The organism is Labilithrix sp. (assembly GCA_019637155.1).
Taxonomy (GTDB): Bacteria; Myxococcota_A; Polyangia; order Polyangiales; family Polyangiaceae; genus Labilithrix.
The window spans coordinates 115,344-230,686 of record JAHBWE010000005.1 but is presented as its reverse complement, the minus strand read 5'-3'; the positions used below and the strand labels follow the sequence as shown (position 1 = coordinate 230,686).

The following is a 115,343-nucleotide window of genomic DNA, read 5'->3' as shown; positions in this document are numbered from 1 at the left end:
CTCGTCATGCACAAGGCCGAGCTCCGGAAGCCGACCAACACCGGTCACATCGCGACGCTCGCGCTCACGAACAGCGCGACGGTCGTGCGCGGGCGCGAAGGTGAGCCGGAGGACGAGGTCACGTGGCCGGAGGGCACCGAGCCGGTGCTGCTCTTCCCGCACGAAGGGGCGGAGCCGCTCACCGCGCGCGATCGACCCGTCACGCTCATCGTCCCCGACGGGAACTGGCGCCAGGCCTCGAAGGTGCGCGCGCGTGTCCCAGGTCTGAGGGACGTCCGCTGCGCTACGCTGCCGCTGGGGCCGCCGACGGAGTACCGGCTGCGCCTCGAGACGCACCCGGCGGGGCTCGCGACGATCGAGGCGATCGCGCGCGCGTTCGGGATCCTGGAAGGACCGGAGGTGCAGGCCGCGCTCGAGGGGATCTTCCGGACGATGGTCGAGCGCACGCTCTGGATCCGCGGCTCCATCCCGACCGACGCGGTGAAAGGGGGAATTCCAGAGGGGGTCGACAAGCACGATCCCCGGAGCGGACGGGAGAAGGTCAGGCCGTAATTTCCCAGCAAAGACCCGTGCATGGTACCTTCGTGGCCGGTGCAGAACCCCAGGAACGCCCGCGGCCGGCCCGTCACCAAGCTATGCCTCGCGCTCGAAGCCTTTCGCCGGACGGACGAAGGCCGGATCCGCGACGCCAAGGCGTTCCTTTCGCACTTCTTCCCGCAGGACAAGAGCGGCGCGAAGGACCGCGTCTTTCTCTACATGCCGAACGAGGTCCGCGCCGACCTCCTCTCGAACTGGGGCATCCGCGGGAAGAAGTCCGCGCTCCGCGACGACGACGACCGCGTCCGCATGACGGTGAACGACGCGCTGAACGCGGGCGACATCGACGCGCCGGTCATCGAGGAGGGCATCACGCCGGAGATCCTGATCGACTGGATCCCGCTCGAGGACTGGTGGGCGTTCTGGCGCGGCGCGAACCTCCCGCTCGGCTCGGTGCGCAAGGCGCTCGCCCTCGCGCGCGACCTCTCGCTCTTCGACGAGCGCTGGTTCTTCGAGCACCTCGCGCTGAAGACGCAGAAGCTCGAGGGCACCGACGTGGTGTGCGCCGCGCTCTCGAAGGAGCAGATCGTCGCGTGGCTCGCGTCGGTGCATCAGAGCGGGGACGCGTCGCCGACCGGGCTCGTCGCCGCGATCGGCTGGGAGACGATCCTCGCGAAGACCGCGCACGAGGGCCTCCTCTTCGCGCTCGACGCGCTCGCGCGCCAGATCGGCCTCGCGGAGACGGGCCCCGACGATCGCAAGTCGGACATGCCGCGCGCGCCCTCCGAGGCGCCGCCGCGCGCGGGCGCCGAGGTCCCGGAGGCCCCGCCCACGCCGCGCATGGACGTGCCGGCGCGCATCTCCGCGCGCCCGCCCGAGGCGGCGACGCCGCAGCCCGAGCCCGTGATCGCGAAGCCGGCGCCGCTGCCGACGCCGCCGGGCGCGCAGACGAAGGCCGAGTCGATGCCGCCGCCGCCGCCGCAGAAGTCGGCGTCGCTCCCGCCACCGCCGGCGAAGATCGAGGTGCCCGCGGCGAAGGCCGAGCCGCCGCCGGTGTCGAAGCCCGCCGCGTCCGCGCCCGCGAAGCCGCCGGTCCCGATCGCGAAGGCGCCCGAGTCCGCGCCCGCCGTCTCCAAGCCGCCGCCCGTCCCGACGTCGTCGAAGCAACCGCCGGCGGTCTCGAAGCCGCCGCCGGTCCCGTCGTCGAAGCAGCCGCCGGCGGTCACGAAGCCGTCGGCCGAGCCGCCGAAGCCGCCGCCCGCGAGCGGCAACGCGATCTCGAAGCCGCCCGCGAAGCCCGCGGCGTCGGTCGCGCCCGCGGTGCAGGACCTGCCGAGCGTGATCATCGAGGACGATCCGTTCTTCCCTCCCCCGCCCGCGGCGGCGCCGACGCCGAGCTCCGTCCCCGCCTCCCCGCCGTCGAACCCGCCGAACGCGCGCGCGCTCTTCCTCGGCGCGGCGGCGGAGCCTCCGCCGATGCGCCCTCCCGCGGCGACGATCGTGGGCGTCGCGCCGCCGCCGATCTTCGGAGGCGGCACGGGCACGGACGACGTCGCGATGCCGAACTTCAGCATGCCGCCGGTCGATCCCGACTGGGCGCCGGCGAAAGCTGAGCCGGGCGACATGGGTTGGGACCTCGTGCACGGAGTGACTCGCCCGATGGGTACCCACGTCCAACCGAAGTACAACTTCGACGACGACGACGAACCGACGAGCGAGATCGACCTCCCGACCGACGTCGTAAGACGCGGTTGAGCTATCGGTGGTAGCCTCGTCTCGGTAAGGAGAAACCGACCATGCGACGCTCGACGCTGACGCTTACTTCGACGGCCTTTTTCTTCAGCACGACGGTCCTCGCGATCGCCATCTCTGCGTGCGGCGGCAGCGACCCGCCTCCTCCGACGCAGCCGAGCGCCCAGCCGTATCCGCAGGACCCGTATCAGCAGCAATACCCGCCGCAGGGTCAGCAGTACCCGCAGCAGTATCCGCCGCAGGGCCAGCAGTACCCGCAGCCCGCTCCGCAGCCGACCGCTCCGCAGCCGGGCGTCGATCCGAACGCGGGCCAGATGGCGACGCCGGGCCCGCTCGCGCTCCCGTGCTCGAACGACGGCGCGTGCGGCCTGCACCGCTGCAACGTCCCCGCCGGCAAGTGCGCCTTCCCCTGCCAGACCGCGGTCGACTGCGCCGCCGGCAACGCCTGCCAGGTCGGCGTCTGCCTCCCGAAGCCCCCGGGCTCGCCGTAATCCACGCACAGCCGGAGGACGCGCGCGAGGAAGACGCGCGCATCCTCGCGTGCGCACGGCATGGCGATCCGTCGTCGAGCCGCCCGCCTTTCGCAACGCCTCGCGGCACCACCGCGCCCAACCATCCCCGCCCCGCGCGCCCTGCCCGTGGCGACGAGCGCGAGCGGAGCGCGTGGCGAAGCGTGTTCGTTAAGCGAGAGATGCTCCGGGAACGGCTTCTGTTTCGCGAAATCGTCGGTGTGGGCAAAATCGTGCCAACCGATTGACGGGGCTCGCGACGTCGTTAGGTTCTCTCTCTGCCCGGTAGCGGAGTCGATCGCGATGCCATGAGGGCACCGTTCGACAGCGGCTTCGCTCGTCAGGAGAGAACAATGTCTCAGCTCCGTGACGGCGTTCCTACGCCGCCTTCGCCCATTGCCGTGCTGCCGCTTCGCTCCGGAGTGCTCGTGCCCGGAGCCACCCTCACCTTCGCGGTCGGGCGCGCGCGATCCGTCGCGCTCCTCCGCACCCTCTACCCCGGCGACATCGTCCTCACGCTCACGCAGAAGGATCCGCGGCCGGTCGAGCTCGACAAAGACGACGTCTACGCGTTCGGCGCCTACGCGCGCGTCAAGACGATCAGCCGGAAGAGCGAGCGCGAATACGAGCTCACGCTCGAAGGTCTCGGCCGCGCGCGCGTCGACGAATTCACCGCGCGCGATCCCTTCTTCAAGGCGAACGCGACCCACCTCGTCGATCAGAACGGCGACACGGTCGAGGCGAAGGAGCTCGCTCGTGCGCTCGCGCTCGAGGTCGAGGCCATCGTCGAAGGCGCCGGCGGCGCGCTCGGCGAAGCGGCCGAGTACGACGGCGTCGAGGACGCCGGCATGTTCGCGGACCGCATCATCGCGCTCCTCGATCTGCCCACCGAGCAGGAGGTCGAGCTCCTCGGCGAAGTGGACGTGCCCGCGCGCATCCGCCTCCTCGTGAAGCGCATCGGCGAGAGCAAGGCCAAGGCGGAGGTCCGCGCCAAGATCGAAGGCGAGGTCAAGAAGGAGCTCGGCAAGAACCAGCGCGAGCACGTCCTCCGCGAGCACATGCGCGCGATCAAGAAGGAGCTCGGCGACGATCCGGAGAACGACCTCGATCTCCTCAAGAGGCGCCTCGACGAGGCGAACCTCCCCGAGGACGCGCGCAAGGTCGCCGACCGCGAGCTCCGCCGCCTCGAGAGCATGGGCGGCAGCGGCGCCGAGGTGCACGTCATCCGCAACTACCTCGAGCTCATCGCCGACCTCCCGTGGGACAAGCGCGCCGACGCGGAGATCGACCTCGACAAGATCCAGGCGCAGCTCGAGGGCGATCACTACGGCCTCGCCGACATCAAGAAGCGCATCCTCGAGCACGTCGCGGTGCTCAAGCTCTCGGGGAACACGAAGGGCACCCTCCTCTGCTTCGTCGGACCGCCCGGCGTCGGCAAGACGTCGCTCGGCCAGTCGATCGCCGACGCGACCGGCCGCCCGTTCGTGCGCGTCGCGCTCGGCGGCGTGCGGGACGAGGCCGAGATCCGCGGCCACCGCCGCACCTACGTCGGCGCGCTCGCGGGCCGTATCGTCCACGCGCTCCGCAAGGCGAAGGTGAAGAACCCCGTCATCCTCCTCGACGAGGTCGACAAGATGGGCAACAGCTGGGCCGGCTCGCCCGAGGCAGCCCTCCTCGAGGTCCTCGATCCCGAGCAGAACAAGACGTTCACCGATCACTACCTCGAGCTGCCGTTCGATCTCTCGGAGGTCATGTTCGTGTGCACCGCAAACACGCTCGAGACGCTGTCGGCCCCGCTCCGCGATCGCCTCGAGATCGTCGAGCTCTCGGGCTACACCACCGACGAGAAGGTCCACATCGCGAAGAAGCACCTCGTCGACAAGCGGACGAAGGAGCACGGCATCGCGGAGGGCAAGCTCACGATCACCGACGACGCGCTCGCCGTCATCGTGCGCGACTACACGCGAGAGGCCGGCGTCCGCCAGCTCGATCGCGAGATCAAGAAGCTCTGCCGCGCCGCCGCGCTCGAGGTGGCGCGCGCGACGACGAAGGAGGACGCCGCCGTCACGATCGGCGAGACGGACCTCGCGAAGCACCTCGGCAAGCCGAAGTTCGACTCCGAGGCGGCCGAACGGACGTCGATCGCGGGCGTCGCGACCGGCATGGCGTGGACGCCGTTCGGCGGCTCGATCCTCTTCATCGAGACCTCGAAGATGCCCGGCAAGGGCCAGGTCGAGATCACCGGCCAGCTCGGTGACGTGATGAAGGAGTCGGCGCGCGCGGCGCTCACCTACGTCCGCAGCAACGCCGAGCGCCTCGGCATCGCGCCCGAGAGCGTGCAGAACCAGGACGTGCACATCCACGTCCCCGCCGGCGCGGTGCCGAAGGACGGGCCCTCCGCGGGCGTGACCATCTTCACCGCGCTCGTCTCGCTCTTCACCGGCCGCCGCGTCCGCCCCGACACCGCGATGACCGGCGAAGCGACGCTGCGCGGACGGGTCCTCCCCGTCGGCGGCATCAAGGCGAAGGTCCTCGCCGCCCACCGCGCGGGCCTGAAGCGGATCGTCCTCCCGACCAAGTGCGGTCGCGACCTCGACGAGGTACCGGAGGAGGTGAAGGCGGAGCTCGAGATCACGCTCGTCGACGACATGAGCCAGGTCATCGACGCCGCCCTCGAAAAGGAGGTGGCCCCCGCAGAGAGCACGGTCCTCCTCACGCCGAACGCAGCAAAGCCAGGCTCCTCCGCGGCCGGCGTGGCCTGAGCCCAGCTCCAACTGGCACCTGGCCTGGCCCGATCTGGCCCGGGCCAGGTGCGAGCGGAGGCAAAGGCGCGGAATCGCTGGGCGCGGGTGCGGGCATGTGGCGTGCTTGGTCGCTTGCGATGGCTACGACGCAAGCGATGGGAGGTACACTCGATGGCGATGGCACAAAGCAGCTCTCCGAGCTCCATGGATCCGGGCACGGACGGTCCGTGGCCCGCGCCGGACACTAGCCACCTCATCACCGAGGACGGCAAGCCGGTGGACAGCGTGTTCGCAGAGAAGCAGATGCGTCTGCTCACGGAGTCGCTCTACAGCGGCTGGAAGCCGGGGCGGCGGTTCTTCGCCGCCGCCAACGTCGGCGTCTTCGCGATCGCGCAGAACCCGGCGATCGTGCCCGACGCGTTCCTGAGCCTCGACGTCGAGCCGAAGCCGGTGACCGGCCCCGAACGGCGGCAGTCGTACTTCGTGTGGGAGTACGGCAAGCCGCCGGACGTCGTGATCGAGATCGTGTCCAACACCGACGGCGGCGAGCTCAGCGACAAGCTGCGCGACTACGAACGAATGCGGGTGACGCACTACGTGGTGTTCGACCCGCTCGGCAAGACCGGAGCCGGCGAGGTGATGTCGTTCACGCTCATGGGCGGCGTCTACGTCCACCAGCCGCAGCCGCGCTTCGCCTCGATCGGGCTGAGCCTCGTCGTTTGGGACGGCGTGTTCGAGGATCTCCGCGAGCGCTGGCTGCGCTGGGCCGACCTCGACGGAGTCTTGATTCCCACCGGCAACGAGCGCGCGGCGACGGCGGAGGAGCGCGCGGCGACCGCGGAGGCGCGGGCCGCGATGCTCGAGGCTCGGCTGCGAGAGCTCGGCGTCGAGCCCGGCGCCTGAGGGGCGCTCACGGCACGAAGGCCTGATCGAAGGCGAAGAAGATCCCCCACGGGCTCACCGGCGTCATGATGCCGGCGTCGGGGAACGGGCCCCGCTGGATCGGGAACGCGACGTCGAGGCGGAAGACGTTGCGGTTCACCTGCGGGAACAGCGCGCGGACGCCGAAGCCGACCGACTGCTTCGGGCGCAGGTTGTCGAGGCCGTAGGCGGCGTCGGCGGAGTCCATGAAGAGCACGCCGCCGAGCTGCGCCTTCAAGATCTCGATCGCGCGCGAGCGAAACTCCATGTTGAGGAAGACCGTGTCCTTGCCGGCGAAGATGCCGGTCGGATAGCCGCGGAGGCGGTCCTCGCCGCCGATGATCGCGCGCGAGTTCAGGTAGTTCCGGTAGCGGTTCGAGATCGACGTGTTCATCACGAAGCGGCCGATCACGAAGCGCGGGGTCGCGGCGCCGAAGGACGCGCTGACCGAGCCGTCGCTGATGATGCCCTCGTTCACCTCCGCGAACGTGGAGACGCTCGCGCCGAAGATGCCGTCCGCGAGCGCGATCGAATACCCCGCCCGGCCGGAGACGCCGTAGACGTCGCGCGAGGAGCCGAGCGCCTTGAAGACGGGGTAGAAGCCGAAGGAGACGTCGTGGCCGATGCGGTAGTCCTCCTGCAGGCCGAGCGTGTTGATGTCGAGCGTGCGGAGGAAGTCGGTGCGGAAGGTGCGCCAGCCGACGGAGGGATAGACGCGCGACTCGCTCGTCGGGAGGGCGCGCCGGCGGAAGTCGGCCGCCACGCGCGGGTCGTAGGCGGAGAGGTCGAACGTGTCGTAGCTCGCGGTCGAGGCGTTCAGCGCGATCGCGAAGTTGTTCTTGAGCGCCCAGCCGAACGAGCGCGTGAGCGACACCGAGCCCGCGAACGAGCGGCTCTTGTACTCCCACGGGACGTTGTCCCGCACCGCCGGCGTCAGCCGCGAGTCGTAGCGGAACACCTGCGCGTTCGAGTAGCGACGGGCGACGCCGATGGAGTAGCCCGCGTCCGCGTCCCAGGCCCACGGCGTCCGCGTCGAGTACAGGCCCTGCCCCGCGCTGAGCCCGAAGCTCGAGCCCTCGGGCTGCCCGCTGCGCCGGTTGAAGATGATGCCCGCGCTCGCGCCGGCGCCGATCCACGAATAGCCGAAGCGCGGGACCCGGTAGCCCACGCCGAAGGCGAGCGACTCCGGCTGCATGCGGAAGCTCGTCGACGCCGTGTGCTGGAGGCCGAGGAAGTTCGTCTCCTGCGGCACGAGCGTGAAGTCCTCGATCCCGTTCGCGGTGCCGACGATGTTGAACGAGAGGCGGAGGCTCCAGATGTCCTTCGCGATGACGAGGAGGTCGACCTTGTCCGGCTCCTCCGCCTTCACCGGCACGATGACGACGAGCGAGACCTGGAACGTCATGCGCCCGCGCATGTTGCGCGCCGTCTCGTCGATGAGGACCTGGACGTACTCGTCGCCCGGCTTGAGGAGCAGCTCGCGCCGAATGATGTAGTCGCGCGACTGGAAGTGGAGCCAGTTCAGGTGGTCCTTCTTCAGGTACTTCCCGACCGGCGCCAGGAGCGGGATCGGCTGGAGCAGCTCCGGCCCCGGATCGCGCGGCTCGAGCACCGCGAGCCGCACGGTCGTGATGTCGCCGATCGTCTTCCCCTCCGGCGCGGGATCGATCGTCTTACCGTGCTCCTTCAGCGCGATCGTGATCGCCTCCCGCTCGTACGGCGAATACTCCGTCGTGCGGGAGGTCGGCTTCTGGGACTGCGCGCGCGCCGAGGCCGGCGCGAGGGACCACCAGAGTGCAGCAGCGACGACGACGGCGTAGCGCATTCGCAGGGTCAGCGGCCCGCCGTGATCGTGGCGACGACGCCGTAGTGGTCGCTCGGGAACGTTCCCTCGTACGGGCGATCGAAGCACACCCGCGCCTCGGTCGGCTCGCCGCGCTGCGCGTCGTCGGGGCCGCGGACGAAGACGTAGTCGATGCGGCGCTCCGGCTCGCGGAGCGGCTCCGCGAACGGGTTCGTCTTCGAGAACGTCGCGCCTACCGAGCCGTCGCCGGCGAGCTCGAAGGAATCTGCAAAATACACGCACTCGCCGCCCAGCCCGGTGAGGCCCTTGAGGAAGCGGATCTCGTCCGCGTCCGGCCCCGCGTTGAGGTCGCCGACGAGGACGGGCGGGAACACGCCGTCGACCATCGGCGCGAGGCGCGCGATCTCCTGCGCGATCGCCTTCACCTGGAGCTGGCGGACGTGACCGTGATGGAGCTTCCAGTTGAGGTGGGTGCAGAAGAACGGGAGCTTCCCGAACGGCGCGTCGATGAGCGCGTAGAGGAGGCAGCGCCGCTCGTCGCTCCCCCCGTCCGGCAACGCGATGCGCTCGTGCGTGAGGATCGGCCACTTCGAGAGGATCGCGTTGCCGACCGGGAAGCCGTGGTTCTCCGAGGCCACCCCCCACGCGACGTCGTAGCCGAGGCCCTCCGAGACGGCCGCGGCTTGATCGAGGTCGCTCGTGCGCAGCACCTCCTGCATCCCGATGACGTCCGGGTCGACCGTCCTCAGGCCTTCGCGGATGGCGCGGAGGCGCTCGTCCCACGGGCCAAAGCGGTTCCAGATGTTGAGCGTGGCGGCGCGGAAGGTCCGCATGAGCCCACGTTATACGCTTTCGTGTTGGGGCTCCGCTTCATGATGGGGCTCTGCCCCAAACCCCGCCCCAACCCATCGACCGGCGCCCGCGGGCGCCGCTCTTCGGGCATTGGGGCCCCGGGGGGAAACGCCCCACGTCGAGGGAGGACGCGATGCGCGGCGCGCGCAATGCGATGGGTGGCGCGCGGGATGCAACGGCCAGGGGATGGCCATTCATGCGCCGCATGTTCGCACGAAACGTCCCCTCCACGGCCGCCGGGCCGCGCGGCCGGCGCTGCTCGCGCGCCCCGGCGGGTCCGCCGCCACGTATGCACGGAGCCTCCCGCTCCGCTTCGCGCGCCGCGGTCCGCGCCTGCCCTCCGTGACCGCGGGCGATCTCGCATTCCGCGTCGCCGCCGGCGGCGTGATGCTCGCGGCGATGCTCCTCGGCGTCATCCTCGGCGTCACGCACCCGACCTGGATGCTCGCCTTCGCGCTCCTCGGCACCGGCGCGCTCCTCGCGACGTTCGTCGTCGTCCGTAGCCGCGTCCACCTCGCGAGCTAGGTCGAGCTACGTCGGCTGGCGGCGGCGCGGGACGCGCGTCGAGTCGCCGGGGCATCGCTCCGAGCAGCGCAGCGTCGCGGGGCCGGGGTACGTCACGGCGGGGCGGTGCTCGCGGACCGTGTTGACGCAGGCGCCCTCGTTGCCGCGCTCGGCGTCGACGCCGAAGCCCGTGAGCTGGCCGCTGCTCTCGAAGCGCAGCGTGAGGGAGGGGCGCACGTTCGAGGAGCCGCAGCTGCGGAGCAGGGTCAGCTCGCTCGCGAGCTCGCCCGCGAGGCGCTGCTCGTCCGCCGGAGCGACGCGGCCCTTGTTCGCGACGTAGCACACGAGCGGACAGGTCGCGGGTTGCTCCGACGACGCCGTCGCCGTCACCTTCTCCGGCTCCTCCCCCCTCTCCGGTGGTTCCGCCGCCCCGCCTCCTCCGCCCTCGCCCTCGACCGACGCGGAGGCCGACGCCGACGTGTTCGTGTCGCCGTTCGTCGAGGCGTTCACCTTCATCTCGCCGTCCGCAGCGCAGGCGACGAGCACGAGAGCCAGGGCCGGGAGGGCGACGAGCTTCATGAGCCCATTGTACTACGCAATCAATCCGCGAGCGGCAGCTCGATCCGCGCCACCGCGCCCGCGGCGCCGGTCCGCGACTCCAGGGTGAGGCGGCCGCCGTGGGCCTCGACGATCTGGCGCGAGAGCGCGAGCCCGATCCCGGAGCCGCCCTTCTTCGTCGTGAAAAACGGCGTAAATAGGTTTTTTGTATCGGCGACGCCCGGGCCGTCGTCGACGACCTCGATCGCGACGACGCCGGGGTCGACCTTCCACGACACCTGCACGTCGGCCGTCTTCGCCTCGACCGCGTTCTTGAGCAGGTTGATGAGCACCTGCTCGAGCTGGTCCGCGTCCGCCGGCAGCGTGACCTCGGGGCCCGCCGTCACCGGCACGCTCGAGAGCGCGGCCGCCTTCGTGACGAGCGGCCCGATCGCGACCGGGACGAGCGTCGGCGGCGGCAGGCGCGCGAGCTTCGCGTAGGTGTCCATGAAGCGCCCGAGCGACTCCGCGCGCCGCGCCACGATCGCGAGCCCGTCCTTCAGGTCCGACTCCCAGTCCTCGCCGCGCTTCGCCGGATCGGCGAGCGCCGCCAGCGTGTCGGCGATCGAGCGGATCGGCGAGAGCGAGTTGTTGATCTCGTGCCCCATCACCCGGATGATCTTGCGCCACGCGTCACGCTCGCGCTCGCGGAGCGCGCGGCCCACGTCGGCGAGGACGATCAAGGTCTGCGGCTCCCCCGCGAGCCGGAACGTGCCGCGCCGGAGCTCCCAGCGCTCGTCGACCGTGCGCGGCGCGTCGCCGGTGACGAGCTCGCCGAAGCCGAGCGCGCCCGCGTCGGCGCCGATCTCGATCGGCCTCTTCGCGAAGCGCGCGGCCGCGTCGTTCGCGAGCCGCACCTTCCCCGCCCCGTCGACCGCGACGATGACGGCGTCGATCTCGGCCATCACCTTGCGGAGTACCCCCCACGCCTCGAGCTCGCCGAGGCGATGGCCGCGCAGGAGATCGCCGAGCCCGTTCAGCTCCACGAGCACCTCCGCGAGCGCGCCGTCGGCCGCGCTCGCGCGTGGGCGGATCGCGTAGTCGCCCGCGCGGTACGCCGCGAGGACCGACGTAACGGTGCGGAGCCGCTTCTCGCGCTGCGTGTCGACCGCGTAGCCGATCGCGCCCGACAGCGCGAGCGCGGGCACGACGACCCACCCCGGCGCGTGGACGTACGCGACCGCGACGCACGCGAGGGCCGGCGGGAGTGCGATCGCCGCAACCCGCCCGAAGATCACTCCTGCACCTTGATCCCGAGCGCCTGGAGCCGGCGGTAGAGCGCGCTCCGCGAGAGGCCGAGCTCCTGCGCCGCCGCGACGACGTTGCCGGACGCGCGATCGAGTGCCTTCCGGATCAGGTACGCCTCCGCGTCCGCGAGCGTCATCCGCTCGATCGCGCCGCCCGACGCGCCGCCGCCGCCGGCGGGACGCAGGTCGAGCTCGCCGAGCCCGATCGCCCCCGCGTCGGCGAGGACGACCGCGCGCTCCACCACGTGCTCGAGCTCGCGCACGTTGCCCGGCCAGCGATGCGCCGAGAGCGCCGCCGCGGCGTCGGGCGCGAAGCCCTCGATCGCCTTGCCGTAGCGCGCCGCCTTCACGCGGAGGAAGTGCTGCGCGAGCGCGATGACGTCCTCGTCGCGATCGCGGAGCGGCGGCAGCCGGATCTCGACCGTGTTCAGCCGATAGAGGAGGTCCTCGCGGAACGCGCCGCGCGCGACCTCCTTCGCGATGTCCGCGTTCGTCGCGGAGACCACGCGCACGTCGGCCTTCCGCACGCGCGACGATCCCACCGGCGAGAACTCGCCGGTCTGCAGGAGCCGCAGGAGCTTCGCCTGCTGGCCGGTCGGCATCGTCCCGATCTCGTCGAGGAACAACGTGCCGCCGTCGGCGAGCTCGAAGCAACCGATCCGGTCCGCCTTCGCGTCGGTGAACGCGCCCTTCACGTGGCCGAACAGCTCGCTCTCGAAGACGCCGTCCGCGAGCGCGCCCGCGTTGACGGGGACGAAGGCCCTCCGCGCGCGCGGTGACCGCGCGTGGATGAGGCGCGCGACGACGTCCTTGCCCGTGCCGTGCTCGCCGGTGACGAGCACGTTCGCGTCCGAGCTCGCGACGCGCTCGATGAGGCGCTTCACCGGCTCCATCGCCTTGCTCGTCGCGATCATCCCCGGCAGCGATCGCTCGAGCTCGCGCTCGCTCTGGCCCTGGAGCCGCGCCGACTCCTGCACCGCCGCGCGGAGCTCGATCTGCGTGCGCAGCGCCGCGACGAGCCGCTCGTTCTGCCACGGCTTCTCGACGTAGTCTCGCGCGCCGCGCTTCATCGCCTCGACCGCGCCCGCGACGCTGCCCCACGCGGTGAGGACGAGGATCGGGAGCGCGGGATCGATCGCGCGGAGCGACGTGATGAGGTCGAGCCCCTCCCCGCCCGACGTCGTGTCGCGCGTGTAGTTCATGTCGAGGAGCGCGGCGTCGAACGGCTCCGCCTGGAGCGCGGCGACCGCGCCCGCGGGCGAGGTGGCGGGGACGACGACGAAGCCCTCGCTCTTCAGGAGGAGGCGGAGAGCGTCGAGGACGTCGGTGTTGTCGTCGGCGACGAGGACGCGGGGACGTTTGGGGCTCACGCGCTCCTCCACGCTACTCGGTTTTCAGCGCCGCGGCGGGGCTCATTCGCGCCGCCCGCAGCGCCGGCACGAGCGTCGCGCCGAGGCCCGCGAGCGCGAGGGCGAAGAACACGACGATCGCGACGGCGGGATCGAGCGGACGCACGAGCGAGACCGCGACGCCGAGCGCGAGGCCCGGCGCGAGCAGCGCGGCGCCGTCGCGGAGGACGAGGCGCACGAGGTCGCCCGGCGTCGCGCCGAGCGCGAGGCGGATCCCGAGCTCGCGCGTGCGCTGGCTCATCGCGTACGACACGAGCCCGAAGAGACCGACCGTCGCGAGCACGAGCGCCGCCACCGCGAAGGCGCCGAGGAGCACCGCGGTGTACCGCGCAGGACCGATCGTGCCGGCGACGGCGTCGGCGAGCATGACCCGATCGTCGACGCCGATCGTGGGATCGATCTCCGCGACGATGGCGGGGAGCTCGGCAAGGAGCTCCGGCCCGCGCGTCGTGCGCGCGAGGATCGCGATCCAGCGCGTCGTGTGCTGCTCGGCGACGGCGTAGCTCTCCGGCGGCGCGTCCAGCTCGAGGCCGCGCCGGCGAACGTCGCCCGCGACGCCGACGATCTCGCGCCACTCGTGCACGTCGTCGTCGTGATCGCCCCAGTCGACGCGGAGCCCGATCGGGTCCTCGCCGGGGAAGAACTGCTCCGCGGCGCGCTGACTGATGACCATCACCGCGGGCGCGTCCCGCGTGTCGGCGGCGGTGAAGCCTCGGCCGCGCAGGATCGGGATCCGCATCGTCTCGAAGAAGCCCGCCGTCACGATCGCTCGCTCGAGGGCCGGACCGACCCGCTGCGGCGGCGGGCGTCCTTCGATCCGAAAGCCGCCGTTCCATTGCATGCCCGACATCGGCAGGCTGCTCGAGAGCGCGACCGACTCGACGCCTGGCCGCGCGCCGACGCGCGCGACGAGCTCACGCACGAACGTGCGCTGCATCGAAGGATCGGCGTAGCGTGGGACCGGGAGGACGAGATAGCCCGACGCGAGCTGGCTCGGATCGAAGCCCGGATCGCGCGCCGCGGTCCGCGCGAAGTCGCGGGTCACGCGCCCCGCCTCCACGAGCAGCGCGAACGCGAACGCGATCTGCACGACCACGAGCGCGCTCCGCAGCCAGCGCTGCGCGCCGCTCGGCGTGGCTCGCGTCGTCATGAGCACGCTCTGCGGCGCGACGCGCGCGGCCTCGAGCGCCGGGACGAGCCCGGCGAGCGTCCCCGCCGCGACGGCGATCGCGAGCGAGAAGGCGAGGGCGCGCACGTCGACCTCCACCGGGACGTTGGCCACCGCGGCGCTCCGAACGAGGTGGTCCACGAACCATCCCACGATCGCGCGCGCGAGGACCGCGCCGCCGCATCCCGCGACGAAGAAGACCACCACCGTCTCCGTGACGAGCTGCGTGACGAGCCGACCGCGCGTCGCTCCGAGCGCGACGCGGGTGACGATCTCGGTGCGCCGGTCCATCGCGCGCGCGAGGAAGAGACCGGCGACGTTGGCGCACACGACCGCGAAGACGAGCCCCACCGCCGCGAAGAGGAGGTAGATCTCGCGCCGCGAGCTGCCGAAGAGCACCTCCCGCAGATCCATGACCTGCACGCGCCAGCCTTCGTTCGTATCCGGGTGCTCCTCGGCGAGGCGCGCCATGTTCGCTTCGAGATCGACGCGCGCCTGCGCGAGCGCCACGCCCTCCTTCCGCCGCGCGACGACCTCGAAGGAGCGCGATCCCCGCTCGTTGGAGAAGGACGGGAAGTCCGCGCGCGCCGGCGCGAGCGGCGTCCAGAACGCGCAGGTGTCGTTGCTCGATCCGCAGAAGCCGAACCCCTCCGCCGCGACGCCGACCACGACGTACGTGTCGCCGTCGATCGAGAGCGAGCGGCCGATCACGGCGGGGTCCGAGCCGAGGCGCCGGCGCCAGAGCTCCGCGCTGAGGACGAGGACCTTCGATCCGCCGGCGCGATCGTCCTCCGGCTCGAGGAGCCGGCCGTGGAGCGGCGTCGTCTCCATGACGCGAAAGAAGTCGCCGGTGACGCACGCCGCCTGGACGACCTCCGGCGGGCCGGCGTCGAACCGCACGCTGAAGTCGATCGGCCACATCGCGGCCAGCGCCTCGAGGCTCGACGAGCGCGCGCGTAGATCGAGCGCGTCGGCGAGCGCCATCGGCCCCGGCGCCGTACGCGACGGCGGCAGCGAGCGGATCGTCATGAGCTCCTCCGCGTGCGAGAACGGGAGCGGGCGGAGGAAGAGCGCGGAGACGATGCTGAACATCGCGGTCGTCACGCCGATCCCGGCGGTGAGGATCGCGAAGACGACCGCGACGAAGCCGGGCGCGCGCCGCATCATCCGGAGCGCGGAGCGCAGATCGAAGACGAGCCGGCTCGTCATTTGAGCGCCACCACGGGATCGATCCGCGCGGCGCGCAGCGCGGGGACGAGCGCCGCGAGCGCGCCGGCGGCGAAGAGGATGAACGCGATCGCGGCGAGCGTCATCGCGTCGAGCGGGACCTTGACCGCGACCCGCTCCGCGACCAGCCGCGCGAGGACGAACGCGCCGCCGAGGCCGAACACGAGCCCGATCGCGACGAGGCGCAGCGCGTCGCGAAGGACGAGGAGCACGACGCGGGCCGGCGTCGCTCCGAGCGCCATCCGGACCGCGATCTCGCGCGTCCGCTGCGCGGTCGTGTACCCCACCACCGCGAGCACGCCGAGCGTCGCGAGCACGAGCGCGAGGACGCCGGCGGCGAGCACGAGCTTCAGGAACGAGCGCTCCGGGCCGATCGAACGAGACACGACGTCGCGCATCGATCGCCGGTTCGTGATCGCCAGCTCCGGATCGACCGCGCGGAACGCCGCGTCGATCGCCGCGAACGCCGCCCGCTCGTCGGAGCTCCGCGCGACGACCGACATCGTGTCGAGCGGCAGCACCGACGACGGGAAGTAGATCGCCTCGACGAGATCGCGGCCGAGGCCGATCTGGCGCACGTCCCCCACCACCCCGACGACCTCCCACCAGTGCTTCTGCGCCTGCCCCTCCGTGTCGAGGGTGATGCGATGACCGACCGCGTCGTCCTGCGGAAAGAAGCGCGTCGCGAACGCCTTGTTCACGACCACGACCGAGCGCCGAGCCGCGAAGTCGTCCTCGTCGAAGAGGCGGCCGCGGAGGAGCGGAATGCGGAGCACGGTGAAGAGCTGCGGCGTCGCCGACTGGCTGAACACGAGCGGCCCCTCGGTCGGCGGGAACGGCGGTCGTCCTTCGATGTCGAAGGTGGAGTTGCTCGCGTCGTCGTGGCACGGGACCGAGCTCGTCGCCGCCGCGGCCTCGATGCCGGGGGTCGCGGCGAGCTTCTCGACGACGGAGGTGTAGAACCGCTCGAAGGCCGGTCCGCGCGGGTAACGCGCGGCCGGGAGCGTCGTCTGCGCGGTCACGACGTGATCGCCGTCGAAGCCGGGCGACGTCGCGGCGAGCGCCCGATAGCTGCGGAGCGCGATGCCGGTCCCGGCGAGGAGCGCGAACGCGAGCGCGACCTGGGTGACGACGAAGCCGTTCCGCAGCGTTCGCTGCGCGCGGCCGAGCGGCGCGCGCGCCTCGCTCTCCTTCAGCGCGATCTGCGGAGCGACGCGCGAGACCGACAGCGCGGGGACGAGGCCGACGACGATGGCGGTCGCGGCCGCGAGCGCGATCGTGAACGCGAGGACGAGCCCGTCGACGCCGAACCGCAGGAAGCCGACCACGCCCTCGAGCGCGCGATCGACGACGCCGACGAGCGCGTACGCGAGGATCGTCCCGCCGAGCGCGCCGGCGGTGAAGACGACGGTCGTCTCGACGAGGACCTGGAGCACGAGCCGGCGGCGGCTCGCGCCGAGCGCGCTCCGCAGCGCCATCTCCGTGCGCCGCGTCGACGCGTGGGCGAGGAGGAGGTTCGCGATGTTCGCGCAGGCGATGAGGTACACGAAGGCGCAGGCGGCGAAGACGAGCCACACGCTCGCGCGCGTGCTGCCCGCGAGGGCCTCCTGCAGGTCTTCGAAGAAGACGCCGAGCTGCGCGTTCTGGGTGGGGTGCGCCTCCGCGAGCCGCCGCGCGACCTCGCTCATCTGCCGCTCGGCCTGCGCGATCGTCACGCCCGGCCGGCGGCGACCGATGACGTGGAGGTAGCGACCGCGCGACGACGACGAACGATCGCGCTCTTCGGCGTAGGTCGCGCGCCGCACCGCGAGCGGGAGCCAGAGATCGAAGCTGTTTCCGTCACGGCTGCCGCCGCGGAACAGCTCCGGCGCGACGCCGAGGATCGTCCATCGCTCGGCGTCGATCCGCATCGTGCGTCCCGCGACGTGCGGGTCCGCCCCGAACTTCTCGCGCCAGAGGTCGGCGCCGATGACGGCGACGCGCGCGCCGCCGACGCGCTCGTCGTCGCGCGCGAAGAGGCGTCCGGCGAGCGGCCTCACCTCGAGCGTCTCGAAGTACTCGCCGCTCACGACCGCGGCGAGCCTCGGCTCCGGCGCACCGTCGTCGGTGACGAGGCTGACGCGCTCTCCCGACATGGCCGATATAGATGTAAACGATGGTTTAGACTCTTCGCGCCAGTCCTCGAAGTCCGCGATCCCGAGCGGCCCGCGCCGCATGAACGGCTGCGTCTGCCACATCATCGTCAGCTCCGACGGGCGCGGGAACGGGAGCGGCCGCAGCACGAAGCCGGCGAGGAAGCTGAACGCCGCCGCGACGCCGCCGATGCCGACGACGAGCACGAACAAGACCGTCGCCGTGAGCGCGCGGCTCCGGCGGAACATGCGCGCCGCGAAGCGAGCATCGAGCAGGATCGCGCGGAGCATCATCGCCATCGGACGCCGGCCGCACCTTCCCACTGCGACGTGGCGGACACCACGATTTCGTCACCAGCCGCGAGGCCGCCGAGGACCTGGATCTCGCGCGCCGAGCCGCGGCCGAACAGGACGTCGACGAGGGCCGCGCCCTCCGGCGTCACGCGGTAGACGCGCGCCGGCGCGCCTTCGAGCACGCCGGCGGGACGCGCGACGGAGAGCGCGTCGTCGGTGCGCTCGATCTCGATCCACCCCGTCACGGTCTGGTCCGGGCGCGCGCCGGCGGAGGGCGGCGACGTGAAGCGCGCCTCGAGCCGCACCGCGCCGCCGAGCACGGCCGGCTCGACGCGGGTGAGGCGCGCGCGGGCCTCGGCGCCCGCGATCGGCGCGAACGTCACCTCGAGCCCGGACGTGACGTCGCGCGCCCATCCCTCCGCGACCTTCAGCTCGGCCTTCAGCGCGCCGGGCTCCGCGATCCGCGCGAGCACGGCGCCGACGGCCGCCCACTGCCCCGTCTCGAGCGGGAGCTCCTGCACGACGCCGCGCGTGGTCGCGCGCACGACGAGGCCCTCGACCTGCCGCCGCCGGAACGCCGCGATGTCGCGGAGGCGCGCGACGTCGGCGCGATGGGCCGCGAGCTCGCGCGCGCCGCCGGCGACGAGGATCGCGTGCCGCGCTTCCTCCGTCGCGACGCGCTCGCCGAGCGGCGCGACGCGCTCGGTGAGATCGCGCCGCTCGTTCTCGGCCGCGAGCCCCGCCGCCGCGAGGCGCGTCGCGTCGTCGGCGCGGCGCGCGGCGGCGCGGACCTCGGCGCGAAGGAGGGCGAGGTTCCCCGCGAGCTCGGTCGCGCCCGCGCGCGATCGGACCTCGAGCTCGATCAGGTGCGCCTCCGCGCTCGTCGCGGCGCGCTCCGCCTCGAGCGCGGCGAGCTCGACGTCGGCGTTCTCGAGGACGACGACGACGTCGCCGGCGTTCACCTCGCTGCCGGGGCGCGCCTCGATCCGCGCGACGCGCGCGGCGGTAGCGGCCGAGAGCCAGCGCACGTCCTCCGAGACGAGCCGCCCCTGCACCGGGACCTGCCGCACGAACGTCCCGCGCCGCACGCGCTCCGTCCAGACGGTGGCGCGATCGACGCCCAGCGACGGACGGCGGGCGCACGCCGCGGCGGCGACTCCGAGGCAGAGGACGAGCGCGATCACGAGGAGCGGCCAGCGGCGGGGCGGCGGAGGCGTCCGCGGGAGGTCCATGCCCGCGCGACAAGCGACGAGCGTGCCGAGCCCAAGCCTCGTGTTTTGCCTCTCGTGACCGCGGGCCCGTCCCGATTTCGGGACGCGCGGATCCCGGTCCTGGGACTACCGGTCCTCGACGACGCGACCGTCGAAGAGGTGGACCGCGCGCTTGGCCCGGGCCGCGTACTCGCGGCTGTGCGTGACGATGCAGATCGTCGTGCCGCTCGCGTGGAGCCCGTCGAGGAGGTCCATCACCGCGTCACCGTTCTTCGAGTCGAGGCTCCCGGTCGGCTCGTCGGCGAAGAGGATCGACGGCTGCCCCGCGACCGCGCGCGCGACCGCGACGCGCTGCTGCTGCCCGCCGGAGAGCTGGCTCGGGAGGTGGGACTTGCGGTGGCCCATCCCCACCCGCTCGAGCGCCTCGTCGACGCGCCGCGCGCGCTCCTTCGCCGGCATGTCGCGGTAGGTCAGCGGCAGCTCGACGTTCTCGCGGACGGTGAGATCGCCGATCAGGTTGAAGGTCTGGAAGACGAACCCGATCTCGCGGTTCCGGAGGTGCGCGCGCGCCCTCGCGTCGAGGTCGGTGACGGCCTTGCCCGCGAGCGTGTACGTGCCCTTCGAGGCGACGTCGAGGAGGCCGAGGATCGAGAGGAGCGTCGTCTTGCCGGAGCCGGACGGACCTTCGATCGCGAGGTACTCGCCGCGCGCGATCTCGAGGTGGACGTTGTCGAGCGCGTGCGTCTCGATCTCGTCGGTCAGGAAGACCTTGGCGACGCCGTCGAGGACAATGAGAGGATCGCTGTTCGTCATCGATCGCGCGCCGGAGCGAAAACGATGCCGCGCCCGTGCCCGGCCCGATTCCGGGACGACGCAATCCCATTTCCGGGACGAGCACGCAAGCGAGCCTCGAGAATCCGCGGAGTTAGCTCCGGCACGGCCTTCGCTCATGGGGTCGTCATCATGACGAACACGCTCTCCTTCGCCCGCACCAGCAGCTTCTTCCTCGTCAGCCTCGCCGCGACCGCCGGCCTCTACTTCTCGGTCTTCGCGCTCGCGTTCCCGCGGTGACAAGGCTTACCTGGCGGCGATGCGACCGCCGCCTTCCGACGACGAGCTCTTCTCGCAAACCCGCACGGGCAGGCTCCGCATCGAGCCGGCCTGGGCGCCCACCCTCCGCTCGCTCCGCGGCCGCGAGGGCCAGACGCTCCTCCACGAAGCGCGCTCGGGCGCGACGGTGCAGGCCCTCCTCGACCTCGGCCTCGATCCGAACGCGCGCGACGCCAAGGGCCGGACCCCGCTCATGTGGACGCACGACGCCGACGGCAACCGCCGCCTCCTCGCGGCCGGCGCCGACGTCCGCGCGGAAGACCCGAAGGGCGAGACCGCGCTCGCGCATCAATCCGGCGGGCTCGCCGCCGGCCTCGGCTACGGCTGCCCCAACCTCACCGCGCTCGAGGTGCTCCTCGAGGCCGGCGTCCGCCTCCCCTCCCCGCGCGAAGCGGACGCGTGGATCGATCGCGCGGAGAGCTGCGTGAGCCATCCGATGGAGCACTCGGAGTGGCGCCGCTTCCGCCAGTGGGTCCGCCGGCGCGTCGTCCCCGAGGACACGCGCATCGTCTACACGATCGAGGTGTCGCCCGATCCGGACGGAAGCGCGGAGCTCGTCATCGGGCCGGACCTCGCGTGCAAGGTCTGGTTCATGGCCAACGCGCGCGACTACACCGAGGTCGGGACCGTCGCCGAGGAGACGCTCGACGAGCTCCGCGCGCTCGCGCGAGCGGCGGGGATCGCCGACCTGACGCCGCCGCCGCGCGCGCCGGGAGAGCGCGCCCGGCGCATCGACGTCGCCGCCCCCGGCGCCGTCGCGCGCTTCGCGTGGATCGGCGACAGCGCGCTGCCGTCGCTCCCGGCCTACGCCAAGCTCGCCGCCGCCCTCGACGCGATCCTCGCGCGCGTCGGCGGCCCCTACCTCCCGACCTTCGCGCGCTCCGGATGAACGCTCGGGTCGACGCTCGCCAAAGAAATGACCATCGAAGCCGTGCGGCTCGCACGAATAGGCTCCTTTCCGACGTTGGTCGCGGACGTCGAAAGGAGCCACGAAGATGCAGCTCGAACGAACATGGTCGGTCCTTCTCCTCGCATCCGCCTGCGTCGTCGCGGCGTGCACGGGCGCCGACGGCGCCCCCGGGCCCGCCGGGCCGCCCGGCGCACCGGGCGAGAGCGGCGCGCCGGGGGCCAACGGGAAAGACGGTCAACCCGGCGCTGACGGCGAGAAGGGAGACGTCGGTCCGAAGGGGGCCGACGGAGACGCGGCCGCGGCGGGGATCACGGGGACCATCCTTTGCCGAGCGCAGTTCCTGAGCGGCATGGCGGAGGTGTCGTTCCAAGCGGTGCAGCTCGCGAGCGGCGACGCCTACGCCACGGCCATGATCCGCGGCACGGAGAGCCCCCTCTTCGGAGCGGGGACGAGGTTCTACCCCGCCTCCGATCCGAACGTCGCGACGGTCCCCGTGATCGTCGAGCTCGACGGCTACGGCGCCTCGAACAACGGGTTCTCCGTCGTGCGGCTCAACCCCGCGACGCGCGGGCTCACCCTCGTCGCGGTCGATCCGGATCTCGTCGGAGGAACCACGACGTTCGAGTTCCCCGCCACGGCCTGCCAATAAGAAGGCCGGCGCCTCTCGCGAGGGCCGGCCTTCGGTGAAGCGCTGGTCAGAGCGCCGTTCGGATCAGGCTTCCGCCTTCTTCGCGGGGGCCTCCGCGCTCTCGGCCGCGTTGATGCGCATGCCGTAGAAGCTGCGGTAGACGAACACGACCGACGCGCCGAAGAACGCGGCCGCGAGGATGGTCGGGAGCGTCTTGTCGCCGTGCTTCATCTGCTCCGCGAGCTCGACGGCGAGGAGGCCGAAGAGGGTCGTGAACTTGATGACCGGGTTGAGCGCGACGCTCGACGTGTCCTTGAATGGATCGCCGACCGTGTCGCCGACGACGGACGCGTCGTGGAGGGGCGTGCCCTTCATCTTCAGCTCGACCTCGACGATCTTCTTCGCGTTGTCCCAGGCGCCGCCGGCGTTCGCCATGAAGAGCGCCTGGAAGAGGCCGAAGAGCGCGATCGCGATCAGGTAGCCGATGAAGAAGAACGAGTCGTAGAACGCGAAGGCGAGCGTGCTGAAGAAGATGACGAGGAAGATGTTGAACATCCCCTTCTGCGCGTAAATCGTGCAGATCTCGACGACCTTCTTCGAGTCCTCGGCCGACGCCTTCTCGACGCCCTCGAGCTTGATGTTCGCCTTGATGAACTCGACCGCGCGGTACGCGCCGGTGGTGACCGCCTGCGTCGACGCGCCGGTGAACCAGTAGATGACCGCGCCGCCGGCGATGAGGCCGAGGAGGAACGGCGGATACAGGAGCGAGATCTTGTCCGTGTTCTCCGCGAAGCCGTTCGTGAGGGTGACGATGATGGCGAAGATCATCGTCGTCGCGCCGACGACGGCGGTGCCGATGAGCACCGGCTTCGCGGTCGCCTTGAATGTGTTGCCCGCGCCGTCGTTCTCCTCGAGCGCGTGCTTGGCCTTCTCGAACTGGACGTCGAAGCCGAAGTCCTTCTTGAGCACGTCCTTCACGTCCGGGACGTTCTCGATGAGCGAGAGCTCGTAGACCGACTGCGCGTTGTCCGTGACCGGACCGTACGAGTCGACCGCGATCGTGACCGGACCCATGCCGAGGAAGCCGAAGGCGACGAGGCCGAAGGCGAAGACGGCGGACGGGTCGAAGGTGCCGATCATCATGATCGAGCCGACGCCCTCCTTCGACACCATGTACGCGGTGCCCATGAGGAAGATGAGGACGATGCCCATCCAGTACGCCGAGAAGTTACCCGCGGTGAGACCGGAGAGGATGTTGAGCGAAGCGCCGCCCTCGCGCGAGGAGGTGACGACCTCCTTCACGTGGCCCGACTCGGTCGAGGTGAAGACCTTGATCAGCTCGGGGATGATCGCGCCGGCGGCGGTGCCGCAGGTGATGATGATCGAGAGCTTCCACCAGAGCGACTGGTCGACGATGCCGATCGCCTGACCGGCCTGACGCGCGGCGTTCACCTCCTCGGGCGACATGCCGGGGATGAGGTACTTCGAGACGACGAACGTGAGGATGACCGAGACGACCGACGTCAGGATGACGAGCGTCGTGAGCGGGGCCTCGAAGTTCATCTTGTCGGCGTCCGCGTACTTGCCCTTCGCCATGACGTCGTTGATGAAGTACGAGCCGACGCTCGCGATCACCATGACGATGCGCATGACGAAGATCCAGACGAGGAGCTGGACCTGGACGGTCGGGTTGTGGACCGCGAGGAGGATGAACGAGATGAGCGCGACGCCGGTGACGCCGTAGGTCTCGAAGCCGTCGGCGGACGGACCGACCGAGTCGCCGGCGTTGTCGCCGGTGCAGTCGGCGATGACGCCCGGGTTACGCGCGTCGTCTTCCTTGATCTTGAAGGCGATCTTCATGAGGTCCGAGCCGATGTCGGCGATCTTCGTGAAGATGCCGCCGGCGATGCGGAGGGCGGAGGCGCCGAGCGACTCGCCGATCGCGAACCCGATGAAGCAGGGGCCGGCGTACTGGCCGGGGATGAAGAGGAGGATGGCGAGCATCAGGACGAGCTCGACCGAGATGAGGAGCATGCCGATCGACATGCCGGCCTTCAGCGGGATCGCGTAGGCCGGGAACGGCTTGCCCTTCAGCGCGGCGAACGCCGTGCGCGAGTTCGCGAACGTGTTCACGCGGATGCCGAACCAGGCGACCGCGCAGGAGCCCGCGATGCCGACGAGGCTGAACGCGAGGATGATGATGACCTGCGCCGCCTTGCCTTCGGCGAAGTACTTCTGCGCGATGCCGAAGTAGTAGACGATGATCGCGCCGATGAACGCCTCGAGGATCAAGATGAACTTGATCTGGGTGACGAGGTACGTCTTGCACGTCTCGTAGATCAGCTCGCTGATCTCGAGCATCGACTTGTGGACCGGCAGGTTCTTCAGCTGCCCGTAGATGACGAGCGCGAACACCATGCCGAGGGCGGCGACCACGAGACCGCCCATGAGGAGGCTCGAGCCGGACATGTCGCCCATGAACCGCGCGACCTGGACGTCGCCGAGGTTCGGGACGACGAGGCTGGCCTCGCCGCCGTGGTGGACGGCCGGGGCTGCCGGTGCGTCGCCATGACCGCCACTTTCGACGGCCTGAGCGAGCGCGGGGAACGCATAAACGAGGGTGAACAGCAACGCACTGAGCTTCAGGAGCCAGTTCGTCACGACCTTACGAGACATCATTCGACCGAGTCCTCTCCGAGTGGGGTGGGCTTCGGGATCCTGTCTCTTGTCCCGATCGAGCCCAACGACTCGAGGGGTTGGCCGCCGACCGCTGTTTTCAGCGAGTGGCGCTTCAGCACGCCTCGCCTTCGACCACACTGCCGGTCGAAGGTGCGCGCCTCATAACATGGCGTGGCGCGGCGCGACAACGAACAATCGTGACGGTTGAGTGCCGTCGAATTCGCTCGTCTTCTTGTGGGCTTGCGGCGCTCGCGCTAACACAGGTCGATGCTGCGGCCGGTCCTCGTCCTCTCGCTCGCGTCGATCCTCGCCTGCAGCGAGGCGAAGACGCCCGCGATGAAGGGCGAGGCCACGCAGATGGTCTTCGACACGGTATCGCCGTCGGTCGTCGCGATCTTGAACGACGATCGCGCGCAACGAGAGGTGGAGGTGCGCCTGGCGATGCGCGACCTCGGCCAGCAGGAGCGCGTGCCGAAGACCGTCGTCGACGTCTCGCTCCGGAAGGAGCCGATGCCGCACGGCACCGGCTTCGTGGTCGACGGCGGCCTCGTGCTCACCGCCGCGCACGTCATCCGCTCCCCCGACGAGCTGATGCTCACCACGAAGGCGGGGCAGACGGTGCCGGCGGAGCTCGTGCACATCGACGAGGTCCGCGACGTCGCGCTGCTGCGTCCGAGGGTGCCGCTCACCGGCGTCCCTCCCCTCGCCCTCGCGACGACGAACCCCGCGCCGGGGCATCGCGTCTGGGCGCTCGGTCACACCGGCGCCGGGCTGTGGGCGCTCGCGTGGGGCGTGTCGGAGGGGATCACCTCCGGCGTCGTCGATCTCCTCGGCGCGAAGCTCCTCCTCTTCGACGCGCCGGTGTACCCCGGGTTCTCGGGCGGCCCTGTCGTCACGATCGACCGCGAGACGGGGCGCCCCGTCGTCGTCGGCGTGAACCACGCGATCCTCTACGCGGGCGGCCTCCAGTCGTCCACCATCTCGAGCGCGTCGTCGGCGTCGGACATCCGCGCCACGATCGCGCGCACGCCGCCGGCCCTCGCGGCGCGCCTCGCGGAGTACGCGCGCGCGAAGGACAAGGAGATCCGCGCCGGCCTCTTCATCACGAAGAACCTGACCGTGCACCGCGATCCGACCTCGCTCACGACCGCGGCGATCGAGGGCAACGAGCGCACGATCCACGTCGGCTCCGACGACGTCGCGCGCGTGCCCGCGGTCGCGATGCTCTTCGGCCTCCCCACCGGCGAGCACGAGGTGACGTTCGAGGTCGAGGGGCCCGACGAGGAGGCCGTCGACACCCAGGCGCGCCGCGTGAGGGTCGCGCCGCACGAGCGCGTCGTCTTCGCGACGGCGGACTTCCGCTTCGAGCCGAAGGTCAGCGGGCGCTACCATGTCCACGCGAAGCTCGGCGACAAGACGGTGGGCCACGCCGACGTGTGGATCGAAGATCCCGATCGCGACGACGAGGCGCTCGCGACGGAGGCGACGGAGGCGGAGGACCTCTCCGAGCCGCAGGTCGACGTCATCGTCGCGTCGGGCGGACGCGAGGATCCCTTCGCGCTCTCCGGCATCCGCTCGGGCTGGGTCGAGTGGCGCTACCCGCGGCGCGTCGAGTTCACGTGGTACGCGCGCGGCTCGCGCGGTTGGTCGGGGACGAACGCCGCGATCAGCTCGTTCGTGCTCGACGACAAGGGCACGGTCGTGGGCCGCGGCGTCGGCTGCTTCCGGCCCGAGCTCCGCCCCGCACAGCCGTGGCAGTGCGCGGGCGACGGGGGCGATCCGCTCATCCGCGCGCAGGGCCGCTACGACATCGTGTTCACGATCAACGAGCGACCGATCGCGATGTGGCCGATGGAAGCGATGGTCCGCTCCCCGAGCGGCAGAGGCAGCTCGATCGACAAGTGGCTCGAGGACCTGAAGAAGCAGAACACGCTCCAGAAGAAGAAGCCGCGATGAGGACGCGCGGGCTTCGCTCGCGAAGGCCTTCGGAGCTCGCCTCGTCCTGAACGCGCCGTGACGGCTCACGCGTGGAGGCGGAGGATCTCCAGGCCGTCGCGGAGGTCCTCCGCGCGTTCGTAGCGCGCGGCGAGATCGAGGAGGACGAACCGCTTCTCCGCGCGCGGCGCGCCGAAGAGGACGGGGCAGACCTGGTTGCCTCCCTCGTAGAAGAAGCCGTCCTCCGATTTGTCGTGGCCGTGCACGACGACGCGGAGATCGAGGCCCGACGCAGCCGAGACCTGCGCGAGCATCTTCGCGCACGTGGCGGCGGGCTGCCCGTAGCTGCCGAGCAGCGTGAAGACGACGCGCGCTTGCCGCTCCGTCATGCGCCGCACGTCGAGCGGGACGCCGTCGAGCTCGGCGAGGGAGACGAGCGCGTCGTCGGGCGCGCCGTGGGTGAGGAGGACGCCGTTCGGCGCTGCGACGGCGAGGAGCGCCGGCTCGAAGAGCGCGCGCAGCTCCGCGATCGCCTCCGGCGTGAGGGTCGCCTCGAGCGCCGCCGCCTCGTCGCGATGGAACTTCCTGGTCTTCGGCCCGCCGACGTGCGCGTGATCGTGGTTGCCGAGGACGAAGAGCACGTGCTCGGGGTCCTCCGCGCGGAGGTCGAGGAGCATCCGAACGATCGCGGCGGAGCCGTCGTCGTGGTCGTAGAGGTCCGGACGATCCACCCGCGCGGCGGCGTTCGGCGCGTGCACGACGTCACCGAGGACGACCCAATACGTCTCCGGCTCGGCGCGCCTGACGTCGCGGAACCGCGCATCGAGGGCGCGCATGTCCTCGAGGTTTCCATGGACGTCGGTGCTGACGAGGAGGCGGCCGCGACGCGGGAGGACGCGGTGACGGACCGTCATTCCGAAGAGCGTAGCGTCTCACCCAAACCGTCGCGACGTCGTGGGTCAGAGCGGAATGACCAAGACGGTCCGGCTCGCCGGTGCGCTCCTCCTCCTGTTCTCCGCCGCCTGCGGCGCCAACACGAACGCGGGCTCGACCCCCGCCGTCGCGCCGGGGCCGCGGCCCGTGCCCGCGCCGACGCCGGACGAGGAGGCCAAGCTCGCGGCGGCGGTCGAGAAGCTCGTCGCGCACGACCGCGCGAACGACTGGACGCCGGTGGTCTGCGCCGAGGTCGCGCGCGCCTTCGAGGCGATCGGGACGAACGCGCAGGCCCTCTACAACGCGGCCCTCGCCTACCAGCGCTGCGCCGACGAGCCGAGGGCGAAGGCGCGGCTCGAGAGCGCGCTCAAGATCGATCCGTCGCTCCATCACGCGCGCGCGCAGCTCGCGCTCTACCAGTACAAGGCCGACGGCGACGCCGATCGCGCGATCGCCGCGCTCTCGGACGCGGTCACCGCCGCGCGCTTCCAGAACGTGCCCGCGCTCGTCGACCTCGCCACCGTGCAGATGGCGCGCGGCGGCCCGCGGGGCGGCGAGGGCTGCAAGGACGACCTCGACTGCGCGAAGCTGAACCTGCAGCGCGCGCTCGCGATCGACGACGCCCACATGCCGGCGAAGAACCAGCTCGCGCTCTACTACCTGAAGCTCGCCGAGCGGCGCGCCGGCAAAGGCAAGAAGGCGAACGTGCAGGAGCTCGAGCTCGCCGCGCTCGTCTGCGCGCAGGCGATCGCGCGCGATCCGAGCTACGCCCCGATCCACAACACCGCCGGCCTCGTGCACATGGCGCTCGGTCAGGTGAACGGCGCGGTCGCGGAGTTCGGCGCCGCGCGGAAGCTCGACGCGCGCTTCTTCGAGGCGCACATGAACTACGCGGCGGTGAACCTCGGCTTCCGCGGCTTCGCGCAGGCGGAGGCGGCGTACCGCGCGGCGGTGGCGCTGCGCCCGAACGACTACGACGCGCACCTCGGCCTCGCGCTCGCGCTGCGCGGTCCGCTCACCGGCAACGAGCCGGACTACGCGCGGCGCCTCGACGCGGTGCAGGGGGAGCTCGACGCGGCGAAGAAGATCGATCCGAACCGGCCCGACGCCTACTTCAACGAGGGCATCCTCCGGCAGGAGTTCCTCACCAAGACCGGCGCGCCGAAGAGCGAGAGCATCGCGAGCCTCGAGCGCGCGCGCAAGAGCTTCGAGTCCTTCCTCGATCGCGCGAAGGGCAAGGCCGAGTACAAGGACGCGGTGACGCGCGGCGACGAGCGGATCAAGGAGATCGACGCCGCGATCGCGTTCTTGAAGTAACGCGCGCTCAGCGGCACTCGGGGTTCGTGACGAGCCGCTCGTTCGGGCCGCGGCGGTTTCCATCCCGGAGCGGCACGCGTTGCTGAGCTCGAGGCGACCGGCGGCGGCCGGGGTCGAGAGCGGGTGAGTCTTTCAGGTTGGCGAGGAGCCGCCGAGGTGATCGAATCATGCGTGCCGCCATGACGCCCGTCCTTCGCCGGATCGCCGTCCTCGCCGCGCTCGCCGCCGCCGCGTGCGCGCCGACGATGTCGAGCCCGGTCGAGTACCGGGAGCGTCCGATCTCGGCGCAGGCCGGCGAGGAGTACTTCCTCCGCGCCGGCGGCGGCGATCCGTACGCGGCCGGCATGGCGTACCCGGTCTTCCTCGCGTTGATGGAGGACTTCCCCGACCTCGGCGCGGACTGGACGGCGTTCGCGGAGCGGTTCGGGATGATCCCCGCCCCCGCGGCGAAGGGCGATCCGCGCGCTCCGCCGATCGGCTTTCATCTCACGACCGATCCGAACACGAGCGTGCAATGGGTCGTCGGCAACTGCACGATGTGCCACGCGGAGCGGATCCGCCTCGCGTCGGGCGACCTCGTCGTGACGGGCCTCGGCAGCAAGTCGGTGCGCCCGCACGCGTACCTGAGCGCGCTCATGCGCATCGGCACGAGCCCGCGCCTCTCGGAGGAGCGCATCCTCGAGATCGCGACGAAGCGCGCGCGCGAGTGGCGCGTGCCGTGGCCCGAGAACATGCGAAAGCCGATCGTCGACGCGACCGTCTCCGCGTTCCGGTCCGGCGCGAAGAAGCGCGCGTCGAGCGTGCGGCGCTTCGAGCAGGCCCTCCCCGGCCGGATGGCGACGATCGAGAGCTTCGCGCTCGGCCTCGAGCCGTGGGTCAAGCGGCCGATCGCGATGCCGGAGACGATCGGCTGGGCGAAGGTCCCCGACGTGCGGAGCTTCCCGTACCGCGAGACGCTCTCGTACGACGGCTCGGGCTTCGGCTCACCGCAGACGCTCGTGCTCGAGGCGGACTTCCTCTTCGGCGTGCGGCCCGAGTGGTACGTCTCGCATCCGCACATCTCGACGAGCGTGTACCTCTACCTCCGCGGCTACACGCGCAAGCTCCCCTTCCCCGGCGCGATCGACCGCGCGCGCGCCGAGCGCGGCAAGGCGGTGTTCGACGACACGTGCGCGCACTGCCACGGCTACTACGTCGATCACGGCGACGAGATGCGCGTCAGCTACCGCGAGCGCGTGGTCCCGATCGACGTCATCGGCACCGATCGCGCGCGCCTCGACGCGGTCACGCCGTCGTTCGTCCAGGCCGCGAACGACTTCGCGCCGACGAAGGGCTACACCGCGGTGCGGAACACGGGCGGCTACGTCCCACCGATCCTGCTCGACGTCTGGGCGCGCGGCGTCTTCGGCCACGCCGGCCAGTGGCCGAGCCTCGAGGTGCTCGCGACGCCGCCGGCGGAGCGACCCCGCAGGGTCATCGTCGACACGAAGGGCCTCTACGACCTCGACCGCATCGGCGTCCGCTACGAGGTCGACGACGGCCCGCCGCGCGAGCTCCGCCCCAGCGAATACGCCATCGACGCCTCGACGCCCGGCTTCTCTACCGCCGGCCACGTCTACCTCTCGTCCCTCGACCGCGACGATCGCCACGCAGTCCTCGAATACTTGAAGACGCTGTGACGGTCAGGGGCTTCGCCCCCGACACCCCCGCGCGCGCACGGTGCTCGCCTTGCGTTGCGCGGTTTGGGGGCGTGTTCAGCCGAACTGGACGGCGGAGACGAAGACGCCCATCACGTCGTCACGGAAGATGCGCTTGCCTGGGTCGCCGGCGCCGGCGCCGGCGGCGACCATGAGCGGGAGGAGGTGCTCTTCGCGCGGGTGGCTCTCGCGTGCCGCGGGGGCCGCGGCCCATCCGACGAGCGCGGCCTCGCGCTCCACGGGCGCGCGCTCCACCGCGTCGGCGAGCCAAGCGTCGAACTTCTCCGACGCCGCGCGCCCGCCGCCGCTCATGAAGCCGCGCATGTTGTGATAGCTCATGCCGCTCCCGACGATGAGCACGCCTTCGTCGCGCAGCGGCGCGAGCGCGCGCCCGATCGCGAGGTGCTGCGCCGGGTCGAGCGTCGACTGGAGCGAGAGCTGCACGGTGGGGATCGCCGCGTCGGGGAACGCGACCTTGAGCGGCACGAAGACGCCATGGTCGAACCCGCGCGCCTCGTCGCTCTTCGACGAGATACCTGCACCCTGCAACAACCCGCGCACGCGCTCCGCGAGCGCGGGGGAGCCCGGCGCCGGCCACGTGAGCTCGTACGTGTGCTTGGGGAAACCGTAGTAGTCGAAGTAGAGCGGCGGCGCGGCCGAGGTCATCACCGTCGGCACGTCGCTCTCCCAGTGCCCGGAGACGACGAGGATCGCCTTCGGCTCCTCCGGCAACGACGCCGCGAGCCCTTCGAGCCAGCCCCGCATGCGCTCCCACGTATCCGCAGGCCCCATCGTCCAGTCCATGAAGAAGCACGGCCCACCCCCGTGCGGAATGAAGAGCGTCGGCATCCGTGCCATGCCCCTCAAGGTGCAACGCGCTCCACGCCGGAACAAGCAGCGCGCCCGACACAGATTGTTCCACCAGCGGAACAGTTCTCCACGACCCGCGCCGAGGAAGTTGGGCTGTGGACAGCTCCGGGTCTCGGCGATGTGACGGTTTCGGACCGCAGTCTGGTGAGCGCCAAGCTCGCGTCGGCGGTGAGGCGGTGCGTGAAACGATCGCGTGACGGAGCGGTGCCGCTGCGCGCTGCGAAATGGCGGCCGCGCGCTTGCCCGGCCGGAGAAATCAAACATCCTATTCAATTCAACAAACAAACGAGTTTATCGGCATCATGCCTCGCATCAAACATCATTGTTTTCCACAAGCCGGGAGCGGGGCCGAGGTGCCACGCGCAAGATCAGCCGTAATTTACGAGACCACGACGGTACGGCGTGACCGGGCTCCGTGTTGGGGTGTGGATAACCTTGTGGATAAAAAAGTGATTGAGCGGCGAATTTTTGTCTTGCGAGTCTCGGCGCCGTGGGGCATAAACCGCTCATGAAGTTCGCGGCACATCGGGCCACGAACTCTCGGTCGTAGAAGCCGTCTAGGCGCTGCGTCCGGCATCGGTGCGAGCGGGGCAATCAGCTCCCGTCGACGGCCGAGTCGGTCGAGCTTCCCGGCGTGCTTGGGTCGTCAGTCCCAGGCACGGTCTCGGGGAGTGAAAAAGGTGTCTGTACTCTCGAACCACCTGCGGGTGGACCGTCACGGATCGCGGGTGACCGTACCGTGACACTCGCAATGCCCTTCCAAGCACTCTCCCCAGCCTGGGGAAAAAGTGTGGGCGGCGTGAGCGGGAGAGCCGGCGCGAAGGCCGGAGGGAGCAATCTCTCCGCGATGAATTTCCTTCGCGTGTCGTGACGGTAGAAGGCATCCCGGTTTTCCGGAAGGCGGCGCTCTTCGCGGGGCGTCGTCGGAACGAAGGCCTAGGTCGGCTCGTATCGGTGGCAGCGGCTTCCTCCGCGGTCAACGAGCGCGCCGGTGACAGCGGATGTCCGGAGGTCGCCGAGGAGGGGAACGCCGTCGGCCTACGCCACTTCAAGCGTAGGCACCGGACGCAGGCACGGGACACCGTCGCATGCGTTACGGGACGCGTCCTTCGCTCGGTCCTTCGACCCGTACGCGTCGATCCTCGCTATGCATCGTTCGGGCAACCGGGCGGTGGCGGGGCGCTCTCGGAGGCATCGCGGCTGGGCAAACCTGCGCAAGCGGGAGGAACCAGCACCGGGGTCGTCGAAGCGGACGTCGTGCGGCTCGCCGCTCATCACCGCTCTCGCAAGGGAGAGGCGTGGTGGGTCAGAAAAGGAAGGTGGTCGAGGCCATCGTCCCTGCGAGGACATGAGAGTCGAGGTTTGGTTGCCCGCACGTCGTTGTGCAGTTGCAGAAGTCGTCAGGCGGCGTCTGGTCTCGAATAAGCTCGGCATTCGCGCAGCAAAAACTGCGGCAGGGTCGAGTGAACGGGGACCTAGCTCGAAGTGAACGGCGGTGGGTGAAACCATCGGCGGGTACGGCGGGCGAAGCGACGTCGGGGTTCCGGCCAGGCTCCCGAGTGAACGGGAGGGGTCCGGACGAAGACCCAGGTGGCGCGAGAGCGTCATCGGCGGTCGGCCCATCGCCCGAAAGGCGGTGTGTCGGTCGCGGGACCGGGGCTGTAATGGCCACCGGATCCTACGAAGGGTCCCTGTCGATGGAAGGCATCCCGGATCACAACGGGGCGTCGGCTTTCACGAGCAGGCGTCAGCGGTGGTCTCCGGCGGTCTCCACATCCTCCGATCCGTCCTAACCCGTAAAAACGCGGGCGGGCGGCCAAGACAAAGAAGCAGGCAACGTCGGGGAAGCTCGACGAAGCGCTGAGGATGTAACTGAGAGATCGCGACAGGGGTGTCAGAGGCTCGGTCGCCTGAGTGTCGTGGGAAGAAAACGCCCACGCTCGTGTCTCCAGCCCGCGAGGGATTAGAGCTCGAGGTCAGCACGCAGTGACGATCCGCCGAAGCGGTCTCGGGTGTCGTGAAACACTCGGTCCCCCGATCGTGTCGTACGGAGCCTTAGTCTCCGTGGGACGTCCGCGCTGGGTAACCAGCGAAGCGAGTCGGGAACGCGCGAGGTGCGGGTGCACGTAGTTCGTTTGGGTGGCAGAAGTCGGTTCGACGCATCGCGCGTCTTCTTCACCGGTCGATCGCAAGGTCGGACGGTGGGCAAAGAGGGCGCTAGCCGGAAGGAAATCCGTAGCACCGCCTGACGTACGGGCGCGGATGGGTAAAGGGCGAAACGGTGCGGGAGTGCCTAGAGGATCTGAACAGGGTTCCCGCGGCATTCCGTTCATGGGTCTCGGCTCGTGAAGTCGCAATACGACGGAAGGCGTTCTCGGGCTTTTGCCCGTCTTGCTCTCAACCAGCAGGGCGGCGCGGGGTCCTCTGACCAGCAGGTCAACTCCTCCTCAGCCTCCGGCGGCATTCGGGAAACCGGGTGTCACCGCGCTGACGATAGGCCAGCACATCGGGCGGAAAGGAATCCGACTCGGGTGTGCCTGCGGGTGACGACGAGAACGTCAGAGATCGACACGGTTCGGTGAAGGCTCCACAAGGTCCGAGAAGGTCCACGGGGAGTTCGCATCCTCGGCGCTGAAAAGGCGTCGGTCTCAGAGGTGCGCCGCGCGGTGATTCGGTCGAAGCTGGCGGCAGCGAATAGCTCCGTCGACCCTCCTGTCCTCTGGTCTCGCGAAGGGCCGGGGTTCTAGGCGAAGGCACCCACTACGAATACGAGCGATGGCGGCGGTGACGACGGTCACCGGACGCAGCGTCCAACGGGATCGGTCATGGAACCGATAGCGGAGCGCTAAGACGCTCCCCCACGGAAAGCGAACGACGACGAGGGCGACCGGGTGACCGGTTCGTCCTCGTCGCCTTTTTGTCGCAATTCGACTAGGTTCCGCGCCCAACCATGCCCGACCAGCCCTCACGTCAGGACAGCTCGCGCGATCTCCTCGAAGAGCTCGAGGACGGCTGGGCGAAGCCGTCGAGCAAGAAGGTCGCCGCCGCGACCGAAGCGGCCGCCGACGCCGACGGCGACGAGAGCGCCGAGGGCGACACCGATACGGAGACCGAGGAGCGCGCGTCGACGCCGAACGTCGACGAGCTCGACGAAGGGTGGCTCGATCAGCTCTTCCCCGAGGACGAAGAGGAAGACGAGGAAGAGGAGCCCGAGCCGGAGCTGCCGGACGAGAAGCTCGACCCCGAGGCGTTCGCGGCGGCGAAGAAGGCACGCGAGGAGCGCGCGACCGCGCGGAAGGAGCGGAAGAAGCAGAAGCTCGAGGCGAAGCGCGCCCGCCAGCGCGCGAAGGCCGCCGCGATGCGGCAGAAGCAGAAGGGCAAGGCGAAGAAGAAGGCCGCATCCGTCACGCCGACGTCGACACGCGGCGCGACCTCCTCGACGCGCGGCGCGGCTACGACGCGCGGCGCGGTCACCTCGACGCGCGGCAAGGACAAGAAAGAGGCACGCAAGAAGGCGCGCGACGCGGAGATCGAGGAGCAGGAGGCCGCAGAGACGGCGGACCGCGACGACGACGAGGCGAAGCCCGTCCGCCGCGCGTCATCGAACGCGAAGACGCCGACGAAGGCAGGACCGTCGACGATGCAGTCGATCAAGCTCCTCGCGATCGTCCTCGCGGTGCTCCTCGCCATCGCCGCCGCCGTCGCCGCGATCGCGAAGTAGTCATCATCACGCGCGGCACTGACAACGGCGTCGCTGGATCGGCAGAGGCCCAGGATGCCCAATCGACGGGGCAAAACCGCGCTGGGGACGGTGTAGGAGATTGGCACCAGTCGTGCAGCCCACCGTTTCGAGAGAGAATGTCGGGGATGCGTCGGTTCATCGGTCTCGCGGCGGCGGCCGCTGCGCTCTTCGCGGCGGTGCCCGCGGGCGCGTTCTGCCGGTCGACGTCGTGCCGCGCGACGCCGGCGAAGGAGTGCCCGACCGACGAGGACCAGTGCCCGACGACGGGGGCGAAGCTGTTCTGGCCGACCTCGTGCCTCAGCTACGCGACGAACCGCCTCGGCACGCAGGACCTCGATCCCGCCGACACGCGCGCCATCATCCGCCTCGCGTTCCAGGCCTGGACCGACGTGAAGTGCCCCGACGGCCGGATCGCGAAGATGGCCTTCGAGGAGCGCGACCCGATCCCGTGCAAGCGGAGCGAGTACAACAAGACCGGGCCGAACGTGAACGTCGTCCTCTTCCAGGACAACGACTGGAAGTACCGCGGGATCGACGGGACCCTCGCGAAGACGAGCGTCACGTACAACGACGACACGGGCGAGATCTACGACGCCGACATCGAGGTCAACGCGGCGAACAACACCGTGACGATCGACGACGAGGAGATCGAATACGACCTCCAGGCGATCATGACGCACGAGGTCGGGCACTTCATCGGCATCGCGCACTCGTCGCTGTCGACCGCGGTCATGTACGCGTCGTATTCGCCCGGCTCGATCGCGCAGCGGAAGCTCTCCGACGACGACGTCGAGGCGGTCTGCGCGGTGTACCCGCCGGACTCGAAGGCGGCGTGCAACCCGGAGCCGAGGAACGGCTACAGCGAGCGCTGCGACGAGCTCCCCACCTCGACGGGGATCTGCTCGACGCAGCCGGCGGCGGGAGGCGTATCCTACGGGGTGGCGTTTCTCTTCATGGGCTCGGGGCTCTTGGCGGCGCGCGCGCGGCGGCGCCGGCACTTTCGGATGGGACTTGGAGGACGACGATGAGAGGTGGCCTTTGGCTTTCGGCGGCGGTCGTACTTGGGGTTCTCGCGGTCGCCTGCACGACCGTGACGCCGAGCTCCACGAGCGACGACATGATCTGCACGCCCGGCGCTTACGTCTTCTGCCGCTGCGCCGACCGCACGAAGGGCACGAAGCTCTGTCAGGACGGCAGGAGCTTCGGCCAGTGCGCGGTGAACAAAGAGGGTGACTGCGGCGAGGTCGCCGACCCCAACACCGGGAAGGACGTCGACGGCAACGGCGACATCATCCCGGGTCAGGGCGACGACGACGATGACGACGACAACGAGCCGAGCGAGCTCGACACGTGCCCCGGCAAGACCGTCTCCGTCCCTCCCGGTCAGACGATCAAGCTCGAAGGCGACACGAGCCGCGCGGTGAACGATCGCCGCGGCAAGCCCGGCGGCGCCTGCGCGGCGGCGGTCGACGCGCGCGACTTCGTCTATCACCTCATCCCCTCCGGCAGCGGCAAGCTCGAGGTGCAGGTCACCGGCAAGGGCGCGCTCGACCCGATCACGTACCTTCGCAGGACCTGCGACGACGAGAACGACCAAGCGACGTGCGGTCCGCAGAGCGGGACCAAGGTCGCGACGATGTCGACGAACGTCGTCACGGGGCGCGACTACTTCCTCTTCATCGACGGCGCCTCCGGCGGCAGCGGCGAGTTCAGCGCGACGGTGAAGCTCACGACCGGCTCGTTCTGCGGCGACGGCAAGGTCGACCAGGGCGAGGCCTGCGACGACGGCAACAACGTCAACGGCGACGGCTGCAACGCGAACTGCCGCGCCGTCGACGGCAACCCCGCGAGCGGCGGCAGCTGCAACGCCGGCCACCCGCTCGAGATCTGGAAGGGCCAGACCGTGACGGGCACGGGCTCCACCGCAGACTACGGCAACAGCCTCGCGACGCCGTCGCAGGCGTGCGAGCTCACCGGGACCAACACCTACAACGATCACATCTACAAGGTCACGCCGCGCGCGAGCGGCACGCTCACGGTCACGCTGACGGCACCGCCCGCCCCCGCACAGCTCAAGAACCTCATGCTCTCGGCGCACGATACCTGCTCCGCGAACGCGCCAGCGACGAAGTGCGCGAACGACAGGTCCGCGGGGGGAGACGAGACGATGACGCTCGCGGTGACGAGCGGGAAGACCGTCTTCATCGCGGTCGACGGCGGCGGGATCTCCGACAACAAGGGCGACTACACGATCACCTTCAAGCTGCCGTAGCTCGATGCGCTTCGCTTCCCTGCTCCTCGCGCTCACCGGCATCGTCGTCGCTTGCTCGTCGTCGAACGGCGCGAAGCCGAAGACGCTGTGCACGCCGAACAAGGCGTCGTACTGCCGCTGCCAGGATCGCGAGCAAGGCGAGAAGGTCTGCGCTGCCGACGGCAACAGCTACGGGCCGTGCATCCCCTGCGAGACGTTCGACAACCCGGAGATCCCGTACGACCCGAGCGATCCGGACTATCCCCCGTTCGGCGACGACGACGACTTCGACGGCGGGTTCGAGCAGCCGGACGACGACGGCGGCGGCGGCGCCGCGCGCTGCGGCGACGGCAAGGTGCAGAGCGGCGAGGACTGCGACGACGGCAACGACGTCGACGACGACGGCTGCAACGGCGACTGCAAGCTCGCCGGCGCGACGGCGCAAGCAACCGCTTCATGCCCGGGCCTCGCCGTGCACGTCTGGGGCGGCGCTCACCGGCCGACCTTGACGAGCACGACCAACGGCGGCGGCAACCACACCTCGAAGACGGAGTGCAGCGCGGCGGGGAGCACCGCGACGCGCGGCGGCGCGACGAACGACCGGACGTTCAAGATCACCGCGCACAAGAAGGGCACGTTGCGCGTGGCCGTCACCGCGACCAACTACGACGCCTACGTCTACGCCGGCGACACGTGCGCCGACGACGTCGTGCAGAAGGCGTGCGCCAACGCGAAGACCGGCGCCGGCGACGAGACGTTGCAGTTCGCGGTCGAGGACGGGACGAGCCACACCGTCATCGTCGACGGCAAGACGGGGTCCGCCGGCAACTTCAAGGTCACCTTCAGCATCGAGTAGCCGCTAGGCCGGCAGCGGGCCCGAGCGATCGCGCTCGGTCTCGGCGAGGGCGCGGTACTCGTGCGGATCGTGCGCAGAGAACACGCGGACCTTCCGCCCGTGCTCGCGATGGAGCTCCCGCACGCGCTTCGCGTTCGCGATGCGCTTCGTGTCGTCGATCGCGACCGTCTCCTGGAAGCGGCGGAGCACGGGCGGACAGCAGTCGGGGTCCTCCTTCTCGAGGTGGAAGAAATACGCGTCGCCGCAGTGGAGCAGCCAGTCGGGGCCCACCGGATCGTCGGCGCGCACCGCCACCGCCGAGTGGCCGCGGCTGTGGCCCGGGAGCGGGACGAGCAACACGTCCTCCGCGACGACGCGGACGCTCTCGAGCCCGAACCACTTGTCGCCGCCGGCCTCGTGCGTCTCCCACTTCGGCCCGTGCGCCCACTGAACCTGCTTGTAGCGCTCGCGCTCGAAGAAGGTCTTCGGCGAGAGCGCGGCGTCCTTCTCGCGCGCGTGCACGTGCACCTTCGCGTCGGGGAAGTCGGGGAGGCCGCCGGCGTGATCGACGTCGAGGTGCGTGCACACGATGTGACGGACGTCGCTCCGCTTGAAGCCGAGCCGCTCGACTTGCCGCGCGGCGGTGTGCTCTTCGCGGAGCTGCGGCCGCGCGAGCTGCACGAAGCCGAGGCCGAGCCGGCGGATCGGCCTTCGCACGTCGTCGAGGCCCATGCCGGTGTCGACGAGGACGAGCCCGTCGTTCGGCGTCTCGACGAGGAGGGAGTGGATGATGAGCTCTCCGTGGGAGAGCATGCCGCCCTGCCCGCCGGAGACGAAGCGCCCGCCGAAGGGACACATCGTGCAGAGGTTCAGATGATGGATCTTCATCGCCGGTCTTCGTCGTTCCGTAGTATCTCGATCGCGTGAAGTTCGTCGACTCTTGCGAAGTAGACGTCATTGCGGGCAAGGGCGGCAACGGCGCGATCGCGTTCCGGCGCGAGAAGTTCGTCCCCTTCGGGGGGCCCTCCGGCGGCGACGGCGGGCGCGGCGCCGACGTCGTCTTCGTCGCGGACGAGGGGCTCTCGACGCTGCTCGATCTCACCTACGCGCGCGCGATCCGGGCGCCGAACGGCGAGCAAGGTCACGGCAAGGACATGTACGGCCGCGGCGGCGAGGACTACGTCGTGCGCGTCCCGCTCGGCACGCAGGTCTACGATCGCGAGACCGGGGCGCTCCTCTTCGACATCCACGAGCCGAACGCGCGCGTCGTCGTCGCGAAGGGCGGTCGCGGCGGCCGCGGGAACATCCACTTCGCGACGCCGTACGATCGCGCCCCCCGCCGCGCGGAGCCGGGCGAAGCGGGCGAGGAGCGGAAGCTCCGCCTCGAGCTGAAGGTCATGGCCGACGTGGGCCTCCTCGGCTTCCCGAACGTCGGCAAGAGCACGTTCATCCGCGCGGTGTCGCGCGCGCAGCCCAAGGTCGCGGACTACCCGTTCACGACGCTCACGCCGCACCTCGGCGTCGTCCGCATCGGCGACGAGGCCTCGATGGTCGTCGCCGACATCCCCGGCCTCATCCCCGGCGCGGCCGAGGGCGCGGGCCTCGGGCATCGGTTCCTCAAGCACGTCGAGCGGACGCGCGCGCTGCTTCACCTCGTGACGCTCGACTTCGGCGAGGGGCGCGACCCGCTCGCCGACTACGACGCCCTGATGAAGGAGCTCGCCCGCTTCGATCCGGAGCTCGCGAAGCGGCCGCAGGTCGTCGCGCTCTCGAAGGCGGACCTCCCGGAGGTGCGCGAGGCGTACGACCTCGTCAAGAAGCGCTTCGCGAAGCGAAAGATCGATCTCCGCCTCGTCTCCGCCGCCACCGGCGAGGGCGTCCGCGAGCTCTCGATCGCGCTCTACCGCCTCGTCACCGGCCACGGCGTCGAAGACTGGGACACCCCTTCCCCGCGTCCGTCCTCCGCACCACGTCCGAAGGCGGCGGCCGCAAAGAAGAAGACGAAGGCCTCTGCAACGAAGAAGACCGCCTCGTCGAAGAAGGTCGTTGCGTCGAAGAAGGTCGCTAAAGAGCGCGCAACCTCTCGGCGCCCGGGTCGATAATGGGCGTGCGTGAGCGACAAGACCGAAGAGCCGACGCCTAAGCGGATCCGGAAGGCGCAGGAGGAGGGCAACAGCCCGCTCAGCACCTTCGCGAGCCAGTCGGTCGCGTTCCTCTGCGCGATCGCGATCGCTCCTGCCGCCGCGGCGGCGCTGGCGGCGCGATCCGGCGACGATCTCCGCGCCGCGATCGGACAGGCGGCGGCCCTGACGCCGAGCGCGCACCTCGACACGATGAGCCTCGCCGGCGGCGTGCTCATGATGTCGGCGCCCATCCTCGGCGTCGCGGCGGTGACCGGCGCGGTGACGTCGCTCGTCCAGACCGGCGGCGTGATCGCGACGAAGAAGCTCGCGCCCGACCTCGGCAAGCTGAACCCGGTCGAAGGGTTCAAGCAGCTCTTCTCGTCGCAGCGCCTCGTCAACGTCGCGCGCGCCGCGCTCCTCGCGCTCGCGGTGGGCTACTTCGCGTACACCGCGCTCCGCGCGCACGCCGCCTCGATCGCGCACACGGTAGGCCGCGTCGACAGCGCGATCGTCGTCGCGCGCGAGATCGCGATGGACGTCGCGAAGCGCGCCGCGGTGGCCGGTCTGTTCCTCGCCGTCCTCGACGTCGTCGTCACGCGCCGCGCCTGGCGCAAGCGCCTCATGATGTCGAAGGACGAGGTGAAGCGGGAGCACAAGGAGAGCGAGGGCGACCCCGAGCAGAAGGCCGCCCGCGAGCGCGCGCATCACGAGATGCTCGCGTCGGCCACCGTCGGAAACGTGAAGAATGCAAGTGTCGTCGTCGTGAACCCCACCCACCTCGCCTGCGCCTTGAAGTACGACGGAAACGAGGACGACGCGCCGGTCGTCGTCGCGACCGGCCACGGCGATCTCGCGCGCCGCATCGTCGAGGCCGCGCATCACTACGGCGTCCCCGTCCTCCGCGACGTCCCGCTCGCGCGCGCGCTCGTCGAGCTCCAGCCCGGCGACGAGATCCCGGAGGCGCTCTACGAGGCGGTCGCCGAGATCCTCCGTGAGGCGTGGGACGAGCGGCCGCCGACTTAGAGCGAGCGCTGGCGGAGACGCTCGCCGTCGGCGTCGCGTCCGGTCGACGAGTAGAGCTTCGCGAGGAACGCGAGGCACGCCTTCGCGCCGCGCTCGTCGCCGATCTGGCGCGCGCGCGCGAGCGCGTCGAGGCTCTCTAGCAGCGCTTCGTCGGGGCGGTGCGCGACGCTCAGCGCGACGCCGAGCGCGAGCGAGGTCTGGCAGCGGCGCCGATGGTCGTTCGGATCGAGCTCCTGGCGCGTGCGGCGGAGCACGCGGAGCGCGTCCCCGATGTCGCCGCGGCCGAGCCGCGCCATCGCCCCGAGGCGCTCCGCGAACGCGGGGCTCTCCCCCGACGCCCGGAGGCCGTCGACCCAGCGCTCGAGCGCCGCGTTGTCGGCGGCGAGGAGCGCCTCCTTCGCGAGCTCGCCGATGCGCGCGGCGACCTGGGACCCGCTCGACTGCGACGACGGGGGCACGGAGCCCGTCGCGTTCGGCGGGATCCCCGACGCCGTGCGCGGCTCGTCGCTCATCGTCGGCGGCTCCGTCTCCGCGACCTTGGGCTTCGGCGCGACGATGCGAGCGTGCTCGATCAGCGAGTCGGGCTCGTCCTCGGCGGGAGCGCCCTCGGGCGGCGCCGGCGCGAGCTCCGACAGCAGATCGAGCGGCGCGCGCGAGGTCGGCGGGATGCTGACCGGCCGCGGCGAAGCCGTCCCGCGAGTGTGCGGCATCGGCGGCACCGACGCGATCGCGGCGATGCGCGCGGCGGTGGGCGGTTGCTGCGAAGGCGCCGGCTGCATCGACGCCGACCTCGGCACGGGGATCGAGGCGTGCTCGGTCGACGGGAACGGCGCGCTGAAGAACGGCGGCGCGTCGGACTGCGGAACGGTCGGCGGCGGCGCCGACACCACGACCGGCGGCGGCGGCGCCGATGCGCGCTCCACCGCGCGCGAGAGGATCTCCACCGCCTGCGGCTCGCACGCGGGATCGACGCGGCGCGCGAACGCGATCAGCTGGGTGGTGCTCGCCTCGAAGTGAGCGTCCGACGTCGCGGCCGCCCCTTCGACGAGCATCTGCGCCGCGCGTGTCGTCTCTCCGCCCTGCGCAGCGTGCCACGCCGCCTCCACGCGCCCGAACGCGCCTTGCTCTTCCTCGATGACGCGCGCGATCGCGAGGTGGAGCTTCTTGCGCGCGTCGTCCTCGAGCGTGTTGAAGAGCGCCTTGTGATGCGTGCGCGCCGGGAACGAGACCCACGTCTCCGCGCGCATCTCGCCGCGCTCGTTCGGGATGCGTGTCTCGCGGATCGCGATCCAGCGGCTCTTCTCGAGCGCCTGGAGCGTCGCCGCGACGTCGATGCGGATGTTCGCGCGCTCGAGGATCTTCACGAGCATCGTCGCCTTGGCGTCGCCGCCGAGCACCGCGATGACGGAAAGGAGCGCTCGCGCCGGAGTGCTCTCCGCGTTCGCGCGGCGGCGGATCCACTTCGCGGCGCTGAGCACCTTCCCGCGTCCGGCCGCGCGCGATCGCGGCGTCGCGCGCTCTCCTTGCCAGGTGAGGTCGCCGCTCGCGATGCCGAGGGTGATGCCCTCCACGATCGCGAGCGCGTTCCCGCCGCCGAGGCGCGCCCAGCGTCCGCGCGCGAGCGGATCGAGCGCGCCGCCGGACGCCCCGACGGCGATGTCCTCCGCGCCCTCGCGCGAGAGCGCGGGGATCTCGTGCTCCGAGGCCTTCGGCAGCGCGGCGAGGACCGACGGGAGGCCGCTCGTCGCGTCGAGGCGCGCGATGATCCCGAAGGTGGGCACCGTCTTCACGGCGCGGACGCACGCCTCGAGCGTCGCCGGGTCCACCGCCTTCGCGTCGTCGATGATGAGCGCGCTGCTGGTCCCGGACTGCTTCGGCCACAGGAACGCGGCGAGGAGCTTCGCCGCGAGGACGGCCGACGTCCCCCTCCCCTTGAGCAGATCGTCGAGCGGCTGGGCGAGCTCGAGGAGGAGCGGGTGAATCGTCCCGCCGATCGAGCGCACGAACGCGCGCCGCAGCGCGCCGAGCGGCTCGAACCCCGATCCGGTCGGCGAGATGACGAGCGCGCGCGGCGCCTTCACCGCGAGCTCGTAGAGCAGTCGCGTCCCGCCCGCCCCCGGGTCCGCGCGCAGCACCGAGACCTGCCCCGGCACGAGCGGCACGTTCGGCAAGTGCGCGCCGACGAGCCGCGGCTCCCGCATCCGCGCGAGGTTCTCGGCCGCCGATCGCCTCCACGGCTGCCGGCGGTCGACGCGCCTCCCGCGCACGCGCAGCGTCCCTTCGCGCGCGATGCGGAGGCCCGACGTGACGAGCTCGCCGCTGCGGAGGGCCGGGATCGTCTGCGCGACGAGGATCTCGCCCGGGCGCGCGAGCTGCGAGAGCGCCGAAGCGGCGACGATGGGCGGCCCCCACCAGAGGACGCCGCTCGACATGAGGTCGGAGCCCTGGTCCTTCACCGGACGGATGTCGCCCTGCGCCATTCCGACCGCCCAGAGCGGCTCTTCGCCTTGGTTCTCTTCTCCGCCCGCGATCGAGGCCTCGAGGATCGAGGCGAAGTTCGCGGCGTCGAACGCGAACGTGATCTTCATGACGTCGAAGCCGACGTGAACGCCGCCGAGCTCCGAGTAACGCGCGATGAGCGAGCGCGCTCGTTCGAGGAAGGGCCTCCCGGGACCTCCCACCGCGCGAAAGCTGACGATGAGGCGGCCGTCCACGTCGCTCTCGTCCGTTCGTCAGACGCGGATTCGCTTCTTCAGCGCGGCGAGCTCGTCCTCGATCGCGTCGTCCTTCTTCGAAGATCCGCCGCCGGAGAGACCGCGCTCGAGGTCGCGGAACTTGTCTTCGAGGTCACGCTTGTCGTTCGTGCCGAGGGCGTCTTCGACCTCGCGCATCGCGAGCCCTTCCTGCTCGCGCCCCTCGATCTTTTCTTCCATCTTCCGGAAGTTGTCGAACGCGCTCGACTGGCTCCCGCGCGCCCCGAGCTCGGTCGACCCGGACCGCGCCTGGCTCGCGCGAGCGGCGATGGTCCCTTTGCGCATCTTGAGCTCATCGAGCTTCTGCTCCATGCGCTCGAGCTCTTCTTTCATCTTCAGGGCCGTGTCGCGCTGCTCGATGCGGGCCTTCTCGACCGTCTCGACCTCACCCTCGGCGCGCTTCTTTTGCCGGAGCGCCTCACGCGCGAGCGTCTCGTCCTCGCTCTTGAGCGCGAGCTCGGCGCGCTTCTCCCATTTTTCGACCTCGGCCTTCAGGTCGTCGGACTTCTTGCGCAGCTGCTTCTCGGCGGCGACGGCGGCGATGACGTCCTGCCGTCCAGCCTTGAGCTGTTCGGCCATTTCTTCGAGGTTGAGCTCGAGGAGCTTCTTGTCGTCCTCGGCCTTGTCGAGCATCGAGTTGAGATTGCTCGAAATGACCTTCCCCATCCGATCGAAGATGCCCATGGCTCCCCATGATAAGGATGGATCATGCCGACGTGCAAAGGGTGCGACGAAGAGGCCGACAAGCTCGTGTCCGTCAAGGTCGACGGCAAGTCGAAGAAGCTCTGCGAAGACTGCGCGGACCGCGCGCGCGAAAGCGCCGAGATCGCGGAGGAGAGCGAAGCGGTCGTTCAGAACATGATGGGCTTCAAGGGCCGCCGCTAGCCGCTAACCCCCCGCTCGCGGCGAGGCGTTGCAGGTCGTAGACGAACCGCCCGTCGTCGACGGCGATGCACCACGCGAGATCCTTGTCGCGCAGCTGCCGCTGTCGCCCGTACTCGATCGCCTGCTCGATGTTGAGCCACTTGGGCGACTCGTCGAACGTGTACGCGTTCTGCTCGTCGTACCCGCAGAAGGTGGACGTATCGCCGAAGTAGCGGGCCATGGCATTCACCGTCTCCCAGACCTTCTCGACGGCTTCCTTGAATGGAAGGAGCGGCGCGAGCTGACGAACGAGCGCGTCGATCGGTCGCTTGAGGAGCTGCTGGCGAAACAGGAGCTTGCAGGCCTTCCATAGCCGCTCGAGCCCGAGGGCGGTGAGCTGAACGAGCTTCATGCGACGGTCCTCGTAGTCGGGCCCGCGCTCGACCCACCCGAGCTCCTCGAGCCGATGGAGCGCCTCGGAGACGGTCGCCTTGTGGAGCCCCAGCTCCTGCGCGAGCTTGCGCTGCTCCATGAAGCAGAAATTCAGCCCCCGCTCCCCGCGCTTGAGCGCCGCATGACGAACCACGAGAAGAATATCGAACCGCGCCGGCGTCATATCGGGCACGACTCGAATCAAGAACCGACAAGCCCGCACCGAAGCCCGGTGCGCACGCTTCAACTGAAACACGAGCGCGTTCATCCCCCCCGCGAAAGCACGCCGCATGCCGCCAGCAGCCCTCCGCGCGGGGAGCGGTAATCGTCTGGATCCATACGATACCCTCCCGCCGCCCGGGGGCGGCGGGGGTGGCACGGGCCAGAAATTGGCCGGCACGGGCCAGGGGAAGGGGTGGCACCCTGCCCCAGAAGTGTCTGGTGGCCTTGGGTCAGGTGTTGCGGTTGAGGATGTGGATGGCGTGGCCTAGGCCGTTCATGGCGGCTTCCATCATGCCCTCGCCTAGGGTTGGGTGCGGGTGGATGGTGAGGCCGATGTCCTCGAGGAAGGCGTGCATTTCGAGGGCGAGGGCGCCCTCGCTGATCAGGTCGCTCGCTTCGGCGCCGACGATGTGGATGCCGAGCACCTCGTTCGTCTTCTTGTTGGCGACGACCTTGAAGAAGCCGTCGGTCTCCATCACCGCCATCGCGCGGCCCAGGGCCGCGAACGGGAACTTGCCGACGCGGACCTCGATGCCCTTCTCCTTCGCCTGCGCCTCCGAGAGGCCCGCGATCGCGATCTCGGGGTCGGTGAAGATCGCCGCCGGGATCGCGACCCAGTCCTTCGCCGCCTTGTGGCCTGCGATGACCTCCGCCACGACCTCGCCTTCCTTCGTCGCCTTGTGCGCGAGCATCGGGTGGCCGCTGACGTCGCCGATCGCGTAGACGCCCGGTACGTTCGTCTGGCCGAGATGGTCCGTCGGGACGAAGCCGCGCTCCACCTTCACTCCGATCTCCTCGAGGCCCAGGCCGCCGCCGTTGGGGCGCATGCCGACCGCGACGAGGACCACGTCCGCGACCAGCGTGTCGAACTTGCCGCCGCCTAGGTCGACCTTCACGTGCAAGGAGCCGTCCGCTGCCTTCTCGTAGCCCGCGGCCTTCGCGTTCTTGAGGATCTTCGCGCCGTGCTTGACGAGCTTCTTCTCGACGACGGCCGTGCACTCGGGATCGACGCCCGGCAGAAGGCCCGCGGTCGCCTCGACCACCGTGAGCTCGCTCCCGAACTTCTGGTAGACCGAGCCGAGCTCGAGGCCGATGACGCCGCCGCCGATGACGAGCAGGCGCTTCGGGACCTCCTTCAACGAGACGGCCTCCTTCGCGCCGATGACCTGCTTGCCGTCGAACTTGAAGGTGGGGATCTCGATCGTGGAGGAGCCCGTCGCGATGACGACGGCCTTCGTCGCCTCGATCGTCTCCGTCGCGCCCTCCGCCGTCTTGACCTCCACCGTGCGGGGGCCCGTCACGCGCGCTGTGCCCATCACGAGCTCGACGCCGTTGCCCTTGAAGAGGCCACGCACGCCGCCGGTCAGCTTCTTGACGATGCCGCCCTTCCACTCCTGCATCTTCACGACGTCGACGTTCACGTTCTGCGTCGTGATGCCCATCTGCGGGCCGTGGTCCTTCACCTTCTCGTAGGTGTGCGCCGCGGAGATGAGGGCCTTCGACGGGACGCAGCCCCAGTTGAGGCAGACGCCTCCGACCTCCTCCTTCTCGACGCAGATGACCTTCTGCTTCAGCTGGCCGAGGCGGATCGCACACGGATAACCGCCGGGGCCGCCGCCAATCACAACCACATCGCAGGTACGGTTCGCCATAACGGGCCTCTTACTAATGAGTGGGGGCGGGCGGAAGCTTCATCAATAGATCGCGCTGCTCCCGCAGGTTCCAGGTGGGTTCGGCGTAGACGTCGTCGAACAGCGACGCGCGCGGCGGCGGCGGCAGGTTCTCGACCCGCGTGATGCACGCCGCGATTTCGGCGGTGAGCTCCTCGTCGAGGGCCCTCTCCGAGGCGTCGTCGATGGCGCCGAGCGCGCGCAGATGCTTCGCGAGACGATCGACCGGGTCCTTGCGCTTCCAGCTCTCGACCTCGGCGTCGGTGCGGTAGCGCGTCGGATCGTCGCTCGTGGAGTGCGCGCCGATGCGGTACGTGAGGGCTTCGATGAGGGTCGGGCCGCCGCCGGTGCGCGCGCGCTCCGCCGCCTCGCGGACCACGGCGTAGACCGCGAGCAGGTCGTTGCCGTCCACGCGCACGCCCGGCATGCCGTACGCGCGCGCCTTCACCGCGATCGTCTTCGACGCCGTCTGCTTCTCGGTCGGGACGCTGATCGACCAGTGGTTGTTCTGCACGACGATGACCGAGGGCGTCCGTAGCTTCGCCGCGAACGTCAGCGCGGCGTGGAAATCGGGCTGGCTCGTCGCGCCGTCGCCGCTGAAGCCGAAGGCCACGCCGCGCTTCTTCGCTTGCTTCATCGCCCACGCCGCGCCGACGGACTGCGGGATCTGCGGGCCGATGCAGGACGACCAGCTCACCTGATGCACCTGCTTGCCGGACGGATGGCTCGGCATCTGACGGCCCTTCAGCACGTCGCCGCTGTTGCCGAAGACCTGCGCGACGAACTGATCGAGCGGGAATCCGCGCACGAGCATCACGCTCTGCTCGCGGAGCGCCGGGAACACCCAGTCGTCCTCGGTGCAGACGAGGCCCGTCGCGATCGGGACCGCCTCCTGGCCGGTGCAAGCGCCGTAGAAGCCGACGCGTCCCTGGCGCTGCATGAGGATCATGCGCGCGTCGAGCAGGCGCAGGCGACGCATGTGGCGATAGCCGTCGAGGAGGACGCTCGTCGGGATCTTCGGGTCGCGCGCGGGATCGGCGGTGCCGTCTTCGCGGAGGACCGTGAAGAGCGCCACGTCCGGATCGGACGCGTCGATGCCTGCGTGCGGCTCCGCGATGTCCACCATCGGCGCGGACGCTACTCGATCGACGGCGCGGGCGCGACGGCGTCCAGCACGCCGCCGTCGAGGCGGAACCACGGACGCCGCCGGAGGGCCAGGCCGTCGCCCGAGTCCGGCCCGACGTCGTCGCGACGGAAGTACCGCGCGCGACCGCCGTCCTCACCGGCGCGCGCGCGCGCGCGATCGTCCGCGTTGCGATCGTTCGCGCAGCTGCCGCAGGCGGAGAGCAGCGTCAGCGCCGCGACGGCGACGAGGCGCTCAGGGCGGTGCCGGATCGTCCGGGCCTGAGTCCCACGCTTTCGGTCCGCGCCCTTCGGCATAGTCGATGATCTTGGGTTCGGAGAGACCGCCGTCCTTCAGCCTGCGACGTGCGACGATCGGTGGCTCGGGAGGCGCCGCCGGTGGCTCGTTCTTCTGCTCGCCGCACGAGCTGCAGCCGTCGGCGAACAGAAGAGCAGCGACGAGCGTGAACGATCTCAGGGCTCTCGGCCCGCGTCTTCGCCTGCGTCTTCGCCCGCGTCCTTCGGAGCTCCTGCGTCGGGCGGGTTCTTCGGGCCGTTGATGCAGAGCACCTTGATCGGGCCCTCGAACGTGTACGTCGTCCCCTTGCACGAGGACTCGTACGACGTGATGCTCGCGCCGCACGCGGTCTTGACCGCCTCCGCCGCGTCCGCGCACGCGGTCGTGAGCACCTTCTGATCGCCGCGGCAGGCGGTGAAGTCCGCCTGGGTCTTGCAGTCCTTGAGGCAGGCCTGAAGGAGGCAGGTCTGGTACTGCTGGTAGGAGCGACCGCACTCCTCCTTGCCGCTGACGACCTCGATGCAGCCGCCCCGGTTGATGTCCGAGACCGCGTCGTCCGTGATGAGGATCGGGCCCCACTCCTCCGCCGGCTGCTCCTCACTCGTCGTCGTGAAGATGCACTCCGCGCACGACTCGCTGACGGAGCTCGCCCACGTCGTCGCGGTGAAGTCGTCGTCCTGGACGTGCGCCTTGTAGTAGGCGCCGAGGTCCGTGAGCTCCTTCGCCGTGCACGTGCCCTTCGCGGCCGCCTGCTTCGACTTGACGTAGGGGAACCCCGTCTGGTCGATCGGCTCCTCGTTGAGGCACGTCTTCGTCTGCTCGTCGTCATCGTCGTCGCCGATCGGCGTGACGCTGCCCGGGTTCTTCTTGCCCCCGTCTCCCGTCGGGCCCGCGCCGCCTTCAGCGGCGATCGTGACGACCTCGGTCGAAGAGCAGCCGGCCGCGCCGGCCGTGGCGACGGCGCCCGTGAGGGCGGTGATACTCGCGAGAGCGAACAACTTCCTGGTCATCTTCGTCGCCTCCAAAACCAATCGCAGAGCGGTCGCGCATGCTACATGTGGGCGCCAAAATCGTCAACGAGTTTGCGCCCGTTAGCTTCCTAACGCGGATCTCTCGTTGCGGCGCGCAGGTGCAATGCGTGTGCCGAGACGTGGTCGGACGTCGTCAGAGGACCATGCGCACGCCGTGAGCGGCGTCGAGCGTCCCGATCTCGAGCGCCGCGGCGCGGGACGTCGCCGTGAGCGCCTCGCCGTCGGGGAAACGAACGTCGAGGCGAGCGCGCGCGAGCTTCGTGTTGAGGCAGTAGGTCATCGAGCCGTTCGGGTTCGCGTAGTGAAGGCCGACCACGTCGTCGGTCTCGGCCGCGACGTCGCAGGCGAGCTCGAGCTCCTCCGTCGTCGTGAGCTCCCAGCGGCGGAGCGAGATCGTCCCGCGGTTCTTCGAGAGCGCGCGCGGAGAAGAGAGGTCCCAGCTCTTGCCGCGCCAGCGCAGGAACGCCGCCGTCGCCATCGGCGAGAGGAGCGGACCGACGCGCACGCGCGCGCTGAACGCCTCGAGGACGAGGCCGGGCGCCGGCTGTTTGTCGATCTCCCACGCGTTGCAGTGCGTCCACGCGTAGAGCTCGGCGTTCCCGCGACCCCAGTTGTGACCGACCATCACCGGCCACTCGTCGACCGCCCAGACGTCACGATCGCCGCCGCCGCGATCGACCACGACCTCGCCGCGAGCGCGCGCGTCGGCGACCGGCGTGACGAGCTTCGAGAACGGCGGGACCGCGTCGCGATACATCCATAGCGCGGGGAGGTGGACGATGGGGTCCACGAGCGCGGGACCGAACGCGAGGTCCCAGGTGAGCGCGCCGCGGCCGCTCGCGAGGGCGCCGCGCGTACCCGCGGCGCGGACGGTGCAGCCGTCGACCTCCGCGTCGACCGCGTCCGTCGCGAAGCGCGCGGACTCGAAGGGGACGGTGGATTTGACCGCGACGTGGCCGCGATGACGATCGAACGCGATCGCCCACGCCTCCGCGACGGGCGGGAGGTCCTTCCGCGCGAACACCGTGCAGCGCGTCCAGAGCGCGCGCGTGCCGTCGGGCGCGTTCGCCTTCGAGAACCAGCTCTCGACCGCGCCGCCGCGAAGGCCGAGGAGCTCGGGCGGGAGCGCGATCACGCGAGCTTCTCGAGCGCTTCGCGCACGAGCTCCGGGTCGGCGATCGCCGCGGTGAGACGCTCGATCTTCGACTTCGCGGCCGCGAGGCGCGCGCGGCCGGCGGAGACGACCGCGCCCTCGACGACCTCGCGCTTCGACGAGTCGAGATCGGCGAGGATCTCCTTCGTCGCGCGGTCGTGCCCCATCCGCGCGAGCGCGATGCGCGCGTGGAAGGGGCACGTGTCGCGGACGAAGCGGAGCGCGCCCCAGGTGCGGCGTTCGAGGTGGCCGACGAGGTCCTCCATGCCGAGCTCGCCGGCGAGCTCCACCGCGGCGCGCTCGTCCTCCTTCTCCGCCGCGCGCCCGCCGATCTTGTCGCCGCGCACCGCGCGCGCGACGAGGGCGTGACCGCGCTCGTCGCCCGCCTTCGCGAGGAGGATCGCGGCGACGAGGGCCACTTGCGGCGACGACTCCGCCGCGTCGGCGAGGCCGCGCGCGCGCGTGAGGAGGCGGTCCTCCGGACGGTTGCCCGCGTCGAGGCGCTCCTCCGCGACGCGGAGCGCGATGTGCGCGATCGCGACGTCGGTGTCGCCGCTCGCCTCGAAGATCGCGTCGTCGACCTCGGACTTCGCGCCCGACTCGTCGCCCACCCGCGCGAACGCGATGACCGACTGATAACGGACCTCCGGTCGCGCGTCCTTGAGCGCGCGGCGAAGACGCGGGAGCGCGCGGGCGTCGGCGATCTCGCCGAGCGCGTTGATCGCCATCTGCCGGACGTGGGGCGAGTCGTCCTCCATGACGAGGAGGAGCGACGTCACCGACTCGGTCGCGTCGAGATCGCCGAGCGCGACGGCGGCGGCGGCGCGGACCATGGGTTGCTCGTCCTCGAGGCGCTTCGAGACGAGCGGCACGGCGCGGGCGCGCACGCTCTCGTCGCCGCGCGCGTGACGGACGAGGTCCTCGATCGCCGCGGCGCGCGTCTCGGGCTTCTTCGAGTCGAGGTCGCGCACGCTCGCCTCGAGATTCCGGGGGAGGAGCGGCGGACCGAGCATCGCCCTTCCTTAGTGCTGCCGGCGCGCCACCGCAAAGGCCGGATCGAAGACGCGCCCCGCCGCCATCAGGCTCACGCTCGTGACGAAGACCGCCGCCGCGCCGACGAGGAGGACGTGCGGGGCGCGGAGCATGGCCGAGACGCCTTGATCGAGGACGACGCCGAGCGAGACGCCGTCGCGCGCACCGAAGCCGACGAACGACAGCGCCGCCTCGCTCACCACGACCGCGGCCGCGGTCCCGCCGAGCTGGACCGCGACGACGCCGAGCAGGTTCGGGACGAGGTGGCGCGCGATGACCCGCGCCGGCGTGACGCCCAGCGCGCGCGCCGCCTCGACGAAGGCCTGCTCGCGAAGCACCCGCGTCTGCGCGAGCGCGAGGCGCGTGAACGGCGCCCACGCCGTGAGGACGAAGACGGCGCCGAGATGGACGCGCGACGGCGCCCGCACCGCGGAGAGGACGACGAGGGCGAGGAGGAAGGTCGGGAACGCCTGGACGAGGTCGCACGCGCGCGTGACGGCGCGCTCGAGGCGGCCGCGCGCGACGGCGGCGGACGCGCCGAGCGGGCACCCGACGAGGAAACCGGCGAGCGCGACCGCCACCGCGAGGACGACCGCGCGCAGGCTCGCGTGCGCGACGAGCGCGAGGAGGTCCACCCCGCCCTCGCCCGATCCGAGCGGCCGCTCCCACGACGGCGCCGCCCACGAGAGCTCCGGCTCGAGGTGGACCGGCGAGCGCGCGCCGAGCACGACGACGGCGGCGACGGCGAGGACGCCGAAGAGCGGGGCCGCGCGGAGGGCGCGGCTCATGCGCGCGCTCGCGGATCGACGAGGGCGTGGGCGGCGGCGGCGAGCTGCTGCGCCGCGATGAAGAGCGCGCCGGAGAGGATGACCGCCGCCTCCAGCACCGGGAGATCGCGCGACGCGTACGCCTCGAGGATGAGGGTGCCGAGGCCGCGCCGCTCGAAGAGCCGCTCGAGGACGACCGCGCCGCCGAGGAGCGCGCCGAGCTGCGTGCCGAGCACGGTGACGATCGGACCGATCGCCGCCGGCAGCGCGTGGAGCCAGAGCATGCGCGCCCAGCTCGCGCCCTTCCCTCGTGCGGCGACGAGGAACTGCGCGCGGCCGAGGTCGTCGAGCGAGGCGCGCGAGACGCGGGCGACGTGGGCCGCGAGCGGCAACGCGAGGAGCGCGCTCGCGAAGAAGAGGCCCGCGACGCCGGCGTCGGGATCGCCCGGCAGCGGCACGACGCGGAGGCGAGCGGCGAGCGCGAACGTGAGGACCGGCGCGAACGCGAGGAGCGGCGTCGCCGCGAGCGCGGTGGCGGCGCGATCGATCCAGCGGCGGCGGAGCCCGAGCCAGGGGCCCGCGCCGAGGACCGCGGCGGAGATCCCGAGCACCGCGCCGAGCAGCACCGCGAGCCCGGCGAGAGAGGCCGTAGGGCCCGCCGCGTCGAGCACGCGGAGGGCCGCGCTCGAGCCCGGACGGCGGATCGACTCGCCGAGATCGAGGGTGAGGAGACCGCGCAAGAAGCGTGCATATTGCATCCACATCGGCTCGTCGAGGTGGAGCTTCGCGCGGAGCGCGGCGCGCTCGGCCGCGCTCGACTCGTCGCCGAGGACGAGCGCGGCCGGATCGCCCGGGAGGAGGCGCAGCGCGAGGAAGACGAGCGTCGCGAGGACGACGATGACCGCGAGCGCCTCGGCGGCGCGACCGAGGGCGACCCTGACGAGCCGCGCCGGCATCGGCTCAGCCGCCGTCAGCCGGGTCGAAGAGCGGCGGCAACGTGATGCTCCCCGCCTCGACGATCGCCGGCGCGGACGCCTCGATCGGCGCGGCCGCGTCGGCGGGAGCCGGACCGCAGACCTCCGGGAGACTGGCGGGCTCGACGCTCCGGCCGCCGTCGAGGTCCTCGCGCGGGACCGGGAGGCAGCCGCGACGGTCCTGGTTGCCGTCGAGGATGATCGCGTTCCAGGGATACGTCCGCGGGTCGGCGCAGAGGTACCCGCCGCGGCAGTCCGCGTCCGACTCGCAGGTCTTCATGCAGAAGGAGCGCGCGACGCGTGAGCCGTACTGCCCGGCGCGATCGTCGTACGAGCAGCCCGCGACCGCGCTGCCGAAGAGCACACACGCGGCCTCGTTGAAGCAGTCGTTGCCGCGACAGTTGAGCTGCGTGCAGTAACCGCCGGGCTGGGACGTGTCGCAGAGGCGATCGCCCTGCACCGAGCAGTCGGTGGAGACGATGCACTTGTCGCCGATCTCGGGCGTACACGCGCCCCCGGCCGCGACGAGGGCCCCGACGCACGCGAAGACCGCGAGCCAAATGCGCCTAAAAACAAGCAAGCGGCGGAATCTTTAGACCTGTTTGCCGTTTGACTTCAAGCGGCTCGAACCCTAAAGAAGCACGCTCATGGCGACCCATATCACCGCAGACTGCATCAACTGCGGCGCTTGCGAGCCCGAGTGCCCGAACGAGGCCATCAGCGAGGGCGACGAGATTTACGTCATCGACCCGGAGCTCTGCACCGAGTGTGTGGGTTTCTACGATCACGAGGCGTGTCAGGCGGTGTGCCCGGTCGAGTGTTGCCTCCCGGATCCGAACCACGCCGAAGACGAGCCGGCGCTCATCGCGCGCGCGCTGGAGCTCCACCCGGACGACACCGAGCTCAAGGGGCGCGCCGACAGCAACAACTACCCCTCGCGGTTCCGCAAGTAACCCGCGCGGCCGCGACCGCATGCGGCTTCGCCTCTTCGCGCTCTCGCTCGCGTGCCTCTCCGCCGGTTGCGGCGGAGGCTCGCCGCTCCTCCATCCCGCGCGGACGCTGAGCACGGGCGACGTGCGCGCCGCCGGCGGGCTCTCCGCGAACATCGTCCCCGGCTCGCTCGCGAACGACCTCGCGCAGGCCCGCGCGATCGCGGCGGCCGATCCGAGCACGCCGGGCGCGCCGGGCTCGAACCCCGACTACGCGAAGGGCGCGCTCGTCGCCGCGGCGATCGCGCCGGGCCTCGCGCCGTACGCCGGAGCGCGCGTCGGGATCGGCGCCCGCTACGAGGCGGGCCTCGCGTACACGGGGCGCGCGGTCCGCGTCGACGTCCGTCGCGCCTTCGGCGACGGACCGTGGACCTTCTCCGCCGGCGCGGGCGGATCGGCCGCGCTGTATGGGCGGCAGCAAGGGACCGAGCTGCCGAACGTCGCGATCGGCGCGATGCGCGGCTACGGCTTCGACGTGCCGCTCCTCGCGGGATGGGAGAGCGCAGGCGGGATCTACAAAGCGTGGTTCGGCGCGCGCGGCGGCTTCGAGCGCATCGCGATCGAAGAGCTCACGAGCGAGCCGAAGAGCGTGACGATCGGGACGCCGCCGATCGATCTGCGAGCGAGCCGCTTCTACGGCGGCGGCGTCGTCGGCATCGCGACCGGCTTCCATCACGTGCACGTCGCGCTCGAGGCGAGCGTCGCGTACCAGGTCGTGAACGGCAGCTACAACGCGACGTCGGCGACGGTGCACGGAATCACGATCGCGCCGGCGACCGCGCTGTGGTGGTCGTTCTGACGCGAGTCAGACGCCGAGCGCGGCGAGCGCCTTGAACGCGACCTCCGCCGCCTTGGCGGAGGCCTCCACGTGGTTCGCCTTCCACTCGTCGCGCCCCCTCGCGCCGACGAAGTTCGCGATCCCGAGGACGATCGTGGACGGGACCCCGAGCACGTGACACGCCCGCGCGACGGCGTACGCCTCGAGGTGCTCGACCGGCGCGATGACCGCGAGCTTCGCCGCGAGCGCCTCGTCGGTCGTGACGCCGAGCGTGTTCGCGATCGCGCACGGACGCGCGCCGGCGGAGAACACGGCGTCGACCATGTCCGAGTCGAAGGCCGCCTCCGTCGCGTACGGCAGCGCCGCCCTCCCCTCCACCACCGCGGGCTCGACCAGGCGCACCGACTGACCGACGACGACGTCGCCGATCGCGAGCCCCGACCTCGCCGACGCCCCTGCCGTCCCGAGCGCCAGCACGTGCGTCGGCCGCCGCGCCATAATGCATCGCGTCAATCCAACACCCGCGTCGGTGAGCCCGATGCCCATCGGCTCGAGCACGACATCCTGCCGCGGCTCCGCCCCGAGAAGCCCGAGAAGCTCGCGAAACCGCTCGAGCTCGGGAGCCCAAGCCGCCGTTACGAGGAGATGCACGACATCGAGGGTTGCCGAGAGTTGCCCGTGCGTCTACTCTAGAGGTGTTTATGCGCCTGCATCTCGCCCTCGTCGGTGCCCTCGCGGCGCCGAGCCTCGTCGGTTGCGCCGTGAGCGCGCCGCCGGACCCGGGACCGGAGACGACGAGCCCGTCGAGCACGCCCGCGACCGCCGTCGTCGAGGTCGACCGGACCACCGGGCCGGGCGAATCGGCGCGGACGGACGCCGTCGTCGCGCGCGTCGTGCGGGTCAAGCAGGGCGCGGTCGACGAGTCCGCGCTCCGCATCGCCGGCATCCCGGACGAGCTGCCGGCGGGAGGGTGCATCGTCCCGTCCGAGGCGAGCGCGCTCAATCCGGGGCAGTCCGTCGAGCTCCTCAACGTCGGGCCCGTCAGCATGGCGAGCGACGGCGCGAGGAACACACTCCTGATGCCGCGGACGATGCCGGACCCCGCCGGCGTGGTCTCCGGGTTCTTCTACTCCGCTCGCTCGGCCGACGCGTTCGCCGCCGGCTCGAGGGTCACCTTCAAGACGTCGGGCGGCACCGACCTCCCCGACGGCTTCACGATCAGCGCGAACGCGCCGAAGGACCTCACCGCCGTGCGCGCCGTGTTCGGCGACGACGGCGCGCTCGACGTCGCGTGGGACGCGACCGAGGCGGACCCGCACGACGTGGTCTACGCCGACGTCCTCTCCCCCGCCCCGCACGTCGTGCTCCGCTGCGTCGCCTCCGACACCGGGCACCTCGTCGTCCCCGCGAGCCACCTGAACAGCGTCGACGAAGGCCAGCTCGCCGTGCATCGCCTGCACCGCGAGAGCTTCCGCGCGAAGGGCATCGATCCGGGCGAGGTCCGGTTCGACGTCGCGAAGGTCATCACCTTCCGTCGCTGATGCGCCGGCACGCGTGGGTCCTCGCGTGCGCGTTCGTCGCGCTGCTCGCTCCCGCCGCTCGCGGCGGCGGACCTACGCCGGCGAAGAAGCCCGCGCCCACGAAGAAGCCCGCGCCGGCGAAGAAGCCCGCCCCCGTGCCCGCGTCGCGCGCGTGGCACACGCCGCCGCCGGGGAGGACCGCGCCGGTCGACGAGAGCGGCCGCCCGCAGCTCGTGCTGCAAGCGCTGAACACGACCGATCGCGTGACGTTGACCGCCCACTCCGAGCGCGGGGGCTTTTCGGCGGAGGACCTCGATCGCGCCGCGCACGTCCTCCGCGATACACGGAGCGGCAACGAGCATCCGATCGATCCGCACGTGCTCGATCTCGTGTACCGCATCGCGACGCACTTCCAGACGGCGGAGGTGCGCGTCATCTCCGCGTACCGCACGCCGCGCGGCGCGAGCCGCTCGAACCACGGGAGCGGGCGCGCGATCGACTGCGTGTTCCCGGGCACGACCGACGAAGAGGTCGCGAAGCTCGCGCGCGAAGAGGGCTTCACCGGCGTCGGGACGTACCCCGTCAGCGGCTTCGTCCACCTCGACGTCCGCGATCGCTCCTACTTCTGGGTCGACAGCAGCGGACCCGGCAAGCGAAACCGTACGCGCGGGATCCTCGGCGACCTCGCGGCGAAGAGCGACCAGCGCGCGCTCGCGCGGGGCGAGCACGGCGTCAGCCCGTTCGGGATCGGCACCGACGTCGACGGCGCGCTCGCGTCCGCGGCGCACGGCAACGTGACGACCACGCCGCAAGAAGAAGACGACGACGAAGAAACGGCGCCGTGATGGATGCCGACGTCGATCGCCTCGTCCGCGAGCAGCGCCTCCGCGAGGCGGCCGAGCTCGCGGCGAGCCGCGGCGACGTGCGCACCGCGTCGACGTTGTTCGAGCGCGCGTGCGATTTCCGCCGCGCGGCCGCGCTCGCGGTCGAGGCGGGAGACTGGCCGCGTGCGCTCCCGCTCGCGCTCGAAGGCAAGGCCGAGGATCTCGCCGAGATCGCCTTCCCGCACCTCGCCGGCGACGACGCCAACGTCGAGCGCGTCGCGTTCCATCTCGAGCGGCGCGGCGATCACGGGTGGGCGGGCCGGCTCCTCGAGAGCATCGGCAAGGACGCGGAGGCCGCGCGCGCGTTCGAGCGGGCCGGGCGCGCGATCGACGCCGCGCGTCTGCTCGAGGCGGCGGGCGACGTCGTCGGCGCGTCGAAGGTGCTCGAGGCGCAGGTGCGGCGCGACCCCGGGAAAGGCGCGTTCCTCGTCGCGCTCGGGAGCTTGCTCCATCGCTACGGCAAGACCGACGCCGCCGTGCGGCAGCTGCAGAAGGTGCGCGCCGACGCGCCCGAACGTCGCGCCGCCCTCACGATCATGCTCGAGGCGCTCGAACGTCTCGGCCTCGCGCAGGCGCGCGTGGAAGCAGAGGAGGAGCTCACGCGGCTCGGCGGTCCGCTCGAGGGCGCGCTCGTCGAGACACGCGGCGCGGCGGTGCGCGCGCGGCTCTTCGGCCGCTACGAGATCGCGCGCGAGGTCGCGTCGTCGCCGCACGCACGCGTGATCGAGTGCGTCGACGGCGTGCGCGGCGCGAAGGTCGCGGTGAAGGTGTTCGCCGGCTACGACGCGCGCGGCGCGGGGCGCGATGCGCTCGCCCGCTTCGAGCGCGAGGTGCGCGTCCTCGGCGCGCTCGATCACCCCAACATCGTGCCGCTCCACGACTACGTGCCGGAAGGACCCGCCCTCGTCCTCGAGTGGATGAGCCGCGGCACTCTCGAGGACATGCTCGCGCGCGAGCCGCTCGCCCCCGCGCGCGCGGTCGAGATCGCACAAGCGGTGCTGTCCGCGCTCGGCGAGGCCCATCGGCTCGGCATCATCCATCGCGACATCAAGCCGGCGAACGTGCTCTTCGACGAAGCGGGCGTGACGCGCCTCGGCGACTTCGGCGTCGCGCACCTCTCCGACCTCTCCGCGACCGCGACCGCGGGCGTGATCGGCACGCTCGGCTACATGAGCCCCGAGCAGCGCGAAGGCCGCCCCGCCACCGTGCGCAGCGACCTCTTCGGCGTCGGCGCGATCCTCTGGGAGATGCTCACCGGGCAGAAGCCGGAGGCCGAGCTCGCGGGCGGGGCCTCGACGTTCTCGACGTTCACCGGCGGCGAGGAGGCGCCGCCCTCGTCGCGGCTCGCCGGGCGCGTGCGGCCGAGCGGGATCCATCGCGACCTCGACGCGCGGCACGACGAGGTGGTCTTCGCGCTCGTCGACGACGATCCGGCGCGGCGCCCGGAGGACGCGTTCGCGGCGCGGCGCGCGCTCGGGGCGCTCCGCTGGCCGACGACGATCGAGCGCATCGCGGTGCCGCAGCGCGCGATGAAACGTCCGAGCGAGCGGCCCTCCGGCGTGCGCTTGATGCCCGACGAGCACGGCACCGAGGTCGACCAGTGGCTCGGCCGCAAGGTCGTCTCCGTCGATCTCGACGCGCCCACCCTCGCGCGCGCCTCCGCCTTCGCGCGCGCCGATCACGCCGCGCTGCAGGCGGTGCTCCGCGTCGATCGCGCGGGCGGCGCGATCTGGCTCGCCGCCCCGCGCGGCGCGCCGCTCGCGCAGAAGCTCGACCCGGAGCAGGTCGCGACCTTGCGCGAGGCCCTCGATCGCCTCCACGAGACGGGCGAGGTCCACGGCGCGGTCGACCCCGCGCACGTGCTCGTCGACGAGGCCGGCGCGGTCACGCTCACGTTCACCCCCGCACCGGGCCCCACCGCGACCCCCGACCTCGACCGCCTCGCCCTCGCCCGCCTCTAGCGCGCAGAACTTGCTCGCGCGGCGCCGGCTGTGGAGGATGAGGCATGGCCTCGATCGCCCGCCTTTTTGCCTGCGCCGCCATGCTCCTCGTCGCCGCGTGCGAGTCGAACCCCGAGCCGAAGATGCCGCGGCTCGACGGCATCGATCCGGCGCCGGAGTTCCCGGGCCAGACGGGCGCGCGCGTGAAGACGCCGATCACGTCGGTGAAGCGCGCGGACGTGAAGTGGACGCTCGACAACGGGCCCGGCTACTTCCTCCAGAACGTCGTGCTCGAGGAGTGGCCGGTGATGCGCGACGGGAAGTTCCACGGCTTCAAGATCCAGTCGATCAACGACACGTGGATCATCGACCTGAAGGCGGGCGACGTCGTCACGCGCGTCAACGGCATGGTCGTCGAGAAGCCGGACGACGCGATCTCGTGCCTCCGCGCGCTCGAGAAGGCGCCGGCGCTCAAGGTCGACTACGAGCGCAACGGCATGCCGCGCGTGCTCGAGCTGCCGATCGTCGACTGAGCTACGTGAGTATGCTCGTCACCGCCGCGTGGACGCGGGCGTGCACCTCTTCGATGGTGCCGCGGCCGTCGACGATCGCGACCTTGTCCTCGGGCATGTGCTTGTCGAGCGTGTGATAGAAGTCGACGAGCGCGCGCTGCACCTCGTTCTGCTCGTAGAGCTGCGCGGCCTCGCCGCGGACCTCGCGCCGCGCGGCGGCGAGATCGGCCGGGAGGTCGATCACGACGGTGAGGTCGGGGCGGAGCGCGTGTTTGTTGAGCTCGCGGATCCACGCGACCGCTTGCTCGCCGCCCTTCCCGCTCGTCACGCTCTGGTACGCGAGGCTCGACGCGTCGTAGCGATCGGACACGATGATGCCGCCGCTCGCGAGGAGCGGCTCGATCTCGGACTCGACGTGGTCCATGCGGTCCGCGGCGAAGAGGAGCGCCATCGTCGTCCACCCCGGCGACCGGCCGCCGGGGATGACGGTGCGCCCGGTGAGGACCTGCCGCACGAGCGAGCCGACCGGCCCGTCGCTCGGCTCCCGCGTGCCCTTGGCCGGCTTGCCCTCCGCGCGGAGGCGGTCGACCAGGCGCGCCGTCTGCGTCGTCGTCCCCGCCCCGTCGATGCCTTCGAGAACGATGAAACGTCCCGTTCGGTTCGCCATGGCGCGAATGGATATCAGGTTCCGGGGACGGGATCTTCCCCCAGCACCACGTTGTCGATCAGGCGCGTCGCGCCGACGCGGCAAGCGACGGCGAGCAAGGCGCGCTCCGGCACCGCCGCGTCGTCGGCGAACGGCGCGATCGCGTCCGCGTCCGCGATCGTCACGTAGTCGATCGACGTCGCGACCGCCTCCACCTCCGCGTGCGCGAGGCGGCGGAGGACGCCCGCGCTGCGCTCGCCGCCCGCGAACGCGCGCGCCGCCGCGGCGAGACCGCGCGAGAGCCCCAGCGCGCGCGTGCGCTCCTCCCCGGAGAGGTACGCGTTGCGCGAGCTCAGCGCGAGCCCGTCCGCCTCGCGCACGATCGAATGGCCGCGGACCTCGACCGGGAAGAACAGGTCCGTCGCCATCCGGCGCAGCACCGCGAGCTGCTGGTAGTCCTTCTTCCCGAAGACCGCGACGCACGGCCCGACGATCGAGAAGAGCTTCGACACGATCGTCGTCACGCCCTCGAAGTGACCGGGGCGATGGGGACCGCAGAGGTGCTCCGTGAGCCCGTCGACGCGGACGCGCGTGCGCTCGCCGGCGGGGTACATCGCCGGCGCGGCGGGCGCGAAGACGAGGTCGACGCCCTCGAGCTTCTCCACGTCGCCGGCGAGATCGCGCGGGTACTTCGCGAAGTCCTCGTTCGGACCGAACTGGGTCGGGTTCACGAAGATGGAGCACACGACGTACTGCGCGTGCCGCCGCGCCTCGCGGACGAGCGCGAGGTGCCCTTCGTGGAGCGCGCCCATCGTCGGGACGAGCCCCACCCGCCGCCCTCGCCCCCGCGCGTCGTCGCAGGCTTTCCTCACGAGATCGGGCTCTTCGAGGACGATCGCATCCGCCATCGCCCGCCATGCTACAGAGGACTCTCGATGCGTCGAGCCGTCTTGTCCATCCTCGCCGTCGCCGGCGCCGTCGCCGCGGGTTGCGGCAGCCGCGGACCGCTCGACGACGACGCGCTCGGCGCGACGACCGACGACGCCGGCGTCACCCCCGACGCCGCGACGACGACACCTCGCCCCGTCCTCGACGCCGGCCGCCCCGAGCGCGAAGCCGGCGCCGTGAGCTGCGGGATCTGCGTCCTCGAGAGCTGCACCCCCGCGATCACGAGCTGCCTCTCGAACCCGCAATGCACCGGCATCTTCCAGTGCGTCGCGACGACGTGCCTCGCCCCCTCGCTCGACGGCGGCGGAGGAGGCAGCAACGGCCTCGACACCCGCTGTCTCCTCGGCTGCCTCGGCGGCAACCCCGCCGGCGCCGTCGCCGTCCTCGGCATCTTCAGCTGCCTGACCAACACGTGCGGCCCCGACTGCGGCCCCGTCCTCGGTGGCCTCGGCAACCTGGGCGGCCTCGGCGGCCTGGGAGGCGGCGGCTTCGGCGGCATCGACCGCATCGACCCCGACGCGTTCGAACAAACCTTCGCCCCGCTCCTCCAAGAGCGCTGAGCGCTGAGAATCCCGAGTCCTATTTGAAGCTCGAGGAGCTCTCGAGCTGCGCCTTCTGCAGCGCCTCGAGGGCCTTCCGCGTCTCTTCGTCCGTGTCCTTCGGCGCCTTCTTGCCGGGCTTCGGCTTCGGCTCGTCGTCGTCGTCCGGGTCGGGCCTCGACTTCGGGACGAAGGGACGCGTCGTGCGCTGCGGAGGCGCCGCGCGACCGACGGGCTTCGCCGACGGAACGGCGACCGGCTGCTGGAAGACGACGCCGTTCTGCGGCTGGCCGGCCGCGGGCGCCGCGTTGGGATCGCCCACGGGCGGAGCGAGCGCGCTCGGGTTGTTCGGATCGGCCACGGGCGGCTGCCCGACCTGCCCGACCTGATCGGGTCCCGGCATCGGCTGACCCGACGGATCTGCCGGCTGCACGGGGCTCGCGCCGAGGAGGCCGACGGGGAGCGCGTTCGCGTTGGGAGCGGCCGTCGTCGCGGCGGGCGCGATCGGAGCGGCCGGCTGCGCGGCGGCCTGGAGCGCCGCGTCGAACGCGGGCGGCTCGGTCCGCTGCGTGATCGCGACCGCGACGACGCCGACGAAGACGCCCGCCGCCGCGAGCGCCATCGCCCACGAGATCGCGGGGCGGCCCGACGGCCGGAAGTTGCTCGCCGTGAGCGCCGGCGGATCCCGCTGCGGCGGGAGCCCCACGCCGGTCTGCGCGAGCCGGAAGTGCGCGGGCATCGAGGCCGGCGCCGGCGGGACGGACTGCTGCGAGGGGAACGCCGGCGGCGGACCGCTCGCGTGGCTCATCATGTGAGCCGGCATGCCGTGCCCCGGCATGTCGTGCATCGGCATGTCGTGCATCGGCATGTCGTGCGGGCTCGAGTGCATCGCGGGCGGAGGGCCCGACATGCCACGCGCGGAGACCGGCGGCGAGCTCATCGCCGCGGTGTGGTTCATGCCCATCGGCGCGCTCGACGAGGACGGCGGCGGGCGATCGTAGCGGTCGTAGCGATCGCTCTCGCCCGTGACGTCCATCGTCTGCTGGTACGGAGCCTGGCTCGCGTGGGTCGCCATGCGCGCGGCCGGATGCGAAGACGGCGGCGGCGCGTAGCTCCGCGGCGGCGCGGCGGAGATCTCGTCGTCGTACGAGTCATGGGCGCGGCGCGGCGGCGGACGGTGGCTCGGCGGTCCTTCGTACGAAGCAGGCGGGTAGTTGCTGCGCGGCGAGGACTGCGGCGCACGCACGGAGCGCGCGGGCGGGACCTGCGTGTACTCGTCGCTGTCGTTCTCGCCGAGGAGATCGGGCGGCGGCGGCGCGAGGACGCCGGGCCGCTGCGATGCGCGGAGCGAGTCCTGCGTCTTGCGGATGACCGCGGCGGGCGCGACCGACGTCGGGTTCGACGACGGCGCGGGTGTCATCGACGGGTGCGCCTTGCGGCGAACGACCCTCTGCGCGGACGTGGCGTCCTTGACGACGGTGCGACCGCCGTCGTCGTCCTCTGCGTCGTCGTCGATGCCGTCGTACGAGATCGAGGGCGTCGGCGGCGGGCGCAGGCTGCCCGGGCCGAGACCGCCGCGGCCCGACGAGGGCGGCGGACGCATGCTGGCGGGAGCGCCGGGACGGATGCTCGACGGAGAGCCCGGACGGCGCGACGGCGGCGGCATCGTCACGGGGCGACCCGCGGCCGGGATCGGCGCGGGGACCTGCGAGAACGACTTCGAGCTCAGGATGCCGGTGCGATCGTCGTCGACGTCCGGCGCGGACTCGCGGAGGCGCGTCTCTTCGTCCTTCCGATTCGACGGGCGCGACGACGAGGCGGGCGCGATCGCTTCCTTCGCGACGACGTCGCTGCTCTCTTCGCCTCGGCCGGGTCGCTTGGTGAAGGGAAGCATGAATCTCCGGGGAGCCTCTCACGGTCCATGCGAGGCCTGGACCAGGTCACGTCACTCTGCCTTCAACGTACCACGCGCATCGGCGATCCTTCGGCGACCAAAATGGGCGGAATTGTCATCTCGTAAGAGCCGCTCGCACATGACCGCCACGTCAGTGCGGGCCGGAGCCTGGTGGTCCATCGATCCAGAGACTCGGGGGCATCGCCCGCTCGCTCGCTCGCCCGCTTTGCTCAGCGGACGAACGCGATGACGAGACCGCCGCCGAGCAGGAGCGCGACGATGCCGACGACGACAGGGATCAACCACGGCGAGCGATCGCCGAGGCCGGCGACGCGCATGTCGTCACCGCCCGCGGGGCGCGGTTGCGCTTGAGGATGCATCGGCTGAGACATCGGGTACTGCTGCGACGGCGCTTGTTGCGAGACCGGCGCGGGGACGTGCGACGCCGGCAGCGAAGGCGCGCCGTGCATCGCGATCGTCGCCGCCATCGGACGCATCGCGAAGGGATCGGCGGCGGCCTCGATCGCGACCGGCGCGACGTTCGGGCTCGGCGGCAGACGCGCGAGCCCTTCCGCGATCTGCTTCGCGAGCTCCGCTTGCGGGAGTTGCGCCCACGCTTTGTGATCGCCGGTGAGGCCGTACGCGTGGCCGACCGCGGTCGCGAGCGCGCCGACGCTCGGCTGGCGGTGGTTCGGGTTCTTCGCGAGCGCGAGCTCCATCACCTCGTCCATCGTGTGAGGGACGGGGAACTTCGCCGCTTGCGCCTTCTTGCTCGGCGGATCGGGATCCTTCGTGAGGATCGCGAGGAGGATCGACGGGCCGTTGTTGCCGGTGAACGGGACCGTGCCCGTCATGCACTCGTAGCTGATCGCGGCGAGCGCGAAGACGTCGGCGCGCGCGTCGAGGTTCTCGAGGCCCTGCGCCTGCTCCGGCGCCATGTAATACGGCGAGCCGATCGTCGTGCCGAGGACGGTGAGCTTCTTCGCTTCCTTGTTGTTGTCGCGCACCGATCCGAAGTCGAGGATCTTGACGTCGTCGCCCTCGCGCGTGCCGCAGAGGAACAGGTTGTCCGGCTTGAGGTCGCGATGCACGACGTTGCGCGCGTGCGCCTCGTCGAGGCCGACCGCGACCTGCGCGAGCATGCGCACGATGCGCTCGGGCGGGATGAGCTTCTCGCGCTTGAGGATGAAGCGCAGCTCCTCGCCGTCGAGGAACTCCATCACGAGGAGCCAGACGCCCGACGCTTCGTCGCGCTGGAAGTCGAGGACCTTGACGATGTGATCGTGCGGGAGCTGGCTCGAGATCTCGTACTCACGCTTGAACCGCTCGAGCGCGATCTCGTCGCGCGCGACGTCGTTGTGGAGCACCTTCACCGCGACGCGCGTCTGCGTCTGCTTGTCGATGCCCTCGTAGACGCGGCCCATGCCGCCGTCGGCGACGACGCGACGGAGCTCGTAGCGACCGCAGAGGCGTGTGCCGAGCCGCGGATCGTCGCCGGCCGGGATCGGGACGAGGCTCGCGAACTGCAGCGCGCTTCCGTCCGCGGGGCAGAAGCCTGCCTCGTCCGGGAAGACACGCAAACATTTCGGGCAGCTCTTCAGGGCGTGGGGCTTTCGGCTAGTCGACCTTCGTGGCTTGAACGGGTGCAGCGAAGTAGATGAGCCGATTGCACGACGGACACTGCTCGATGAGCGGCTCGCGGCGCAGGCGGTGATAGAGCTGCGGGGGCAGCGCCATGTTGCACTTGTTGCAGGTGCCGTCGCTCGTCTGCGCGAGCGCGCTGCCGCGCCGCTGGCGGATCATCTCGTAGCGGCGAAAGAGCGCCGGCGGCAGCCGCTTCACGATCACGTCGCGTCCCCCGCCCTTCGCGACGCGATCGGACTCGAGCTGCGCGACCTTCGCTTGGATGTCGCCTTCCTTCGCCGCAAGCTCGTCGGAGAGCTGCTTGTGCTCCCCCTCGGTCGTCTCGAGCTGGGCGCGCACCGCGGCGGTGTCGGTGTCGATGCGCTGGATGTCGTCCTCGCGATCGCGGATCAGCTTCCGCAGCTCCTCGAGCTCACGCTGCGCGGCCTGGCTCTCGCGCTCGGTGCGCGAGCGGTTCAGCTTCTCGCGTGAGTGCTCGATTTGCTGCGTCATCCCGCGTATGTCGAGGTGCAGCTCGTTGCGCTGCTTGTCCGCGCTGCCCACCGTCGCGCGGTCGGCGGCGAGCTTGTCCTCGAGCTTCTTCAGGCTGTCCTTCATTCCACCGAGGGCGCCGCGCTCCTCCGCGAGCTTCTCTTCGAGCGCCTTCACCTCGGCGTCCATTGCCGCCAGCTCCTCCAGCGCGCGGATCTGATCCGGGTTGCTCAACCGAGTGCTCCTGTTTTCAAGAAAGCGAAGCCGCGGGCTTCGGGGACGAGAAGAAGTGGGCCCACCTGGGTTCGAACCAGGACTAGCCCGGTTATGAGCCGGGGGCTCTGACCGATTGAGCTATGGGCCCCGAGGGCTCGTGGCATCGTCACGCGAAAAAGCTAGTCGAACCGAGGCCTGGGGGAAAGTGTTGAGAAGGCGTCATCTGCAAACGAAGCGGAGGAGCTCGGGTTGGGGGCGGGTGGGTTTGTCGGTGGCGGCGAGGGCGAAGAGGGTGTCGTCGGAGGAGGCGAGGATGCGGGTGTTGTCGAGGGTGGGCTCCGAGGACGCGCGGCCCTGCGCGACGAGGCCGGGGCCGAGGAGCGTGAGGCGGGCGTGCTCGCTCGTGTCGCTCCAGGCGAGCCAGCGCGCGGGCTCGCCGGACGCGGTCGGGACGAGGTCCGCGAGCGCGTGGCCGACGCCGTCCTTCACGACGTCCGCCGCCTCGGGCTTGCCGTTCTCGCCGAGCTTGTAGCGCACGATGCGGGCGCCGCCGCCCTCCGACGCCGCGATCTCGTCCTGCAGCATGATGACGAGATCGGAGCCGCTCCGCGCGAGCTCGAAGGCGACGGCGCGCCCCTTCTCCGAGGACACGCGCATCGGCTTCCCCTGCGGCTCGCCGGAGCCCGAGAGCGCGAGCACCTCGATCCACCGGAACGCGCGCGGCTCGCCGGGGCCCTCGATGCCGGAGGGCTCCTCCTCCGCGCGGCGCGCCATCCACGCGAGCCAGAAGCCGCCGCCGGGCTTCGCGACGAGGCGCGGCGACTCCGCGTCCGACGTGTCGGGCGACGCCGTGCGCGGCGCGGCGTCGGCGGTGAGCGCTTGCACCTTCACGACGCCGCGCGTGGTCGCCTCCTTCTTCGCCGGGACGCCCGCTTCGAGGACGACCGGCGCGTCCTCGTCCCACGCGACGAGGCCGGCGCCGTTCTCCGCCCACGCGAGATCGAACGCGGTCGACTCGTCCGCCTGCTGGAAGATCGAGAGCGGCTTCTTCTCGGTCCCCGCCCCTTCGGGCACGACCTCCTTCACGACGAGCTCGCGGAGCTTCGTCCCGCCGTCGGCCGAGCGCCCGGCGATGTACGCGACCCACGGCTTGCTCCCGTTCCAGCGCGGCGACGGCGGAGGATCGTCTCCGAGCGGGACGCCGAGGTCGGTCATCGTCGCCTCCGCGAGCGTGAGCGGCGCGCGCAGCATCGACGCGACGCGCTTGCCGCCGTTCACGCGCACGACGCCGGCGAGGAGGCCGGCGGGGCCGATCGCGACGTCGCCGACCGTCGCCTCGTCGCCCGGGATCGCGAGGCGCTCGGCGCCGCGGCGGCAGCGCGGCAGCGGCTCCGCGACGACGGTGCCCGACGTCACCGGCGCGGGCTGGCCGCCGTCGGCGGACGCGCCGGGGTCGTCCTTGCTGCACGAGCCGCAGGCCGCGAGACTCATGCAGAATACAGCGATCGCGGCGGGCCTAGTGCAGCGCATCCGGCCTTGGCGCGGCGTCGAGGAAGCCGTCGACGACCTCGAGCGCGAGCTCGTAGCGCTCGAGCGGCGGCATGATGTACGCGCCGGAGACGCGCGAGCGGACCGACGCGAGCATCTCGCGCGCGATCGCGACGCCCTCGCGCCGCGCGTGCGGGCCGGAGCCGGCCTTGCGCATGCGCTCGCGCACGGCCTCGGGGACCTGCATGCCGGGCACCTCGTTGTGGAGGAACTCGGCGTTGCGGAAGCTCGCGAGCGGGAGGAGGCCGACGAGGACGGGTAGCCCGAGCGGCGCGATGTCCTCGAGGAAGCGCTCGAGCACGGCGGGATCGTAGACCGGCTGCGTCATCACGATCTCGGCGCCCGCCTTCTTCTTCTGTTCGAGCCGCGCGAGCTCGCGCTCGTAGTTGAGCGCCGCCGGCTCCGCGCCGGTCGCGAGGACGAACCGCGTCGCGCCGCCGAGCGGCTTGCCCGACGGATCGACGCCGTGGTTGAGGCGCGACGCGAGCTTGAGGATGCCGATCGAGTCGAGGTCGTAGACCGCGGAGGCGTCGGGGAAGTCGCCCATCTTCGGCGGATCGCCGGTGATGATGACGAGGTTCCGCACGCCGAGCTCGCTCGCGGCCATGAGGTGCGCGAGCGTGCCGAGCAGGTTCCGGTCGCGGCCGCAGACGTGGAGGATGGTCTCCATCTCCGCCTGCTCTTGCACGCGCATCGCCATCGCGACGTTGCCCATCCGCGCCTGCGCGCGCGCGCCGTCGGCGATGTTGATCACGTCGACGCCGCCGGCCTTCAGCATCTTCGCGGCGTTGATCGCCTTCGTGAGGTCGAGCCCCACCGGCGGGTTCACCTCGACCGAGACGACGAATTGGCCGCGCGCGATCTTCGCCGCGAGCTCGCTCCGCTCGGAGAACGGGGCGCAATGGGTCTCCCCGGCGTGGAGGGGGTCGACGATCTCGACCACCTCGCTCGCGCGGACGAGGGCGCCTTCGTCCTTCGTCGACGACGGCTGCGTCCCCGCCGCGCGGTCGGCCTGGCCGACCATGCGCGCGGCGGCGGAGATGCGCCGGACGTGCTCGGGCGTCGTCCCGCAGCAGCCGCCGACGAGCTTCACCCCGAGCTTGAACATGCGGCGCGCGTAGACGCCGAAGTACTCCGAGGTCGAGATGTAGACGAGGCGCTCGTCGACGCGGCGCGGGAGGCCGGCGTTCGGCACCGCCCAGACCGGCAGGCCCGTCTCGAGCATCGGCGTCACCGCCTCGAGCACGTTCATCGGGCCGTCGCTGCAGTTGACGCCGACGACGCTCGCGCCCCACTCTTTCATCAGGCGCGCGACCTCGGCCGAGCTCGTCCCGTCCGCCATGCGGCCGCGCTCGTCGACCGACGCCGACGCGATGACCGGCACGGTGCCGCCCGCCGCCGTGACCGCGGACTCGATCGCGATGCGGAGCTCGTTCGTCTGCCGGAACGTCTCGACCAGGATCGCGTCGATGCCCGCGCCGGCGAGCACGCGCGCCTGCTCGAGCAGCGCGCTCCGCACCTTCGTGAGGTCGTCGCGGCTCGCCTCGCCGAGGAAGTAGCCCGACGGGCCGATCGCGCCGGCGATGAACGCGCGGCCGTTCGCGGCCTCGCGCGCGCAGCGCACCGCCGCCTCGTTGAGCTCCTTCACCTTCCCCGCGAGCCCGTGCTTCTCGAGGCGCATCGCGTTCGCGCCGAACGTGTTGGTCTCGAGCACCTGCGCGCCGGCGCGCACGTAGTCGTCGTGGACCTTCTTCACGATCTCGGGCTTCGAGACGTTGAGCTCCTCGAGGCAGGTGCTCGGGAGGATGCCGCGCTCGAAAAGCTCGGAGCCCATCGCGCCGTCGACGACGAGCGGGCCGAGCTCGAGCGCCTGGAGGAATCCGTGACCCGGCGGCGGCACGGAGTTCGGCGAAGCCATGGCCCTCGGAGTAGCGCGCCGGCCCGCGGAAAAGCAAGCAATGATAGAGTCGAGCCCGATGGCGATCGAAGAGCTCGCGCGCGCGCTCCCCGGCCTCCGCACGAGCGCCGACGCGGCCGATCGCGTGGCGTACGCCCGTGACCTGTGGCCGCGCCATCACCTCGCCGTGCGCGCCGGCAACGTCGCGGAGCACCGGCCGGCCGGGATCGTGTGGCCGGCGACCACGGACGAGGTCTCCCGCGTCGTGCGGTGGGCGCACGACACCGAGACGCCGATCGTCCCATTCGGCGCCGGCAGCGGCGTGTGCGCGAGCGTGCTCCCGCACGAGCGCATGATCGTCGTCGACCTCAAGAAGATGGACCGCTGGCGCGCTCTCGACGCCGAGCGCCGCACGCTCGACGTCGAGGCGGGCCACATGGGCCTCCCGCTCGAGGAAGAGCTCGCCCGCCGCGGCTTCACGCTCGGGCACTTCCCATCGTCGATCCTGTGCAGCACGGTCGGCGGCTGGGTCGCGGCGCGGAGCGCGGGGCAGTGTTCCGGCAAATACGGCAAAATCGAAGATATGGTCCTCGCGCTCGAGTGCGTGACCGGCACCGGCGAGGTCGTGACGCTGCGCCATCGCACGAGCGGGCCGAACCTGATCCCGCTCGTCGTGGGGAGCGAGGGCACGCTCGCGATCGTGACGAGCGCGACCTTGCGCCTCCATCCGAAGCCGTCCGTGCGCGCGTTCGGCGCGTTCTCGTTCCCCTCGACCGAGGCGGGCTGGGAGGCGATGCGGGTGATGTTCCAGGCCGGCCTCCGGCCCGCGGTGTCGCGGCTCTACGATCCGTTCGACGCGATGCTCGCGCGGCGCGGCGCGGTGAAGAAGGACGGCGCCGACTCCGGCGGCACGCCCGGCGTCGGGGCGGCCGCGCTGCGGAGCCTCCTCCGCCGCCCCGGCGCGATCAACGAGCTCATGGAAGGCTCGTTCGGGAACGCGCTCTTCGGCGACGCGCTCCTCATCGTCATCTTCGAGGGCGAGGGCGACGAGCCGGAGAAGGACCTCGAGGAGACCAAGCGCCTCTTCGAGCGCCGGAGAGCGACGTGGGAGGGCGAAGGCCCCGCGCAGAAGTGGCTCCTCCATCGCTACTCGGTGAGCTACCGCCAGGCGCCGGTCTTCGCGGCCGGCCTCTTCTCCGACACGATGGAGGTGGCGGCCCCGTGGTCGAAGCTCGGCGCGCTCTACGACGGCGTACGGAAGGCGCTCGGCGAGCACGTCTTCGTGATGGCGCACCTGAGCCACGCCTACCCCGACGGCTGCTGCATCTACTTCTCGTTCGCGGGCACCGCCGGCGCGCCTCATCCCGCGACCGCGGAGAGCTGGGACACGCGCTCGCAAGCGACGTACGACCGCGCGTGGCGCGCCGCGCTCGCGGCGGCGGTGGAGGCCGGCGGCACCCTCGCGCACCACCACGGCGCGGGCCGCTCGAAGGCCCCGCGGCTCGGGAGCGAGCTCGGCGACGCGGGCATCGCGACGGTGAAGGCGCTCATGCGCGCGTTCGATCCGAAGGGCATCCTCAACCCGGGCAACCTCGCGCCGGACGCGCCTTCCCCCTACGTCGCCGACACGCGCGCGAAGGAGGTGCCCGCGTGAGCCTCGTCGTCGACGCGCAGAGCTTGCTCGTGCACGTGCCGGGAGCGGTGACGATCGCGCAGCTCGAAGGCGCGCTCGAGAAGGACGACCTCACGCTCGGCGTGAGCGTGCAGGACACGAGCATCTCGATCGCGGAGTGGCTCGCGCAGGGGGCGCCGGGTGCAGCGTCCAGCTTCGCCGATCCGGCGGACCACCTCGTCGCCGGGCTCGAGGCGACCCTCGTGAACGGCCGCCGCCTCGAGGTCCGCCCCGGCCCCCGCCGCGCCGTAGGCCCCGACCTCATCGCGCTCATCCTCGGCGCCAACGAGCGCTTCGCGACCATCACCCGCGCCTGGCTCCGCGTCCACCGCCGCAGCACGCCACGCCGCCTCACCAACATCCCCAAGCTAGACCTCGATCCCCCCGTAACCCCCGAAGAATCCTCACTTCTCGAAGCCATCACCCGCGAGCTCCACCGCGAGTAACGCCCGACGACCAGAGGCCAGCGAGCTCGGGAGCCGCAGCAAGCCCCGGGTCTGGGCTGTCGGGCCAACCCCCCGAAGCCTCGGGCTGGGGGCCAGCTCGAGAACGGGGCCCCAGACGCGGCCGCCACAGCGGGCGCGTAGCGCCCCGAGCGCTCCGCGCGAGGGCCGTGTCTGGGGTGGGGGTGTCGGGGGCGAAGCCCCCGACGTTGAAAGACCGCGAAGCGGTGCTAGAGCGCGGGGCGATGCGTGCATTCGGATGCCTGCTGCTCGGGACGATTCTCCTCGCCGCATGCGGGGGCGGCGAGCCGGAGGCGGGCACCGATCTCGGCGCGGTCGCCGGGGACGCGACCGCGACGCTGAGCAACCCGGTCGGGACGCTCGCGGCGGCGGGGCCGTCGTACAGCTTCCAGTCTCGTCCCGTCGTCGCCGGCGGGCGCGGCACCTTCCTCGCCGTGTGGCTCGATCGCGACGCCGGCGGCAGGTCTGCGCGCGTGCGCGCCGCGCGCGTCGACGGTCAGGGCAACGTCCTCGGCGAGCGGAGCATCGAGATGCCGAGCATCGGGGCGGGCGAAGACGTCGACCCCGCCGTCGCGTTCGACGGCACGAGCTTCCTCGTCGCCTGGTCGCACGCGACCGCGACCGACGCCGTCGTCGCCGCCGCGCGCGTCGCGACCGACGGCACCGTCCTCGACGCGCAGCCGATCCAGCTCGGCAAGAACGCCGGCAAGCGCGCGTCGCTCCCGAGCGTCGCGTGGAACGGGAGCGAGTACCTCGTCGCGTGGTCGGACGATCGCGACTCGAACCCCGAGGTCTACGCCGCGCGCATCAGCCCCGGCGGCGCGCCGGTGGAGTCGCCGCTCGGCTTCCGCGTCTCGCAGACCGGCGAGGACGCGGGCGGCGGCGGCAAGACGCCCTCGGTCGCGGCCGCGGGCCGGACGTTCCTCGTCGCGTGGGACGAGATGGGGTCCGCGATGCGCATCCGCGGTACGCGCATCCGCGACGGCAGGAGCCTCGACACGATCGCGACGACGATCGCGACCGGGAGCCGCCACGCGTACACGCCGTCGGTCGCGAGTGACGGCACCAACTTCCTCGTCGCCTGGTACGACTACTCCGCCTCCGGCGACAGCAGCGTGCGCGCCGCGCGCGTGACCGCGGCGGGCGAGAGGCTCCTCGGCGACGTGACGATCGCGACCAACGAGCCGAGCCGCCCCGCCGTGATCTGGGACGGCGACGCCTACGCCGTCGCGTGGGCCGGCGGCGCGAAGCGCCTCTCGCGCGAAGGCGTCGCGCTCCTCGGCACGACGCTCCAAGGCACCTCCGGCGAAGGTGAGCTCCGCCCCGCGATCGCGTGGAACGGGAGCTCGTACCTCGTCCTCCGCTCGCACTCGTCGTCGAACGTGCTTCCCGGGCAACCGCGCAGCATCGTGAGCGGCTCGCTCTACGCGCGGAGCGGCACCTCCCCTACCCGCTCCGCCATCACCGTCGCCCGCGCCGACGCCCCGCAGCGGCAGGTCGTGAGCGCGTCGGACGGCGCGGGCCACCTCGTCGTCTGGCAGGAGTACCGGAGCGACTGGAACAGCCCCGAGCTCTGGGGCGCGTTCGCGAAGCCCGACGGCACCCTCGCCGACGCGAAGGGCTTCCTCCTCCGCGCCGCGACGACGAAGCCGACGAAGCCGGCGGTCGTGTTCGACGGCGCGCAGTACGTCGTCGCGTGGGAGGAGCGCGGCGACAACGGCGCCCTGAAGGTCGCGACGCTCCACGTCCCGAAGACCGGCCCCGGCGCGGACGCGCCCGCGATCGTCGGCGGCTCGAGCCCGAGCCTCGCCGCCGCGGGGAACGGCAAGGTCCTCCTCCTCGCGAACGACCGCGCGTACTGGGTCCCCGCCTCCGGCGCGATCGACGAGACGCGACCCGCGTTCGAGCGCAGCGAAGCGAGCACGTGGACGATCGGCACGCGCGCGCCGGTCGTGTTCGACGGCACGAATTTCGTCCTCGCGTGGACGGCGGTCGCGGGCGGCGCGAGCACGGCGGAGGTCCACGCGCAGCGCTTCTCCGCGACGGGGCAGACGCTCGACGCGACGCCGCGCGTCGTCGGCACCGTGAACCTGACGATGTCGATCCCCGCGATCGCCGCCGCGAGCGACGGTCACGGCCTCACGCTCGTCGCGTGGGAAGACCGCAGCGACGGCGCGGGAGCGATCGTCGGCGCGCGCTTCGAGTCGAGCGGCGCCGTCCTCGGCGGACCGGTCCGCCTCGACGCCGCGACCGCGCCGGCGAAGGCGTACGCGCCGAGCGTCGTGTTCGACGGCCACAACTGGGTCGTCGCCTACGAGACGCGCGAGGACTTCGTCCGCACCGAGAGCGGCTCCGGCATCGCGCTCGCGCGCTTCCGCTTCCTCCCCGCCGGCTTCGATCGCGTCGGCGACGCGATCGTCGCGAGCCCCGGCGGCGGATGGGCGCCGATGCTCGCGCCCGGCGCGACCGGCAAGGCGCTCCTCACGTACGAGGCGCTCGGCCGCGCGTTCGGCAGCCCCGGCCGCGCCGCGATCCGGCTCTTCGACGACGTTCCCGCCTCCAGCGTGAGCCCGCCCGGGCCCGGTCCGAGCAGCAGCGGCGCCGCGCCGCCCGCGACGGGCGACGACGACGACGGCGACACGGACGCGCCGGCGACCTCGTCGTCCGGCTCGAGACCGAAGACCCCCACCACCCGGCCGAGCCCGACGAAGGGCGCGAGCGTCAACCCGGCGGAGGGGACCGGCGCGGCCGCGGACGACGGCGGCTGCTCCACCGCGCCGGGGCGCGCGACGAGCGGCGGCGGGCTCGTCTTCGTCGCGCTCGCGGCGCTCGCGGCGTCAGTGCGCCGCCGCCGCCTTCCCTGACGCAGGCCGCGCGTTCCACACCCGCGTCGCGAGCGCGAGCCCCACGATCGCGGCCGGCACCATCACCGCCGGCCACGTCCACCAGTTCGCGGGATCGTGCGCGGCCTCCTCCTTCGGGAGGACCTTGCCGAGGACGCGCGCTTCGAGCGCGGTGCCGAGGTACACGCAGCCGTCGATGACGCCGACGACGACGCCGACGTTGCGCTTGCCGCCGAAGTCCATGCTCGCGGTGCCGGAGAGCATCCCGTGCACGCCGAGGATCGCGAGCGTCATCGCGACGACGACCCAGCCGATCGCGAACGTGCTCATCGCCGGGAACATGGCGAGCGCGCCGACGAGCATCACGCCGTAGAGGACCGCCGCGACGGGACCGCGGCGCGAGCCGAACACGCGATCCGAGATGAGCCCCGCGATGACGGCGCCGGTGATGCCGGCCATGCAGTTCAGCATGCCCCAGTGGTCGTGGACGATCTCGGTCGGCAGGTTCGCGACCGCCTCCGGCCCGAGCGCGACCGCCGCCTTCTTCGCGACCGGCGACGCCGCGCGCCCGGTCTCCTCCGCGAACGTCTTGTAGTACTGGAGGATCGCGTTGCGGAGGAAGCCGCTGCAGAACTCGACCGCCGCGATGATGAGGATCGCGGGCTGGCGCAGCATCTTCTTCACGACCTCGAGGAGCGGCAGCTTCACCCCGCCGTCGCCCGACGAGGCGTCGCCGAGGTCGAAGTCTTCGTGCCCGGCCTCGCCCGGCGTGTCGCGCACGAGCACGACGTCGAGGACGGCGAAGACCGCGAGGATGACGGCGGGGACGAAGAACGCGTACGGCGCGCTCGTCGCCTCGACGATGAGCTTGCACCAGTCGAACGCGAAGTACAGGCCGAGCGAGATGAGGATCCCGAAGATGCCGCCGAAGGTGCCGCGCTCGCGGATGTGGAACCACGCGGCGTTGACCTTCACGATCGCCACCGCGCCGAAGCTCTGGAAGTACATGTTGAGCGCGTAGAGCCCGCTCAGGATCGGCACGAGCCCCGCGCGCGCCTCCTTCGGCACGCTGCTGCCCTCCATCGCGCGGAGGACGAAGATGCCCATGAGGAGGTTCGCGACGAGGGACCCCGTCGCGGCGAGCACGATCGTCTTCCGCCCGCCGATCTTGTCGGCGAGCGGTCCGTTCAGAAGGAACGAGAACCCGTACGTGAGCGTGCCCCACGCGTAGATGTTCGAGAACTGCGCCTTGTCGAAGACGATGTTGGTGCAAACGCTCAGGTTGTAGCGCCCCATGTAGAGGAACGCGTACGTGAGCCCGACCGGGAACCAGTTCGCGAAGCGCCGCCGCCGAAAGGCCTGCGTGTGCCCGAGATCGACCCGCGGCAGCCGTCCGACGACGACCGCCACGAGCGCGAGGAGAACGACGATCGGAAGGAGCTCGGAAAGCCAACCCGGCATTATGGCCGGCCCATCATAGGCGGCGCGCGAGCTTACTGCTCGAGGTACTTGATCGCGGCGTCGCGGGCGTCGTCGGGGAGGTAGCGCATGTTGGTCGGGGGCATGTGGAGGCGGTTCGCGCTCCCGAGCTTCATGCGCTGGATGGCGAGGTTCTTCTCGTCACGCGTCATCGAGTCCATCCTCGTCACGTCGAACTTCGCGCGCGAGATCGACTGATCGAGCTTCGGGTGGTGGCACTGCGCGCAGGTCTGGATGAGGACCTCCTTGCCGCTCGCGCCGCTCTTCGGCTCGATCGTCATCGCCTCGAGCGCCTCGTTCAGGAACACGCGGCGCGTGTCGAGCATGTCGGTCGCCTGTCCGGACATGAACGCCTTGTACGAGTCGGTCGCGATCTGGAGCTTGTCCGGATCGGTGACCTTCACGTCGTGGTACGGCGGCGGGATGAACCGCCCCTCGAAGGCGGCGTTGTAGTTCCGCTGCCAGGTCGGACTGTTTCCGACCGGGATGTTGATCTCGGGCTGGAGCTCGGACGACTCCTTGATCTCCTGCTCGATCGCCTTCGTGTCGAACAGGTTCGGCTGCTTGTCCTTGCCGAAGCCCTGACCGACGACGAGGTCCTCGAGCGCGAGGCCGTCCGACTTCGGGATGAGGACGCCGGGGATGCCCATGTACTCCTCGTCGGTGCCGTGCGCCCGGAAGTAGTCCTTCATGAGCGTGAGGCCGCCGGGGCGGTCGCTGCGGAACCAGTGCGTCCACGGGTCCTCGAGCTCCTGCATGCGGAGCATCACCGGCGTCCCCGGCCCCTCGGGCTGGTGGCAGTGGCGACAGTCGAGCAGGTTGTTCTTGAGGTCCTCGTCGTCGTAGATCGACACCTCGGTCCAGCCCTTCTCGACCTCGGGGGAGAGGAGCTCGGCGTTGGTGCAGCTCTTCCCGCAGGTCTTCTCGAACTTGAGGAGGTAGAAGGTCAGCTTGTTGCCGGCCTTCGGCGACTCGGCCGCGATCTCGACGAACTCCTCGCCGCGCACGAACGTCATGACGACGAAGCCGGGGATGCGGACGGGCTGGCCGGGCGGCGGAGAGAAGAGGAAGGCGCGCGGGTTGATCGAGGACACGCCGCGCGCGACGAGCGAGCTCGAATGCGAGAGGAAGGAGAAGCCCGGGTTGCCGTTCGAGGCGTTCGTGCCGTTCGCGTTCCGGTTCTGGAACGCGAGGCCGAGGGCCGCCTGGAGCTCACGCATGTTCGTGACGGTCTTCTTGTCCTTGCAGAACGCGTTCGTCACCGCGTTGAAGTTCGGGTTCGTCTCGTCCATCACGCCCGCGCGCGCGCAGAGCGCGTCGTTCTGGGCGGTTCCGTGCGCCATGCGCTCGAGGGGGTCGGGGAAGCCCTCCTTCTCCTTCGTGCGCGGATCGTTGTAGTCCGGCAGCACCTCGCCGGTCTCCGGGTCGGTCTGGACGCGCGCCGGCTTGCCCGTACGGGGGCGGCGTGTCGCGCCGTCCTCGGAGCAAGCGGCGGTGACGACGGTGACGGAGAGGAGCGCGGAGAAAAGCAGGGCGGGCCGAGTCATGGCTTCTCCCATTGGAGCAATGAACGCGCCCGTTTTGCCAGCGGATCTAGGGAGCTCGGCAGAAGTCTGGGCGGGAAAACACCCACAGAGTCGCTTTCACGGTGTCACCGTCCTTATTGCATGTCGGCGGTCGGCGCGGGCCCTCGCGGGCGCAGGTGTGCTCCTCATTGGTGAGAGCCCCGCCGGCGAACGGATGATCCAGCAAGAGCGGGCTGGCCGCGGCCTGATCGACTCGATCGTACGCGCACTTACCTACGTTATCGCACCCGGCCTTTGCCGCGCGTTTTGCGCATCTCAGTCGATCCAGGACTTTTCCAGTCGGATGGACCCGAAGATGCAACAGCTCGGTTCACACGGGAGCAGCATCCTTCCCCGCCCGGAGGCCCGAATCTCATGAACGCTCGTCTTCGCACCTCGCACATCGTCCTCGCTGGTCTCGGCACTGCGCTCGCGACGATCACCGCGTGTAGCTCGCCCGACTCGGAGACGACGAAGGATCCGCAGACGACGGCGGCCGCGTCGGCCGTCACGGTCGAGATGCGCGGCGCCAACGGCGACTCGCTCGGGTTCTGCTCGGGCACGCTGCTCGGACCGAAGATGGTCCTCACGGCGGGTCACTGCATCGCGGGTGTGGAGCGCTGGGAGATCACGTCGACGGCGGGCAAGTCGACGGCCTCCACGGCGTCGACTCCCTGGAAGGCGTTCGGCTCGGACCTCTCGCACCCGGAGCACTCGGACGTCGGCCTCATCCTCCTGAAGGACGCGATCAAGCTCCCGAGCTACCCCGCGGTCGCCAACAAGATCGCGAAGGACGGCACGAAGGGCCTCCGCTTCCACCGTGACGCGAAGACCATCGTTTCTTCGTCGGCGATCCTCAAGGCGGGCGCCAAGAAGGGCTTCAAGCTCAACTACACCATCGAGCTCCCGAAGGCCGAGCAGAGCAAGACCCCGGACACGGGCGGCGCGGTCATCGACAACAACGGCAAGATCGTCGGCGTCGTCTCGGGCACCGGCAAGACGTCGGGCCTCCTCCACGTCGCGCGCGTCGACGGCTTCTCGAGCTGGGCGAAGTCCGCGATCGCGTGCTCCAACAGCGCGACGACGGCGACCTGGGGCTCGGGCAACAAGGACAACGGCGGCGGCGGCTACGGCGGCACCCCCGAGCCGAAGACCAGCAGCGGCGGCGCCTGGGGCGGCGGCGGTGGTGGCTGGGGCGGCGGCGGCTGGGGCGGCGGTGGCGGCGGCTGGGGCGCGAGCTCGGGCGGCTACGGCGGCGGCGGCGGCAAGAACACGAGCGGCGGCTCGACGACGAACCCGGGCGACACGGTCCCCGGCTCCTCGGGCGGCAACAAGGGCGACGGCACCGGGCCGGGCAACGGCACGGGGAACGGCAACGGCAACGGCAACAACCCGGGCACGAACCCGGACGGCACGACCGGCCAGAACGGCGACGACGATGATGATTCGACGGGCACGCCGGGCAACCCGGGCGACTCGTCGAGCACGAACACGGTCACGAACACGTGCCCGGGCGTCCCCGCCTGCATCGGTGACGGCTGCGGCGCCGGCTCGAACGGCCTGAACTCCGGCACCGGCGCGAGCTCGAGCTCGAGCGGCTCCAGCGGTACGAGCGGCACGAACGGCAACGGCGGCGACGACGACGACGATTCGACCGGCGGCGACGACGACGACGACGACAGCACCAGCTCCTCGTCCTCGTCGGGCAGCACGAGCACCTCCTCGTCCTCCGGCAGCACGAGCACCTCCTCGTCCTCCGGCAGCACGAGCACCTCCTCGTCCTCCGGCAGCACGAGCACCTCCTCCTCGGGCGGCATCGACGAGGAAGCCTGCGAGGGCTCGGACGACAACAACGAGACCTGCCCGCCCGCGCCGGACAGCGCGTTCTGCAGCGGCCCGCGCTGCGGTGGTTGCAGCGGCGTCGCGAGCTGCGAAGACGACAACATCAACTTCGGCGCCTGCCCGAGCTGCTCGACCAGCAACGGGGGTGACGCCGACGTCGTGAAGTGATCGGCTGACCAGCACGTTCGTAACCCCGGCGGCGTCGACTTCGGTCGGCGCCGCTTCGGCTTTGTGGTCTCCTAGCCCTCATGCTCCATTCCGAGCTGCTCGCGCAGATCCCTCTGTTCGACACCCTCGCCCCCGAGGACCTCGAGGCGCTGGGCAACCGGATGACGGAGCGCTCCTACAAAGCCGGCGAGCCTGTCTTCGCGATGGGCGACAAAGGCTCGAGCATGTACGTGGTCCTCTCCGGCGCGGTGCAGATCTACCTGCCGTCGAAGGAGGAGGGCGAGCCGCGCGTCGTCCTCAAGGACGCCCGCACCGGCGAGTACTTCGGCGAGCTCTCGCTCTTCGACGACAAGCCGCGCTCGGCGAGCGTCGAGGCCGTCGTCGACACGACGCTCCTCGAGCTCACGCGCGAGGAGTTCGGCGATCACCTGTCGAAGTCGAAGAACGCGGCGATGGCGATCCTCGCCGAGATGGCCGAGCGCCTCCGCGAGACGAACGCGATGCTCTCGCAGCGCGCCGCGCGCGACGTCGTGAAGGAGATCGAGGAGAACCTCACCTGGGGCCAGCGCCTCGCGGACAAGGTCGCCGAGCTCAACGGGAGCTGGTCGTTCATCCTCTTCCTGCTCGCCCTCACCCTCGTCTGGGCGGCGGCGAACAAGTTCCTCGGCACCCCGTTCGACGAGTACCCCTACCAGTTCTACAACCTCGCGCTCGCCATCCTCGTCGCGCTGCAGGGACCGCTCATCGTCATGAGCCAGAACCGGCAGTCGATGAAGGACCGCGCCACCGCGGAGACCGACTTCCGCGTGAACCTGAAGAACGAGGTCGGCATCGAATCCTTGCTCCGCGAGGTCGGCGCCCTCCGCGCGGAGACGAACAAGCGCATGGAAGTGCTCGAGCGCATGCTCCGCAGCGAGCGCGTGCGCCACGAGATCCCGATCAAGAAGCCTGGAGGTCCGCTGGGTCCGTCATGACGAACGACGTCCTCGTGCTCTTCGAGCACCCCGAATGGCAGAAGCCGCTCTTCGCCGCGCTCGAGAAGCGCGGCGTCCGCTACGCCACCCTCGACCTCAAGGCCGGCGCGTTCGTCGCCGGCGACGCGCCCGACGCGCGCGTCGTCTTCAACCAGGCGAGCCCGAGCGCGTACGTGCGCGGCAACACGCGCGCGGTGCCCCTCGCCCTCGCCTACTTGAAGGCGCTCGAGGCCTCCGGCCGCCGCGTGCTGAACGGGCATCGCGCGTTCGCGCTCGAGCTCTCGAAGACGGCGCAGGCCGCGCTCCTCGGCCGCCTCGGGATCCGGACGCCGCGCTCGATCGCGTTCAACGATCTCGACGCGCTCCGCGCTTGCCTCGAGCGTGAGCGGAGCTGGCGCTGGCCGGTGCTCTTGAAGCCGGAGCAAGGCGGCAGCGGCGCGCGCATCACGAAGCTCGGGTCGTACGACGAGCTCCGCGCGCACGTGGAGTCGACGCGCGGGATCTGGGAGCCGGACGGGCTCCTCCTCGCGCAGGAGTACTTCGAGCACGATCACGAGCACGGGATCGTGCGGATGGAGCTCCTCGGCGGCGAGCTCCTCTACGCGATGCGCGTCGTCTCGCACGGCCGCTACAACCTGTGCCCGTCGGAGGTCTGCAACCCCACCGACGGCGAGGGACACTGCGAGATCCCCGCCGAGAAGCCGGCGCCCCCGGTCGAGTTCCACTCGTTCAAGGAGGTCCCCGCCGACGCCGTCCTTGCAGCGAAGAAGATCGTGGAGGCGGGCGGCATCGACGTCGGCGGCATCGAGTACCTCGAGTCCCGCGGCGAGCGCGTCTTCTACGACGTGAACGCGAACTCGAACCTCCGCGCGCCGATCGCGCTCGAGTGGGGCTTCGATCCGTTCGAGCGCGTCGCGGAGTGGCTCAGCGGAGCGGCACGTCCATGAGCGACGCGGCGAGGCCTTCGAAGACGCTGCGGCGCGGATCGTCGGCGCGGATGACGAGGCGGAAGTAGTCGTGCTGCGGGACGATCTTCGGCAAGACGAGGCGGAGCCGCTTCGCGTCGAGATCGGGCTGCACGAGGTACTTCGGCAAGACGCCCACGCCCGCGCCGGCGACGAGGCGCTGGCGGATCGCCTCGATCGTCCCGAAGCGCGCGAGCTTCGCGAACGTGAGCGAGACGCCCTTCGGTGAGTCGCGCCAGTAGCGGAAGAGCGGCAGGTCGTCGTCGAGCTCCACCAGCGTGTGCCGGCTCGAGTCCTCCGGCTTCGCGAACGGCACCTCGTCGAGGAGCGACGGCGCGCCGACGAACACGTAGTCCTCGCGGTGGAGCCGGATCGAGTCGAGCTTCGGATCGTTGAGGCGCGACGACGTGATCGCGCAGTCGATCTGCATCATGCGCACGCGGTTCACGAGGTCGGGACCGGAGCCGAAGTAGAGGTGGAGCTCCACCGAGGGGTGCACCTCCTTCAGCTGATCGATCTGGGGGAGCACCCACGAGACGCCGAGCTCGTGCCGCGTCCCGAGCACGATGTCCATCTGCGGGAGCTGCCCCGTGCTGCTCACCGCGCGCGCGCAGTCCTCGAGGCTCGCGATGGCGCGCTGCGCGACCGGCAGGAGCGAGAGGCCCGCGGTCGAGAGCCGGACGCTCCGCGTCGTGCGGACGAACAGCTGAGCCCCGAGCTGGTCCTCGAGCTGCTTGATGCGCTGGCCGAAGGCGGCCGGGGTGAGGGCGACGGCGCGGGACGCCGCCCGGAAGTTCAAGAACTTCGCGGCGGCGCAGAAACAGCGGAGCGACTCGACCGAGGGCAGCGTCACGGCGAGGCATCCTACCGCTGTAAGGCGGCGCCGGGTCTCTCGTTGACTTCCTGGGAGGCCAGCTCCGTCCAACCCCGGGTCGTCGCTTAAGCCTTCCGTTTTGTCCCCGATTCCGGGGTATGCTCGCCCTCGAAACAGGGTCAAAAAAGGAGCCTTGCCGTGAACCGTATCGGCCTTCTCTCGTTGCTTGCCATCTCCACCGCCGTCGGCGCCCTCTCCACGATGGCGTGCAGCAAGGATCCGCCGCCCCCGACGACACCGTCGGCGCAGCCGATGTACAACGGCCAGTACCAAACTCAGCCGGGCTACCAGCAGCCGCCGCCGGGCTACCAGACGCAGCCGGGCCAGCAGCCGCCGCCGGGCTACCAGCCGGCTCCGGGCTACCAGCCCGCCCCCGGCCAGCAGCCCGCTCCGGGCCAGCCGGGCACCGACCCGAACGCGGGCGGAGGCTTCCCCGGAATTCCCGGGTTCCCCGCTCCTGGCGGCCAGCCCGCCGCGGGCGGCGGCACCGCGCAGGCGCTCGATCCGAACATGGCCGCCCTCGCGGTCGGTCCGCTGACGATGTTCGCGAACACGGAGGCGCCGGGCATGCAGAAGGAAGGCCCGACCGTCGCCGGCAACTTCCAGGCGGGCCAGACGCTCGAGAGCACGTTCTCGTTCACGCCGGGCAAGTGCTACACGCTCATCGCCGCGGGCGCGGGCGTCACCGACGTCGGCCTCGAGATGCAGTACGTCACCCCGCTCCCGGGCCTCAACCCGAGCATCGGCACGAACTCGAACAAGGGCTCGCAGGTGTCGATGGGCGGCAAGGCCAACTGCCTCAAGCCGCTCAGCCCGATCGCGGCGAGCGCGAAGTGGATCGTGACGGCGCGCGCGGGCGCGGGCCTCATCGCCGCGCAGCTCTACGTGAAGTGATCTGACGGGTCGCGATCCGACGGCGCGGGCTTCACGAAGCCTGCGCCGTCGCGTCATTTAAGGCTAGAGTTCGCGGCCTATGCTCGACATTGCCTTCATTCGCCAGAACGTCGACGCCGTCCGCGCTGCGATCGCGAACAAGCGCTGCGAGGTCGATCTCGACGCGCTCCTCGCCGCCGACAAGGAGCGGCGCGAGGCGATCACGAAGCTCGAGGCCCAGCGCGCGCGCAAGAACGAGATCGCGGCCCTGATCCCGAAGGCCTCGAAGGACGACCGCCCGAAGCTGATCGAGGAGGGCAAGACGGTGAAGGCGGAGATCGAGACGCTCGAGCCAGCGCTCAAGCAGATCGAGGGTCGCTTCAACGACCTCATGCTCCGGATCCCGAGCGTGCCGCGGCCGGAGGTGCCGATCGGCAAGGGCGAGGAGGACAACGTCGAGATCCGCAAGGTCGGCGACAAGCCGAGCTTCTCCTTCCCCGCGCGCGACCACGTGCAGCTGATGACGCTGCACGAGATGGTGGACTGGGAGGGGCCGCGCAAGTTCGCCGGCGGCCGCTCCTACGCGCTGAAGGGCGTGGGCGCGCTCCTCGAGGTCGCGGTCACGCGGCTCGCGATCGACACCCTGGTCGAGCGCGGGCTCACGCTCGTGATCCCGCCGGTGATGGTGAAGGCGCGCGCGATGCAGGGCACGGGCTTCTTCCCGCTCTTCAACGAAGAGGCGTACGCGATCACGGCCGACGACCTCTACCTCGTCGGCACGAGCGAGGTGCCGCTCGTCTCGCTCCACTGCGACGAGACGCTCGATCATTCGGCGCTCCCGATCCGCTACGCCGGCATGTCGAACTGCTTCCGGCGCGAGGCCGGCGCGTACGGCAAGGACACGAAGGGCCTCTACCGCGTCCATCAGTTCACGAAGATCGAGCAGGTCGTCTTCTGCCTCCCCGACGAGAAGGTCGCGGAGGAGGAGCACTACAAGCTGCTCGGCAACGCGGAGGCGATCCTCGCGAAGCTCGAGATCCCCTACCGCGTGGCGATCGCGTGCACGGGCGAGATCGGCCTCGGGCAGACGCGGAAGCACGAGGTCGAGTCGTGGATGCCGGGCCGCGACGACGGCAAGGGCGCCTACAGCGAGACGCACTCCTGCTCGACGATGGGCGACTTCCAGGCGCGCCGCTCGAACATCCGCCTCAAGCTGCCGGACGGCACGACGACGTACCCATACACGCTCAACAACACCGCCGTCGCGAGCCCGCGCATCCTCATCCCGCTGCTCGAGAACCACCAGCAAGAGGACGGCTCGATCAAGCTTCCGAAGGCCCTCGTGCCGTACATGAACGGCGTCGAGGTCCTCAAGGCGAAGCGCTAGTCTTGCTGGTTCGAGAGGGCTCTGCCCTCTCGAGCTCTCCCGCCGGGGGCCGTCGCGCGGAGACGCTTGCTGGTTCGAGAGGGCTCTGCCCTCTCGAGCTCTCCCGCCGGGGGCCGTCGCGCGGAGACGCGCTCCGCGCCCCCGGGCCCCCGAGAGCGTAGGCAGCGGGTCTTAGCGCCTTTTTCGGGGGGTGGGGGTGGGGGGCGGGGCGCGCGGGTTCTTGTGTGTGTCGGGGGAGACGCGATCGGAGCCGACTTCGGCTGGCATGCGCACGAACGGATCGACCGTGTTCTGGTTGAGGAGGAGGAACAAGACGAGCGGGATCGCGAACGAGAGCAGCGCGACGAGGCCGACGAGGAGGCCGTAGCGCGGCTTCTTGATCGACCCCGCGAAGTCGTACTGCTGCATCTGCCCGCCGTGCATGACGGCGTGACCGCCGGGCATCATGCCGTGGTTCGCGGGGATCGTCGCGCCGAGCGCCATCGAGGGCTCGCTCTGCGGGTAGTGCTGCTGCAGGTGCTGCGGGCCGAGCGGCAGGAGCGGCTGCGAGGGGTACTCGCGCGGCGCGACGCCGGAGCCGCGATCGGTCGCGACGCCGTGCTGCTGCGCGAGCGCGCCCGCCATCATCGCGCCGAGGCTCGCGCGCTCGCCGGTCGGCGGCGGCGGAGGCGGTTGATGGTGCTGCTGCTCGTGCGTGGCGACGCGGAGGCCGCTGTCCGACGAAGGCTCGCGGACGCCGGGGCTCAGCGCCGTCGCGTGCGCGCGTGCCCCCGCCGCCCCGCCGACGAGCGCGGCGCGAGCGGAGCGCGAGGCGCCGGACGGCCCCGACGGCAGCACCGGCGCGCCGACCATCACCGCGGTGCCGTTGCCTTCGTCGTCGTCGATGTCGTCGGCGCCGATCATGTCGACGTTGTTGCTGCCCGCGCCGGCGAGGACCGGCGGCGACGAGAGCGCGCTGGGCGCGACCACGCGAAGCGGCGACGCCGCGGGCGACTGCATCGTCGCCGCGAACGCCGCGGGCGAGGAGCCGGCGGCAGGACGCGGCGCGGGGCGCTTCGGGAAGCGGTTCGTCGTGCCCTCGGTGCCGTCTTCGATCGCGGGCGGGAGCGCGGGCCCGCCGCGCTGGGTCTGCACCGGCGAAGGCTGGGTCTGCGCCGGCGAAGGCCAGCGGCCGGAGCTCTCCGGCGGGAGGTCGGCGACGGGCGCGTCGGCGGTCACGCTGTTGTCGTCGAGGCGGAAGTCGGGGATCGCAGGACCCCGCGTCGTGACGCTGTCCTCGACGCTGTACGCGTCCTCGTCGTCCTCCGAAGGCGGCGGCGGCTCGGGAGCGCCGGCGCCCGATCGGATCGGGGGCTCGTCGAACGGGCTCCTCCCCGCGGCGGGCGTCGGCTGCGGCGAGCGCAACGCCTGCGGCTGCGGCGAGCGCAGCGGCGGGGACGTCTTCGGCTCGTCCTCCTCCGGCAAGCGCCCGCCCACGATCGCGGACGGCGCCTGCGTCGTGACGCTGTCCTCGAGCTCCTCTTCCTCCTCGTCGTCCGCCCTCAGCGTCTCGGCCGGCACCGGCGGCGGCTTGCCGTCGGGCGGAGCGCTCACGACGGTGCGCACCTCGGTCTCGTCGGCCTCTTCGAGCGCGGCCCCGATCTTCGGCGGCGCGTCGTTCGGCGGCGGCATCTCGCGGATCTGGACGGAGCTCGGCACGCCGGCGAGCGGGATCGGCGCCTTCGAGATCGGCGAGATGGTGCCCGGCGGCACGCGCGGCGCTGGCGCGGTCGCGGTGATGCTCGCGTCTTCCTCCTCCGCTTCGGTCGGGGACGACCCCGCGGACGACCCCACCCCCGACGCCCCCGGCTTGCTCACCGGCTTGTTCGCCGACGCGGGGCCAGCGCCGGGACGCGGCGCGGCGGAGACCGGCGCCTTCTTCGGCAGCGCGGGCGTGCGCGACGAAGGCGGCGAGCGCTCTTGCGTCTGCATCTGCATCGGCGAAGGCGAGGCTCCCGGCGCCGAGGCGATCGCCGGCGGCGCGAGACCGACGACGGTCATCCTCTTCGAGGTGACGTTCATCGGCGGCGAGGTGACGTTCATCGGCGGCGAGGTGACGTTCATCGGCGAGGTGCCGGGCTTCGCCGCCGGGACCGCGACCTGTCCGCGCGGAGGTGGGCGCGCCTGCGGCTGCGCGCTCACCCCGCGCTTCGCGGCGTCGAGGCGCTGCGAGTCGGGCGGCTGCTGAACCGTCCGATCTTCCTCGTCGGCAGCCGACGTCGCGGGGGCGATGCCCGCCGCGGTCGTGTCTCCGTCCTGGACGTCGTCGTCCGACGTAACTGCCACCGTTCGAGCGTACAGGTTTGACGTCGAGAAGCCTAGAAGGACAAGGATAATTGCTCGTCGGTAGGTGCCGCTACCACATCGCCTTGACGTCGGAGAGGGTCGCGAGCACCCGGCCGTTGGCCTTCGTGACCGCGTCGCGCTCGTAGGCGAGCGTGTTGCGGCGCGGCGCGAGGGCGACCGTGGCGCCGAGCGCGGCGGGGAGCGCGAGGTCGAGCTCGTAGATGTCGCCGCAGACCAGCGTCTCTTCCGGCGTCGTCTTCGTGCGCTCCCAGATGTCGTGGAGCGCCTCGAAGTACTTCCCGCGCCGGAGGTAGATCGGGCGGACGAGCTGCGGCACGCGCTGCATCTCGGGGACGCGGTTGAAGCGCTCGCTCGCGATCGCGGGCTCGACGACCCAGAATTTCTTCGCGTTGCCGCGGACGTCGACGCGCTGCGCGGTGCCGGGGCCGAGGAGCTTCTCCAGCTTCCGCGTCACGGCCTGGGTGTCGGAGTTCGTGACGACGTAGACGTGGGTGTTCGCGCGCGACAGCGCGGCCTCGAGGACGTCGAGCGCGTCGTCGCGGAACGCGGTGAGCGTCTGCTCGTACGCGTTCGTGTAGAGCGCCTGCGTGATCGCGGTGCGCGTGCGCGGGTTGCGGAGGATGGCGGCGCCGTCGAAGATCGCCTGCATCACCGCGTTGCCGAGCAGGTAAGGATCCGCCGTCGCGGGGGCGACGACGCGGCCGTCGAAGACCCAACCGTGCTGCTCCGGCGCGTGCTCGATGCGCGCCTGCTCGCGCGCCCAGTCCTCGCGCACGTCGCGGTTCAGGAGATCGGCGACGCTCGACATCATCGCGGGCTGGAACGGGACCGTCTCCGCCTCGATGTCCGTGAACGTGCCGTCGAAATCGAAGACGAGGGTGCGCAGCGCGGAGCTCATGGGGGACCGCGACGATACCCTCGTTCAGGACGCGGCGACGAGCACGAACGCGATGCTGGTCGCGAGCGACAAGAGCGGCAGCGACCACGCGAGGAAGTTGAACGCCTCCTGCTGGACGTAGCCGCCGAACCACCGCTTCGGGAGCTCGTAGCGGAAGAACGTGACGACGATGATGAGCGAGGTCGCCAGCGCCGCGTAGTTCAGGCCGAAGAGCCGCGTCACCGTGTTGTCGCCGCTCGCGAGGATCGGGTTCGCCGAGTAGATCGCGAAGGAGAGCGCGATTACGGAGAACAGGCCGCCGATGCCCATGTTCGCGAGCTCGAAGGCGTCGACCTCGAACCCGTCGTCGCTCGCCTTGTTCATCCAGAGCGCGAGGAGCGGGATCAGGAGCGACGCGATCAGCGGTACGAACACCGGCGCGATGGTGCCGGACGCGTCGCGATCGACGAAGAGCGTCGCCGTCACCGTCGCGTAGCGGTCGCCGTTCCAGCCGGCGACGGTGCCGTGGTGGAGGTCCACGAGGCCGAGGTCCCATCCGTCGAGCTCCGCGGTGCGCGCGGCGTGGCTGAAGTCGACGTCGTCCTTGTCGAACTCGAGGTTCACGTCGTCGACGGTGTCGTCGCGGACGATCATGTCGACGGAGAGCTTCTGGCGGTCGAAGGGGAACGCTTCGGTGTGGACGTGGATCTTGTATTTCCCCGTCGTGCGCGTGATCGACTCGACGTTGCCGTTCGGATAAATGCGCAGCCGGCGTCCGACGTACGGCCCGATCTCGAAGCGGTTCCGCGCCTCGACGTTGGGCGTCCAGATCTTGCCGAGCTGCTCCTCGGCCGCCTTGCCGACCGACTCGCGATAGCCGCGCAGCGTCTCCTTCGGCGGGAACGCGAGCCGCGGATCCGACCAGCGGAGCCGGACGTCGACCGTCGCCTCGTACTCCCCCTTCGCGTCGTCGAACGCCAGGACCTCGAGGAAGAACACGCCGACGTCGACGTGAACGGGGAGCCCGCGCCCGAGCGGGAGCGAGGTGAGCTCCTCCCCTTCCGCCGGCGCGGCCGCCGGCGCCTCGGCGTGAGGAGCGTCCTTCTTGTCGTCCTTCGTCTCGGCCTTCTCGTCGGCCTTCGCGTCCTTGACCGGTGCGGAGGACGCGAGCGGCGCGGGCTTCTCGCCGGGGCGGGCGCCCCTGCCCTTCGAGGGCAGGAGGACGAGCGCGACGCCAACGATGGTCGCGAGGATCGTGACCCACAGGACGCGCGAACGCGAACGCTTGCGGCGCATCACGAGCGCTTCCCGCGGAGCTTCTCGTAGCAGTCGGCGAGGACCCGCAGCTCGTCGCAGTAGTCCTCCGCCGGATCGGCCGGGCGCGCCTCGGCGCCGCTGGCGAGCTCCTTCATGCGCTCGGTGAGCGACGAGAGCGGCGCGAGGAGGAGCCCGCGGATCGAGATGATGACGGCGCCGCCGACGATCACGATGCCGACGAGCCCCGCGAGCATCTGCCACACGAGCGCGCGCCCGGCGGCGCTCTTGTCCGCGGCGAAGCTCGTCGCGAGCGCGACGACGCCGATCTGCTTGTTCGCGTAGTTGTAGACGGGCAGGACGTGGACGCCCCACGGCGCGCGCGAGGCCATCCGCTCGTAGCGACGGCCCTCGGTGATGTCGACGTCCTTGTCGCCGACGAGCGTGCTCATCAGCTCGGGGTGGGTCGCGTAGTACCGCATGTACTTACCGAAGCGGTTCTTCGGGATCATCACCTCGGGCTCGATGTCGGTCGCGATCTCGCGGAGCGTCTTCTCCTCGAAGTACACCGCGCCTTCGATCCCGTAGGCGGTCTTCAGGTCCTTCAGGACGGGGCCGAACTCGAGCCCCATCTCGAAGGTGCCGACGAACTGGCCCTTGTCGTCGAGCACCGGCACGATGGCGAAGATCGCGGGCCCGTTCTTCGTGATCGCGGTCCCCTTCCGGAGCGCCTTCTCGTGCTGCGCCTCGGACAGCATCGGACGGTACGGCGTCTGGTCGTCTCCGAACTTGTCGGGGGCGTGGAGGCGGAGGAACGTGACGCCGGGCGGCGTGTGGAACGCCGCCTGGTCCATCGCGTACTTCGCCTCGATCACCTTGAACATCGGGATCGTCTCGGCCTGGAGCGCGGCGCGGTCGCGCGCGGCGAACGCCTTCCGCACGCTCGCGACGTTCGCGACGAGCTCGGCGTCCGACGCCGCTTCGTCCTCGAAGGACTTGAGCTGGCTGACGAACGCGTCGCGCATCAGCTCGTAGTCCCCCTCGTGCGCGGAGTGGACGAGCCGCGACGTGAGCAGCTGGCCGACGCCGGTGATCGCCGCGATCACGAGGAACGCGACGGTGACGATGATGATGGGAGCGTTATGGAAGAAGCGCACCGCGCGAGACTCTTCGCGGCGCCCGGACGAGTCAAGACGGTAACCGCCGACGGGAGCGTCGAACGGCTCTACGGGTCTTCAGAGGCGCGGATCGGATTCGAACCGACGTATGACGGTTTTGCAACTAGATGCATTTTACACCTTATCGGACCATCGGAGCACAAAACCGTTCAAAATATGAGGTTTGATGCGTGACCTCGGTCACCCAGGACCATGCGGGTACTCCTGCAGGGTTTATACCGACGTAGTATTTCAACGTTTCCACGGAGTTGTGAGGGCTCGCGGGGCGTCGGGACCGTAGCCTACTTGGCCCATTTGGGCGCGGTCTCGTTCGACCGTGACGACGGCCTCCTCCGGAAAGCGCACGCGCTCACTCAGGCCCCGGGTCGTGGCAGCTCTGGGCACCCGAAGTGCCGTCGCGCCAGTTGGTACCCGACGTCGCTCGTGCACGCGAAGAAGGGGCCCTCCTCCCCGACGAAGGGCTCGGGCTACCATCAAGGTGCGGGCGTTCGGCGGCGGAGTTTGAGGAGGACGCGACAAGAGGCAGATCGAGCGTAGCGCGTCGGAAGCGTACGGCTGGCTACGGCTCCGCGGTCGATGCGACGGACTGGAACTCGGCCTGTCCGAGTAGCCACCGCGGCGACCCCGTCCGGCTCCGACCCGCGGGGTGGCGGAGACGGAGCAGGAGGACCTCACGCTCTCCATGCCGCGTGTCGATGTCGACGGTGTTCAGGAAGTGGCGGCAGGTCCCCGAGCACGAGCGGAAAGAGGTCGTCCTGACTTCCTTGAACGCGCCCGGCTTCTGCAGGGAGGCGCACGCGAAGGACCAGAACGGTTCGCCGATGATCGCGATGACGTCCGGCAACGCCCCGTGATCGGCCATCGCGTCGAGCTCGTCGTGCCACTGCGCAAGGTGGCGCTCGTAGTCGGCGGCCGATAGCTGGGCGGCCTGCTTGCCGACGGCCTCGTCAACGTAAATCTTCACGGCGTTCGTGAGGAAGATGGAGTCCATGCCCCGGAAGCGCTTGGAGGCGAACCAGTAGGGCGGCTGCGTGATGGCGTCACCCAGCGCCTTGAGGTCGCGCCACACTCCGCGCTGGTAGCGGTGGGTCTGCTCGACGAACCACCCGGCCAGCCACGACGGCGACTCCTTCCCACGGTCCTTCGGGCTCACGTAGGAGTTGATTCCCACCGCCAAGATCCGCAGGTCGCCGCTCTCCGGAACGCGAAACGCCTCACCGATGTGCGGATGGATCTGGCGCGGAGCATCGCGATCGTAGATCGCGTGGATCCTTTCCACGAAGGCGGTGGCCCTCACGTTCGCGCTCATCGCGAAGAGGATGCTCGCGGTGCGCGAAGAAGGAAAGCAGCAGAGACACCGTGCGACGACCGTCGTCGCAGCGGCGACCGTCAGGCCGTCGGCCCTCGGAGCACGGGGCAGTGCTCGGCCACGACGGTCGGAAACGCTCGCCGACGAAGAACACCCGCGCCGTCCGAGTCGACGTGAAAGACGAGCTGCGGCGTGCCGGTGCAGCGCGCGATTGATCGAGCGACCCTTCGTGGGCCGCTGCTAGGCCTTGGTCACCCGTTGCCACAGCTCCCGGACGCCGAGGTCGTCGAGCCATTTCTCGATGTACGCCCGGTCGAGCGCGTCGCCCTTCACGTCGAGGATGCCGCGGACGTCGCGGAGTTGCCGTTCGGACTCGCCGAGCTTGGCCCACTCGAGCTTCGCGAGGATCGTGTCCTCCGCCGACGCCACGTAGGCGTCGACGCCGAGCACCTGCATCGGAACGCGGCGGTCCATCTCCGAGCGGCTGAAGGGACGGGCCTTGCGGAAGATGAGGTCCGCCTTCCAGAAGGTCGCATTGTCGATGACGTTGAACTGGCTCCGGCGCTTGAACTCGTCCCTCGCGACGTCGGCGTCGAGGTAGACGTCGTCGCCCTTCATCGCGGCGAGGAACCGGTCGAGAGAATCGAATGTCGGGTCGATGACGATGTCGATGTCCTGGGTCGACCTCGGCGTCCCGTGGATGCCGCTGGCGAAGGAGCCAGCCAGCATGTGGGGCACCCCAGCCGAGTCGAGCGCCGCCACGAGGCGTGCGAGGAACCGACCCGGTTCGCTCACGCGGGCGTGACCGTGGTGCCGGGAAAGACGCGGCGAGCCACCTCCGGCCCGTAGACGAGGGCTACCAGGGCCCGGTCGACATCGGCGGTGTCGTAGTCGGGGTGGCGCTGACGGATCCCCTCGCGAGCGAGCTCACGCACCGTCTCGCTCAGCTCGGCGACGAGCTCGCTCTTCCTCGCCGGCGACATCTGCCGGTAGCCGCGGAGCTGCAGCTCGTACGCGTCCAGGCTCGTGTCGTGGGACCGCATCGTCGGTGCTCATCGGTGGCCGAAACCGATGCGCTTCGTGGACGAAACGCCTATTTTTCAGCCTCTCCGGAGGCGCGGATCGGATTCGAACCGACGTATGACGGTTTTGCAAACCGTTGCCTAACCACTTGGCTACCGCGCCACGCTGTCGTTTCAAGGCCCTGGGACGAAACGCGCCGTCTCGTGTGCCTCTTGGTATTTCGTGTATACCACAAGCAATTCAGAAGCCGTTTTGTTTCAACTCCTTGCGGCACCACGCGAAAGGTTTTGCAAACCGTTGCCTAACCACTTGGCTACCGCGCCGCGATTTGTGCCCAACTCGTGGCAGCGAGGGAAGACTTACCGGCTGCGGCGCCGGACGTCAACGGCGCCTTTTTCTTGACGGATGGGGCAAATCCGCAGGAAAACAGCGCCCTGGAGGCATCAATCATGAATAAGCTCTTCGTTCTTTGCGCCATCTCGGCGCTCGCGATGGCGTGCGGCGGCGGCGACAAGCCGGCCGACAACCCCACCACCACCAACACGACCACGACCTCGCCGCCGGCCGATACGGCTGCGCCGGCCGACTCGGCGGCCCCCGCCTCGTCGGCGGCCCCCGCGGCCGATCCGCCGAAGTAGTGGTCTCTTCACGCGAGCATTCGCGCGCATAGACACGGCCAAGAGGGCCTGGGTTTCTTCGGAACCCAGGCCCTCTTGGTTTCCTTGCAGTACGCTCGCGGCCATGGGCTGCCTGTTCTGCAACATCGTCGAGAAGAAGGTCCCCGCCGACGTCGTCCACGAGGACGACCACGTCCTCGCCTTCCGGGACATCCGGCCCGTCGCCCCGAAGCACGTCCTCGTCATCCCGAAGAAGCACCTCTCCGCGATCCACGACGCGGAGGCGGAGCACGCCGAGATGCTCGGGCAGGTGCTCGTCGCGGCGCGGAAGGTGGCCGAGAAAGAGGGGCTCGTGCGAGACGGCTTCCGGCTCGTCGTCAACGACGGCGAGCACGCGGGACAGACGGTATTCCACGTCCACGTCCACGTCCTCGGCGGCCGCGCGATGAGCTGGCCGCCCGGCTAGCCTGAATCGAACGGTTCGGGGTCCGTCCAACGCGAGATTCGGGGGAAGAAGTCTTTGGAGCGCGGCTCCTTTCATCGCGTCCTTGGTCTCGCCGGAGCGCTGTTCCTCCTGAACGGCTGCGGGGCGCACACCCAGAACGTCCGCGCGTTCCGCGCCTACGCGAACGAAGACCCGAACGTGAAGGTCTCGATCGACCGGGTCGAGGACGTGGCGGTCACGCTGCAGCTCGTCGACCGCATCCTCACCGGAACGAGCTACACGCCGGGAGACATGTGGCCCCGGCGCCTCGGCATGACCGACGCGCAGTTCCGGGAGGTCAAGGACGTCCTCCGGAAGAAGTACCCGTACAAGGACCTCGACGACGTCGAGATCCCGATCTTGAAATGCTACCGGCTCCACATCGAGCGCACGATGGCCGAGTACGGGCCGCCGCCGGAGAAGGGCACGTACCCCTCGCTCCTCGACGCGGTCGGCTCGCTGAACCCGCGCGACGCCGACATCAAGAAGCACTGGATCGCGTACCGCGACGCCGCCGATCGCCTCGCCGACGCGGTCGACGAAGAGGACCGCGTCGCGCGCGAGCTCGGCGGCCTCCCCACCGCGCAGCAGAAGGCGCGCGCGAACGAGCTCGCGATCACGCGCGACAAGGTCGCCCGCGCGAAGGGCGAGCTCCTCGCCGCCACCGACGACATCAACCGAGACTCCGAGAACCTCCTCGCCGACGCCCAGCTCGCGAGCGCGGACAAGCAGCAGATCGCGCGCGACGCGTTCTACGCGCTCTCGGTCGCGTTCCGGATCGAGCTCGAGGCGCTCGCCCTCATCCCCATCATCGTGATCCAGACCGTGCGCGGGCTCCCGACCGCGCCGCGCGACCTCACCTTCAAGACCAACCTGAAGATCGTGCGTCAGGTCTGGCAGATGCCGTCCTACGTCATCGGGATCAAGAACGCGCTCACGCGCCAGGCCGAGCTCCTCGACAAGATGACGTCGAGCCTCGCGAAGGCGCTCGCGACCGACGTCGACGAGAGCCCCGGCTTCGAGCTCACCGAGAGCGTGGTCGATCAGATCGTCGGCATCACGCTCGACTCGTTCCGCGTCGACCTCAAGACCGGCGGCGACGTGACGATCTTCACCTCGATCGGCGAGGCCGACCGAAAAGGCGACAACGTCGACTTCCGCGGCCGTCGCTTCAAGCTCGATTACCGCGTCGATCCCATCATCCTCGCGAGCGCGCGCCTCGACGTCGTCTTCGACTGGATCCGCCTGCCGGGCGCGGCGAACCTCGCCTTCGGCTACTCGACCGATCGGGTGTGGAAGAGCGGCGGCTCGGTCACGACGAGCTCGTTCACGGAGCAGCTCGGCATCACCGGCGTCGCGAGCGACATCATCGACGCCGGCCTCGGCCTCCTCGGCGTCCGCACGAGCGTGCGCGTCGCGGACTTCACCGCCGGCGAGCTGCGCCAGGTCCAGGCGACGAACGTAGAGAACGCGGTCGCCTCCGCGCCGCTGAAGCTGAAGATGACCCAGATCGACGTCGGCTACGACCTCTTGTGGCTGATCGAGAACGAGTACATCAAGGCGCACACGGAGGAGATCGTCGTCGGCGCGCGCTACTACCAGTACACGCTGCCGCGCATCGTCTACGAGCTACAGGACGACGGCGGCGGCCGCTTCACCTACCGGCGCGAGACGCCGGCGCAGCCGGTCGAGAGCCGCTTCTACATGCTCGGCGGCAACGTCCGCTTCGGCGTCGGCGACGCGCCGCGGTGGTCGCCGTACCTCGACCTCGGCTTCTACGGCGGCGGCGGCCCGACCGGCTTCTACTTCACGCCCGATCCGCTCCTGCCCGACGGCCCGCGCGACAACGCGCGCGAGGCCGCGTTCGGCCTCAACGGCCTCGGCGCGCTCGGCCTCCGGCTCCGCCTCCTCCCGCGCGGCAGCCGCGTGCGCCTCGACCTCCGCGCCGAGTACCGCGGCAGCCTCATCTACACGATCGTGAACCGCGACACGACGAGCCCCGAGGGCCGCGCGCTCCGAACCGATTTCGGCCAATTCGACATCTTCCATGGACCATCGCTCTCGCTCCGCGGCGCGCTGTAGCTACTGCCCGAGCGCGCCGGTGCCGATCGGGTTGGCCAAGCTGTTCCAGCCGTCGGGGGTGCGCGCGGCGAAGGCCTGCTCGAGCGCGAAGTAGAAGCCGATTGGGCCCGCGCCCTCCGCGCGCTGGATCGGGAAGCCGACGTCGAAGCGGATCACCTGGCGATCGAGCTGCGGCAGCACGAGTCGCAGGCCGACGCCGGCGGAGCTCTTCGGGCGGAGCGGCCAGCCGTCGGTCGCGTCGGCGACGTCGAAGAAGAGCGCGCCCCCGAGCTGGCTCGCGAGGACGTGGAGCGGGCGCGTCCGCAGCTCCGTGCTCACCGCGACGAGGTTCGCGCCGAGGAGCACGCCGCTCGGTTGCCCGCGGAGCCGGCTCTCGCCGCCGACGGTCGAGCGGATGTTGAGGTAGTTGGCGGGCCGCACGATCGCGAGCCCGTCGACGACGACGCGGCCGAGGAAGAAGCGCGGGCTGTAGAGCTGCGCGTTGCCGGCGTGGACGCGCACCGGAAGGTCGCTGGTCTGCGCCTCGACCAGCGTCTCCGCCGTGACGCGCCCGAGGCCGTCCTTCCCCAGCCGGACGGAGTACTGCGCGTAGGCGGAGAGCCCGAGGAAGCTCCGCGTCGAGCCGAGCGCGCGGAGGACGGGATACGCCCGCAGCGTCACGTCGTAGCCGAGGCGGTAGTCCTCGCCGAGGCCGAGCGTGTCGAGGTCGTGCGTGCGCATGAAGCGGCTCTCGTAGAACTTCGCCTCGACGTAAGGCGCCGCGCGCGTGTCGCTCGTCGGCGTGCGGAGGCGCCGGTAGTCCGCCGCGAACGCCGCGCCGTGGAAGCGCGGGTCGTAGCCCTGGTACTCCCGCACGTTGACCTCCGCCCCCACCACGAGGTCGTTCTTCCGCGCGAGCCCGTACGAGCGCGTGAGCTGCCCGTTCTGGGTGAAGCTCCGCGCGCGGTACGCGTCGGGGAAGCGCTCGATCTCGGGCGTCGACGGCGCGTCGAACGTCGCGACCTCGGCGTTGAGGTAGCGCCGCCGGATCTCGTTGCGCCACGCCGTGCTCATCGCCCAGTACCACGGCTGCCGCGCCGAGAGCTGCGGCTGCCGGACGACGGCCGACCCGTAGCTGCCTTCGACGTGCCCGTGATCGCGGTTCAGGATGACGTTCCCGTCGGCCGCGAAGTACAGCGCGCGCGCGGCGAGGCGCGGGACGTAGAGGCCGCCGCCGAACATGATCGTCGCGGGGAAGAGCTCGAAGCGACCGAAGACGGAGTCGAAGGTGCCGAAGACGTTGCGCTCGATCGGCTCGATGCGGAGGCGATCGATGCCCTTCGGACCGACGCCGAAGTCCGACTGCGCGCGGAGGCTCCAGACGTCCTTCGTCACGATGAGGAGCCGCACGCGATCGGGCGCGCTGCCCTTCGTCGGGGTCGCGATGACGAGGGAGAGCTGGCGGAACGTGCGGAGCACGCGCGTCGTGTCGTCGACGAGGTACTGCCGGTACGGCTCGCCGATCTTCAGCAGCACCTCGCGCCGGATCACGCCCGTCCGCGTCGTCACGTGGAACATGTTGAGGAGGCCCGGCGCCGGATCGCGCGCCTCGATCACCTCGAGCGGCACGACGTCGACGCCCTCGAGGATCTTCCCCTCCGGCTCGAGCTCCAGCGCCGATCCGAACCGCGCGATCGCCTGATCGAGCGACTCGTCCTCGTACTTCGAATGCTTCGCCGGCGTCGTCGACTGCGCGGAGGCGCGCGTCGCGATCATGCACGAGAGCAGGCTCGCTCCGAGCCAGCGCTTCACTCGGGCTTCATCAGCTTCGCGAGGCGCTTCGCGACGAGGTCCCGATCGGACTCCTCGCAGGGGAGCACGGACACGTGCGCGCGCTCCGCGATCGTCCGCAGCGCCGCGAGCTCCGCGCTCGTGAGCTCGACGACGCGCGTGAGGCTCACCGCGAGGACGACGTAGCGGAGCGTCCACGCGTCGTCGCCGCTCGGCGTGAGGGTGACCGAGGTGGCGCGCGCGAGCTGGGGGACGATCCCGCGCACCGTCGCCGCGCGCTTACGCGCCTTCTGCGCGGCGGCGCTCTCGAAGAAGTCGAACATGCGGTTCCGCGCGTAGACGCCGGGCGCGACGATCATCGCCACGACGACGGCCTCGAGCTCGGGCAGCGCGGGGCGCGGCGGAGGGGGCGAGGACGGACGCGCGCTCAAAGGTCGTCCTCGTCACCACCGCTCATGAAGAGCCCGGCCGCGGTCCCGCCGTTGACCTGGTTGAGGAGCGCGGCTTGGCGGTAGGTCCGGAGCGCGGTGACGATCTCCTCGAGGTCCCCCTCGACGATGCGATCGAGCTTGTTGATCGTGAGCTTGATGCGGTGGTCGCTCACGCGGTTCTGCGGGTAGTTGTAGGTCCGGATCTTCTGGCTCCGCTCCCCCGTCCCGACCATCCCGCGCCGCTCGGCCGAGAGCGCGGCCTCCTGCTTCTCGCGCTCGATGTCGAGGAGGCGGCTCTTCAGGACCTTCATCGCCTTCGCTTTGTTCTTCAGCTGCGAGCGCTCGTCCTGGCACTTGACGATGAGGCCGGTCGGCTTGTGCTGGATCTGGACCGCGCTGTTCGTCGTGTTGACGCCCTGCCCGCCGGGCCCGCCGCTCGCCGCGATCGAGATCTCGAGGTCCTTCTCGTCGATCTGGACGTCGACGTCGTCGGCCTCGGGCAGCACCGCGACGGTGGCGGTCGAGGTGTGGATGCGCCCCTGCGTCTCGGTCGCGGGCACGCGCTGGACGCGGTGGACGCCGCCTTCGTAGCGGAGGCTCGAGTACACGTCCTTCCCGCTCACGAGCGCGATGACCTCCTTGTAGCCGCCGGTCGCGCTCTCGCTCATCGAGAGGAGCTCGATCGACCAGCCTAACGTCTCCGCGTAGCGCGTGTACATGCGGAACAGATCGGCCGCGAAGAGGGCGGCCTCTTCCCCGCCCTCGCCGCCGCGGATCTCGAGGATGACGTTCTTCTTGTCGTTCGGATCGCTCGGGAGGAGGAGGACCTGGATCTCTCCCTCGAGGGTGGCGAGCGCGGTCCGGAGCTCGGGGATCTCGGCCTCGACGAGCTCGCGGAGCTCGGGATCGGCGAGCGCCTCTTCGTCCTCCTTGAGCTTCTTCTCGGTCTCGCGATAGCGGCCGAACGCGGCGACGAGCGCCTCGAGGTCGCTTCGTTCCTTCGTCAGTTTTCCGAGCTGGTTGCGGTCGCCGAGCACGTCGGGCCGGCACATGAGCTCGTCCAGCTCGGCGTAGCGCCGGGTGAGCTGCTCGAGCTTCTCGACAGGGAGCATGAAGACTCCAGCCTACCACGCTCCTTTCGCGCTCATCTCGCGCTCATCGCAGCTCGATGAAGAGGTCGGTCGTGGCGCCGAGGTCCGAGCTCGAGCAGCGATCGATCGCGCACTGCGGGTCGAGCGGCGCGCCCGGGTCGGCGAAGAACCGCGTGACGAGGGAGCCGAAGCAGTCGCGCGCGCTCTGCTCGATGCCGTGGCCGGAGCAGGTGAAGCGAACGAGCTGGGAGCGCGAGAAGCGCGGCTGATCGGCGATCACGTCCTCGACCGGGGTGGGGTGGTCGAGGTCGCCGGCGAGGAAGAGCGTGGGGATCGCGGTCGACACCGGCACCGCGAGCTCTTCCTGCGGCACGGTCGGCGCGGGGAGCGCGTCGCACGTCCGCCGCAGCTCGCCGTACGCCTCGACGACGTCGACCCGAGCGTCGGGCTCGAAGAGGCCCTCCGTCGCGGCCTCGAGCCCTTCGCGCGTCCAGTTGCGGGTGAGGTCGTAGCAGTTGACGACGTTGCTCGTCGTGTAGGCGATGCCGTCGACGCTGACCGCGCGTCCGAGGTACGCGCGCGCGGGGCGTCCCCTCACCGTCGTCCCGTCGAGGAACGCGTCGAGCTCGCCGCGGTTCGCGTGCCACACCGCGCGCACGAGCAAGACCGCGTTCGGCACGAAGTAGAGCGCGCCGGTGAGCGCGGCGCGCATGGTCTCCTCGGAGTCGACGAGCACGCCGTCGGCGAGCACGACCGGCATGGTCTTCGCGCTTTCCACGAGTTTCCCGATCTCCGCCGCGGGGTCGAACGCGGGGTAGCGCTCGGCGCAGGTGGGGTTCGCGGCGCACGCGTCCTTCAGCCACGCGTTGAACGCGTCGACCTTGGCGCCGCGGCGGCGGAACTGATCGAAGGCGCGGTACGGCCGTCCGGTCAGCGCGGGCGACTCGAGGAGCAGCGCCTCGACGCTCTCGGGGTGGAGGCGCGCCACCGTCGCGGCGAGGTACGCGCCGTAGGAGCCTCCCCAGAGGAGGACCTTCGGCACGCCGAGGGCGCGGCGCACGGCGTCGACGTCGTGCGCGCTCTCGATCGTGTTGAACCCTTCGATGCGAACGCCCTCGCGCGCGTATTTCTCCGTGCACGCGCGGAACGCCGCTTCGCTCGCCGGGTTGGCGGGGTTGATCCCGCAGTCGAGCGCGGGCGAGGAGAGCGCGTTGCCGCGCTGCTCGAGGAGGATCACGTCGCGCTCGAAGAGGCGCGCGTACCGCTCCGCGAACCCGCCCTGCGCGAACGACCGCACGGTGCCGCCGGGGCCGCCTTGGAGGAAGACGACGGGCGCCCGCCCCGGCTCGCCGCCGCGCGCCCGTCCCGGCTCGCCGCCGCGCGCGCGCATGACGCGGAGCCCGAGCTTCGGACCTGCCGGGTCGGCGTGGGCCTGCGGCACGCGCAGCGTCTCGCAGCCGAGGGTCGAGTCCTCGTCGAGGTCGAGGTCGGGGCACGGCCCGCTCGCGAAGTCGCCGGGCGGCGGGTCGGCGCTCGAGCAGGCGGCGCCGAGCGCGCACGCGAACGCGACGGCGAGCAGCGAGGCGGCGCGGACCAGGATCAGGCGGCGCGGCGGAGCTGGGGCGAGGTCATGAGCGCGTCGAAGTCCTTGTAGCGGACGTCGCCGCCGGACTTCACGTCCTCGCCGGACTCACGGAAGAGGGTGACGCGCAGCGACGCGAGCGCGACCTCGAGCTGGTCGTCGTCGGGCTCGATCGTGGTGATCTTCTGGCAGAGGAAGCCGGGCCAGAGGAGCGCGCGGAGCGGCCCCGTCGTGCAGTGCCGCGCGAAGAAGCGCTGGATCTCGAACGTCACCGCGGCGATGAGGGGGAGGAACGGGAGCTTCTCGAGGAAGAAGACGACGTTGTCGAGGGCGGCGTTGCCGGTCGAGATCTTCGGGAGGAACCCGCCCACGGCGGTGAACACGAGGATCGAGACCATCGCGACCATGACGAGGAAGGTGGTCCCGCAGCGCGGGTGCAGCGTCGTGTGCTTCTTCGCGTTCTCGACCGTGAGCGCTTCGTTGTGCTCGTAGGTGGTGATCGTCTTGTGTTCGGCGCCGTGGTACTGGAACACGCGGCGGATGTCGGCGAACACGTTGCGGACGAGCAAGAGGTAGCCGATCACGATCGTGAGCTTGAACGCGCCGGTGAGCGCCTGGAACCCGGGCGACTGCACGTCGAGGTTCAGGTGGAGGAGCCGATTCACCCCCGCCGCCGCGGCCTGCGGCAGCGCGATCATGAACCCGACCATGAGGACGAGCATCATCGTCATGGGGGCGCGCGAGCCCTTCTTCTCGTCTCTCGGCGGCTCGACGACGAGCGCGTTCTTGCGGTACGGATCGTCGCCCTCGGCCGCCTTCTCCGCGGAGCTCGACGCGGCGGGCGCCGCCCCCGACGTCGCCTCCGACGTCGTGAGCAGGAACAGCGTGTAGCCGATCGCTCGCAGCGCGTTGAGCGCGCCGCTGCCGGCGGTCTTCACCGCCGCTTTACCCTTCTCCGTCGTTTTACCCTTTTCCGTCGCCTTCGCGGCGGCGTCGCCGGCCTTGGCCTTCGCCCTGGCTTGCTCGGCCTCTTCCGCCTCCATGTCGCGCTCCATCTGTTCGGCGGAGAAGCGGAGCGACTCGCTGCCGAGGCGGAGGCTCTCGACGAGCGAGGCGATGCCGCGAGCGAGGGGGAGCTTGGCGAAACCCTTCCGTTCCTCGCCCACGGTCATGGCGCGTTCGCGGACGTGGAGCGAGCCGTCCCGGCGGCGGACGACGATCGCGAAGGAGGTGGGCGCGCGCATCATCACGCCTTCGAGGACGGCCTGGCCCCCAATGTAAGGACGAGCGGGCGTACCAATCGGAGCGGCGTCAGACATCGGCTGTCTACTCTACGCACCAGCGGCCTTCTCGGCTACTCACCCACCGGCCTTTCCGCCCCAAAAGCCCCACGCTCCCGCTGACCAGCCCCGCGCCCTGCAACCTCGCGCGCCTGGACATCTCGCAACTCGGGCCCACGCGCTTGGGCGCACCTCCCTCGCCACTCGGCCTCCTCCCCACTCGGACGCACGCACCTGGGGGCCGTCCTCGCCACTCGGGCCTCACACGCCTTCGCCGCCCGGCGGGAGGGCGGCCCCGGCGTCCGACGCGGCGAGGCCGTGAATCAGCCTTCGGCGGGGACTCGGCGGCCCGGCTCGGTGGCGGCGGCCTCGGCGGCCGGCGCGGCGACGCCACGAATCAGCCTTCGGCGGGAGCTCGGCGGGGCGGCCTCGGCGGAGCCGCGAAGAGCGACGCCCTCGCCCAGCGAGAGCGTCGGGCGACGCTCATGCTGCGACGCGTGTGTGACCAGCGGCGCGAGGCTCATGCTGGACGCCCCCCGGTGTGTGACCAGCGAGAACGTCGGGGCGAGGCTCATGCTGCGGCGCCCTCCCCGGTGTGTGTCCAGCGAGAGCGGGGACGAGGCTCATGCAACGATGCTCTCGCCGGTGCGTGTGACCAGCGAGAGCGTCGGCCGAGGCTCATCTCATGCAGCAACGCCCTCGCCGGTGTGTGTGACCAGCGAGAGCGTCGGCCGAGGCTCATCTCATGCAGCAACGCCCTCGCCGGTGTGTGTGACCAGCGAGAGCGTCGGGCCGAGGCTCATGCTACGACGCCCTCCCGGTGGTGCGTGACCAGCGTCGGGGGGCGCGAGCTTCGGATCAGCCTTCAGTCGGCGGGGCTCGGCGCCCGTGCCGCGAGGCTGTGAATCAGCCCTCGGCGGGCGGGGCGTCGGCGGGCGGCGCGGCGGCCTCGGCGGCGGCGGGCTCGGCGGAGGCCGCGGGGGCCTCGGCCTTCTTTTCCTTCTTCGGCTTCGGGGGCTCGGCGGCCTTCTTGGCCTCGCGCTCGGCCTTGGCGGCGGCGGCCTCCTTGAGGCTCTTCTCCTGCGCGGCCTGGCCGGCGGCCTTCGTGTCGACCTTCTTCTCGTCGCCGTAGCGCTTGCGGAAGCGGTCGACACGACCGGCAGCGTCGATGAGCTTCTGCGTGCCCGTGTAGAACGGGTGGCAAGCGGCGCAGACGTCGACCTGGAAGTCGCCGCGCGTCGAACGGGTAACGAACGTGTTCCCGCACGCGCAGCTCACGGTCGCGGGCGGATACTCGGGATGAATGCCTTCACGCATGACGAACCTCTTCGAAGCTCCCTCGTCCTCGAGCGAAAAAGGCTCGTTTGGAGGAAGGGTTGGCTTTCATAGTCGACCCCCCAGCCCCAATGCAAGCGCAGCCGCCGCCGTCAGAACGGGATGTCGTCGTCGCCGCCGGGGAAGTCGCCGTAGTCGTCGACCGGGGGCGGCTCCGGGCTCTGCTGCGGACGCCCGCCACCGCCACCGCCACCGCCGCCACCACCGCTGCTGCGCGGGGGTCGCCGCTCGAAGCCACCACCCCCACCGCCACCGCCGCCGCCCTCGAAGTCGCCGCCGCCCTTGCCGCGGCCGCCGAGGATGATGTTGTTCGCGATGATCTCCGTGCGGTAGCGCTTCTCGCCGTCCTTCTCGTAGCTCGACGTCTGCAGCCGGCCTTCGACGAAGATGCGCTCCCCCTTCTGCAGGAAACGCGAGAGCGCCTCACCACGCTTGCCCCACATCGTCACGGAGTGCCACTCGGTGCGCTCCTGACGCGTGTTGCTCTTGTCGAGGTAGCTCTCGGTCGTGGCGAGACGGAGCTTCAGGAGCGCCTGGCCCCCGGCCGTCATCTTCAGCTCGGGATCCGCGCCGAGGTTCCCGAGCAACATGACCTTGTTCAGACCTTCCGCCATCTCTCCTCCTGATGGGGCTCCGCCCCATGCCCCGATCTTTCGCCGTTCGCTGCGCTACCGGCTCAAGATGAATGGGGGCTGCCGCCCCCCTCACCCCCCGCTTTGCGGGGCGGCCCCAGCTTGGTGGGGTGTAGGCGAGCGGCGTGGGCGCGCATCTGTACGCACCGGGAGGCGGCTGTCAACGGTGGACGGTACGTTTGTGCAGTAGTGCACAGGTCATGCACAGGAAGCGCACAGGATGCTTACGGGTTTTGCCTACTTCGCGAGCTCGACCGTGTGCTTCGACGTCTGCGTCTCGGTGATGAGCTGCTTCGGCTGGCCGCCCTGCGCGGGGACCTCGACCTTCTGGTTGATCGTGAGCTCGCCCTCGACCTTGCTCGCCGGCGCGTTGAACTTGGTCTGGTACGTGTACTTTCCCTTGCCGTCGACCTCGATGAAGACGGTCCCGCCCTTCGTCTGCTGCGCGCGACGCGGGACCTTCACCTCGATCTCCGCCTCGATGACGCCGCCATCGGCCGCGAGCTCCTTCGCCGCGAACTTCTTCGTCCCGAGGTCGGGCTCGCCCGGACGCGTGGAGCCCGGGAGCTCCCACTTCGCGCCGGTGCCGATCGGAGCCTCCGGCAGCGGCGCGACGAGGAGCTGCGCCGCCTGGCTCAAGCCCTGGAGGACGCTCTGGAAGAGGCGCGCCTCGTCCTGACTCCGCACCTGCGGCGGCGCTCCGAACTGCACCTCCCCCGCCTCGCCCTGGGGCGACACGTCGAACACGCCCGCGAGGTTGTTGAGACCGGCGAGGAGCGGCGCGAGCTGCGGAGGCGCGCCGGGGATCTCCACCTTCGTGAGCTTCAGCTCCATCGCCGTGCCCTCCTTCTTCACCTGCTTCGGCGTGAGGTCGAGATGGAGCTTGAAGGTGACCTCCTGCGGCGGCGCCGTCTGTCCTCCCATCGAGCCCGACGTGCTCTGCGAGATCGTGAGGAGGCGCTTCTCGACCCGCCCCTGCACGAAGGTGTACTTGCGCGCGGCCTTCGGATCCGCGCCGGGATCGGTGACCTTCAGGTTGTCGGGCGCGCCTCCTGCGTTCGGATCGCCCGGCTCCGCGCCGCCCGCGACCTCCGCGAGGCCGCCCTCGATCCCGGCGTCGCGCGCGCGCACGCCGAGCGGCGCGCCGGTGGAAGGGATGAAGTCGTTGAAGACGAGGTCCGACGGGACCGGCGTCGGCTCGGACTTCTTCGTCTCCTCCGGCTTCGGCTTGTCCTTGTCGCAGCCGGCGGCGGCGAGCACGAGGACGATGAAGAGCGCCCGGAAGGAGGAATGCGTACGCATCGCAGCGCACGCTAATCGTGGTAAGGAGGGCGCCGCAAGGAAGATGACCAGCTCCGCGGCGCCGCGCATTTCGATCGTGATCCCGATCTACAACGAGGAGGCCATCCTCCACGCTGCGATCGTGGACATCCGCGAGCGCCTCCGGCCCTTCGCGTGGAGCTACGAGATCATCCTCGCCGAGAACGGATCGCGGGACCGCACGATCGCGATCGGCCAGGAGCTCGCGGAGAAATACGCGGGCCCCGAAGGCCAGGTGAAGATCATCAGCATGGGCGAGCCGAACTACGGCAAGGCCCTGAAACAAGGCATCCTCCTGTCGCGCGGGGAGATCGTCATCTGCGACGAGATCGACCTCTGCGATGCGGACTTCCACCGCCGCGCGGTCGACATCCTCGACAGCGGCGAAGCGGACCTCGTCATCGGCTCGAAGCTCGCCGCCGGCGCGGAGGACGATCGCCCCGCGATCCGTCACGTCGCGAGCATCGCCTACTCGTCGATGCTGAAGGTCCTCCTCGGCTTCCGCGGGACCGACACGCACGGCCTCAAGGCGTTCCGCCGCGTCGCGCTCATCGACATCGTGCGCGCGTGCCTCGTCGACAAGGACGTGTTCGCGAGCGAGCTCGTCATCCGCGCCGACCGCGGCGGCGTGAAGACGCGCGAGATCCCCGTGCGCGTCATCGAGAAGCGCCCTCCGTCGATCAACCTCTTCAAGCGCGTCCCCAACGTCCTGAAGAGCGTCGCGAAGCTCACGTATGCTATCCGCGTGCGCGGATAGCGCTGGTCACGATGGGGCTCTGCCCCATACCCCGCCCCAACCCATCGACCGGCGCCCGCGGGCGCCGCTCTTCGGGCATTGGGGCCCCGAGGAGTTGCCCTGGGCGTTCCGTCTCTTTGGCCACACGAGCGCCGGCTACTTGGTGAGCGTCGAGCGCTGGCTCATCGCGGTGCGGAGCGTCTGGTAGCCGACGCGGAGGACGACGTCGCGGGACTGGCTCGGGTCGAAGGGGATGTCGCGGGCGCGGGAGCCGATGACCTCGTCCTCGGGGCTCGAGGTGAGGCCGGCGTCGGTGGTCGGGGCGCGTGACGGGGCGTTGCCGCCTTGCGGTCCTTCGGCGGGGAGATGGCCCGGCAGGTCGCGCTCGCGGAGCACCTTCGCGGGCTCGTTCGGCGCGCGCGTGCCGGGCTCGATCACGACGTCGGGGTGGATGCCGTCGGCCTGGATCGCGTGACCGCTCGGCGTGTAGTAGCGCGCGGTCGTGAGCTTGAGGCCCGCGCCGTTCGGGAGCGGGAGGATGCTCTGCACGCTGCCCTTTCCGAACGTGTTCGCGCCGACGACGGTGGCGCGCTTGTTGTCTTGGAGCGCGCCGACGAGGAGCTCGCTCGCGCTCGCGCTCCACTCGTTCACGAGCGCGACGGTGGGCATGTCCACGAACGCGCCGCCGGAGCGCGCCTTGAGGTCCTCGATCACCTGCCCGCGATGGCGCATCGAATAGATGCCGCCGCTCGCGAGGAACTCGTCGGCGATCTCGGTCGCCTCGTCGACGAGGCCGCCCGGGTTCGAGCGCAGATCGAGGAGGATGCCCTGCAGCGTGCCGCCTTTGCCGGCCGCCGCCACCTCCTGGCGCATCTTCGCCGTCGCGGCGAGGAGCTCGGCGTGCGTGCGCTCCTGGAACTGCTTGATGCGGAGGTAGCCGACGTTGCCGTCGAGGAGCCGATAGAGCACCGCCGAGACGTGGATGATCTCGCGCGTGAGCTCGAACGAGAGCGTCTGCCCTTGCCGCTCCGGCGGCGCGGCGTCGGGGGACGCGCCCGCGTCGAGCGCCTCTTCCTTCAGCTCGTGCGCGCGCGCGTTCTTCGCTTCGCGCAGCACCGTGATCTTCAGCTTCGTCCCCGGCGCGCCGCGCATGCGCTTGACGACCTTGTCGAGCGGCTGCCCGAGGACGTCCTCGCCGTCGACGCCGACGATCTGATCGCCGCTCTTGATCCCGGCCCTCTGCGCGGGAGATCCCTCGATCGGCGCGATGATGATCAGCTTGTCGTTGCGCCCGTCGACCTCGATGCCGACGCCGCCGAACTTGCCCTCGGTGTCGCTCTGGAACTGCTTCCACTCCTCGGCGGGGAGGTAGCTCGAGTGGGGATCGAGGGCGTCGACCATGCCCTTGATCGCGCCCTCCACGAGCTTCTCGCGAGGCGCCGGATCGACGTAGTGGTTCTCGACCTGGACGAGCACGCGGCCGAGCTGGTTGACCACCTCGTACGGGTTTTGTTGGGCCGGCGTGGCCTCGGCGCGGAGGCCTCCGAGGAAGAGGCCGCCCGCAAATGCACCCACCGTAGGAACCACGAGGCGAAGGAGCTTCACGCACTCAGGCTATCGCCGATGCGAAAACATGTGGACGACCGAACCGTGGAAGTGGATCATTGTCGTTAGACGGGACGAAAAACGGGCGAATGTCGCCCGTATCCAGGAGGCCTCCCTTGGCGAACGACAAGGACTCGATCAGCAACCTGCGCAGTGAGAGCTCCAAGACCGATAAGAGGAAGCAGAGCCTCTACTTCCCGGAGTCGATGCTCCAGGAAATCAAAGAGGAAGCGGCGCGCCTCGACCGCTCGTTGTCGTGGGTCGTCCAGCGCGCCTGGAAGATCTCGCGGCTCGAGATCAAGAAGCTGCCGAGCGTCAACGAAGTCGAAGGCGGCGACGACGACGACGAGGGCTGAGCTCTCGTCCTGAACGTGAGCGAGAGCACACGTCCTCCGTCATTGCCTCCGCCGCCGTCGGTGCAGCCCACGCTGCTCGATCCGGCCGAGGTACAGCACACCGTCACGGCGGAGGACGGCACACGCCTATGGGTCAGGGCGAAGCCGGCGCAAGGTGACGGCGAGAAGCTGCCGATTCAGGCGGTCTTCTGCGACGGCATCCTCTGCGACGGCTTCATATGGAAGTACTTGTGGAACGACGTCGCGGAGGTCTGCGACGTCGCCCATTGGCACTACCGCGGTCACGGGCGGAGCGGAGCGCCGGTCGACAAGGACCGCCTCGACATCGGCGCGCACGCGGCCGACCTGAAGTCCGTCCGCGACGACCTCGGCGATCGGAAGGTCGTCATCATCGGTCACTCGATGGGCACGCAGGTCGCGCTCGAGGAGTGGCGTCGCTACCCGAAGAACGTCGCGGGCCTCGTGCTCATCTGCGGCAGCTTCGGCAAGGTGACGCAGTCGTTCCGCGGCATGCCCATCCTCGACATGATCCTCCCGAAGGTGATGGACATCGTCGACAAGCAGCCCGACATCGCGCGCGCGCTGTGGTCGCGCATCCCGCCGGAGATGGCGCTCAAGGCAGCCCTCATCGCGCGCGACGTCGATCCGGGCCACGTCCGCCGCGAGGACATGTTGCCGTACCTGAAGCACATGACCCACGTGGACTTCCGCATGTTCCTCCGCATGCTCCGCTCCGCGGGCGAGCACACGGCGGAGGACTGGCTCGGCGAGATCGACGTGCCGGTCCTCGTCGTCGCGGGCGAGAAGGACACGTTCACGCCGGCCTCGCTCTCGGAGTCGATGGTCCACCGCATCCCGAAGGCGGAGATGCTCATGGTGACAGGCGGCAGCCACGTCGCGCCGATCGAGCAGCCGGAGCTGATCAACCCTCGCATCAAGCAGTTCCTCGCGCGCGTCGCCGCCGAACCGTGAGCGCGCGTCGCTCCGTGGGCGCGGGGCTCGCGCTGCTTCTCCTCGCGCTCGCCGCGTGCGATCGGCGAACGACGACGCCCGCGCCTGCGCCGGGGGGCGATTCGGCCGCCGAATCGAGCGCTCCTCCGTCGCTCGCGGGCTCGAGCGCTGCTGCGCCGACGGCGAGCGCGGCGATGCCGGATGGCGAGGCCCGCGCCGCGGCGCGCGACGAGTGCGGGCCGCGGGTGGCGAAGATCACACGCGCGAAGAGCATCGGCCACACGTCGGTGGTCTACAAGATCGAGCTCGAAGGCGGCGGCACCTACGCGTGGAAGGTGAACGCGACGAAGGTGAAGGATCGGTGGCGCGGCGAGGTCGCGGCGTACCGGCTCGGACGCGCGCTCGGGATCCCGAACGTGCCGCTCGCGTGCCCGCGCTCGTTCCCGCGCGACGAGGTCCTCGCCCTGCTCGGACGACCTGCCTTCGACGAGCTGATCGCCTCGCCCGGCGACGCGATCGAGGGCGCGCTCATCCCGTGGATCCCGAGCCTCTCGTTCCTCGCGCTCGAGAAGGATCCGCTCCGCTCCGAGGCGCGCGCGTGGCTCCGCGATCGCGCGAAGCCCGTGCCGGCGGAGAAGTCGGAGCTCGCCGCGCAGATCTCGACGCTGGTGGTGTTCGACGCCGTCGCCGGTCACTGGGATCGCTACAGCGGCGGCAACGTCGGCCTCGACGCGACCGGCAAGCAGGTCCTCTTCATCGACAACGACTCGACGTTCATGAGCCAACCGCCGGCGGAGCGCATGCGCGAGAACATGGACGCGCTCGCGCGCACGGAGCGCTTCTCCCGCTCGCTCTACTCGGCGCTGCGCGCGCTGGACGGCGACGCCCCGCTCCGCGCCGCGCTCGGGCACGGCCTCGACGGCGAGCCCCTCCTCCTCCCACCGGTCGTCACGCTCGTGCGCGAGCGCCTGTCGGCCGTGCTCGCGACGATCGCGAAGAAGATCGCCGAGCGCTCGGAGGCGGACGTCCTCGTGTTCCCGTAAGACCTGACATCCAGCGCCGGCACACCGCGCCAAAGTGTGCCACGCACACGCAGAAAACCCTTGAAATTACGTCATATCGCGCGCGGCACGAGTTGGCAGGGTCGTTGCTCGATGGGAGGTCATCATGCGCTCCCTCGTCGTCGCTCTGGTCCCGATGTTCGCTCTCTCGTTTGGTGTCGTCGCCTGCGGCGAGGAGGACGGTGAGCCCGCTCCGTCGACGCAGCAGCAGCAGCTCGCCGGCGACGGCGAGGCGTGCGCGCGGACCGCGGACTGCGCGTCGGGTCTCACGTGCCAGCCGGCGGTCAACGGCGGCGGCCTCCGCACGCGCGGCCTCCCGGCGCCCGGCGGCGGCGAAGCCGACGGCGAGCCCGAGGGCGAGCCGACCGATCCGGACCCGACCCCCACGCCCGCCCCCGCGCCGAAGCCGGACGTCCGCGGCCGCCCCGACACCGATCCGACGCCGGCCCCGCAGCCCTCCCCCGCCCCCGCTCCCATCGGCTTCTGCCACTGAGCGGTATCAAGGTCCGCCGAGCTCGCGCTCGTCGAGTCGACGCCGTCCCACGGCGGTGAGCAGCCAGATCAGCGCGAGGAACGAGAAGCCGAGGATCCCGGGGCTCGTCGACTCGGACGTCCCTTCGATGACCCAGTGGACCGCGGTCGCGAGGTCGTTCGAGCTCTTCTCGAGCACCCGACCCGCGCCGGCGAACGTGGCACCGAAGTCCGCGCACGTCGCGGCCAACGTCCCGAAGAGCAGCGCCGTTGCGATGTTCTTCACGAACCCGAGGCTCGCGCGCCGCGCCTTCAGCGCGAAATGGAACGCCGCGCCGAGCCCGATGAGCCCCGTCAGGAGGATGAAGAGCATCGGCGGCACCCCGCCGTTCCGGATCAAGGTCCACATGACGCCCCTATGAACGCCCGCCCGCGGCCGGTGTGACCAGAAAAGTGCGCGCCCGCGAGGGACAGCGGGCGAGTCTTTTCTTGTCACAGCCCGAGCGGGCGTGCGTTTGTGCGGGCGTGGGTGACGTGGAGGAGAATGCGGCCCTCGTCGAGGGGCTCCGGCGCGGCGACGTCGCCGCGTTCGATCGCGTCTACGCGGTCCACTCTGCGCGCGTGTTCTCGTTTCTCCTTCGTCTCTCGGGCCGGCGCGACGCCGCGGAGGACCTCGCGCAGGAGACGTGGATCAAGCTCGCGAAGGCCGCCCCGAGCTTGCGCGAGGACACGCGGCTCGCGCCGTTCCTCTTCACCGTCGCGCGGAACGCGTTCGTGAGCTGGCGGCGCTGGGCGATGCTCGACCTCTCGCGACTCGTGACGCTCGGCTTCGACAGCGCGAGCGACGCCGCCGCCGGCGCCGACGCGCCGGACACGCTCCACGACCGCAACGCCGACATCGCGCGCCTCGACGCCGCGCTCCGCGCGCTCCCCGTCGCGTCACGCGAGGTGCTGCTCCTCGTCGGCGTGGAGGGCTTCGAGCAGGAAGAGGCCGCGACGATCCTCGGCGTCGAATACGCCGCGCTCCGCAAGCGCCTGAGCCGCGCTCGCGCCGAGCTTGCGGCGGCGATGGAAAAGCTCGAAAAGAAGGGCGCGCCTGGACCGCGCCCGAAGGAGGCCGTATGAGCGACGAGACCCCCGACGATCGCCTGCTGAAGTCGCTCCGCGATCTACCGGTCCACGCCGCGCCCAAGAACGGCGCCGCGCGCGCCGCCTTCGTGGGCGCGTTCGCGCCGTGGCATGTCCGCGTCGCGGCGGGCGTCGGCCGAGGCCTCGTCCCGGTCGCGCTCGCGAGCATCGTCGGCGTCTACCTCACGTGGGCGTTCGGCATGGCGCTCTCGGTCATGAACTGACGCGTCAGAGCGGATCGCACGCGAGCGCGTCGAAGCGCACCGCGAGCGTGTTGTCGCCTTCGTCGAGGAACCCGCTCGACACGACGCCGAGGCGAAGCGACCAGCTCTTCACGTCGGAGGGCAGCTTCTCGAGCGGCAACGTGTACAGCACGCCGCCGCTGCGGACGGCGAACACCCCGCCCGCGCCGAGCACGAGCTCGAGCTGCACGAGGGTCCACTCCTCCTTCTCGAGCCGCGGCCCGGACACGTCCGCCCCGGCCTGGAACTCCTCGTGGAGCGACGAGCTCCCGTTCTGCCGGAGGTCGAGGCTCACGCGGTACGGCGTGCCTCCGTTCGCGACGTACGACACGAGCGCGTGCCCGTTGCTCCCGAGGTCGACCTCGGGACGCAGGTACAGCTTGCACTTGATGCCCTCGCCGAGCCGCGCGGCGTCCTTCTCGAACGATCGCTCGACGTAGCCGCGCGTCCCGAAGGTCGCGGGCGGCGCGAGCTGCACGAAGAGCGCGCCCTTCCCCGTCGTCGCGACGGTGGTGTCGATCGCGAGCGTCGGCACGGACTTCCCCTCCACGCCCGAGAGCACGGGCGCGCTCCACTGCGAGAGGTCGCCCTCGAACTCCTCGATGAACATGCGCTCGGTCGCGCCGGTCCCGCCGCCGTCCGCGCGCGCCGCGCCGCCGTCCTCTACCTCCTCGAGCGGCGCCTCGCCCGACACCTTCGACGACGAGCAAGCGACGAGGCAGAGCGCCCAGACGAGCTTCTTCACCCGAACGAGCGTAGCCGCCTCCCGCCGTCGGGCGACGAGCAAAGACGCGCGCCCGCCCGGTTGATGGATTGTCCGTGCAGGTGGACAGTCTGGCCCCGAGACCGAGCTTCGCGGGGTCGCGTCGGATCCCTACGCTCCTCCTCATGGAGGCGCTGGGCGAGACGCCGATCACGCTGACCGAGCCCGACGTCGGGCGTCTCGGATCGCTCTTGTGCACGCGGGTCGGGCTCGCGTATCGCTCCGAGGCGCGCCGGCTCCGCGGTGAGCTCCGCCGCGCCCGCGTCGTGCGCGCGATGAGCGTCCCGCCCGACGTCGTCACGATGAACTCCACCGTCTGCTTCGAAGACGTCGGCGCCGGCGCCTCGCGGAGCGCGACGCTCGTGTATCCGTGGCGCGCGCACGAGCGCTCCACCGTCAACGTCCTCTCGCCGCTCGGCACCGTGCTCCTCGGCCTCCGCGTCGGCGACCTCGTGGCGTGGACCCTCGACGACGGCGCGGCGAAGGTCCTCCGCGTCATCGCGCTGCCGTATCAACCCGAGGCCGCGGGGCACTGGCACCTCTGATGATGCCCCTCATCCGTCGCTGGCTCTCGCTCCCCGAAGACGAGGCCGACGTCGTGAGCGTCCTCATCGAGGGCCACGATCGCATTCGCGACTTCGTCGAGCTCGCCGTCGTCGTCGGCGAACGAGGCGAGCTCGGCTCACCGGAGCTGGTCGAGGACGTCCAGCGCATCGAGCGGTACTTCTCGAAGTCGTACCCGCTCCACGTCGCCGACGAGGAGACGAGCGTGCTGCCGCGCCTCCGCGGCCGCTCCTCCCGCATCGACGCCGCGCTCTACCGGATGCAGGAGCAGCATCGCGTGCACGAGCACATGATCCGCCGCCTCTGCGCGCAGGCGAGCGCGCTCTCGATCGATCCGAAGGACGCGGTCGCCCGCGACGCGATCGGCGCCGTCGCGCGCCCGCTCCGCGCGCTGATGGAGGACCACCTCCACGGCGAAGCGAAGGTCGTGTTCCCCGCCGTCCGCACGCACTTCACGCCGGCCGAGCAGCGCACGATCCGCCGCGAGATGATCGATCGACGCCGCGCCTGACTACCGTCGCAGCAAGAGGCAGCCGCCGATCGAGAGCGTGATCACGACGAGCGCGGCGAGGATGATCTCCGCGACGAGGATGCTCCGCGGCTTCGCGCTCTTCTCCGGCTCGGCGGCGATCATCTTCGGCATGAGCGGCGAGGAGCCCGATCCGAGGTCGCGGTAGCCCTGGCCGCCGCGCGGCGTCGCGGGCGCCGGCGGCGGGAACGAATTGAACTGCTGCCCAGGCGGAGCGGGCGGCGGCGGCATCGAGTGATGTCCCGGCGGCGGGGCCATCGACGCGTGGCGCGGCGCCGGCGGCGCGTAGGCGGGGTTCGTCGGTTGCGGCAGCTGGTGCATCGGCGGCGTGTTCGGCGCGAGCGACATCGGCGGCGGCGCGATCGACGGCGTGCGCGGCGGCGGAGGGATCGGGAGGAGCGCCGGATCGACCGCCTGCGTCTCGCCCTGCGCGTCGACCGCGGACGGCGCCTTCGCGCGCGGGGCGGGGAGCGGCGGCGCGTCGGCGAGCGCGACGGTGTGCCCGCCGTCGAGCTCGCCCTCCGCGAACGGCTTCGTCCACGCGGGATCGTCCGCGAGCCCTCGAAGCGGCCCGCCGTGCACCACCGTCCGATCCGACGCCGGCTTCGGCTCCTCGATCCGCGGGAGCGCCATCACCGTGCGGTCCGACGGCGGCTTCGGCTCCTCGACGCGGGGGAGCTCCATCACCGTGCGATCCGACGGCGGCTTCGGCTCCTCGAGCGCCGGACGCGGCGGCTTCACCGGCGTCGCCTTCACGCCCGGCGCGAGCGGCGCCGGCGGCTTCGCGGACGCGGTGCCGACGCGCGGCGCGACGGGCGGGATCTTGATCGGGCGGAGCGCCTGCGTGCGCGTCGGCGGCATCGCCTTGCGGAGCCCCTCCTGCATCGCGCGCGCGGACGCCCAGCGCTGCGCCTTCTGGAGCATGAGCGCCTTGTCGACGACGGCGATGAGCTCCTCCGGGATCGTGGCCTTCGCGCGCGTCGCGGCGAGCGAGCGCGCTTGCTTCGACGCGGTCGCGTGGAGGAGCGTGCCGAGCGCGGTCTCGACGTGCACGGCTTCGCCCGACAGCAGCGTGAACAGCGTCGCGCCGACGGCGTAGACGTCGGTCTGCGGATCGATCGTGCCGCGCATGCCCTGCGCCTGCTCCGGCGACATGAAGTCGGGGGTGCCGAGGAGGAGGCCGGTCGCGGTCGGCTCCGCCTTCGCGACGCCCTCCTTGATGTGGGCGATGCCGAAGTCGAGGACCTTCAGCGTGCCGTCGCCGAGGACGTAGAGGTTCTCGGGCTTGATGTCGCGGTGGACGATCCCCTTCTCGTGCGCGGCGGCGAGCACGTCGAGGAGCTGATCGCCGAGGCGCGCGACCTCGTCGGGGAGGAGCTTGCCGCCGAGCCGCTCGCGCTTCGTCTCGAGCAGCTCGCCCTCCTCGAGCAGCTCCATCACGAGGTAGACCGCGCCGTCGGGCTCCGCCCCGTCGTGGAGCACCTTCACGACGCTGGGGTGCCCGACCTTGTTCGC

The 115,343-nt window shown here is 70.8% G+C and carries 99 protein-coding genes, 2 tRNA genes and 1 pseudogene (2 of these 102 cut by a window edge); 44 read left to right on the top strand and 58 right to left on the bottom strand.

Features of this window, described 5'->3' with window-relative positions:
- The 5 genes from KF837_11955 to KF837_11935 form a co-directional block, all read left to right on the top strand.
- On the top strand, positions 1-552 hold the 3' portion of the coding sequence (locus tag KF837_11955; protein ID MBX3228024.1) for a DTW domain-containing protein. It extends 108 nt beyond the left edge of the window; 552 of the gene's 660 nt are visible here — the last part of the coding sequence; the start codon falls outside the window, past its left edge; its stop codon occupies positions 550-552.
- 39 nt (positions 553-591) lie between these two features.
- Positions 592-2,292, top strand: a complete 1,701-nt coding sequence (locus KF837_11950) for a hypothetical protein (GenBank protein ID MBX3228023.1) — start codon at positions 592-594, stop codon at positions 2,290-2,292.
- 41 nt (positions 2,293-2,333) lie between these two features.
- Complete coding sequence (locus KF837_11945; protein MBX3228022.1) at positions 2,334-2,780, top strand: hypothetical protein; 447 nt, start codon at positions 2,334-2,336, stop codon at positions 2,778-2,780.
- A gap of 371 nt (positions 2,781-3,151) precedes the next feature.
- Positions 3,152-5,560: an endopeptidase La gene (gene lon, locus KF837_11940; GenBank protein MBX3228021.1), complete on the top strand. Its 2,409-nt coding sequence runs from the start codon at positions 3,152-3,154 to the stop codon at positions 5,558-5,560.
- 186 nt (positions 5,561-5,746) lie between these two features.
- Positions 5,747-6,445: a Uma2 family endonuclease gene (locus tag KF837_11935; GenBank protein MBX3228020.1), complete on the top strand. Its 699-nt coding sequence runs from the start codon at positions 5,747-5,749 to the stop codon at positions 6,443-6,445.
- Between the two features lie 7 nt (positions 6,446-6,452).
- On the opposite strand, the gene KF837_11930 is transcribed toward KF837_11935, so the two are convergent.
- Positions 6,453-8,288, bottom strand: coding sequence for a hypothetical protein (locus KF837_11930; GenBank protein ID MBX3228019.1), 1,836 nt, complete (start codon positions 8,286-8,288; stop codon positions 6,453-6,455).
- Between the two features lie 8 nt (positions 8,289-8,296).
- Positions 8,297-9,100 carry an endonuclease/exonuclease/phosphatase family protein gene (locus tag KF837_11925; GenBank protein MBX3228018.1) on the bottom strand — a complete coding sequence of 268 codons (804 nt, stop codon included), beginning with the start codon at positions 9,098-9,100 and terminating at the stop codon, positions 8,297-8,299.
- 205 nt (positions 9,101-9,305) lie between these two features.
- On the opposite strand from KF837_11925, the gene KF837_11920 reads away from it, so the two are divergent.
- Positions 9,306-9,644 carry a hypothetical protein gene (locus tag KF837_11920; protein MBX3228017.1) on the top strand — a complete coding sequence of 113 codons (339 nt, stop codon included), beginning with the start codon at positions 9,306-9,308 and terminating at the stop codon, positions 9,642-9,644.
- 6 nt (positions 9,645-9,650) lie between these two features.
- On the opposite strand, the gene KF837_11915 is transcribed toward KF837_11920, so the two are convergent.
- From KF837_11915 to KF837_11885, 7 genes are all read right to left on the bottom strand, one after another.
- Positions 9,651-10,202, bottom strand: coding sequence for a hypothetical protein (locus KF837_11915; GenBank protein MBX3228016.1), 552 nt, complete (start codon positions 10,200-10,202; stop codon positions 9,651-9,653).
- A 20-nt stretch (positions 10,203-10,222) separates the two neighbouring features.
- Positions 10,223-11,458: a PAS domain-containing sensor histidine kinase gene (locus KF837_11910; GenBank protein MBX3228015.1), complete on the bottom strand. Its 1,236-nt coding sequence runs from the start codon at positions 11,456-11,458 to the stop codon at positions 10,223-10,225.
- Positions 11,455-12,849 carry a sigma-54-dependent Fis family transcriptional regulator gene (locus tag KF837_11905; protein ID MBX3228014.1) on the bottom strand — a complete coding sequence of 465 codons (1,395 nt, stop codon included), beginning with the start codon at positions 12,847-12,849 and terminating at the stop codon, positions 11,455-11,457. Before KF837_11905 ends, KF837_11910 begins: the two co-directional genes overlap by 4 nt.
- 1 nt (position 12,850) lies before the next feature.
- The gene (locus tag KF837_11900) at positions 12,851-15,253 is read right to left on the bottom strand and encodes an ABC transporter permease (protein MBX3228013.1); all 2,403 of its coding nucleotides are present in this window, start codon (positions 15,251-15,253) and stop codon (positions 12,851-12,853) included.
- On the bottom strand, positions 15,250-17,703 hold the full coding sequence (locus KF837_11895; protein MBX3228012.1) for an ABC transporter permease: 2,454 nt from the start codon (positions 17,701-17,703) through the stop codon (positions 15,250-15,252). Before KF837_11895 ends, KF837_11900 begins: the two co-directional genes overlap by 4 nt.
- Entirely contained in the window at positions 17,694-18,929 is a 1,236-nt protein-coding gene (locus KF837_11890; GenBank protein ID MBX3228011.1) for an HlyD family efflux transporter periplasmic adaptor subunit, read from the bottom strand. Before KF837_11890 ends, KF837_11895 begins: the two co-directional genes overlap by 10 nt.
- Positions 18,930-19,034: 105 nt before the next feature.
- The gene (locus KF837_11885) at positions 19,035-19,721 is read right to left on the bottom strand and encodes an ABC transporter ATP-binding protein (protein ID MBX3228010.1); all 687 of its coding nucleotides are present in this window, start codon (positions 19,719-19,721) and stop codon (positions 19,035-19,037) included.
- Between the two features lie 277 nt (positions 19,722-19,998).
- On the opposite strand from KF837_11885, the gene KF837_11880 reads away from it, so the two are divergent.
- Both KF837_11880 and KF837_11875 read left to right on the top strand, forming a co-directional pair.
- Positions 19,999-20,907, top strand: coding sequence for a hypothetical protein (locus KF837_11880; GenBank protein ID MBX3228009.1), 909 nt, complete (start codon positions 19,999-20,001; stop codon positions 20,905-20,907).
- Positions 20,908-21,013: 106 nt separating this feature from the next.
- Positions 21,014-21,577 (top strand): hypothetical protein, encoded by a 564-nt coding sequence (locus KF837_11875; protein ID MBX3228008.1) that lies wholly within the window; start codon positions 21,014-21,016, stop codon positions 21,575-21,577.
- 63 nt (positions 21,578-21,640) lie between these two features.
- Here the strand turns inward: KF837_11875 and KF837_11870 are convergent, their stop codons facing one another.
- Entirely contained in the window at positions 21,641-24,232 is a 2,592-nt protein-coding gene (locus tag KF837_11870; GenBank protein MBX3228007.1) for a sodium-translocating pyrophosphatase, read from the bottom strand.
- Positions 24,233-24,502: 270 nt separating this feature from the next.
- Between KF837_11870 and KF837_11865 the strand changes: the two genes are divergently transcribed.
- Positions 24,503-26,191 (top strand): trypsin-like peptidase domain-containing protein, encoded by a 1,689-nt coding sequence (locus KF837_11865; GenBank protein MBX3228006.1) that lies wholly within the window; start codon positions 24,503-24,505, stop codon positions 26,189-26,191.
- 65 nt (positions 26,192-26,256) lie between these two features.
- Here KF837_11865 and KF837_11860 read toward each other — a convergent pair whose 3' ends face one another.
- A complete protein-coding gene (locus KF837_11860; protein ID MBX3228005.1) occupies positions 26,257-27,084 on the bottom strand; it encodes a metallophosphoesterase in 828 nt (275 codons plus the stop codon).
- Positions 27,085-27,139: 55 nt separating this feature from the next.
- Between KF837_11860 and KF837_11855 the strand changes: the two genes are divergently transcribed.
- Together KF837_11855 and KF837_11850 are read left to right on the top strand one after the other, a co-directional pair.
- The gene (locus tag KF837_11855; GenBank protein MBX3228004.1) at positions 27,140-28,420 is read left to right on the top strand and encodes a hypothetical protein; all 1,281 of its coding nucleotides are present in this window, start codon (positions 27,140-27,142) and stop codon (positions 28,418-28,420) included.
- A gap of 179 nt (positions 28,421-28,599) precedes the next feature.
- Complete coding sequence (locus KF837_11850; protein MBX3228003.1) at positions 28,600-30,099, top strand: hypothetical protein; 1,500 nt, start codon at positions 28,600-28,602, stop codon at positions 30,097-30,099.
- A gap of 75 nt (positions 30,100-30,174) precedes the next feature.
- Here KF837_11850 and KF837_11845 read toward each other — a convergent pair whose 3' ends face one another.
- Complete coding sequence (locus tag KF837_11845) at positions 30,175-30,975, bottom strand: dioxygenase (protein ID MBX3228002.1); 801 nt, start codon at positions 30,973-30,975, stop codon at positions 30,175-30,177.
- A gap of 2,962 nt (positions 30,976-33,937) precedes the next feature.
- Here KF837_11845 and KF837_11840 point away from each other — a divergent pair.
- The 4 genes from KF837_11840 (at position 33,938) to KF837_11825 (ending at position 37,836) form a co-directional block, all read left to right on the top strand.
- Positions 33,938-34,708, top strand: a complete 771-nt coding sequence (locus KF837_11840) for a hypothetical protein (protein MBX3228001.1) — start codon at positions 33,938-33,940, stop codon at positions 34,706-34,708.
- Between the two features lie 146 nt (positions 34,709-34,854).
- Complete coding sequence (locus tag KF837_11835) at positions 34,855-35,757, top strand: matrixin family metalloprotease (GenBank protein MBX3228000.1); 903 nt, start codon at positions 34,855-34,857, stop codon at positions 35,755-35,757.
- A 608-nt stretch (positions 35,758-36,365) separates the two neighbouring features.
- Positions 36,366-37,001, top strand: coding sequence for a hypothetical protein (locus KF837_11830; protein MBX3227999.1), 636 nt, complete (start codon positions 36,366-36,368; stop codon positions 36,999-37,001).
- A gap of 4 nt (positions 37,002-37,005) precedes the next feature.
- Positions 37,006-37,836, top strand: coding sequence for a hypothetical protein (locus KF837_11825; protein MBX3227998.1), 831 nt, complete (start codon positions 37,006-37,008; stop codon positions 37,834-37,836).
- Positions 37,837-37,839: 3 nt separating this feature from the next.
- Here KF837_11825 and KF837_11820 read toward each other — a convergent pair whose 3' ends face one another.
- Positions 37,840-38,703: an MBL fold metallo-hydrolase gene (locus tag KF837_11820; protein ID MBX3227997.1), complete on the bottom strand. Its 864-nt coding sequence runs from the start codon at positions 38,701-38,703 to the stop codon at positions 37,840-37,842.
- A 35-nt stretch (positions 38,704-38,738) separates the two neighbouring features.
- Between KF837_11820 and obgE the strand changes: the two genes are divergently transcribed.
- Both obgE and KF837_11810 read left to right on the top strand, forming a co-directional pair.
- Complete coding sequence (gene obgE / locus KF837_11815; GenBank protein MBX3227996.1) at positions 38,739-39,917, top strand: GTPase ObgE; 1,179 nt, start codon at positions 38,739-38,741, stop codon at positions 39,915-39,917.
- Between the two features lie 9 nt (positions 39,918-39,926).
- Positions 39,927-40,961, top strand: coding sequence for an EscU/YscU/HrcU family type III secretion system export apparatus switch protein (locus tag KF837_11810; protein ID MBX3227995.1), 1,035 nt, complete (start codon positions 39,927-39,929; stop codon positions 40,959-40,961).
- On the opposite strand, the gene KF837_11805 is transcribed toward KF837_11810, so the two are convergent.
- On the bottom strand, positions 40,958-43,675 hold the full coding sequence (locus tag KF837_11805) for a hypothetical protein (protein MBX3227994.1): 2,718 nt from the start codon (positions 43,673-43,675) through the stop codon (positions 40,958-40,960). The two genes, KF837_11810 and KF837_11805, sit on opposite strands and share 4 nt — an antisense overlap.
- Positions 43,676-43,693: 18 nt before the next feature.
- A complete protein-coding gene (locus KF837_11800; protein ID MBX3227993.1) occupies positions 43,694-44,398 on the bottom strand; it encodes a PspA/IM30 family protein in 705 nt (234 codons plus the stop codon).
- A 24-nt stretch (positions 44,399-44,422) separates the two neighbouring features.
- On the opposite strand from KF837_11800, the gene KF837_11795 reads away from it, so the two are divergent.
- Entirely contained in the window at positions 44,423-44,599 is a 177-nt protein-coding gene (locus KF837_11795) for a hypothetical protein (GenBank protein ID MBX3227992.1), read from the top strand.
- On the opposite strand, the gene KF837_11790 is transcribed toward KF837_11795, so the two are convergent.
- From KF837_11790 to KF837_11745, 10 genes are all read right to left on the bottom strand, one after another.
- Positions 44,583-45,164: a MarR family transcriptional regulator gene (locus tag KF837_11790; GenBank protein MBX3227991.1), complete on the bottom strand. Its 582-nt coding sequence runs from the start codon at positions 45,162-45,164 to the stop codon at positions 44,583-44,585. The two genes, KF837_11795 and KF837_11790, sit on opposite strands and share 17 nt — an antisense overlap.
- A 298-nt stretch (positions 45,165-45,462) precedes the next feature.
- Positions 45,463-46,884, bottom strand: a complete 1,422-nt coding sequence (lpdA, locus tag KF837_11785) for a dihydrolipoyl dehydrogenase (GenBank protein MBX3227990.1) — start codon at positions 46,882-46,884, stop codon at positions 45,463-45,465.
- Positions 46,885-46,897: 13 nt separating this feature from the next.
- A complete protein-coding gene (locus tag KF837_11780) occupies positions 46,898-48,028 on the bottom strand; it encodes a thiamine pyrophosphate-dependent dehydrogenase E1 component subunit alpha (protein MBX3227989.1) in 1,131 nt (376 codons plus the stop codon).
- Positions 48,029-48,039: 11 nt separating this feature from the next.
- Complete coding sequence (locus KF837_11775) at positions 48,040-48,342, bottom strand: hypothetical protein (protein ID MBX3227988.1); 303 nt, start codon at positions 48,340-48,342, stop codon at positions 48,040-48,042.
- Positions 48,343-48,498: 156 nt separating this feature from the next.
- A complete protein-coding gene (locus KF837_11770; GenBank protein ID MBX3227987.1) occupies positions 48,499-49,332 on the bottom strand; it encodes a hypothetical protein in 834 nt (277 codons plus the stop codon).
- Between the two features lie 154 nt (positions 49,333-49,486).
- Positions 49,487-50,488 carry a hypothetical protein gene (locus tag KF837_11765; GenBank protein MBX3227986.1) on the bottom strand — a complete coding sequence of 334 codons (1,002 nt, stop codon included), beginning with the start codon at positions 50,486-50,488 and terminating at the stop codon, positions 49,487-49,489.
- Positions 50,485-51,519 carry a HEAT repeat domain-containing protein gene (locus tag KF837_11760; protein ID MBX3227985.1) on the bottom strand — a complete coding sequence of 345 codons (1,035 nt, stop codon included), beginning with the start codon at positions 51,517-51,519 and terminating at the stop codon, positions 50,485-50,487. Before KF837_11760 ends, KF837_11765 begins: the two co-directional genes overlap by 4 nt.
- Positions 51,520-51,528: 9 nt before the next feature.
- Positions 51,529-52,326 (bottom strand): ABC transporter permease, encoded by a 798-nt coding sequence (locus KF837_11755; protein MBX3227984.1) that lies wholly within the window; start codon positions 52,324-52,326, stop codon positions 51,529-51,531.
- A complete protein-coding gene (locus KF837_11750) occupies positions 52,323-53,261 on the bottom strand; it encodes an ABC transporter permease (GenBank protein MBX3227983.1) in 939 nt (312 codons plus the stop codon). The genes KF837_11755 and KF837_11750 overlap by 4 nt, the downstream gene beginning before the upstream one ends.
- A 4-nt stretch (positions 53,262-53,265) precedes the next feature.
- The gene (locus KF837_11745; protein MBX3227982.1) at positions 53,266-53,859 is read right to left on the bottom strand and encodes a hypothetical protein; all 594 of its coding nucleotides are present in this window, start codon (positions 53,857-53,859) and stop codon (positions 53,266-53,268) included.
- A gap of 67 nt (positions 53,860-53,926) precedes the next feature.
- On the opposite strand from KF837_11745, the gene KF837_11740 reads away from it, so the two are divergent.
- A complete protein-coding gene (locus KF837_11740; GenBank protein ID MBX3227981.1) occupies positions 53,927-54,232 on the top strand; it encodes a YfhL family 4Fe-4S dicluster ferredoxin in 306 nt (101 codons plus the stop codon).
- 19 nt (positions 54,233-54,251) lie between these two features.
- On the top strand, positions 54,252-55,067 hold the full coding sequence (locus tag KF837_11735) for a hypothetical protein (GenBank protein MBX3227980.1): 816 nt from the start codon (positions 54,252-54,254) through the stop codon (positions 55,065-55,067).
- Positions 55,068-55,073: 6 nt separating this feature from the next.
- Here KF837_11735 and KF837_11730 read toward each other — a convergent pair whose 3' ends face one another.
- Positions 55,074-55,697, bottom strand: coding sequence for a hypothetical protein (locus KF837_11730; GenBank protein MBX3227979.1), 624 nt, complete (start codon positions 55,695-55,697; stop codon positions 55,074-55,076).
- 50 nt (positions 55,698-55,747) lie between these two features.
- On the opposite strand from KF837_11730, the gene KF837_11725 reads away from it, so the two are divergent.
- Genes KF837_11725 through KF837_11710 form a run of 4 tightly spaced genes read left to right on the top strand, consistent with a single transcriptional unit; the run spans position 55,748 to position 59,923 of the window.
- On the top strand, positions 55,748-56,587 hold the full coding sequence (locus tag KF837_11725) for a hypothetical protein (protein MBX3227978.1): 840 nt from the start codon (positions 55,748-55,750) through the stop codon (positions 56,585-56,587).
- A complete protein-coding gene (locus tag KF837_11720; protein MBX3227977.1) occupies positions 56,587-57,411 on the top strand; it encodes a YcbK family protein in 825 nt (274 codons plus the stop codon). The genes KF837_11725 and KF837_11720 overlap by 1 nt, the downstream gene beginning before the upstream one ends.
- Positions 57,411-59,411 (top strand): protein kinase, encoded by a 2,001-nt coding sequence (locus tag KF837_11715; GenBank protein ID MBX3227976.1) that lies wholly within the window; start codon positions 57,411-57,413, stop codon positions 59,409-59,411. The genes KF837_11720 and KF837_11715 overlap by 1 nt, the downstream gene beginning before the upstream one ends.
- Before the next feature lie 44 nt (positions 59,412-59,455).
- Positions 59,456-59,923 (top strand): hypothetical protein, encoded by a 468-nt coding sequence (locus tag KF837_11710; GenBank protein MBX3227975.1) that lies wholly within the window; start codon positions 59,456-59,458, stop codon positions 59,921-59,923.
- Position 59,924: 1 nt separating this feature from the next.
- On the opposite strand, the gene tmk is transcribed toward KF837_11710, so the two are convergent.
- On the bottom strand, positions 59,925-60,545 hold the full coding sequence (gene tmk, locus KF837_11705; GenBank protein ID MBX3227974.1) for a dTMP kinase: 621 nt from the start codon (positions 60,543-60,545) through the stop codon (positions 59,925-59,927).
- 38 nt (positions 60,546-60,583) lie between these two features.
- Positions 60,584-61,456 (bottom strand): pantoate--beta-alanine ligase, encoded by an 873-nt coding sequence (gene panC, locus KF837_11700; GenBank protein ID MBX3227973.1) that lies wholly within the window; start codon positions 61,454-61,456, stop codon positions 60,584-60,586.
- 27 nt (positions 61,457-61,483) lie between these two features.
- Here panC and KF837_11695 point away from each other — a divergent pair, with 27 nt between their 5' ends.
- Complete coding sequence (locus KF837_11695; protein MBX3227972.1) at positions 61,484-62,056, top strand: hypothetical protein; 573 nt, start codon at positions 61,484-61,486, stop codon at positions 62,054-62,056.
- Between the two features lie 19 nt (positions 62,057-62,075).
- On the opposite strand, the gene KF837_11690 is transcribed toward KF837_11695, so the two are convergent.
- The 6 genes from KF837_11690 to KF837_11665 all read right to left on the bottom strand — a co-directional run bounded on the left by KF837_11690 (position 62,076) and on the right by KF837_11665 (position 69,726).
- Positions 62,076-63,929 (bottom strand): hypothetical protein, encoded by a 1,854-nt coding sequence (locus KF837_11690; protein MBX3227971.1) that lies wholly within the window; start codon positions 63,927-63,929, stop codon positions 62,076-62,078.
- A gap of 230 nt (positions 63,930-64,159) precedes the next feature.
- Complete coding sequence (locus KF837_11685) at positions 64,160-65,509, bottom strand: protein kinase (GenBank protein MBX3227970.1); 1,350 nt, start codon at positions 65,507-65,509, stop codon at positions 64,160-64,162.
- A gap of 37 nt (positions 65,510-65,546) precedes the next feature.
- Positions 65,547-66,278: a hypothetical protein gene (locus KF837_11680; protein ID MBX3227969.1), complete on the bottom strand. Its 732-nt coding sequence runs from the start codon at positions 66,276-66,278 to the stop codon at positions 65,547-65,549.
- Positions 66,279-66,334: 56 nt separating this feature from the next.
- Positions 66,335-66,408 (bottom strand) — tRNA-Ile (locus tag KF837_11675).
- Between the two features lie 71 nt (positions 66,409-66,479).
- Positions 66,480-67,751, bottom strand: coding sequence for a hypothetical protein (locus tag KF837_11670; GenBank protein MBX3227968.1), 1,272 nt, complete (start codon positions 67,749-67,751; stop codon positions 66,480-66,482).
- 25 nt (positions 67,752-67,776) lie between these two features.
- Positions 67,777-69,726: a bifunctional homocysteine S-methyltransferase/methylenetetrahydrofolate reductase gene (locus KF837_11665; protein ID MBX3227967.1), complete on the bottom strand. Its 1,950-nt coding sequence runs from the start codon at positions 69,724-69,726 to the stop codon at positions 67,777-67,779.
- Positions 69,727-69,784: 58 nt separating this feature from the next.
- Here KF837_11665 and KF837_11660 point away from each other — a divergent pair.
- Positions 69,785-71,823 (top strand): annotated as a pseudogene (locus KF837_11660) (FAD-binding oxidoreductase).
- A gap of 242 nt (positions 71,824-72,065) precedes the next feature.
- Positions 72,066-74,705 (top strand): hypothetical protein, encoded by a 2,640-nt coding sequence (locus KF837_11655; GenBank protein MBX3227966.1) that lies wholly within the window; start codon positions 72,066-72,068, stop codon positions 74,703-74,705.
- Here KF837_11655 and KF837_11650 read toward each other — a convergent pair.
- Together KF837_11650 and KF837_11645 are read right to left on the bottom strand one after the other, a co-directional pair.
- On the bottom strand, positions 74,679-76,145 hold the full coding sequence (locus KF837_11650; protein ID MBX3227965.1) for an MFS transporter: 1,467 nt from the start codon (positions 76,143-76,145) through the stop codon (positions 74,679-74,681). The two genes, KF837_11655 and KF837_11650, sit on opposite strands and share 27 nt — an antisense overlap.
- Before the next feature lie 32 nt (positions 76,146-76,177).
- A complete protein-coding gene (locus KF837_11645) occupies positions 76,178-77,710 on the bottom strand; it encodes a hypothetical protein (protein MBX3227964.1) in 1,533 nt (510 codons plus the stop codon).
- 393 nt (positions 77,711-78,103) lie between these two features.
- On the opposite strand from KF837_11645, the gene KF837_11640 reads away from it, so the two are divergent.
- From KF837_11640 to KF837_11630, 3 genes are all read left to right on the top strand, one after another.
- Entirely contained in the window at positions 78,104-79,738 is a 1,635-nt protein-coding gene (locus KF837_11640) for a trypsin-like serine protease (GenBank protein MBX3227963.1), read from the top strand.
- Between the two features lie 80 nt (positions 79,739-79,818).
- Positions 79,819-80,712 carry a DUF1003 domain-containing protein gene (locus tag KF837_11635; GenBank protein MBX3227962.1) on the top strand — a complete coding sequence of 298 codons (894 nt, stop codon included), beginning with the start codon at positions 79,819-79,821 and terminating at the stop codon, positions 80,710-80,712.
- On the top strand, positions 80,709-81,659 hold the full coding sequence (locus KF837_11630) for a hypothetical protein (protein MBX3227961.1): 951 nt from the start codon (positions 80,709-80,711) through the stop codon (positions 81,657-81,659). The genes KF837_11635 and KF837_11630 overlap by 4 nt, the downstream gene beginning before the upstream one ends.
- Here the strand turns inward: KF837_11630 and KF837_11625 are convergent.
- Entirely contained in the window at positions 81,637-82,530 is an 894-nt protein-coding gene (locus tag KF837_11625) for a LysR family transcriptional regulator (protein ID MBX3227960.1), read from the bottom strand. The genes KF837_11630 and KF837_11625 overlap by 23 nt on opposite strands.
- A gap of 159 nt (positions 82,531-82,689) precedes the next feature.
- Here KF837_11625 and KF837_11620 point away from each other — a divergent pair, with 159 nt between their 5' ends.
- Together KF837_11620 and serS are read left to right on the top strand one after the other, a co-directional pair.
- Positions 82,690-83,445 (top strand): hypothetical protein, encoded by a 756-nt coding sequence (locus KF837_11620; protein ID MBX3227959.1) that lies wholly within the window; start codon positions 82,690-82,692, stop codon positions 83,443-83,445.
- Positions 83,446-83,524: 79 nt separating this feature from the next.
- On the top strand, positions 83,525-84,811 hold the full coding sequence (gene serS, locus KF837_11615; protein ID MBX3227958.1) for a serine--tRNA ligase: 1,287 nt from the start codon (positions 83,525-83,527) through the stop codon (positions 84,809-84,811).
- A gap of 171 nt (positions 84,812-84,982) precedes the next feature.
- Here serS and KF837_11610 read toward each other — a convergent pair whose 3' ends face one another.
- The 8 genes from KF837_11610 to KF837_11575 all read right to left on the bottom strand — a co-directional run bounded on the left by KF837_11610 (position 84,983) and on the right by KF837_11575 (position 92,960).
- Positions 84,983-87,136 carry a hypothetical protein gene (locus KF837_11610; GenBank protein MBX3227957.1) on the bottom strand — a complete coding sequence of 718 codons (2,154 nt, stop codon included), beginning with the start codon at positions 87,134-87,136 and terminating at the stop codon, positions 84,983-84,985.
- A gap of 70 nt (positions 87,137-87,206) precedes the next feature.
- Entirely contained in the window at positions 87,207-88,055 is an 849-nt protein-coding gene (locus tag KF837_11605; GenBank protein MBX3227956.1) for an HAD family hydrolase, read from the bottom strand.
- Between the two features lie 24 nt (positions 88,056-88,079).
- Positions 88,080-89,330: a hypothetical protein gene (locus tag KF837_11600; protein ID MBX3227955.1), complete on the bottom strand. Its 1,251-nt coding sequence runs from the start codon at positions 89,328-89,330 to the stop codon at positions 88,080-88,082.
- A complete protein-coding gene (locus tag KF837_11595) occupies positions 89,330-90,445 on the bottom strand; it encodes a hypothetical protein (GenBank protein MBX3227954.1) in 1,116 nt (371 codons plus the stop codon). Before KF837_11595 ends, KF837_11600 begins: the two co-directional genes overlap by 1 nt.
- A 580-nt stretch (positions 90,446-91,025) precedes the next feature.
- Positions 91,026-91,775 carry a hypothetical protein gene (locus KF837_11590; GenBank protein MBX3227953.1) on the bottom strand — a complete coding sequence of 250 codons (750 nt, stop codon included), beginning with the start codon at positions 91,773-91,775 and terminating at the stop codon, positions 91,026-91,028.
- A 240-nt stretch (positions 91,776-92,015) separates the two neighbouring features.
- Positions 92,016-92,504 (bottom strand): hypothetical protein, encoded by a 489-nt coding sequence (locus tag KF837_11585; protein ID MBX3227952.1) that lies wholly within the window; start codon positions 92,502-92,504, stop codon positions 92,016-92,018.
- 62 nt (positions 92,505-92,566) lie between these two features.
- Positions 92,567-92,818: a hypothetical protein gene (locus KF837_11580; protein ID MBX3227951.1), complete on the bottom strand. Its 252-nt coding sequence runs from the start codon at positions 92,816-92,818 to the stop codon at positions 92,567-92,569.
- A gap of 70 nt (positions 92,819-92,888) precedes the next feature.
- Positions 92,889-92,960 (bottom strand) — tRNA-Cys (locus tag KF837_11575).
- Between the two features lie 287 nt (positions 92,961-93,247).
- On the opposite strand from KF837_11575, the gene KF837_11570 reads away from it, so the two are divergent.
- The 3 genes from KF837_11570 (at position 93,248) to KF837_11560 (ending at position 95,981) form a co-directional block, all read left to right on the top strand.
- Entirely contained in the window at positions 93,248-93,436 is a 189-nt protein-coding gene (locus KF837_11570; GenBank protein ID MBX3227950.1) for a hypothetical protein, read from the top strand.
- Between the two features lie 103 nt (positions 93,437-93,539).
- Positions 93,540-93,881, top strand: coding sequence for a histidine triad nucleotide-binding protein (locus tag KF837_11565; GenBank protein MBX3227949.1), 342 nt, complete (start codon positions 93,540-93,542; stop codon positions 93,879-93,881).
- Positions 93,882-93,935: 54 nt separating this feature from the next.
- Positions 93,936-95,981 carry a hypothetical protein gene (locus KF837_11560; GenBank protein ID MBX3227948.1) on the top strand — a complete coding sequence of 682 codons (2,046 nt, stop codon included), beginning with the start codon at positions 93,936-93,938 and terminating at the stop codon, positions 95,979-95,981.
- On the opposite strand, the gene KF837_11555 is transcribed toward KF837_11560, so the two are convergent.
- The 9 genes from KF837_11555 to KF837_11515 form a co-directional block, all read right to left on the bottom strand.
- The gene (locus KF837_11555) at positions 95,982-97,772 is read right to left on the bottom strand and encodes a BamA/TamA family outer membrane protein (GenBank protein MBX3227947.1); all 1,791 of its coding nucleotides are present in this window, start codon (positions 97,770-97,772) and stop codon (positions 95,982-95,984) included.
- Positions 97,769-98,182: a hypothetical protein gene (locus KF837_11550; protein ID MBX3227946.1), complete on the bottom strand. Its 414-nt coding sequence runs from the start codon at positions 98,180-98,182 to the stop codon at positions 97,769-97,771. Before KF837_11550 ends, KF837_11555 begins: the two co-directional genes overlap by 4 nt.
- Complete coding sequence (prfA, locus tag KF837_11545) at positions 98,179-99,294, bottom strand: peptide chain release factor 1 (GenBank protein MBX3227945.1); 1,116 nt, start codon at positions 99,292-99,294, stop codon at positions 98,179-98,181. Before prfA ends, KF837_11550 begins: the two co-directional genes overlap by 4 nt.
- Positions 99,295-99,337: 43 nt before the next feature.
- The gene (locus KF837_11540; protein MBX3227944.1) at positions 99,338-100,714 is read right to left on the bottom strand and encodes an alpha/beta fold hydrolase; all 1,377 of its coding nucleotides are present in this window, start codon (positions 100,712-100,714) and stop codon (positions 99,338-99,340) included.
- Positions 100,715-100,872: 158 nt separating this feature from the next.
- Positions 100,873-102,174 carry a DUF1385 domain-containing protein gene (locus KF837_11535; protein ID MBX3227943.1) on the bottom strand — a complete coding sequence of 434 codons (1,302 nt, stop codon included), beginning with the start codon at positions 102,172-102,174 and terminating at the stop codon, positions 100,873-100,875.
- Positions 102,175-102,458: 284 nt separating this feature from the next.
- Positions 102,459-102,710 carry a hypothetical protein gene (locus KF837_11530; protein MBX3227942.1) on the bottom strand — a complete coding sequence of 84 codons (252 nt, stop codon included), beginning with the start codon at positions 102,708-102,710 and terminating at the stop codon, positions 102,459-102,461.
- A gap of 331 nt (positions 102,711-103,041) precedes the next feature.
- Positions 103,042-103,452, bottom strand: coding sequence for a 50S ribosomal protein L31 (gene rpmE / locus KF837_11525; GenBank protein MBX3227941.1), 411 nt, complete (start codon positions 103,450-103,452; stop codon positions 103,042-103,044).
- A 110-nt stretch (positions 103,453-103,562) separates the two neighbouring features.
- Complete coding sequence (ssb, locus tag KF837_11520) at positions 103,563-104,084, bottom strand: single-stranded DNA-binding protein (protein ID MBX3227940.1); 522 nt, start codon at positions 104,082-104,084, stop codon at positions 103,563-103,565.
- 255 nt (positions 104,085-104,339) lie between these two features.
- Positions 104,340-105,404: a hypothetical protein gene (locus tag KF837_11515; protein MBX3227939.1), complete on the bottom strand. Its 1,065-nt coding sequence runs from the start codon at positions 105,402-105,404 to the stop codon at positions 104,340-104,342.
- 43 nt (positions 105,405-105,447) lie between these two features.
- On the opposite strand from KF837_11515, the gene KF837_11510 reads away from it, so the two are divergent.
- The gene (locus KF837_11510; protein ID MBX3227938.1) at positions 105,448-106,179 is read left to right on the top strand and encodes a glycosyltransferase family 2 protein; all 732 of its coding nucleotides are present in this window, start codon (positions 105,448-105,450) and stop codon (positions 106,177-106,179) included.
- Between the two features lie 135 nt (positions 106,180-106,314).
- On the opposite strand, the gene KF837_11505 is transcribed toward KF837_11510, so the two are convergent.
- Positions 106,315-107,763 carry a S41 family peptidase gene (locus KF837_11505; protein ID MBX3227937.1) on the bottom strand — a complete coding sequence of 483 codons (1,449 nt, stop codon included), beginning with the start codon at positions 107,761-107,763 and terminating at the stop codon, positions 106,315-106,317.
- A gap of 89 nt (positions 107,764-107,852) precedes the next feature.
- On the opposite strand from KF837_11505, the gene KF837_11500 reads away from it, so the two are divergent.
- From KF837_11500 to KF837_11485, 4 genes are all read left to right on the top strand, one after another.
- The gene (locus tag KF837_11500; GenBank protein MBX3227936.1) at positions 107,853-108,119 is read left to right on the top strand and encodes a TIGR04563 family protein; all 267 of its coding nucleotides are present in this window, start codon (positions 107,853-107,855) and stop codon (positions 108,117-108,119) included.
- A 15-nt stretch (positions 108,120-108,134) separates the two neighbouring features.
- Entirely contained in the window at positions 108,135-109,091 is a 957-nt protein-coding gene (locus KF837_11495) for an alpha/beta hydrolase (GenBank protein MBX3227935.1), read from the top strand.
- Positions 109,088-110,113, top strand: a complete 1,026-nt coding sequence (locus tag KF837_11490) for a hypothetical protein (protein ID MBX3227934.1) — start codon at positions 109,088-109,090, stop codon at positions 110,111-110,113. The genes KF837_11495 and KF837_11490 overlap by 4 nt, the downstream gene beginning before the upstream one ends.
- Before the next feature lie 124 nt (positions 110,114-110,237).
- Complete coding sequence (locus KF837_11485) at positions 110,238-110,624, top strand: hypothetical protein (protein MBX3227933.1); 387 nt, start codon at positions 110,238-110,240, stop codon at positions 110,622-110,624.
- 6 nt (positions 110,625-110,630) lie between these two features.
- Here KF837_11485 and KF837_11480 read toward each other — a convergent pair whose 3' ends face one another.
- A complete protein-coding gene (locus KF837_11480) occupies positions 110,631-111,011 on the bottom strand; it encodes a hypothetical protein (protein MBX3227932.1) in 381 nt (126 codons plus the stop codon).
- A 125-nt stretch (positions 111,012-111,136) separates the two neighbouring features.
- Between KF837_11480 and KF837_11475 the strand changes: the two genes are divergently transcribed.
- On the top strand, positions 111,137-111,727 hold the full coding sequence (locus KF837_11475) for an RNA polymerase sigma factor (protein ID MBX3227931.1): 591 nt from the start codon (positions 111,137-111,139) through the stop codon (positions 111,725-111,727).
- Positions 111,724-111,954, top strand: coding sequence for a hypothetical protein (locus KF837_11470; protein ID MBX3227930.1), 231 nt, complete (start codon positions 111,724-111,726; stop codon positions 111,952-111,954). Before KF837_11475 ends, KF837_11470 begins: the two co-directional genes overlap by 4 nt.
- A gap of 4 nt (positions 111,955-111,958) precedes the next feature.
- Here the strand turns inward: KF837_11470 and KF837_11465 are convergent, their stop codons facing one another.
- On the bottom strand, positions 111,959-112,717 hold the full coding sequence (locus KF837_11465; protein MBX3227929.1) for a hypothetical protein: 759 nt from the start codon (positions 112,715-112,717) through the stop codon (positions 111,959-111,961).
- A gap of 143 nt (positions 112,718-112,860) precedes the next feature.
- On the opposite strand from KF837_11465, the gene rnk reads away from it, so the two are divergent.
- Positions 112,861-113,280, top strand: a complete 420-nt coding sequence (gene rnk / locus KF837_11460) for a nucleoside diphosphate kinase regulator (protein MBX3227928.1) — start codon at positions 112,861-112,863, stop codon at positions 113,278-113,280.
- Positions 113,280-113,810: a hemerythrin domain-containing protein gene (locus KF837_11455; GenBank protein ID MBX3227927.1), complete on the top strand. Its 531-nt coding sequence runs from the start codon at positions 113,280-113,282 to the stop codon at positions 113,808-113,810. Before rnk ends, KF837_11455 begins: the two co-directional genes overlap by 1 nt.
- Here the strand turns inward: KF837_11455 and KF837_11450 are convergent, their stop codons facing one another.
- Positions 113,811-115,343, bottom strand: partial view of a protein kinase gene (locus KF837_11450; protein MBX3227926.1) — the 3' portion only. 201 nt of this gene lie beyond the right edge of the window; only the last 1,533 of its 1,734 coding nucleotides appear in the window; its start codon lies off the right edge, out of view; it ends in the stop codon at positions 113,811-113,813.

Coding starts and splice junctions, on each gene's coding strand:
- KF837_11945 (MBX3228022.1), top strand. CDS start 2,334: ATGCGACGCTCGACGCTGACGCTTACTTCGACGGCCTTTTTCTTCAGC.
- lon (MBX3228021.1), top strand. CDS start 3,152: ATGTCTCAGCTCCGTGACGGCGTTCCTACGCCGCCTTCGCCCATTGCC.
- KF837_11935 (MBX3228020.1), top strand. CDS start 5,747: ATGGATCCGGGCACGGACGGTCCGTGGCCCGCGCCGGACACTAGCCAC.
- KF837_11930 (MBX3228019.1), bottom strand. CDS start 8,288: ATGCGCTACGCCGTCGTCGTCGCTGCTGCACTCTGGTGGTCCCTCGCG.
- KF837_11925 (MBX3228018.1), bottom strand. CDS start 9,100: ATGCGGACCTTCCGCGCCGCCACGCTCAACATCTGGAACCGCTTTGGC.
- KF837_11920 (MBX3228017.1), top strand. CDS start 9,306: ATGGCCATTCATGCGCCGCATGTTCGCACGAAACGTCCCCTCCACGGC.
- KF837_11915 (MBX3228016.1), bottom strand. CDS start 10,202: ATGAAGCTCGTCGCCCTCCCGGCCCTGGCTCTCGTGCTCGTCGCCTGC.
- KF837_11900 (MBX3228013.1), bottom strand. CDS start 15,253: ATGACGAGCCGGCTCGTCTTCGATCTGCGCTCCGCGCTCCGGATGATG.
- KF837_11895 (MBX3228012.1), bottom strand. CDS start 17,703: ATGGCGATGATGCTCCGCGCGATCCTGCTCGATGCTCGCTTCGCGGCG.
- KF837_11890 (MBX3228011.1), bottom strand. CDS start 18,929: ATGGACCTCCCGCGGACGCCTCCGCCGCCCCGCCGCTGGCCGCTCCTC.
- KF837_11885 (MBX3228010.1), bottom strand. CDS start 19,721: ATGACGAACAGCGATCCTCTCATTGTCCTCGACGGCGTCGCCAAGGTC.
- KF837_11880 (MBX3228009.1), top strand. CDS start 19,999: ATGCGACCGCCGCCTTCCGACGACGAGCTCTTCTCGCAAACCCGCACG.
- KF837_11875 (MBX3228008.1), top strand. CDS start 21,014: ATGCAGCTCGAACGAACATGGTCGGTCCTTCTCCTCGCATCCGCCTGC.
- KF837_11870 (MBX3228007.1), bottom strand. CDS start 24,232: ATGTCTCGTAAGGTCGTGACGAACTGGCTCCTGAAGCTCAGTGCGTTG.
- KF837_11865 (MBX3228006.1), top strand. CDS start 24,503: ATGCTGCGGCCGGTCCTCGTCCTCTCGCTCGCGTCGATCCTCGCCTGC.
- KF837_11860 (MBX3228005.1), bottom strand. CDS start 27,084: ATGACGGTCCGTCACCGCGTCCTCCCGCGTCGCGGCCGCCTCCTCGTC.
- KF837_11855 (MBX3228004.1), top strand. CDS start 27,140: ATGACCAAGACGGTCCGGCTCGCCGGTGCGCTCCTCCTCCTGTTCTCC.
- KF837_11850 (MBX3228003.1), top strand. CDS start 28,600: ATGACGCCCGTCCTTCGCCGGATCGCCGTCCTCGCCGCGCTCGCCGCC.
- KF837_11845 (MBX3228002.1), bottom strand. CDS start 30,975: ATGGCACGGATGCCGACGCTCTTCATTCCGCACGGGGGTGGGCCGTGC.
- KF837_11840 (MBX3228001.1), top strand. CDS start 33,938: ATGCCCGACCAGCCCTCACGTCAGGACAGCTCGCGCGATCTCCTCGAA.
- KF837_11835 (MBX3228000.1), top strand. CDS start 34,855: ATGCGTCGGTTCATCGGTCTCGCGGCGGCGGCCGCTGCGCTCTTCGCG.
- KF837_11830 (MBX3227999.1), top strand. CDS start 36,366: ATGTCGACGAACGTCGTCACGGGGCGCGACTACTTCCTCTTCATCGAC.
- KF837_11825 (MBX3227998.1), top strand. CDS start 37,006: ATGCGCTTCGCTTCCCTGCTCCTCGCGCTCACCGGCATCGTCGTCGCT.
- KF837_11820 (MBX3227997.1), bottom strand. CDS start 38,703: ATGAAGATCCATCATCTGAACCTCTGCACGATGTGTCCCTTCGGCGGG.
- KF837_11800 (MBX3227993.1), bottom strand. CDS start 44,398: ATGGGCATCTTCGATCGGATGGGGAAGGTCATTTCGAGCAATCTCAAC.
- KF837_11795 (MBX3227992.1), top strand. CDS start 44,423: ATGCCGACGTGCAAAGGGTGCGACGAAGAGGCCGACAAGCTCGTGTCC.
- lpdA (MBX3227990.1), bottom strand. CDS start 46,884: ATGGCGAACCGTACCTGCGATGTGGTTGTGATTGGCGGCGGCCCCGGC.
- KF837_11780 (MBX3227989.1), bottom strand. CDS start 48,028: ATGGTGGACATCGCGGAGCCGCACGCAGGCATCGACGCGTCCGATCCG.
- KF837_11775 (MBX3227988.1), bottom strand. CDS start 48,342: ATGCCGAAGGGCGCGGACCGAAAGCGTGGGACTCAGGCCCGGACGATC.
- KF837_11770 (MBX3227987.1), bottom strand. CDS start 49,332: ATGACCAGGAAGTTGTTCGCTCTCGCGAGTATCACCGCCCTCACGGGC.
- KF837_11760 (MBX3227985.1), bottom strand. CDS start 51,519: ATGCTCGGTCCGCCGCTCCTCCCCCGGAATCTCGAGGCGAGCGTGCGC.
- KF837_11755 (MBX3227984.1), bottom strand. CDS start 52,326: ATGAGCCGCGCCCTCCGCGCGGCCCCGCTCTTCGGCGTCCTCGCCGTC.
- KF837_11750 (MBX3227983.1), bottom strand. CDS start 53,261: ATGCCGGCGCGGCTCGTCAGGGTCGCCCTCGGTCGCGCCGCCGAGGCG.
- KF837_11740 (MBX3227981.1), top strand. CDS start 53,927: ATGGCGACCCATATCACCGCAGACTGCATCAACTGCGGCGCTTGCGAG.
- KF837_11735 (MBX3227980.1), top strand. CDS start 54,252: ATGCGGCTTCGCCTCTTCGCGCTCTCGCTCGCGTGCCTCTCCGCCGGT.
- KF837_11725 (MBX3227978.1), top strand. CDS start 55,748: ATGCGCCTGCATCTCGCCCTCGTCGGTGCCCTCGCGGCGCCGAGCCTC.
- KF837_11720 (MBX3227977.1), top strand. CDS start 56,587: ATGCGCCGGCACGCGTGGGTCCTCGCGTGCGCGTTCGTCGCGCTGCTC.
- KF837_11715 (MBX3227976.1), top strand. CDS start 57,411: ATGGATGCCGACGTCGATCGCCTCGTCCGCGAGCAGCGCCTCCGCGAG.
- KF837_11710 (MBX3227975.1), top strand. CDS start 59,456: ATGGCCTCGATCGCCCGCCTTTTTGCCTGCGCCGCCATGCTCCTCGTC.
- panC (MBX3227973.1), bottom strand. CDS start 61,456: ATGGCGGATGCGATCGTCCTCGAAGAGCCCGATCTCGTGAGGAAAGCC.
- KF837_11695 (MBX3227972.1), top strand. CDS start 61,484: ATGCGTCGAGCCGTCTTGTCCATCCTCGCCGTCGCCGGCGCCGTCGCC.
- KF837_11690 (MBX3227971.1), bottom strand. CDS start 63,929: ATGCTTCCCTTCACCAAGCGACCCGGCCGAGGCGAAGAGAGCAGCGAC.
- KF837_11670 (MBX3227968.1), bottom strand. CDS start 67,751: ATGAGTCTCGCGGCCTGCGGCTCGTGCAGCAAGGACGACCCCGGCGCG.
- KF837_11665 (MBX3227967.1), bottom strand. CDS start 69,726: ATGGCTTCGCCGAACTCCGTGCCGCCGCCGGGTCACGGATTCCTCCAG.
- KF837_11655 (MBX3227966.1), top strand. CDS start 72,066: ATGCGTGCATTCGGATGCCTGCTGCTCGGGACGATTCTCCTCGCCGCA.
- KF837_11650 (MBX3227965.1), bottom strand. CDS start 76,145: ATGCCGGGTTGGCTTTCCGAGCTCCTTCCGATCGTCGTTCTCCTCGCG.
- KF837_11645 (MBX3227964.1), bottom strand. CDS start 77,710: ATGACTCGGCCCGCCCTGCTTTTCTCCGCGCTCCTCTCCGTCACCGTC.
- KF837_11640 (MBX3227963.1), top strand. CDS start 78,104: ATGAACGCTCGTCTTCGCACCTCGCACATCGTCCTCGCTGGTCTCGGC.
- KF837_11635 (MBX3227962.1), top strand. CDS start 79,819: ATGCTCCATTCCGAGCTGCTCGCGCAGATCCCTCTGTTCGACACCCTC.
- KF837_11630 (MBX3227961.1), top strand. CDS start 80,709: ATGACGAACGACGTCCTCGTGCTCTTCGAGCACCCCGAATGGCAGAAG.
- serS (MBX3227958.1), top strand. CDS start 83,525: ATGCTCGACATTGCCTTCATTCGCCAGAACGTCGACGCCGTCCGCGCT.
- KF837_11605 (MBX3227956.1), bottom strand. CDS start 88,055: ATGAGCTCCGCGCTGCGCACCCTCGTCTTCGATTTCGACGGCACGTTC.
- KF837_11600 (MBX3227955.1), bottom strand. CDS start 89,330: ATGCGCCGCAAGCGTTCGCGTTCGCGCGTCCTGTGGGTCACGATCCTC.
- KF837_11590 (MBX3227953.1), bottom strand. CDS start 91,775: ATGAGCGCGAACGTGAGGGCCACCGCCTTCGTGGAAAGGATCCACGCG.
- KF837_11585 (MBX3227952.1), bottom strand. CDS start 92,504: ATGCTGGCTGGCTCCTTCGCCAGCGGCATCCACGGGACGCCGAGGTCG.
- KF837_11580 (MBX3227951.1), bottom strand. CDS start 92,818: ATGCGGTCCCACGACACGAGCCTGGACGCGTACGAGCTGCAGCTCCGC.
- KF837_11570 (MBX3227950.1), top strand. CDS start 93,248: ATGAATAAGCTCTTCGTTCTTTGCGCCATCTCGGCGCTCGCGATGGCG.
- KF837_11565 (MBX3227949.1), top strand. CDS start 93,540: ATGGGCTGCCTGTTCTGCAACATCGTCGAGAAGAAGGTCCCCGCCGAC.
- prfA (MBX3227945.1), bottom strand. CDS start 99,294: ATGCTCCCTGTCGAGAAGCTCGAGCAGCTCACCCGGCGCTACGCCGAG.
- KF837_11535 (MBX3227943.1), bottom strand. CDS start 102,174: ATGTCTGACGCCGCTCCGATTGGTACGCCCGCTCGTCCTTACATTGGG.
- KF837_11530 (MBX3227942.1), bottom strand. CDS start 102,710: ATGAGCCTCGCCCCGACGTTCTCGCTGGTCACACACCGGGGGGCGTCC.
- rpmE (MBX3227941.1), bottom strand. CDS start 103,452: ATGCGTGAAGGCATTCATCCCGAGTATCCGCCCGCGACCGTGAGCTGC.
- ssb (MBX3227940.1), bottom strand. CDS start 104,084: ATGGCGGAAGGTCTGAACAAGGTCATGTTGCTCGGGAACCTCGGCGCG.
- KF837_11515 (MBX3227939.1), bottom strand. CDS start 105,404: ATGCGTACGCATTCCTCCTTCCGGGCGCTCTTCATCGTCCTCGTGCTC.
- KF837_11510 (MBX3227938.1), top strand. CDS start 105,448: ATGACCAGCTCCGCGGCGCCGCGCATTTCGATCGTGATCCCGATCTAC.
- KF837_11500 (MBX3227936.1), top strand. CDS start 107,853: ATGTCGCCCGTATCCAGGAGGCCTCCCTTGGCGAACGACAAGGACTCG.
- KF837_11485 (MBX3227933.1), top strand. CDS start 110,238: ATGCGCTCCCTCGTCGTCGCTCTGGTCCCGATGTTCGCTCTCTCGTTT.
- KF837_11480 (MBX3227932.1), bottom strand. CDS start 111,011: ATGTGGACCTTGATCCGGAACGGCGGGGTGCCGCCGATGCTCTTCATC.
- KF837_11470 (MBX3227930.1), top strand. CDS start 111,724: ATGAGCGACGAGACCCCCGACGATCGCCTGCTGAAGTCGCTCCGCGAT.
- rnk (MBX3227928.1), top strand. CDS start 112,861: ATGGAGGCGCTGGGCGAGACGCCGATCACGCTGACCGAGCCCGACGTC.
- KF837_11455 (MBX3227927.1), top strand. CDS start 113,280: ATGATGCCCCTCATCCGTCGCTGGCTCTCGCTCCCCGAAGACGAGGCC.